Source organism: Micromonospora sp. DT68, assembly GCF_049847245.1.
Lineage (GTDB): Bacteria > Actinomycetota > Actinomycetes > Mycobacteriales > Micromonosporaceae > Micromonospora > Micromonospora profundi.
Genome location: NZ_JBNCNZ010000005.1, coordinates 57,342 through 170,680, shown reverse-complemented (window position 1 = coordinate 170,680; position 113,339 = coordinate 57,342). Strand labels below are relative to the sequence as shown.

101 protein-coding genes and 1 riboswitch (2 of these 102 cut by a window edge) are annotated in these 113,339 nt (G+C 72.1%); of the genes, 49 read left to right on the top strand and 52 right to left on the bottom strand.

Annotated elements, in window-relative coordinates; translation table 11 throughout:
• The 11 genes from ACPXB1_RS11515 to ACPXB1_RS11465 form a co-directional block, all read left to right on the top strand.
• A protein-coding gene (locus tag ACPXB1_RS11515; RefSeq protein WP_425735187.1) for a hypothetical protein crosses the window boundary here: on the top strand, positions 1-2,703 show its 3' portion. Its footprint begins 501 nt before the window's first position; the window shows 2,703 of its 3,204 coding nt (coding positions 502-3,204); the start codon falls outside the window, past its left edge; its stop codon occupies positions 2,701-2,703.
• On the top strand, positions 2,700-4,169 hold the full coding sequence (locus ACPXB1_RS11510; protein WP_425735186.1) for a hypothetical protein: 1,470 nt from the start codon (positions 2,700-2,702) through the stop codon (positions 4,167-4,169). The genes ACPXB1_RS11515 and ACPXB1_RS11510 overlap by 4 nt, the downstream gene beginning before the upstream one ends.
• A gap of 2 nt (positions 4,170-4,171) precedes the next feature.
• Entirely contained in the window at positions 4,172-4,672 is a 501-nt protein-coding gene (locus ACPXB1_RS11505) for a hypothetical protein (protein ID WP_355589140.1), read from the top strand.
• Between the two features lies 1 nt (position 4,673).
• Complete coding sequence (locus ACPXB1_RS11500) at positions 4,674-5,318, top strand: hypothetical protein (RefSeq protein WP_355589142.1); 645 nt, start codon at positions 4,674-4,676, stop codon at positions 5,316-5,318.
• Complete coding sequence (locus tag ACPXB1_RS11495; protein WP_425735185.1) at positions 5,315-7,339, top strand: hypothetical protein; 2,025 nt, start codon at positions 5,315-5,317, stop codon at positions 7,337-7,339. The genes ACPXB1_RS11500 and ACPXB1_RS11495 overlap by 4 nt, the downstream gene beginning before the upstream one ends.
• 10 nt (positions 7,340-7,349) lie before the next feature.
• Positions 7,350-7,673 (top strand): hypothetical protein, encoded by a 324-nt coding sequence (locus tag ACPXB1_RS11490; protein ID WP_355589146.1) that lies wholly within the window; start codon positions 7,350-7,352, stop codon positions 7,671-7,673.
• A 1-nt stretch (position 7,674) separates the two neighbouring features.
• Positions 7,675-8,178: a hypothetical protein gene (locus tag ACPXB1_RS11485; protein WP_355589148.1), complete on the top strand. Its 504-nt coding sequence runs from the start codon at positions 7,675-7,677 to the stop codon at positions 8,176-8,178.
• The gene (locus ACPXB1_RS11480) at positions 8,171-9,607 is read left to right on the top strand and encodes a baseplate J/gp47 family protein (RefSeq protein WP_355630576.1); all 1,437 of its coding nucleotides are present in this window, start codon (positions 8,171-8,173) and stop codon (positions 9,605-9,607) included. The genes ACPXB1_RS11485 and ACPXB1_RS11480 overlap by 8 nt, the downstream gene beginning before the upstream one ends.
• 11 nt (positions 9,608-9,618) lie before the next feature.
• Positions 9,619-11,964: a hypothetical protein gene (locus ACPXB1_RS11475; RefSeq protein WP_425735184.1), complete on the top strand. Its 2,346-nt coding sequence runs from the start codon at positions 9,619-9,621 to the stop codon at positions 11,962-11,964.
• 13 nt (positions 11,965-11,977) lie between these two features.
• Complete coding sequence (locus tag ACPXB1_RS11470; protein WP_355589154.1) at positions 11,978-13,105, top strand: hypothetical protein; 1,128 nt, start codon at positions 11,978-11,980, stop codon at positions 13,103-13,105.
• A gap of 137 nt (positions 13,106-13,242) precedes the next feature.
• On the top strand, positions 13,243-14,016 hold the full coding sequence (locus ACPXB1_RS11465) for an AfsR/SARP family transcriptional regulator (RefSeq protein ID WP_425735183.1): 774 nt from the start codon (positions 13,243-13,245) through the stop codon (positions 14,014-14,016).
• 135 nt (positions 14,017-14,151) lie between these two features.
• Here the strand turns inward: ACPXB1_RS11465 and ACPXB1_RS11460 are convergent, their stop codons facing one another.
• The 8 genes from ACPXB1_RS11460 to ACPXB1_RS11425 form a co-directional block, all read right to left on the bottom strand.
• A complete protein-coding gene (locus ACPXB1_RS11460; protein ID WP_355630570.1) occupies positions 14,152-15,645 on the bottom strand; it encodes an FAD-binding protein in 1,494 nt (497 codons plus the stop codon).
• A 150-nt stretch (positions 15,646-15,795) separates the two neighbouring features.
• Positions 15,796-16,542, bottom strand: a complete 747-nt coding sequence (locus tag ACPXB1_RS11455) for an HD domain-containing protein (protein ID WP_355630567.1) — start codon at positions 16,540-16,542, stop codon at positions 15,796-15,798.
• Between the two features lie 55 nt (positions 16,543-16,597).
• Complete coding sequence (locus ACPXB1_RS11450; protein ID WP_355630564.1) at positions 16,598-17,947, bottom strand: pectate lyase family protein; 1,350 nt, start codon at positions 17,945-17,947, stop codon at positions 16,598-16,600.
• A gap of 97 nt (positions 17,948-18,044) precedes the next feature.
• Positions 18,045-19,214 (bottom strand): Gfo/Idh/MocA family protein, encoded by a 1,170-nt coding sequence (locus ACPXB1_RS11445; RefSeq protein WP_355630584.1) that lies wholly within the window; start codon positions 19,212-19,214, stop codon positions 18,045-18,047.
• A 5-nt stretch (positions 19,215-19,219) separates the two neighbouring features.
• Complete coding sequence (locus tag ACPXB1_RS11440; protein ID WP_355630561.1) at positions 19,220-20,713, bottom strand: mannitol dehydrogenase family protein; 1,494 nt, start codon at positions 20,711-20,713, stop codon at positions 19,220-19,222.
• A complete protein-coding gene (locus tag ACPXB1_RS11435; RefSeq protein ID WP_355589168.1) occupies positions 20,704-22,008 on the bottom strand; it encodes an enolase C-terminal domain-like protein in 1,305 nt (434 codons plus the stop codon). Before ACPXB1_RS11435 ends, ACPXB1_RS11440 begins: the two co-directional genes overlap by 10 nt.
• 55 nt (positions 22,009-22,063) lie before the next feature.
• On the bottom strand, positions 22,064-23,527 hold the full coding sequence (gene uxaC, locus ACPXB1_RS11430; RefSeq protein ID WP_355589170.1) for a glucuronate isomerase: 1,464 nt from the start codon (positions 23,525-23,527) through the stop codon (positions 22,064-22,066).
• 54 nt (positions 23,528-23,581) lie between these two features.
• A complete protein-coding gene (locus ACPXB1_RS11425; protein WP_355589172.1) occupies positions 23,582-24,910 on the bottom strand; it encodes a Gfo/Idh/MocA family protein in 1,329 nt (442 codons plus the stop codon).
• A 239-nt stretch (positions 24,911-25,149) separates the two neighbouring features.
• On the opposite strand from ACPXB1_RS11425, the gene ACPXB1_RS11420 reads away from it, so the two are divergent.
• From ACPXB1_RS11420 to ACPXB1_RS11395, 6 genes are read left to right on the top strand one after another with little or no spacing between them, the layout of a single operon-like run.
• The gene (locus ACPXB1_RS11420; protein WP_355589174.1) at positions 25,150-26,280 is read left to right on the top strand and encodes a LacI family DNA-binding transcriptional regulator; all 1,131 of its coding nucleotides are present in this window, start codon (positions 25,150-25,152) and stop codon (positions 26,278-26,280) included.
• Between the two features lie 19 nt (positions 26,281-26,299).
• Positions 26,300-27,646: an ABC transporter substrate-binding protein gene (locus ACPXB1_RS11415; protein ID WP_355589176.1), complete on the top strand. Its 1,347-nt coding sequence runs from the start codon at positions 26,300-26,302 to the stop codon at positions 27,644-27,646.
• 31 nt (positions 27,647-27,677) lie between these two features.
• Positions 27,678-28,661 carry a carbohydrate ABC transporter permease gene (locus ACPXB1_RS11410; protein WP_167943972.1) on the top strand — a complete coding sequence of 328 codons (984 nt, stop codon included), beginning with the start codon at positions 27,678-27,680 and terminating at the stop codon, positions 28,659-28,661.
• Positions 28,661-29,545 carry a carbohydrate ABC transporter permease gene (locus ACPXB1_RS11405; protein WP_355589179.1) on the top strand — a complete coding sequence of 295 codons (885 nt, stop codon included), beginning with the start codon at positions 28,661-28,663 and terminating at the stop codon, positions 29,543-29,545. The genes ACPXB1_RS11410 and ACPXB1_RS11405 overlap by 1 nt, the downstream gene beginning before the upstream one ends.
• On the top strand, positions 29,529-30,146 hold the full coding sequence (locus tag ACPXB1_RS11400) for a hypothetical protein (protein ID WP_355589181.1): 618 nt from the start codon (positions 29,529-29,531) through the stop codon (positions 30,144-30,146). The genes ACPXB1_RS11405 and ACPXB1_RS11400 overlap by 17 nt, the downstream gene beginning before the upstream one ends.
• On the top strand, positions 30,143-30,994 hold the full coding sequence (locus ACPXB1_RS11395) for a PmoA family protein (protein WP_355589183.1): 852 nt from the start codon (positions 30,143-30,145) through the stop codon (positions 30,992-30,994). Before ACPXB1_RS11400 ends, ACPXB1_RS11395 begins: the two co-directional genes overlap by 4 nt.
• Before the next feature lie 14 nt (positions 30,995-31,008).
• Here the strand turns inward: ACPXB1_RS11395 and ACPXB1_RS11390 are convergent, their stop codons facing one another.
• The 15 genes from ACPXB1_RS11390 to ACPXB1_RS11320 form a co-directional block, all read right to left on the bottom strand.
• Positions 31,009-31,761, bottom strand: a complete 753-nt coding sequence (locus tag ACPXB1_RS11390; protein WP_355589185.1) for a hypothetical protein — start codon at positions 31,759-31,761, stop codon at positions 31,009-31,011.
• 39 nt (positions 31,762-31,800) lie between these two features.
• Entirely contained in the window at positions 31,801-32,259 is a 459-nt protein-coding gene (locus ACPXB1_RS11385; RefSeq protein ID WP_355589187.1) for a hypothetical protein, read from the bottom strand.
• A complete protein-coding gene (locus ACPXB1_RS11380) occupies positions 32,256-33,185 on the bottom strand; it encodes a hypothetical protein (protein ID WP_355589189.1) in 930 nt (309 codons plus the stop codon). Before ACPXB1_RS11380 ends, ACPXB1_RS11385 begins: the two co-directional genes overlap by 4 nt.
• On the bottom strand, positions 33,182-33,850 hold the full coding sequence (locus ACPXB1_RS11375) for a phage tail protein (protein WP_355589191.1): 669 nt from the start codon (positions 33,848-33,850) through the stop codon (positions 33,182-33,184). The genes ACPXB1_RS11380 and ACPXB1_RS11375 overlap by 4 nt, the downstream gene beginning before the upstream one ends.
• Positions 33,831-36,509: a putative baseplate assembly protein gene (locus tag ACPXB1_RS11370; RefSeq protein ID WP_425735182.1), complete on the bottom strand. Its 2,679-nt coding sequence runs from the start codon at positions 36,507-36,509 to the stop codon at positions 33,831-33,833. Before ACPXB1_RS11370 ends, ACPXB1_RS11375 begins: the two co-directional genes overlap by 20 nt.
• Complete coding sequence (locus tag ACPXB1_RS11365) at positions 36,506-36,934, bottom strand: GPW/gp25 family protein (RefSeq protein ID WP_425735181.1); 429 nt, start codon at positions 36,932-36,934, stop codon at positions 36,506-36,508. The genes ACPXB1_RS11370 and ACPXB1_RS11365 overlap by 4 nt, the downstream gene beginning before the upstream one ends.
• Positions 36,931-37,269: a hypothetical protein gene (locus ACPXB1_RS11360; RefSeq protein WP_425735180.1), complete on the bottom strand. Its 339-nt coding sequence runs from the start codon at positions 37,267-37,269 to the stop codon at positions 36,931-36,933. Before ACPXB1_RS11360 ends, ACPXB1_RS11365 begins: the two co-directional genes overlap by 4 nt.
• A complete protein-coding gene (locus ACPXB1_RS11355) occupies positions 37,269-38,864 on the bottom strand; it encodes a contractile injection system protein, VgrG/Pvc8 family (protein WP_425735179.1) in 1,596 nt (531 codons plus the stop codon). The genes ACPXB1_RS11360 and ACPXB1_RS11355 overlap by 1 nt, the downstream gene beginning before the upstream one ends.
• Positions 38,861-39,769, bottom strand: a complete 909-nt coding sequence (locus tag ACPXB1_RS11350; RefSeq protein ID WP_425735178.1) for a hypothetical protein — start codon at positions 39,767-39,769, stop codon at positions 38,861-38,863. Before ACPXB1_RS11350 ends, ACPXB1_RS11355 begins: the two co-directional genes overlap by 4 nt.
• A gap of 1,935 nt (positions 39,770-41,704) precedes the next feature.
• Entirely contained in the window at positions 41,705-42,187 is a 483-nt protein-coding gene (locus ACPXB1_RS11345) for a phage tail protein (RefSeq protein ID WP_355589205.1), read from the bottom strand.
• Between the two features lie 3 nt (positions 42,188-42,190).
• Entirely contained in the window at positions 42,191-43,468 is a 1,278-nt protein-coding gene (locus ACPXB1_RS11340; RefSeq protein ID WP_355589207.1) for a phage tail sheath family protein, read from the bottom strand.
• A gap of 23 nt (positions 43,469-43,491) precedes the next feature.
• A complete protein-coding gene (locus tag ACPXB1_RS11335) occupies positions 43,492-44,190 on the bottom strand; it encodes a carboxypeptidase-like regulatory domain-containing protein (protein WP_355589209.1) in 699 nt (232 codons plus the stop codon).
• Positions 44,187-44,795 (bottom strand): glycine zipper family protein, encoded by a 609-nt coding sequence (locus tag ACPXB1_RS11330; RefSeq protein ID WP_355589211.1) that lies wholly within the window; start codon positions 44,793-44,795, stop codon positions 44,187-44,189. The genes ACPXB1_RS11335 and ACPXB1_RS11330 overlap by 4 nt, the downstream gene beginning before the upstream one ends.
• Positions 44,796-44,807: 12 nt before the next feature.
• Positions 44,808-45,152, bottom strand: a complete 345-nt coding sequence (locus ACPXB1_RS11325) for a hypothetical protein (RefSeq protein ID WP_355589213.1) — start codon at positions 45,150-45,152, stop codon at positions 44,808-44,810.
• Between the two features lie 159 nt (positions 45,153-45,311).
• On the bottom strand, positions 45,312-46,094 hold the full coding sequence (locus ACPXB1_RS11320) for an LppM family (lipo)protein (protein ID WP_355589215.1): 783 nt from the start codon (positions 46,092-46,094) through the stop codon (positions 45,312-45,314).
• 204 nt (positions 46,095-46,298) lie between these two features.
• On the opposite strand from ACPXB1_RS11320, the gene ACPXB1_RS11315 reads away from it, so the two are divergent.
• Positions 46,299-46,715: an NUDIX domain-containing protein gene (locus ACPXB1_RS11315; RefSeq protein ID WP_355589444.1), complete on the top strand. Its 417-nt coding sequence runs from the start codon at positions 46,299-46,301 to the stop codon at positions 46,713-46,715.
• A gap of 39 nt (positions 46,716-46,754) precedes the next feature.
• Here ACPXB1_RS11315 and ACPXB1_RS11310 read toward each other — a convergent pair whose 3' ends face one another.
• Complete coding sequence (locus tag ACPXB1_RS11310; protein WP_355589217.1) at positions 46,755-47,744, bottom strand: LacI family DNA-binding transcriptional regulator; 990 nt, start codon at positions 47,742-47,744, stop codon at positions 46,755-46,757.
• 164 nt (positions 47,745-47,908) lie between these two features.
• Here ACPXB1_RS11310 and ACPXB1_RS11305 point away from each other — a divergent pair, with 164 nt between their 5' ends.
• Positions 47,909-49,159, top strand: coding sequence for an MFS transporter (locus tag ACPXB1_RS11305; protein ID WP_355589219.1), 1,251 nt, complete (start codon positions 47,909-47,911; stop codon positions 49,157-49,159).
• Between the two features lie 73 nt (positions 49,160-49,232).
• Entirely contained in the window at positions 49,233-50,129 is an 897-nt protein-coding gene (locus ACPXB1_RS11300) for an aldo/keto reductase (RefSeq protein ID WP_355589221.1), read from the top strand.
• A 90-nt stretch (positions 50,130-50,219) separates the two neighbouring features.
• On the opposite strand, the gene ACPXB1_RS11295 is transcribed toward ACPXB1_RS11300, so the two are convergent.
• From ACPXB1_RS11295 to ACPXB1_RS11275, 5 genes are all read right to left on the bottom strand, one after another.
• Complete coding sequence (locus tag ACPXB1_RS11295; RefSeq protein ID WP_355589222.1) at positions 50,220-50,945, bottom strand: hypothetical protein; 726 nt, start codon at positions 50,943-50,945, stop codon at positions 50,220-50,222.
• A 9-nt stretch (positions 50,946-50,954) separates the two neighbouring features.
• On the bottom strand, positions 50,955-53,123 hold the full coding sequence (gene helR / locus ACPXB1_RS11290; protein WP_355589224.1) for an RNA polymerase recycling motor ATPase HelR: 2,169 nt from the start codon (positions 53,121-53,123) through the stop codon (positions 50,955-50,957).
• Positions 53,124-53,258: 135 nt separating this feature from the next.
• Positions 53,259-53,738: a hypothetical protein gene (locus tag ACPXB1_RS11285; protein WP_355589226.1), complete on the bottom strand. Its 480-nt coding sequence runs from the start codon at positions 53,736-53,738 to the stop codon at positions 53,259-53,261.
• A 70-nt stretch (positions 53,739-53,808) separates the two neighbouring features.
• Complete coding sequence (locus ACPXB1_RS11280; protein WP_355589228.1) at positions 53,809-54,534, bottom strand: hypothetical protein; 726 nt, start codon at positions 54,532-54,534, stop codon at positions 53,809-53,811.
• Positions 54,527-55,108, bottom strand: a complete 582-nt coding sequence (locus ACPXB1_RS11275; RefSeq protein WP_355589230.1) for an RNA polymerase sigma factor — start codon at positions 55,106-55,108, stop codon at positions 54,527-54,529. Before ACPXB1_RS11275 ends, ACPXB1_RS11280 begins: the two co-directional genes overlap by 8 nt.
• Before the next feature lie 119 nt (positions 55,109-55,227).
• Here ACPXB1_RS11275 and ACPXB1_RS11270 point away from each other — a divergent pair, with 119 nt between their 5' ends.
• The gene (locus ACPXB1_RS11270; RefSeq protein ID WP_167943951.1) at positions 55,228-55,563 is read left to right on the top strand and encodes a hypothetical protein; all 336 of its coding nucleotides are present in this window, start codon (positions 55,228-55,230) and stop codon (positions 55,561-55,563) included.
• Positions 55,564-55,618: 55 nt separating this feature from the next.
• On the opposite strand, the gene ACPXB1_RS11265 is transcribed toward ACPXB1_RS11270, so the two are convergent.
• The 6 genes from ACPXB1_RS11265 to ACPXB1_RS11240 form a co-directional block, all read right to left on the bottom strand.
• Entirely contained in the window at positions 55,619-57,775 is a 2,157-nt protein-coding gene (locus ACPXB1_RS11265) for an FtsX-like permease family protein (RefSeq protein WP_425735177.1), read from the bottom strand.
• Positions 57,772-58,452, bottom strand: coding sequence for an ABC transporter ATP-binding protein (locus tag ACPXB1_RS11260; RefSeq protein WP_355589234.1), 681 nt, complete (start codon positions 58,450-58,452; stop codon positions 57,772-57,774). Before ACPXB1_RS11260 ends, ACPXB1_RS11265 begins: the two co-directional genes overlap by 4 nt.
• Complete coding sequence (locus ACPXB1_RS11255) at positions 58,449-58,973, bottom strand: PadR family transcriptional regulator (protein ID WP_355589235.1); 525 nt, start codon at positions 58,971-58,973, stop codon at positions 58,449-58,451. Before ACPXB1_RS11255 ends, ACPXB1_RS11260 begins: the two co-directional genes overlap by 4 nt.
• Before the next feature lie 97 nt (positions 58,974-59,070).
• On the bottom strand, positions 59,071-59,433 hold the full coding sequence (gene crcB, locus ACPXB1_RS11250) for a fluoride efflux transporter CrcB (protein WP_355589237.1): 363 nt from the start codon (positions 59,431-59,433) through the stop codon (positions 59,071-59,073).
• A complete protein-coding gene (locus ACPXB1_RS11245; protein WP_355589239.1) occupies positions 59,430-59,906 on the bottom strand; it encodes a fluoride efflux transporter FluC in 477 nt (158 codons plus the stop codon). Before ACPXB1_RS11245 ends, crcB begins: the two co-directional genes overlap by 4 nt.
• A gap of 6 nt (positions 59,907-59,912) precedes the next feature.
• Positions 59,913-60,671, bottom strand: coding sequence for a class I SAM-dependent methyltransferase (locus ACPXB1_RS11240; RefSeq protein WP_355630531.1), 759 nt, complete (start codon positions 60,669-60,671; stop codon positions 59,913-59,915).
• A 222-nt stretch (positions 60,672-60,893) separates the two neighbouring features.
• Here ACPXB1_RS11240 and ACPXB1_RS11235 point away from each other — a divergent pair, with 222 nt between their 5' ends.
• Positions 60,894-62,000 carry a nucleotide disphospho-sugar-binding domain-containing protein gene (locus tag ACPXB1_RS11235; RefSeq protein ID WP_355589243.1) on the top strand — a complete coding sequence of 369 codons (1,107 nt, stop codon included), beginning with the start codon at positions 60,894-60,896 and terminating at the stop codon, positions 61,998-62,000.
• Positions 62,001-62,056: 56 nt separating this feature from the next.
• Positions 62,057-62,623: a dienelactone hydrolase family protein gene (locus ACPXB1_RS11230; RefSeq protein WP_355589245.1), complete on the top strand. Its 567-nt coding sequence runs from the start codon at positions 62,057-62,059 to the stop codon at positions 62,621-62,623.
• A gap of 57 nt (positions 62,624-62,680) precedes the next feature.
• On the opposite strand, the gene ACPXB1_RS11225 is transcribed toward ACPXB1_RS11230, so the two are convergent.
• Complete coding sequence (locus ACPXB1_RS11225) at positions 62,681-64,969, bottom strand: AAA family ATPase (RefSeq protein WP_355632953.1); 2,289 nt, start codon at positions 64,967-64,969, stop codon at positions 62,681-62,683.
• Between the two features lie 193 nt (positions 64,970-65,162).
• On the opposite strand from ACPXB1_RS11225, the gene ACPXB1_RS11220 reads away from it, so the two are divergent.
• From ACPXB1_RS11220 to ACPXB1_RS11205, 4 genes are all read left to right on the top strand, one after another.
• On the top strand, positions 65,163-68,060 hold the full coding sequence (locus ACPXB1_RS11220) for a helix-turn-helix transcriptional regulator (RefSeq protein WP_355589249.1): 2,898 nt from the start codon (positions 65,163-65,165) through the stop codon (positions 68,058-68,060).
• Positions 68,061-68,190: 130 nt separating this feature from the next.
• Positions 68,191-68,961 (top strand): DUF5995 family protein, encoded by a 771-nt coding sequence (locus ACPXB1_RS11215; protein ID WP_053659900.1) that lies wholly within the window; start codon positions 68,191-68,193, stop codon positions 68,959-68,961.
• 536 nt (positions 68,962-69,497) lie between these two features.
• The gene (locus ACPXB1_RS11210) at positions 69,498-71,594 is read left to right on the top strand and encodes an amino acid transporter (RefSeq protein WP_355589251.1); all 2,097 of its coding nucleotides are present in this window, start codon (positions 69,498-69,500) and stop codon (positions 71,592-71,594) included.
• A gap of 173 nt (positions 71,595-71,767) precedes the next feature.
• A complete protein-coding gene (locus ACPXB1_RS11205) occupies positions 71,768-73,273 on the top strand; it encodes a hypothetical protein (RefSeq protein WP_355589253.1) in 1,506 nt (501 codons plus the stop codon).
• A gap of 123 nt (positions 73,274-73,396) precedes the next feature.
• Here ACPXB1_RS11205 and ACPXB1_RS11200 read toward each other — a convergent pair whose 3' ends face one another.
• Positions 73,397-73,603, bottom strand: coding sequence for a hypothetical protein (locus ACPXB1_RS11200; protein ID WP_053660102.1), 207 nt, complete (start codon positions 73,601-73,603; stop codon positions 73,397-73,399).
• Positions 73,604-73,854: 251 nt separating this feature from the next.
• Between ACPXB1_RS11200 and ACPXB1_RS11195 the strand changes: the two genes are divergently transcribed.
• A complete protein-coding gene (locus ACPXB1_RS11195; protein WP_355589255.1) occupies positions 73,855-74,682 on the top strand; it encodes a hypothetical protein in 828 nt (275 codons plus the stop codon).
• Positions 74,683-74,718: 36 nt separating this feature from the next.
• On the opposite strand, the gene ACPXB1_RS11190 is transcribed toward ACPXB1_RS11195, so the two are convergent.
• The 5 genes from ACPXB1_RS11190 to ACPXB1_RS11170 form a co-directional block, all read right to left on the bottom strand.
• Positions 74,719-75,966 (bottom strand): low temperature requirement protein A, encoded by a 1,248-nt coding sequence (locus ACPXB1_RS11190; protein ID WP_355589257.1) that lies wholly within the window; start codon positions 75,964-75,966, stop codon positions 74,719-74,721.
• 209 nt (positions 75,967-76,175) lie between these two features.
• The gene (locus ACPXB1_RS11185; protein WP_355632009.1) at positions 76,176-77,243 is read right to left on the bottom strand and encodes a hypothetical protein; all 1,068 of its coding nucleotides are present in this window, start codon (positions 77,241-77,243) and stop codon (positions 76,176-76,178) included.
• Between the two features lie 256 nt (positions 77,244-77,499).
• Positions 77,500-78,849 (bottom strand): FAD-dependent oxidoreductase, encoded by a 1,350-nt coding sequence (locus ACPXB1_RS11180; protein WP_355589261.1) that lies wholly within the window; start codon positions 78,847-78,849, stop codon positions 77,500-77,502.
• Between the two features lies 1 nt (position 78,850).
• Positions 78,851-79,198 carry a TcmI family type II polyketide cyclase gene (locus tag ACPXB1_RS11175; RefSeq protein ID WP_355589263.1) on the bottom strand — a complete coding sequence of 116 codons (348 nt, stop codon included), beginning with the start codon at positions 79,196-79,198 and terminating at the stop codon, positions 78,851-78,853.
• Positions 79,199-79,291: 93 nt separating this feature from the next.
• Positions 79,292-80,107 carry an AfsR/SARP family transcriptional regulator gene (locus ACPXB1_RS11170; protein ID WP_355632011.1) on the bottom strand — a complete coding sequence of 272 codons (816 nt, stop codon included), beginning with the start codon at positions 80,105-80,107 and terminating at the stop codon, positions 79,292-79,294.
• A 427-nt stretch (positions 80,108-80,534) separates the two neighbouring features.
• Between ACPXB1_RS11170 and ACPXB1_RS11165 the strand changes: the two genes are divergently transcribed.
• The 10 genes from ACPXB1_RS11165 (at position 80,535) to ACPXB1_RS11120 (ending at position 89,101) form a co-directional block, all read left to right on the top strand.
• Positions 80,535-80,873: a TcmI family type II polyketide cyclase gene (locus ACPXB1_RS11165; protein WP_355589267.1), complete on the top strand. Its 339-nt coding sequence runs from the start codon at positions 80,535-80,537 to the stop codon at positions 80,871-80,873.
• The gene (locus tag ACPXB1_RS11160) at positions 80,870-82,618 is read left to right on the top strand and encodes an acetyl-CoA carboxylase carboxyltransferase subunit alpha (RefSeq protein WP_355632014.1); all 1,749 of its coding nucleotides are present in this window, start codon (positions 80,870-80,872) and stop codon (positions 82,616-82,618) included. Before ACPXB1_RS11165 ends, ACPXB1_RS11160 begins: the two co-directional genes overlap by 4 nt.
• Positions 82,619-82,644: 26 nt before the next feature.
• Complete coding sequence (gene accB / locus ACPXB1_RS11155; RefSeq protein WP_425735295.1) at positions 82,645-83,226, top strand: acetyl-CoA carboxylase biotin carboxyl carrier protein; 582 nt, start codon at positions 82,645-82,647, stop codon at positions 83,224-83,226.
• A gap of 19 nt (positions 83,227-83,245) precedes the next feature.
• Positions 83,246-84,688 carry an acetyl-CoA carboxylase biotin carboxylase subunit gene (locus ACPXB1_RS11150; protein ID WP_355589271.1) on the top strand — a complete coding sequence of 481 codons (1,443 nt, stop codon included), beginning with the start codon at positions 83,246-83,248 and terminating at the stop codon, positions 84,686-84,688.
• Entirely contained in the window at positions 84,685-85,437 is a 753-nt protein-coding gene (locus ACPXB1_RS11145) for an SRPBCC family protein (protein ID WP_355589273.1), read from the top strand. The genes ACPXB1_RS11150 and ACPXB1_RS11145 overlap by 4 nt, the downstream gene beginning before the upstream one ends.
• Positions 85,430-85,825 (top strand): cupin domain-containing protein, encoded by a 396-nt coding sequence (locus ACPXB1_RS11140; RefSeq protein ID WP_355589275.1) that lies wholly within the window; start codon positions 85,430-85,432, stop codon positions 85,823-85,825. Before ACPXB1_RS11145 ends, ACPXB1_RS11140 begins: the two co-directional genes overlap by 8 nt.
• Positions 85,822-87,093 (top strand): beta-ketoacyl-[acyl-carrier-protein] synthase family protein, encoded by a 1,272-nt coding sequence (locus ACPXB1_RS11135; RefSeq protein WP_355589277.1) that lies wholly within the window; start codon positions 85,822-85,824, stop codon positions 87,091-87,093. Before ACPXB1_RS11140 ends, ACPXB1_RS11135 begins: the two co-directional genes overlap by 4 nt.
• Positions 87,090-88,337: a beta-ketoacyl synthase N-terminal-like domain-containing protein gene (locus ACPXB1_RS11130; RefSeq protein ID WP_355589278.1), complete on the top strand. Its 1,248-nt coding sequence runs from the start codon at positions 87,090-87,092 to the stop codon at positions 88,335-88,337. Before ACPXB1_RS11135 ends, ACPXB1_RS11130 begins: the two co-directional genes overlap by 4 nt.
• On the top strand, positions 88,334-88,657 hold the full coding sequence (locus tag ACPXB1_RS11125) for an antibiotic biosynthesis monooxygenase family protein (RefSeq protein WP_355589280.1): 324 nt from the start codon (positions 88,334-88,336) through the stop codon (positions 88,655-88,657). The genes ACPXB1_RS11130 and ACPXB1_RS11125 overlap by 4 nt, the downstream gene beginning before the upstream one ends.
• A gap of 183 nt (positions 88,658-88,840) precedes the next feature.
• The gene (locus ACPXB1_RS11120; RefSeq protein ID WP_355589282.1) at positions 88,841-89,101 is read left to right on the top strand and encodes a hypothetical protein; all 261 of its coding nucleotides are present in this window, start codon (positions 88,841-88,843) and stop codon (positions 89,099-89,101) included.
• A 109-nt stretch (positions 89,102-89,210) separates the two neighbouring features.
• On the opposite strand, the gene ACPXB1_RS11115 is transcribed toward ACPXB1_RS11120, so the two are convergent.
• Entirely contained in the window at positions 89,211-90,647 is a 1,437-nt protein-coding gene (locus ACPXB1_RS11115) for a glycine hydroxymethyltransferase (RefSeq protein ID WP_355589284.1), read from the bottom strand.
• Between the two features lie 18 nt (positions 90,648-90,665).
• A riboswitch (ZMP/ZTP riboswitch) is annotated at positions 90,666-90,757 on the bottom strand.
• Between the two features lie 148 nt (positions 90,758-90,905).
• On the opposite strand from ACPXB1_RS11115, the gene ACPXB1_RS11110 reads away from it, so the two are divergent.
• Positions 90,906-91,712 carry an SDR family NAD(P)-dependent oxidoreductase gene (locus tag ACPXB1_RS11110; RefSeq protein ID WP_355589286.1) on the top strand — a complete coding sequence of 269 codons (807 nt, stop codon included), beginning with the start codon at positions 90,906-90,908 and terminating at the stop codon, positions 91,710-91,712.
• Between the two features lie 66 nt (positions 91,713-91,778).
• Here the strand turns inward: ACPXB1_RS11110 and ACPXB1_RS11105 are convergent, their stop codons facing one another.
• The 4 genes from ACPXB1_RS11105 to ACPXB1_RS11090 all read right to left on the bottom strand — a co-directional run bounded on the left by ACPXB1_RS11105 (position 91,779) and on the right by ACPXB1_RS11090 (position 95,583).
• The gene (locus ACPXB1_RS11105; RefSeq protein WP_355589288.1) at positions 91,779-92,279 is read right to left on the bottom strand and encodes a hemerythrin domain-containing protein; all 501 of its coding nucleotides are present in this window, start codon (positions 92,277-92,279) and stop codon (positions 91,779-91,781) included.
• Positions 92,280-92,369: 90 nt separating this feature from the next.
• Positions 92,370-93,242 (bottom strand): NAD(P)H-hydrate dehydratase, encoded by an 873-nt coding sequence (locus ACPXB1_RS11100; RefSeq protein ID WP_355589290.1) that lies wholly within the window; start codon positions 93,240-93,242, stop codon positions 92,370-92,372.
• A complete protein-coding gene (locus tag ACPXB1_RS11095) occupies positions 93,226-93,957 on the bottom strand; it encodes a histidine phosphatase family protein (protein ID WP_355589292.1) in 732 nt (243 codons plus the stop codon). Before ACPXB1_RS11095 ends, ACPXB1_RS11100 begins: the two co-directional genes overlap by 17 nt.
• A gap of 72 nt (positions 93,958-94,029) precedes the next feature.
• Positions 94,030-95,583: a glycosyltransferase family 39 protein gene (locus ACPXB1_RS11090; protein ID WP_355589294.1), complete on the bottom strand. Its 1,554-nt coding sequence runs from the start codon at positions 95,581-95,583 to the stop codon at positions 94,030-94,032.
• A gap of 207 nt (positions 95,584-95,790) precedes the next feature.
• Between ACPXB1_RS11090 and ACPXB1_RS11085 the strand changes: the two genes are divergently transcribed.
• Genes ACPXB1_RS11085 through ACPXB1_RS11070 form a run of 4 tightly spaced genes read left to right on the top strand, consistent with a single transcriptional unit; the run spans position 95,791 to position 100,014 of the window.
• The gene (locus ACPXB1_RS11085; RefSeq protein WP_355589296.1) at positions 95,791-96,681 is read left to right on the top strand and encodes a glycosyltransferase family 2 protein; all 891 of its coding nucleotides are present in this window, start codon (positions 95,791-95,793) and stop codon (positions 96,679-96,681) included.
• Positions 96,678-97,679, top strand: a complete 1,002-nt coding sequence (locus tag ACPXB1_RS11080) for an NAD-dependent epimerase/dehydratase family protein (protein ID WP_355589298.1) — start codon at positions 96,678-96,680, stop codon at positions 97,677-97,679. Before ACPXB1_RS11085 ends, ACPXB1_RS11080 begins: the two co-directional genes overlap by 4 nt.
• A gap of 22 nt (positions 97,680-97,701) precedes the next feature.
• On the top strand, positions 97,702-99,006 hold the full coding sequence (locus tag ACPXB1_RS11075) for an acyltransferase family protein (RefSeq protein WP_355589300.1): 1,305 nt from the start codon (positions 97,702-97,704) through the stop codon (positions 99,004-99,006).
• A 36-nt stretch (positions 99,007-99,042) separates the two neighbouring features.
• On the top strand, positions 99,043-100,014 hold the full coding sequence (locus tag ACPXB1_RS11070) for a DNA polymerase domain-containing protein (protein WP_355589302.1): 972 nt from the start codon (positions 99,043-99,045) through the stop codon (positions 100,012-100,014).
• Positions 100,015-100,067: 53 nt separating this feature from the next.
• Here the strand turns inward: ACPXB1_RS11070 and ACPXB1_RS11065 are convergent, their stop codons facing one another.
• A complete protein-coding gene (locus tag ACPXB1_RS11065; protein ID WP_425735294.1) occupies positions 100,068-100,502 on the bottom strand; it encodes an Lrp/AsnC family transcriptional regulator in 435 nt (144 codons plus the stop codon).
• A 145-nt stretch (positions 100,503-100,647) separates the two neighbouring features.
• Here ACPXB1_RS11065 and pdhA point away from each other — a divergent pair, with 145 nt between their 5' ends.
• The 4 genes from pdhA (at position 100,648) to ACPXB1_RS11045 (ending at position 106,082) form a co-directional block, all read left to right on the top strand.
• Entirely contained in the window at positions 100,648-101,847 is a 1,200-nt protein-coding gene (pdhA, locus tag ACPXB1_RS11060; RefSeq protein ID WP_425735293.1) for a pyruvate dehydrogenase (acetyl-transferring) E1 component subunit alpha, read from the top strand.
• Positions 101,844-102,848: an alpha-ketoacid dehydrogenase subunit beta gene (locus tag ACPXB1_RS11055; protein ID WP_355589448.1), complete on the top strand. Its 1,005-nt coding sequence runs from the start codon at positions 101,844-101,846 to the stop codon at positions 102,846-102,848. Before pdhA ends, ACPXB1_RS11055 begins: the two co-directional genes overlap by 4 nt.
• Positions 102,833-104,272, top strand: coding sequence for a dihydrolipoamide acetyltransferase family protein (locus ACPXB1_RS11050; protein WP_355589450.1), 1,440 nt, complete (start codon positions 102,833-102,835; stop codon positions 104,270-104,272). The genes ACPXB1_RS11055 and ACPXB1_RS11050 overlap by 16 nt, the downstream gene beginning before the upstream one ends.
• 130 nt (positions 104,273-104,402) lie before the next feature.
• Positions 104,403-106,082: a right-handed parallel beta-helix repeat-containing protein gene (locus ACPXB1_RS11045; protein WP_355589308.1), complete on the top strand. Its 1,680-nt coding sequence runs from the start codon at positions 104,403-104,405 to the stop codon at positions 106,080-106,082.
• 139 nt (positions 106,083-106,221) lie between these two features.
• On the opposite strand, the gene ACPXB1_RS11040 is transcribed toward ACPXB1_RS11045, so the two are convergent.
• Together ACPXB1_RS11040 and ACPXB1_RS11035 are read right to left on the bottom strand one after the other, a co-directional pair.
• Complete coding sequence (locus ACPXB1_RS11040; protein WP_355589310.1) at positions 106,222-108,318, bottom strand: PQQ-dependent sugar dehydrogenase; 2,097 nt, start codon at positions 108,316-108,318, stop codon at positions 106,222-106,224.
• Positions 108,319-108,342: 24 nt separating this feature from the next.
• Positions 108,343-109,299, bottom strand: a complete 957-nt coding sequence (locus tag ACPXB1_RS11035) for a sugar phosphate isomerase/epimerase family protein (RefSeq protein WP_425735176.1) — start codon at positions 109,297-109,299, stop codon at positions 108,343-108,345.
• A 662-nt stretch (positions 109,300-109,961) separates the two neighbouring features.
• On the opposite strand from ACPXB1_RS11035, the gene ACPXB1_RS11030 reads away from it, so the two are divergent.
• The gene (locus tag ACPXB1_RS11030; protein ID WP_355589314.1) at positions 109,962-111,230 is read left to right on the top strand and encodes a L,D-transpeptidase; all 1,269 of its coding nucleotides are present in this window, start codon (positions 109,962-109,964) and stop codon (positions 111,228-111,230) included.
• A gap of 95 nt (positions 111,231-111,325) precedes the next feature.
• Here the strand turns inward: ACPXB1_RS11030 and ACPXB1_RS11025 are convergent, their stop codons facing one another.
• Entirely contained in the window at positions 111,326-112,342 is a 1,017-nt protein-coding gene (locus ACPXB1_RS11025; protein WP_425735175.1) for an SMP-30/gluconolactonase/LRE family protein, read from the bottom strand.
• A 160-nt stretch (positions 112,343-112,502) separates the two neighbouring features.
• Here ACPXB1_RS11025 and ACPXB1_RS11020 point away from each other — a divergent pair, with 160 nt between their 5' ends.
• Positions 112,503-112,955, top strand: a complete 453-nt coding sequence (locus ACPXB1_RS11020; protein ID WP_355632806.1) for an STAS domain-containing protein — start codon at positions 112,503-112,505, stop codon at positions 112,953-112,955.
• A gap of 121 nt (positions 112,956-113,076) precedes the next feature.
• Here the strand turns inward: ACPXB1_RS11020 and ACPXB1_RS11015 are convergent, their stop codons facing one another.
• On the bottom strand, positions 113,077-113,339 hold the 3' portion of the coding sequence (locus ACPXB1_RS11015) for an FKBP-type peptidyl-prolyl cis-trans isomerase (RefSeq protein ID WP_355589320.1). The gene runs 130 nt beyond the window's last position; 263 of the gene's 393 nt are visible here — the last part of the coding sequence; its start codon lies beyond the right edge, outside the window; the stop codon is at positions 113,077-113,079.

The following is a 113,339-nucleotide window of genomic DNA, read 5'->3' as shown; positions in this document are numbered from 1 at the left end:
TTCGCCGAGCTGGCCCGCGAGGCGGTCCGGCAGCACGGTGGCCTGCCGTCGGGCAGCGCGCAGGGCATCATCGCCCGGGTCACCGACCTGGAGGGACGGCAGGTGTGGCTGGTCATGGTGACCACCACCCCGCTGTCGTTCTTCACCTTCGACCGGTTCGGGGAAACGGTCTTCCGGGCCACACCGCAGCCGCACTTCGAGATCGAGGCGCGTACGCCCAGCCCGCAGCCGGGCACCGTCGATCGTCGACTGGTGTCCGACCGGGCCGCGTTGGTGGCGATGGTGGACGAGGAGATCGGCGCCGACATCCGGTCCCGGCTGCGCAGCGGCCAGCCGCGGGGCGAGACCACCACCGCCGAGGAGTACGCGGCGCAGATCGAGCGGGCCGTGGAGCTGGAGGTGAACCGCCGCGTCGACGACATCCTCGGATCGCTGGGTGGCGCGGCACCGACCAGCCTGATCGTCGTCCAGGTGGGTGGTACGTCGCTGCTGCTTGTCGGTACCGAGGCCACCGACTCGACGCTGCACTGGACCGGGCGGGCGAACCTGCTGCCGATCAGCGTGGAGCAGCATCCGACAACGCCTGTCGACCCGAAGGCGCCACCCGGCGGAGGCACCAGCACGGGCACTGCCAATGGCAATGGCAATGGCAATGGCGCGGGCGCTGGCGCGAGTACGGGGACAGGCACCGGCACGGGCACCGGCGGCGCGGGCGACGGAACGGCCACGGGCGCGGGGACCGGGGGAGGTACCGGCGACGGCGCTACGTCACGTGGCGGATTCGTCTTCGACCCGAGCGCCCCGTCCGGGCCACCCCGTGCCAACGCGAGCCGATTCCCGCTTGTCACCGGCGGGCGGGCGGAGATCCCCGCGTGCGGGTCGCTCAACGGCGAACCCGACCTCGACGCGCTCGGCGCGGACGCCGACGAGCTGCGCCGGCTGATGGACGACATCGCGTTCCGGCTCCAGATGAACCAGCCCTGCCGCTACCCGGCGACGTTCTGCCTCCAGGCCGCCGCGGTGCTGCGCGCCCGCGCCGCCGCGATCGGTGTGATGGTCGGCGCGGCGGAGCGGGAGGGATTCAGCCGGCCCGTCCCGGAGGGCACCGGTCGGCTCGGACCGCTGGACTTCCGGCCGGTCGCCTCGCCCGCCATCCAGTTCCTGCGCCACCTCGCCGGTGTGGTGCCCCGGCTGGACCACCTCGCCCGGCGTGTCATGGCTGTCTACGGCAAGCCGGAGCACTGGGCCAGGATCCGCAGCGCCGCGTTCGAGCACCCGGCAGCGTGGGACCTGCACTTCCTGTACGCGTTCACACCGGCCGTGAAGGACGCCGTCGGGACGATCTTCGTGATCGGCAACAAAGCAATGCTTGTGCAGTTGCTGCTCAGCTCCCGGCAGGGTATCCAGGCCCGGATCACCAGCTTCCCGGACTACGCGCCGATCTTCGAGCGGCTGATCGTCTCCCAGCTCACCGACTACGTCGAGTTGCAGGGCCTACGGGACCGGCTGCGCCGGCACGAGACGGCCCGCAGCGTCCACACCCACACCAGCGTCGGAGGTGAGGCGCTCGCCACCGCGAGCATGGTGAACCCGTCCACCGCCTGGTTCGGGGCGGCGCACTCGCTCTCCGGCGCGTTCCTCGCCGCCGAGGCCGCCTTCACCAGCCCCGGGGCAGCCGGCGAGATCGTCGAGCGCGACGGCGTGGCCCGGATCCGGGACTCCCACGGGGTGCTGTGGACCGTCGCCGACATCGAACAGGCGATGGTCATCCAGCGCGGCGAGGCCGAGGGCATCGACCCGCTGGTCAAGCAGATCGCCGACCTGCCCGACGTGCTTGCCCGCTTCGCCGGTGACCGCAGTGCCATTCGCGACGAGCTGTGGCGGGTGCTCCAGGACATGCGGAGCAACAACGACGAGATGCTCGACCGCGCCCGGGGAGACGCCGGGTTCGCGTTCCGGTCCAGCCGGATCAGCGAACACATCCCGTCGGCCACCATCCCGGGTGGCCGGTACGCCCTACAGGGCATCCACCTCGTCACCCACCAGCAGCTCGGCGAGTTCTTCGGAGGCAGCAGCTACTACACCCTCGGCGTCGACGACCTGTTCAGCAGCGAGTTGGGCCGGCAGGCGCTGTCGGCGTTCGCGCTGACCATCGGCATCATCGCCCTGTCGGTGCTCTGCCCACCGCTGGGCTTCGCCGTCGGGGTGGCGGTGGCCGTGGGCGACGTGGTCCACGCCCACCGGCGCGAGCGGCTGTACGAGGCGCTCATCGACCCGGAGCTGGTGCTCACCCGCGCCGAGGTGGAGGTGGAGCTTTTCGCGGCGTACCTCGGTCTGGCGCTGTCCCTGATCCCGGAGGTCGGCACCATCGGCGGCGCGGCCATGCGCGGCGGCCGGGTCGCCCTGCGGTACGGGCTCCGGGCAGGCGTACGGGCCGGTACCCGGTACGTGGCGCGCCGGGTCGCCCGGCAGGTCATCGAGGCGGCCTCCCGCGACCTGTTGCAGGCGTTCATCACCGAGATCCTGCTCAACGAGGTGCTGGAACGCGTCGTGCAGAAGCTCATGGAGCCGGTGCTGGCGTACGTGGAGCGGGAGGCGATGCTGCGCAGCGCGGTCGGCGGTCCGGAGGGCGCCCGGTTCCTCCTCATGGTGCTCGACTCCCAGTCCGCCGCCGGTCCACGCGCCCCGGTGGTGCGGCCGTGACCCCGCCCCGCCGGTTCCGCGCCGGCCGCTTCCTGGACTCCACGGCGGTGCACGCCGCCGCCGCCGCGAACCCCCGTCTGCGCCGGTTCATGCGTACGGTGGCCGGGCACAGCGAGGGCGGCGAGGTGCGGTCCCGTCAGCTGCTGGAGCACCTCATCCGCCGCATCGTCGACGACGTCGGTGACCTGCACCTGGGCAACGCGGTGAGCAGGCTGGAGCGGATCGCCGTGCTGCGGGAGAACATCGCCGCGATCCTCGACCACGTGCTCGAAGGCCGCCCCCTGCCCGAGGGCACACGGGTGACCGCGTTGGGGGAGTACTTCGACCAGCTCCGAACGGAGATGCGCGAGCTGAGCCGACCGCGCGACGGGATCGTGGGTGACGCGCCGCTGCGGCTCGCCGACGACGCCGCCGCGTACGCCGAGTCGTTGCTGCGGGATTTCGAGGCCGGCGGCGGTCGGCACAGCGAGCCGGCGGCCGTGGTGGGCGACGCGTTCCGGGCCATGCCAACGGACCGGCAGGCGGCCGTGCGCCGCGCTGCCGAGTTGGAGCCGCAGGCGCTGTGGCGGGCGGTGGCCAGCGAGACCGAGAGCGGTAAGCGGGCCGCCGTCGCGGACCTGGAGACCCGGCTCGGCGGCCGGCTCACCCCCGACGAGATGGCCCGGCTGCGTGCCGCCGTCGACGACCTCGGCCGGGCCCGCTCGCGGGGCTTGCAGATGAACCAGGTGCGGCTGGCCGAGATCCTGGCCCGCATCGCCGACCCGGAGTTGCGGGCGGTGGTGGCCAGCGGCGACGTGTGGCTCACCCAGCAACTCGCCGCGCACAACCCGGAGGCGCTGGCCACCCTGTGGCGGCGCTTCCGGGAGCGGGGCGGACGCGCCGACGACGGCCCCGGCTTCCGCGCCTACCTGCGCCACGACATGGTCACCTACGGCCGGGGCGTACTTGGCGAATACACGGCGGCGTTCTCACTGAGCAGCATCAAGACGTTCCTCAAGGGGCCGGACGCCAACGTCAAGGTCGCCGGCACCGACCTCGTCGGTATCGGCCGCGACGGCTGGGTGTGGCTGATCGACGACAAGTCGCACCGCGCGACAAGCGTCAGCGACGTCAGCGCGCTCACCGACAACCTCCCCACCAACCTGCGCCGCGACGCCGCAGATTTCCGCGAGGCCATCGCACAGCTGCAACGCGACGATCCGGGCTTCACCCCCAACCGGCAGATCGTCGACGCGATCGGCCGGATGGAGGACGCCGCCGCCGAGATCGACCGGATCAACAGGCGCGGCTCCGCGGCCACCCGGCCGGCGCGGATCAGCGCGGCGCTGACGGAGCGCCGGCTGCGACTGCGGGTCACCAGCGCCGCCGGCGAGGTCCGCGAGATCACTCAGGCGCTGCGCGACCTGGGTCTGACCGTCAGCCGCACCGGTACGCCGGTGCCGCTGCCACCCACCGGAGGTCGCTGAGCATGGCCATCACCAGCAGCTTCATACGGTACGGCACGGTGCCGTCGGCGATCATCAGCGACGGTGTGCTGCCCATCCCGCTGTGGGCTGTCACCGCGATCTCCCTCGCGCAGACGTACCACCTGCCGCCGATCGGCTCCACCGCGCACAAGGCGATCGTGGCCACCCACGACGACACCATCACGCTGACCGGGGTGCTCGTCGGCGCGGAACGGTACGCCTGGAAGTTCGCCCTGGAGACGATGGCCGAGGCGAGCAAACGCGGCACCGCCCTCGCTGCGTACTCCGGCGGGAAGTTCGGCGGGCTCATCCTCGTCACGTCGATGACCATCCGCACCGACATGCAGGTGCAGTCGCTGACCTTCAGCGCCTCGGCGGCCCGCCGCGACGTCCTGGACACCACCATCACCCTCGTCCACGTGCCCCGTCCCAGCCTGCTCGGCAAGCTGCTCGACGTGGCGAGCATCGGAGTCGGCGCGCTCGCCGACGGGTTGGGGAACTGACATGCCACCGTTCCCGATCGACCGTTACCTGCTGCCGGAGACACCCATCGAGGTGCCCGACGGGTTCACCGAGGTCCGGCAGAGCCTCACCGCCGGCCTGCCGCACCGCGTCGAACTGGGCGCGGGTGTCCACGCCGTGCTGATCCTGCCCACCGGCCTGGCCCGGCAGTGGCTGGACACCGACCCCCTGGCGGTGGTCAGCAGCTCCGCCGACGACCTGGCGCCCCGGCCCGCACCGCAGGCCACAGCCCCGGCCCCGGCGCTTGTCGGCCGGGTGCCGCTGCGCCTTGTCGTCCGCCAGGGCACCCGGATCCTCGGCTCGGTGCCACTTGCCACCGGCCTGCGCCGGGTCTGCCCCGACGCCGGCCGCACCACCGACGCCAACCCGTCGGCAGCCGTGGAGGTGCTGGTGCTGGCCTGGCTGCTGCACGCCGGCACGGTACGCGGCTCCGGCGACTACGGCTCGACCCTGACGCTTGCCTGGCGGCCCGCCGACCGGGCCGTGGACCAGTTCGGACCGCCGCCGATAAACGAGTTCGTCTGGCGTCGCCGCCCACCCGCGCAGCGCGTCGAATCCGAACTCGGCCCCGGCCGGCTGCGCTACCGCTACCTGCTCGACAAGAAGATGCGGAGGGTCCTGCGGTGACACTCACGCCGTTCCAGACCGGCCAGGTACGCCAGGGGGCGGTCGGCAACGACGCCGGCTGGACCCTCACCTTCCACCGGGAGACCCCGACCGGGCTCAGCCAGGACGCCACCCTCACAGTGTCCAGCGCCGACTACTACGCGGCCATCGACGCGGCGCTGCCCGACGGGCTGGGCCCCGGCGCGTACACGATCACCGTGCAGGGGCTGATCGACGAGCACTTCGCCGCGCTGCGCACCGCCGAGGGGCAGCCGCCGCTGGTGGCGAAGCTGCACCTGTACTGGCGGGACGCCAACACCTCCGTTGGCGCGTTCTTCACCAACCTGGTCGGCGTCAACGCCGGCCCGTCACCGGCCGAGCTGACCCAGGCGCTTGTCGCCGTCCTGCGCGTGACAAAGGTGCGCCGGCTCACCGGCGAGCGGACGTACGACACCGAGCTGACCCTCGTCGAGCAGGCGTACGCCCGGCTCGGGCAGCGGGTCGCCGAACGGTTCGAGGCGGCGAACTTCACCGCCGCCGTCCGGGCCATCGCCGAGCGGACCCGGGTGGACATCGCCACCTGGGGTGCCAACCCGGACGGCACGATGACCCGGGGCGCCGGCGAGGCGGCCGGCGACGAGCGTGTCGCCTTCGGCGCCGGGCTGCTCTACCGGGCCGCGCTGGACCGGCTCGGTGGCGCGTTGCAGCAGTCGCTGAACGCGTACGGGCGGGGGATGCTGCTGATCCGCGACGGGACAGTGCACATCGGCAAGCGCCCCATCCCGTACCCCGAGGGCGAGCCGAAACCGCTCACCCTCGCCACCGGGCTGCTGGAGTGCACCGAGAACGGCAGCCAGGACACCGACCCGTACGCGGCCACCGAGGCCGGGGGCACCGCGCCGCCGCGCCGCCGGGCGTGGACGTTGACCCTCAAGGGCCGTCCCGACCTGAAGCCCGGCGACCTGGTGCTCTTCGACCCGCCTGCGGTGGACGAGGCCACCACGCTGGGCAGCGTCGGCGCGGCGTTGCTCGGCTCGTTCGCGGCACCGTTCGCCCCGTCGACCGGTGAGCTGGGCGCGGGAGCGAAGCTGCTCTACCTCAGCGCGGCGCGGCACACCCTGTCGCGTACCGCCGGGTTCGTCACCGTCGTGCAGGGCGTGGAGGTCTCCTCGCCCGCGCAGGCCTGGGACACCTGGAGCGACGCCTCGGGCGTGGCGGCCGCCGAGCCGGCGGGCCCGGCGTCGTCGCCGGGGGTGGCCGCCGCGGAGGCGGTGCGCCGGGCCGCCCGCGCGGCCCGCGGCGAGACGCGCGGGTTGGAGATCGGCGAGGTACGCGCGGCGGCCACAAACGCCAGCGGCGCTGTCGAGCCGCCCGCGCAGACCGAGACGGTGTGGGAGGGGCTGGTCCGCTCCGACGGACGGCCCAACGGTGCCCGCCGCCTGCCGGTACGCCGGCAGGAACCCGCGCCGCTGCCCGGGGTGACCTACCTGACCCCGTTCGCGTGGGGTGGCTGTGGACTGATCCTGCCCCGCTACCCGGGCACCCGGGTGGCGCTTGCCTACCGCAACGGCGCACCGGACGACCCGGTTGACGTCGGCGCGCTCTGGCCCACCGGGCACGCCCCGGTGTCGCAGCCGGGGGACTGGTGGCTGTCACTGCCGGTCGGGGTGGACACCAACAGCCGCGCGTCGATCGGCGACTCGGTGGTGCCCGCCGACCACGCCGGCAAAGTGACGCACGACCTCACCGACGGCGACGGCAACCGGGTCATCGAGCTGGGCGAGCTGACCGTGCGGGTGGGCCGGGACCAGCTGCGCGGCCGGGGCCAGCGTCCGGCGCGCGCCGACGACGCCGACAGCATCACCATCGAGCACGCCGGTGGCTCGTCGATCGTCATGAAACAGGACGGCTCGATCACCATCACCGCCAAGCAGATCGACCTGGACGCCGGCGACGGGCCGGTGAACATCACCGGCGGCACCGTCACCATCGCCGCCGACGACGTCGACGTCCAGGTCAGCAACGCGATGAACGTCCACTGAGGAGAGCGAGATGGCATTCGTGCTCACCACGTCGAGTGACGTGCACTGCCCCAACCAGGGGAAGGTCTCCCCGGCCGGGCAGGCGAAGCTGATCGTGGCCGATGCCGAGGTGACCCGACTCGACGGCATCGTCGGCAAGTCGGTGTCCGGGTGCAAGATCACCGACAGCAGCTCCACGCTGCAGTGCAAGAAGGTCGTCTCGGCGACCGGCGCCGCCGAAAAGCTGTTCGTCAACGGCAAGGGGGTGGCGTTGGCGACCCTCGGCGGTGCCACCGACGGCACCACCCCCGGCCTTTCCGCCACCGCCGGGCAGAGCAAGCTGAAGGCGGTCTGAGATGGACCGGACCGAGCGGGAACGGCAGGCCGCCCAGCGCCGCTACCTCGGCTGGGGCCTCGCCTTCGAACCCACGATGCCCGGCGTCGACCTGGCCCGCGACGTCGTCTTCGACGACGGCCCGAACGGCCGGGTGCTGGCGCTTGTCGCCGGCACCCAGAACGTGGCGCAGAGCCTCTCGGTGGCGCTGACCACGCTGCGCGGCTCGAACGTCTTCGACGCCACCTTCGGCTTCGACGGGCTCAACGCCCTCGCCGAGCAGATCGAGCCGAGCCTCATCCGCGAGCAGGTGCGCATCGGCATCATCACGCTGCTCGACCGCGACCCCCGCGTCCGCAAGATCGTCGACGTGAACCTCGACGACGGTCGACTCGGCGCCACCGGCACCGACGACGCCGCCCACGCCGCGCTGCGCGCCTCCCGCACCCTCCAGGTGCAGGTCCAGTTCGAAACCATCACCGACGACCGGCTCTCGGTGCATCTCGGGGAGCTGCCAAGTGTCTGATCCGACAGTGCCGGCCGAGCTGGCCGACGTCCTGGCCGTCGACGCCGCCGCCCTGCGGGCCACCGGCTCGACCGGCTTCGGCATCGTCGAGACCGGCTTCGTGCCCAAGTCCTTCGCCCGGCTGCTCGCCGAGAAGCTCGCCACAGCCCGCCTGCTCTTCGGCGATGACGTCGACCTGACAAGCGGCGCCGTCCTGCGCAAGATGCTGGAGTTGGCCGCGTTGGAGGACGCCCGACTGTGGGCGGCCCTCGGCGCGGTCTACGACAACTCGTACGTGGTGTCGGCCACCGCCGACGCGCTGACCCGACTCGGCGAGGAACTCGGCATCCCCCGGCCGTACCTGCCGGCCCGGGGGACTGTGAAGCTGAAGCTCAAGGCCGCCCTGCCGACCGGTCGTACCCAGCTCACGCTGCCCAGGGGCGCACGGCTGTCCACAGCCGGCGGTCACCACGTCGCACTCGACGAGACTGTGGTGCTCTCCGCCGCCGTCGGCGAACGGGAACCGGCCGTCGCCGCCTTCTATCCCGGCCCCGCGCACAACCTCGACCCCACCCAGGCCAGCCAGAAGATCGACAGGTGGAACCGGGCCGACACGCTGCTCGCCGACCTGGACGACGCCGAGCAGGCCGCCGGCAAGGAACTGGTGGAGATCACCCACACCGTCACGCTGACCGGCGGCGAGCAGCAGGTCTCCGACGCCCGCTACCGCCAACTGCTGCTGGCCGCGCCCCGCTCCATCTGGACGGCCGAGGCGATCGGCCTGGCAGTGGCCACCGTCCCGGGCGTACGCCAGGTGCAGGTCTTCGACGGCCGGGGCGGGTTGGACCTCAACCAGTCCATCTTCGGCAACTTCAACTTCATCGAGCGCGTGTTCAGCACCGAACGCGACCTGGGCAACCCGTACTACGTCACGGTGCTCGTCGCGCCCACCGCCGCGGCCATCTGGGACGGCCCCGACGGGCTGCACGCCGCCGTCGAGTCGGTAATCGAGGACCTGCGGCCGGTGGGCATCTTCGCCTCCGTCGACCGGGCCGACGAGGTGGGCATCGGCGTCGAGGCCGACCTGGTGATCCGTGGTCTGCCGCTTCCCACCGGCTCGACGGAGACGGTGAACGCCTCCACGGCCGCCACCGAACTGCGCGCCCGACTGCACGCCCGGCTCCGCCGCTACGTCGACGAGCTGCCCTTCGGTGAACCCGTCCGGGCGGCCGAGGTGATCTGGACGCTGATGAACGAGCCGGGCGTCGCCGACGTCCGTGGCCTACGACTGGTGCGCTTCCCGGCCGACTCGGCAGTCGTGGTGACCGGCAGCGCGCCCACCGGCGACGGCGTGCAGCGCCTGCCCGTCGGCGACAACGCGGTGCTCGCCGCCAACCAGGTGCCCGTCTACGTCGACCGGGACGACCCCCGGCCGTTCCGGATCGTCTGAGCGGGGGCGCGATGACCGACATCCGGGTGCCGGTGGACGGTGCCGACCCGTCCGTCGAACGTAACCTCGTCGACCAGTTGGAAGGCCCGTACCCGGGCACCGTCCGGCGGGTGGTCGTGCCGATCGGCGCCACCGGCACCGCCGCCGTGGACTGGACCAGCCGGCATCCGCTGCTCACCGTCGTGCTGCGCCGGGACCTGGTCGAGGAGACCGTCCGGGTGACGGTCACCGTGGCGCCGGGCGCCGAGGACGAGCGGGTGCTGCCGCCTGTGGTGTTCGCGCCCTGGTCGGCCGCCGGCGCGTCGGTGCCGGCGTACGCGCCGGACACTGCCGACGAGCCGCTGGTCGCCGCGTTCCCCGTGGCCGTGACGGCGGAACGGGTCGTCGACGGCGGTTCCACCACGGCGGTCACCGGCGAGGCCCTCACCGCCCTTGTGGAGCTGGCCGTGCTGGAGGGCAACCTGGGTCGGCTGCTCTACCTGGTGTCGTACGAGAAGCACCGGCTGCGCCGCGCGGCCCGGGAGGTGCACGCATACCGGACCCTGGCGCACGCCCGGCGCGACGCGCTGGACCGGATCGGCGCCGACGTCGGGGTGGCCCGCTTCGTCGACGAGCTGGTGCACGAGCCGGCCAGCGGCGAGGTGTACGCCCGCCGGCTGGCGCCGCCGGCCCGCGAGCCGGATGCGGCGTACGCCCACCGGCTCGGGCTCTACCGCCGGTTCCTGCTGCCCACACCGGGTGCGGTGCGCCGGCTGCTCAACGGGCCGGGAGCGGATACCGACCCGAACACCGGGCTGTTCGCGGACCTGCCCGGCGGCGCCCGGTTCACACTGCGCGAGGACGACGACCGGTTCGCGGTGGCGATCCGGCTTGTCGCCGCCGGGGATCCGCAGCACCGCACGAACTTCCTCGCCCAACTGCGCCGGGACCGCCTCGTCCTGCCGGCGAACACGCCGCCGAACAACACCACGCACGCCGGCCGGGCGTTGCCGGCCAGCCGGTTGGCCGAGGTCACCGCGCTGCGTGCCAGCCTGCGCCAGTCGTACACCTTCGACAGCTCGCACGGCATCGCGCCGCCGCTGGCCGCCGCCCTGGACCGGGCGGGGCGGGTGTGCCGGGCGCTCGGCTCGTCGATCGTGTGGCAGGTGACCCGCGCCCAGGACGACGCGGGTGGCAGCCGCTACGAACTGGGCCTCGGTGTGGACGTGAGCTGGCCGACTCCCGCACAGGCCACCGACCTACGCAACCGGGTGCTGGACACCGGCCGGGCGGTCACCGGCGACCGGACCGCCGAGGCGCTGATCGCCGCCGCCCGTGCGCGCGGTGTGCCCACCGTGGCGGCCGACGGCGAGCTGGCGTGGCTGTGGCGGGTGTGCGGGTTGGCGACCACGCACCGGATCAGCACCACCAGGATGTACCTGTCGCACCTGCCCACCAGAGGGCTGGCGGTGACCGCGCCGCTGAGCGCGGCGGTCGGTGCCGACACGACGGTCGAGGCACAGTTCCACGCTCCGGGTGACCCGGGCGGCAACGCGCTGCTGCTGGCCGGGCTGGCCGCGGCCAGGGCGGCCTGGACCGCCGCCGGGGAGCCGGCGTGGACGTCGCTGACCGACGCGGTGGCCCGCACCCGGTGGGCGGCCGTGCCGACCCGGCCGGCAGGGCAGCCCGTCGATCAGGTGCTGGCCGCCGCAGGCCTTCCCGCGGTACGCGAGCCGGCGCCCGTGGTGGCCGCGCTCAACCGCCTGCCCGACGAGCTGGTGGAGACCATCGAGCTGCCGGCGGCGCTGGCCTCCGCACTGATCGCCGGGCAGCCGGCCGCCGGAGACCGGCTGGCCCGGCTCGTCGGGATGCTGCGCGAACAGCACCTGGCCGCCGCGCTGCCGCTTGTCGAGACGGGCAACCGGGTGCTGCTGGTGTGCAGCGTGATCGGCCTGCCGCAGGCCGGGTTGAACCTGGCCGAGCGCCGGGCCACCGGGTTCCGCTGGTACACGGTGGGGCTCGGCGGCGGCACGGCGGAGATCAAGGCGGTCGGCGCGCGGACCGCCCTGCGGCCCACCCACACCGGGCTGGTGGCAGTGGTGGCGCTCTCCTACGTGCGGACCGGTCTGACCGACCCGTACGAGTTCCGGGTGGAGCTGCCCGACGGGGTGGCGCTGACCCTGGCGCAGTACGAGCGGCTGATGAACGCGCTGACGCGGGTCTGCCCTCTCGGCGTGGAGATCAACACGTTCGGCATCCGTCGCGACCACGTCGACATCGACGGCAACGGCACCGCCGAGCCGCTGCGCCCCGCGGTGGCCCGCACCTTCCGCACCTTCCAGCAGCGCCGGCACCGCGGCGTGTACGACCAGCTCTGAGAGGGACACCACAATGGCGAGCGAGATCAACTACGACGGGATGACCGTCACCGAGCTGTACGAGGTGTTCACCAAGCACGGCATCCCGCCCTCGGACGCCAGCGTGCTGGTCTCCTCCTGGATCTACGAAAACGTGGGCACGGCGAAGCGGGTGTTCAGCTACGCCGAGTCGTTCCCGGCGGTGGAGCCGGGCTGCGCGCCGCCGCCGTTCGCCCGTACCTTCGCGCACACCGACTGGGTCGACGGCGAGGACGTGGTGCAGGCCGGGCAGACCCCCGGTGAGCAGGGCTTCAACGAGCGGTTCCACCGCATCGAGCACGACCTGGACCACCTCGGCACCGACCTGGCCAAGGCGTTCGCGTGCATGGCAGCGATGCGGGTGAGCCTGCGCCGGCTGCTCGACGAGATACGTGCGGAGATCAACCGGCTGCACTCGACGGTCCACGAAAACAAGATCGTCCCCGGCCCGTACACGTTCGAGCAGATCCCCAACTACATCGGCGCGCTGGACTTCGGCAAGTACATGGGCACCACGATGTTCATGGACAAGAAGGTGAGCATCTGGCAGACCAAGGCCGGCACCATCGTGCTGCCCGCCGTGGAGACCATCGGCGTGGACGTCATCGCCGGGCCGAAGGTCCGCGGCGCCGCCCGACTCGCCCGGTACGTCGCCGAGCACGAGGACGTCCGGCGGCGCTTCCCGCGCGAGGTGAAGCTCGACGAGTTCATCAGTCAGTTCGGCCACGAGGAGGTGGCCGACGGTCGGCTGATCCGTGACGTCCTCAAGGTGCTGCCGGCGGACACCAGCTACGCGAGCGTGGACGCGATGCTCGCCGAGGTGAGCGAGCGTGAGGCCGTCATCGTCCGCACGACTGTCGGCGCGCAGTCGGCGGTTTCGGCAGCCCTCGGTATCGAAGCCGAGTTGGAGAACGTCGCGGACGCGGACATCGCGATGCTCGCCGGGGTGCCGACCAAGGCGCGGGCGGCGCTGGCCCGCGCCGGGGTCAGCACCCTCGGCAAGCTCGCCGACGCGCAGCCTGAGCAGGTGCTCGGCATCATGAAGGAAGCCGGTGTACGCGCCGGCGTCGGCGACGTCGCCGAATGGACCGGGTACGCCCAGACGCTGAGCAAGCTGCGCTGAACGGCCGGGGCCGGCTCCGGCGAACGGCTGATCCGTGCCGTTCGCCGGGTCGGTGTGACGACACTGCGCTGGCGCGTCGACCGTCCACACCCGAGCGTGGAACTCCCACGGGGCGACAGGGTGCGAAGGGCACATCGATGGTTGTTCAAGAGGTGACGCACGACCTCAGGGCCGCTGCGGTCGAGGCCGATGCGCGGCAGCCACAGCGGTACGCGTTGCGCCTGCTCGGCGGGTTCGGGCTGGAACGCGACGGCCAACCGGTCGCGGTGCCGCAGGGCGCCCGCCGGTTGCTCGCGTTCCTCGGCGTACGCCAGCGGTGTGCCCGCGCGGAGGCCGCCGGCACGCTCTGGCCCGGCTCCCACGAGGAGCGGGCACGCGCCAACCTGCGCACCATGCTGTGGCGCCTGCACCGGGTCACGCCGGAACCGCTGGTGGCCGAGGACGACCAGCTCGCCTTGGCCGTCGGCGTGACAAGCGACGTGGCCACACTGGCAGCGGCGTCCGCCGCGCTGCTGGCCGGCGCACCGCCGTTGGGCGGTCCCGTGCCGGCGATGGCGACCGGTGAGCTGCTGCCCGGCTGGTACGACGACTGGGTGCTGACCGAGCGGGAGCGGCTGCGCCAGACCCGGCTGTACGCGCTTGAGGCGCTCGCCGAACGCCTCACCGCCCAGGGCCGGTTCGGTGAGGCGGTGCAGGTGGCGTTGACCGCCGTGCAGTTGGAGCCGCTGCGGGAGAGCGCCACCCGCGTGCTGATCAACGTGCACCTGGCCGAACGCAACATCAACGAGGCGGTACGCCGGTTGGAGCTGTTCCGCGCCGACCTGGGCCGGGAGTTGGGGGTGGCACCGACCCCGTGGCTGGAGCACCTGGTGCGGGCCGGCAAGGCCGGTGCCACCGTCCCGTATCCGTGACCGCCAGACCACCTTCCCCTCACGTCCTTTGCTCTGCTTCAACAAGCGCAACACTTACGCGGCCTAAGTGTTGCGCCGGGTGAAGCAGAGCAAAGGTTGGGCAGTAGGTGGGGGGAGTTACGCGCAGATCGCCGCTCAGTGCGTCGCCGGCGGGATGCTCTGTTCGTACTGGAAGACGTTGCGCGGGTCGTACTTCGCCTTGATCTTGCGCAACCGCGTGACGTTGCGCCCCCAGTAGGCGGTCTCCCACTCCGCCATACCGATGTTCGGCACGTTGACGTAGGCGCCGTCCACGTAGGGCCGCAGCGCCTGACTGAACTCGGCGATCCAGGTCTGGGCTATCGGTGTGATGTCGTCGCCGCTGTCGGGCTCGCCGCGGGTGCCCCAGCCGGCACCCGGCTCGGAGTAGAAGAGCACGTCACGGTGCGGGAACGCCGAACCGCCGAAGGGCTCCTGCCGTTGGGCCCCGGTGCCGAAGGCCTGGGTGAAGAAGTTGCTGTCGGCCGACGGGGCGTTCTCCATGAACTCGCGGACCGTGCTGATCGCCTCCGCCGGAAAGGGCTCCCTGGTGAACTGCGAGAAGAACTTCCACTTCGCGGGCTCCTCGTCGTTCGGGATCTGGAATCCGGCGTACGTCTCGCCCCAACCTCCGATCTGCACGCTGACCTCCGGATTGCCGATCGAGAGGATCGGTGCCATGAGTCTGCGGATCTCGGCCTCTGACCCCTCGGCGAGCACTCCGAACAGCAGGATCTTGTCCGGGTGGACCTCGACCTGGCTGCCGAGCCGGGGGTCGACAAAAGGTGCTGTGCACTGCCAGTTGTCGAAGACCCGGTGCAGCTCGCCGAGGCCGGGCCAGGTCGCCTGGAGATAGGCGACGCTCTTCAGCGGAGCCGCCTTGTAGGTAAGCGACGTCACGATCCCGAAGTTGCCGTTTCCGGCGCCGCGCAGAGCCCAGAGCAGGTCCGCGTGGTTCCACGGGTCCACCTGGAGCACCTTCGCGCCGTTGACGCCCGACGCGACGACGATCTCCGCGCCGATCAGGTTGTCGCAGGCCATGCCGAGGTACCGGGTGAGGAACCCGAAGCCGCCCCCGAGGGTCGCGCCGGACAGGCCGACGGTTCCCTCCGTGCCGGTCGTCGCCGCAAGGTCGTAATCTCCGAGCGCGGTCACCGCCTCCAACTGGGTGAGGCCCGCGCCGACCTTCGCCGTGCGGGTCGCGGTGTCGATGTGGACGTCCTTCAGCTCGCTGACGTCGATCACGATGCCGTTGTCGACGTTCGACCAGCCTTCGAGGCTGTGCCGGCCGCTGCGTACCCGGATCGCGACGTCGTGCTGCCGCGCCCAGGTGAGGGCGTTGACCACGTCCCGGGTCTCCTGGGCGAAGACGATGACCAGCGGGTAGCGCACGAACAGCTCGTCCCACCCGAGGCTCGCGTCCGCGTAGTCGGGGCTCTGGGGGCGGACGATGCGGCCGGTGAGCCTCGCGGGCGGGTACGTCGCATCGGACGGGCCGGGGCCGTCCATGGCGAACGCCGAGTCGCCGCCGGTCATCATGCCCGGCAGGGCGACCGCCCCGGTGCCAACAGCTGTCGCCTTGAGCAGATCGCGCCGTGAAAGGTCCCGCATGGCCACATCCTCCCGATCGGATCACACCAGGCATTTCGACCAAGAGGTGTCTTGGTTCGCATCTGGTGTGAAACCAACCGTAGGGCGGAGAGGTGCCCGCAGGATCCGAGAACTTGTCGCAGAACCCGGTTGAGTGATGCCCTGACCTGGTCAGTTGGGGAGGGCTGGCTGGTCCAGGATGGCGCTGAAGCGCTCCTCGGCCAGGTCGAGCTGGCCGAAGATGTGCTGCTTCACCGCCGGTGAGAGCGGCGTGTCCGGCCGACCGATCAGGTCCCGGAAGAGCGGCACCAGCGGCCGGTACTTGCGGGCCGACGAGACGACCTTCGGCCCGATCGTGTGGATCACTCCGACGCCGTTGTCGGTGAAGTCCGAAACCTTGATCACCCGGGCCCAGGGCTCCCGTTCGAGGCTGACCGCCAGGTGCTCCCGGTACTGCTCGTTGCGGTCGCGCTGCGGGTCGTACACCGGGTTGGTGACGGCGGCGACCAGGGTGGCCACCCGGGGCCCGAACCGCGCGGCGAGCGTGGCGAGCGCCGCAGCGGTCGGGTCGGTGCCGGCGTCGCCGTCGGTGCTGGCGTCGCCGTCGGCGAGCTCCACCGGGTGGTCCTCCACCGCGTCGTGCAGCAGGCCGGCGACGACCACGTCCACGTCACGCACCTGGTAGTGGTGCATCAGCCGGATCGCCACCCGCAGCAGGTGGTTGAGGTACGGCTCGCGGACCCGCCGGTCGTCGCGGTGCAGATCGGCGGCGAGGTCGAGCGCGGCGGTCAACCGCGCCCGAGCGTCGTCGTCGAACTGGGCGACCTCCAGCCGGAAGCGCTCCAGCAGGCCCGGTTCGCCGTGGATCTCGGTGATCGCGTGCATCGGCATGCTGCCCAGGTGTGGCGGGAAGTCCATGCGTCACTTATAGCCGATCTTCACCACATCGATGACCCCCTACGTCGGCTGTCGGTCACAGCGGTAGCCGATCGGCGCCGGCCAGCGGGCCGACCAGGAGCGGGACCAGTGGCGTCGGCAGGACGGGGTCGCGGCGCAGCGTGGGCGTCCACCCGGCGTCGACGCCCAGGTCCGGATCGTGCGCCGCGTTGTACGCCGCCAGCAGGTCGACCGGCCGGGCCGGACCGGTGCCCTGGCGGACCCAGCTGCCCCGCTCGGTGAGCGCGGTACCGCCCCAGTCGTAGAGCAGCTCGGCCGGGTCGAGCGCCGCGTCGAGGGTGAAGAAGTTGTTCTGGGCGTAGATCGCCGACTGGACGCCGACGCCGAGGGCGTACTCGAAGTCGTAGCCACCGAGCCGGTAGTGGTTGTTGTAGACGTCGACCTGGCCGAAACGCACACGCGGCAGCCGTTGCAGGACGCCGTCGAAGAGGTTGTGGTGCAGGGTGACCTTCAACCGGCCCACGTCCGGGCCGACGGTGTTCGACGAGCCGATCAACATCAGCTTGTCGCGCCCGGTGAAGCGGTTCCAGGACGCGGTGACGAGGCTCGCGGTGTGCGTGACGTCCAGCGACCCGTCGTGCACCTGGTACGGCCGCCCGAAGTAGGTCGGCTGCGCGCTGTCCGGATTGTCGCCGTCGGTGAACGTGTTGTGGTCGATCCACACGTGCTCGCTGCGGCGCACCGAGATCTGGTCGTACTGGCTGTTCCAGTTGCCGGTCTCGCCGTCGGTCGGTGACCAGGCGGGGAAGCAGTCCCGGGCGTCGACGAAGGTCAGGTTGCGCACGATGACGTTCGACGCCCGGTCGATCATCAGCGTGAGACCGGTCAGTCGGGCACCCCGCAGCCCGATGATCGTGGTGTTCGGGCCGACGTTGATCTGGGTCTGCCGGGTCTGGTTGGCCACCGAGCGCACCCGGGCCTCCTCCAGCGGGCCGGCCGGCGTCACGCGACCCCACACCGCCGGGTCGTACGCGGCCAGGTAGGCGTCCAGGCGGTAACCCGGGTCGGCCAGGTCGGCGCAGCTAAGCGGCGTGCCGTCGGGTCCTTCGAAGCCGTCGACGGCACCGTCGACGTAGATCAGCTTCGGCGTGGCGTCGGTGGCGTTGCCGGCGTTGTCGCCGCCCAACGCGGCGACCAGTTCGGCCCGTGTGCGGACCACCCGGGTCCGGTCGGGTGCCGCCGTCGAGCCACCTGTGGTGCCGGCGCCCTCGGCCGCCCAGCCGTCCCGCTCCGGCAGGGACTGCCGGCCGAGGTGACGGGCGGCCCAGGAGAGGCGGTCGGGGCGGTCGGCGGCCAAAGCCGGTGCGGTCGGTGCGGCACCGAGCATGAGGGTGATGAGTGTGGCGACGGCGAGTGTTCTGCGCATCGTTTCTTCCCATTCGCTGGTGGTGGAGGGGGAGGTCTGTCCAATGCGGCCCGTCACAGCTCGGGCGAGGTGCGCGCTCTGATGCCCGGCGCCTCCCTCAGCCCGCTAGTTCGGCGCGGTACGCCGGCGCCGCCCACGGCACCGCCAGCTCGCTCGGCAGCGCCCCCCGCTCGACCGCCCGGCGCAGCACGTCGACAACGCCTCGCAGGTGCAGGACCCGGCCCTCGCCGTCGCCCACCGCCGTCACCAGGTCACCGTCGAGCAGCAGGGGTTCCGGAGCGGCGCGTAACGCGTCGAGCAGCGCGGTGAACGGCGCGGTACGCGCCAGCGGGGCGATCAACGGCACCCCGACCGGGTCCGCGCGGTGGGCGAGCAGGTTCTCCAGCAGCCCGCGTCGGCCCGGGACCAGGCGGGTCGCCACCTCCCCGGGCAGCCGCAGCCGGTCCGTCGGGTACTCCAGCACCGCCTGTCCGGTCTCGCCGGTGACCACGACCTCGCCCGCCACGAACTCCTCGGCGGCGAGGGTGACAGCCGCCAGGACCTGCGGGCCGGCTCGGAACCGGACCCGCAGCACCGCCGTGTCCTCGACCTCGATCGGCCGCACCCGGTAGCGCTCCACCTCGATGGCCACCGGCCACTGTGGAGCGCTGCCGAGCGCCTCGGCGACAGCGAGGCACTGCATCACCGCGTGCGCGAGCGGGTTGGCAAGCGCGCCGTCGAGCACCGGCCGACCGTCCAGGCTCCGCCGACCGGCCCACGGGGAGCGGGAGTAGTACGCGTCCGGCCGCTGCCACGCCGCCACCGTCGCGATGCCTGTGACAGTGCCGAGCCGGCCGGCCGCCAGCGCGTCGGTGAGCGCGGTCAGCGCCGCCGAGCCGAGCGCCTGGAAACCGACCTGCGCCACCCGCCCGGTCGCCGCGAGCGCCTTGCTCAACTCCTCGTGCTCGGCCATCGACAGCACCGGCGGTTTCTCCAGCAGCAGGTCCGCGCCGGCGGCCAGGGCGTCAGTGGCGATCGGAAGGTGGGTGTGCGGCGGGGTGCAGATCACCACCACGTCCGGCCGGGTGGCGGTCAGCATCGCCCGGTGGTCGGTGAACACCTGCGCGCCGGGCGGCACCGGCGCCGCCGGCTCGTCCTGCACCGGGTGGACGTCGACGAGGGCGACCAGCCGTACCTGCCCGTCGGCGTGCAGCGGTGCGATCACCCGCCGGTGCCAACGGCCATGCCCGTTCGCCCCGATCACCGCCACCCGGGGCGGCGGCGCCATTCCGTTCACCGGGCACCGGCCAACGTGGCCTCGACGCCGTGGCGCTCCAGCGCGGTCAGCCAGGCGATCACCTCGGTGCGTACCTCGTCGTCCTCGGCCACCTCGACCGGGATGACGTCACGCAGCGCGAAGATCGCGTCCACGGTGCCCGCCGGGCTCTGCTTCCCGGCGTCCAGCGCCGCCCGGATCGGCCCGGCGAGGGGATCCTGCAACGGCAGTGGCCGGCCGTCGTCGGCGTACCCCAGCGCGAAGCGCAGCCAGGCCGCCACGACAAGCGCGCCCCAGCGCGCGGACCGGCCGGCAGCCCGCAGGTCGGCGATGGTGTGCAGGATGCGCTGCGGCAACTTCTGCGACCCGTCCATCGCCACCTGGAGGGTGCGGTGGTGGATCGCCGGGTTGGCGAACCGGCCGAGGGCCTGCTCGCCGTAGTCGACGACCCGGACGCCGTCCGGCGGGGTGAAGCTCGCCGCGACGTCCTCGGCGATCAGCCGGCGCAGCACGTCGGGAAGGTGCGGGATCAGCAGCGCGTCGGCGATCGTCTCGCGCCCGGCCAGCGCACCCAGGTACGCCACTGCAGAGTGCACGCCGTTGAGGGTGCGCAGCTTCAGCCGTTCCCACGGGCCGGCGTCGCCGGTGAGCACCGCACCGGCGTGCTCCCAGCCGGGCCGGCCGCCGGGAAAGTCGTCCTCGATCACCCACTGCATGTACGGCTCGGCGGCCACCGCCGCCAGGTCGGTCACGCCGAGCGCCAGACGGGCCGCCTCGATCGTCTCCGGGGTGCTGGCCGGCACGATCCGGTCCACCATGGTGCCCGGGCAGGTGACGTTGCCGGCCACCCAGTCGACAAACCCGGCGGGCACCCCCTGCGCCTGGCCGACCGCCTGATCGACCATGCCGCGCAGACGCCTGCCGTTGGAGGGCAGGTTGTCGCAGCTCACCAGGGCAATCGGCCCGGCGTCCGCTGCTGCGCGGGCGGCCAGCCCGCGCAGCAGCAGCCCCGGTACGGTGCTCGGCGGGCGGCCCCCGGCCAGGTCCGCCGCGAGCGGCTGGTCCGGGCACAACCGGCCGGTCACCGGGTCGAGCTGGTGTGCCTTCTCGGTGACAGTGAGCGTCACCACCCGCACCGCCGGGTCGGCGAGCAGTGCCACGACGGCGTCCGGGTCGCTTGCGGCGTGGCGTACGCCGCTCAGGGCCCCCACCACCCGCGTGGCGCTGCCGGCGGCGGAGAGGGTGCTGACGCTGAACAGGTTGTCCTGCGCGGCGAGCGCCTCGACCAGCGCGGTGCTGCGCGGGGCGACGGCCATGATGCCCCAGTCGCCGCCGGCCGCGCCGATCGCAGCCTCGGTGTAGACGGCCTGGTGCGCCCTGTGGAACGCGCCAAGTCCGATGTGGACGACGCCTGTCGGCACGGTGCCTGGCCGGACGATCGGTCGGGACTCGGCGGGCAACCGGCGCAGCACACTCAGGCCGAGCCGGGACGCGCCGACGGTCACCGCCATGCCGGACCGTCCGGGAAGCGGAACTCGGCGATCGACGCCTGCTTCATCGTGGCGCTGTAGCCGGGCCGCTCGGGCAGCAGGTAGCGGCCGTCGCGGGTGCGGACCGGGTCGACGAAGTGTTCGTGCAGGTGGTCGACGTACTCGACCATCCGCCCGTCCAGTGCCGTGCCGACCCGCAGGTAGTCGAAGATCGCCAGATGCTGGACGTACTCGCAGAGCCCGACACCGCCCGCGTGCGGGCAGACCGGCACCCCGAACTTCGCGGCCAGCAGCAGCTCGGCCAGGACCTCGTTGACACCGCCGACCCGGCACGCGTCGATCTGCATCACGCCGATCGCGTCGGCCTGGAGCAGCTGCTTGAAGATCACCCGGTTGGCGGCCACCTCACCGGTGGCCACCCGGCACCGGCCGCCGGTCAGCTCGGTCACCGCGCGGGCGATCCGCGCGTGCCCGAGGATGTCGTCGGCGTGGGTGGGCTCCTCGATCCAGTACGGGTCGACCTCGGCCAGCACTGTCATCGCGGCGATGGCCTCGTCGACGTCCCAGACCTGGTTGGCGTCCATCATCAGCAGCGCGTCCGGGCCGATCTCGGACCTGATGATCCGGGCCCGGCGCAGGTCGTCGGCGAGCGGGCCACCGACCTTCATCTTCATGGCCCGCCAACCCTCGTCGTACGCCTGCCGGGTAAGCGCCCGCACCTTCTCGTCGGGGTATCCGAGCCACCCGACGGAGGTGGTGTACGAAGGGAAACCAATCTGCTTGAGTTCCGCGAGCCGGCCATCGGATCCGATCAATCCCTTGTCGAGGATGGCGGCGGCGTCGTCCGGGGTGAGCGCGTCGGTGATGTGCTTGAAGTCGATACTGGCGACCAGTTCATCGGTCGGCAGTTCGGCGAGGAACCGCCACATCGGCTTGCCGGCGAGGGTCGCCCGCAGGTCCCAGACGGCGTTGACGAGCGCGCCGGTCGCCATGTGGATGACGCCCTTCTCCGGCCCCAGCCAACGCAACTGCACGTCGGCGCTGAGCGAGCGCCAGAACGCCACAGGCTCGGCGGCGATCTCCTCGACCGTGCGCCCCCGTACGTGGTGGGCGAGCGCGCGTACCGCCGCGCAGGTGATCTCGTTGCCCCGGCCGTTGGTGAAGGTGAACCCCGCGCCGGTCGGCCCGGCGTCGGTGCCCAACTCCACGTACGTCGCCGAGTAGTCACCCCGGTTGATCGCGTCGGAGCCGTCGCCCCGCGCCGCGGTCGGGAACCGCACGTCGTGCACCTCGACGGAGGTGATTGTGACACTCACTGAGCCTGCCTCTCGTTTGCGACTGCGGGGCTCCGCTGCGCTGCGCTCCTCGCGCTCACGGGGCCTGCCTTTCGTTTGCGACTGCGGGGCTCCGCTCCCGCCCGAAGTTGAAGACCTGCCGGGGCAGCCGGTACGCCAGGTCGACGATGGTCTCGGCTGCCTCGTCCATGGGCAGCCGGTGCTCGGCGACAAGCCGGGCCAGGAAGCCGGCGTCGACCCGGCGGGCCACGTCGTGGCGGACCGGGATGGAGCAGAATGCCCGGGTGTCGTCGACGAACCCGGCCGTGTTGTAGAAGCCGGCGGTCTCGGTGACCGTCTCCCGGAACCGGCGCAGCACCTCGGGGGAGTCCAGGAACCACCAGGGCGCGCCGAGCAGCAGGGCCGCGTAGCCGCCGGCAAGGGGCGCCAGTTCGCGGGTGAAGGTGTCCTCGTCGAGGGTGTAGAGCACCACCCGCAGCCGGGGGTCGTTGCCGTAGAGCTCCAGCAGCGGGGCGAGCGCGTGCACGTACTCGGTGACCTGCGGGATGTCGCCGCCGACGTCGCGCCCGTGCCGGGCGTGCAGCCAGCGGTTGTGGTTGCGCACCGCGCCGGGGTGCAGTTGCATGACAAGGCCGTCGTCGAGCGACATGCGGGCGAACTCCACGAGCATGTTCGCCCGGAACGCCTCCGCGTCGGCCGCGTCTGCCTCGCCGCGCAGGCCCCTGTCGTACAGCCGGGCGGCTTCCCCGGGTGCCAGGTCGAGTGTCCGCGCGGTGGGGTGCCCGTGGTCGGACGAGGTCGCCCCGGCGGCGATGAACGCGGCCCGCCGGCTCCGCAGCGCGGCCAGATAACCGGCGTACGTGCCGGTGTCCTCGCCGGCAAGGGCACCGAGGCGCTGCACGTTCGTCGACCAGCCCTCGAACTCCATGTCCACCACGTCGTCCGGGCGGAAGGTGGTGACCACCCGGCCGCCCGGCCCACCCCAGCCGTCGGCGGCGAGCTTGGCGTGCTGCCCGAGGTCGTCCAGCGGCGACTCGGTGGTGGCGAGCACCTCGATGTTGAACCGCTCGAACAGCGCCCGGGGCCGGAAGTCCGGCTCGGCCAGCCGCGCCGCCACCTCGTCGTAGACGTCGTCGGCTGTCGACGGGCGCAGCGGGGTGTCCACCCCGAACACCGTCCGGAACGTCTGCTCCAACCAGAGCCGCGAAGGGGTGCCCCGGAACAGGTGCCAGTGCGCGGCGAAGCGCCGCCAGATCACCCGGCCGTCGGTCTCCGCCGGGCTGCCGTCGCGGGTGGGCACACCCAACTGCGCAGGGGGTACGCCCTGACTGAGCAACATCCGGGTCAGGTAGTGGTCGGGCACGATGAGCAGCCGCGCCGGATCCGGAAACGGCTGGTCCTGTGCCAGCAGTGCGGGGTCGACGTGCCCGTGCGGCGAGATGATGGGCTGCTGCGCGGCGAGGGCGTACAACTCCCGGGCAAGGGCGCGCTGGCTCGGCTCCGCGGGCAGGAGCAGGTCGGTATGGTCGGTCGTCGGCACGGGGACGGACTCCTCGTCGGTGGGTCAGCGGAGGGCGAGCAGGTCGGCCACCGGTCAGCGGGGGTTGAGCAGGTCGGCCACCCGGACCGGCTGGCCGGTCTCGAAGGACCGGTTGGCGGCCAGGCCGGTGAGCAGTGCCAGCGCGCCGTCCTCGGCGGTAGCGGCGCGATGCAGCGGGTCGGGTTGGCCGCCGAGGAGAACCCCTGTCATCCGGACGTCCGCGCCGCCGTGGCCGTGCCGGCTGCGACCCTCCACGGGGATCTGCCGGGGCGGTTCCCAGAACGGGCGCACCGTGAGCGTCGCGCCGCCGCCCTCGGGTGCCGCCTCGACGCCGTGCAGGGCGGCGCCCTTGACCGCGCCGGCGGTGCCCCTGTCGACGAAGTCGTTCTCAGTGACCTCCAGCTCCAGCCGGCCCCGACTGCCGTTGACCATCACCCGGTAGCCCTCCCAGGGCGCGTACGCGGTGAGGTGGTAGGTCATCGTGGCGCCGGTGGAGTAGCGGGCCAGCACCGCCATGTCGTCCTCGATCGTCACGCCGGAAGCGAAGACGTTGCGGTCGCGCTGGTAGCCGTCCTCGGCCTCGGCGTCGAGGTACAGCTCCCGCAGTCGGGGATGCGCGTCCAGCCGCAGCGCGAACGGGTCGTCGGCGGCGGCGGGGGAGCCGTACGCCCGGTCGTAGTCGCGGGCGTAGCCGTGCCGGCGCCCGTCCTCGCCGTAGAAGAAGAGCCGGCCGGCGGCGTACACCTCGACGGGGGTGGCGTCCAGCCACCAGTTGACAAGGTCGAAGTGGTGGCTGGCCTTGTGCACCATCAGCCCGCCCGAGGTGGCCTTGTCGCGGTGCCAGCGGCGGAAGTAGTCGGCGCCGTGCCGCACGTCGAGCAGCCACTCGAAGTGCACCGAGCCGATCTCGCCGACCGCGCCCTCGGCGAGCAGACGGCGTACCTGCTCGTGCAACGGGTTGTAGCGGTAGTTGAAGGCGACGTTCACCCGGCCGCCGGTCTCGGCCACCGCGTCCAGGATCCGTCGGCAGCGTGGAGCGTCCACTGTCATCGGCTTTTCGGTGACGACGTCCCGGCCGGCGCGCAGCGCTGCCACCACGTACTCGTCGTGTGTGACGTCCACACTGGTGACCAGCACGACGTCGACGCGCTCCTTGTCCAGCATGGCGGCGAAGTCGGCGGCCGGGTACGTCGGCACCGGACGGTGGCCCAGCTCGGTGAGCCACCTGTTGTGCGCGTCCATCCGGGCCTGGTTGACGTCGGCGAAGGCGACGAGGTCGGTCGTCTCGGCGTGGTCGAGCACCAGGGCGCGGACGAACATCTCGGCCCGCGCGCCGGTGCCCACGACGGCGTACCGGAGGAGTCCGTCGGATCTCGGTGACATTCGGTCGCCTCCCCGGGTGATCCTGCAAAGGTTTGCAGTGAAGTAACCACGGTCGATCCGTTGTCGTCAACGACGCTGGCGCAATCGGCGGCAAATGTCAGTGTTTGTGGGCTTGAACGTCACCCCGAGGGACGTTGGCGCAACAGAACCGTAATCATTGACCGTTGACACTGGAGCAACCGTTTGCATTAATGGGCGGCACCTGCGTGACCGCCGCCACATCGGACGAAGGGGCCGCCGTGCCAGTCACCATCCGGGACGTCGCCCGCGCCTCCGGCGTGCACATCTCCACCGTGTCCCGCACCTTCTCTGCACCGCACCTGGTCAACCCCGAGACCCGAGTCCGGGTGCTGGCCTGCGCGGAGGATCTGGGCTACCGGCCCAACCGGGCCGCCCGAGCCCTGATCACCGGGCGGACGCACAACATCGGCCTGATCATCGCCGACATCGCGAACCCGTTCTTCCCGCCGCTGATCAAGGCGGCGGAGAGCCAGGCCCGGCACCGCGACTACCACGTGTTCGTTGCCGACACCAATGAGGACCCGGCGGCCGAGGAGGAGTTGGTCCACGCCCTCGCCAAGCAGGTGGACGGGGTGCTGCTGTGCAGCCCGCGGATGAGCAACAGCCTCATCGAACAGCTCAGCCGCGAGGTGCCGCTGGTAGTGGTGAACCGTCAGGTGACAGGCCTGCCCTGCGTCCTCATGGACGTCGGGCAGGGCGCCCGCGCCGCGATCGAGCACCTGGTCGGCCTGGGCCACCGCAGCATCGCGCTGCTCGGCGGGCCGCGCAGCTCGTGGACCAACCGCGAGATGCGCCGGGCGGCAACAGCGGCCGCCCGGGCCGGCGGGGCGGAACTGACGGTGCTCGGCCCCAACGCTCCCACCGAGATCGGCGGTTCCGCCGTCGCCGAGCAGGTACGCCGCAGCGGCGTGTCGGCGGTGCTCGCCTACAACGACCTGATGGCGATCGGCCTCATCGAGGGGCTGGACGCGCTCGGGGTCCGGGTGCCGCAGGAGGTGAGTGTCGTCGGGGTCGACGACATCACCCTGAGTCGGCTCACCCGCCCCAAATTGACGACGGTGGCCACACCCACCGGGGCCGCCGGCCGGACGGCCGTCGACATGCTGCTGCAACAGGACATCGAGTCACCGCGCGGTGCGCGGGGGTCCGGTGCAGGCACGGCGCTCGGCGTCCGTCGTACCACCGCACAGGTAATGCTCCAGACCGACCTGGTCATCCGCGACTCGACCGGCCCGGGCCCACACGCCCGACCGGAACGTCCCCTGGCCGCACCGCTTGGCCCGGAACCGCATCGCCCTGCGGGCCCGGGCATCCCGACTGCGGCCACCGGTGACGCCGTCGCCTCCTAATGCCGAGGAGTGAGCGCACATGCACCCCGCTATGCCCCCCACCACTGGCGCGCCCGCCGGGCGCGCTGGCCGTACCGCCGTACCGAGGCGGCGGCTGCTGCGCGGCCTGCTGGCCGTGGCGGTGGCCGCACCGCTGATGTTCGGTGCCGCCGCCTGCGGAGACGACGACTCCGCGGCCGACCCGAACGCCCCGATCAAGCTCTCCATCTTCTGGTGGGGCGCCGACGCCCGGGCCAAGCTGACCGAGGACGCCCTGGCCCTCTACACCAAGAAGAACCCGAACGTGACGTTCGAGAAGACCTGGCAGGCCAACCAGGGCTACTTCGACAAGTTGGCCACGCTCACCGCCGGCGGCAACCCGCCGGACCTGTTCCAGATCGACGACAACTACCTGTCCGAGTACGCGGCCCGCAACACCACGCTTGACCTGACCCCGTACCAGGAGTCCGGCAAGCTCGACACCTCCAAGTTCCCCAAGAGCCTCTGGCAGTACGGCGTTGTCGACGGCAAGCTCGCCGGCCTGGCCGCAGGGGAGAACACGCAGGGTCTGGTCTACAACAAGACGCTGCTGATCAAGAACAACCTGCCCGAGCCCACCACCGGAATGACCTGGGAGCAGCACATCGCCTGGGCCGAGCAGGTGGCGAAGAAGACCGGCGTGCCCGGCACCCAGGACCCGAGCGCCGACTACAAGGCGTTCTGGGTCTGGCTACGCCAGCAGGGCAAGGACCTCTACAAGGGCAAGGAACTGGGCTTCGGCGCCGAGGACGTGACCAAGTGGTTCGAGCTGTGGAAGGGCGCCCGGGACCGCAAGGCCACCCCGACCGCTGACGTCATCCACGAAGGCAACTCCAGCGACATCAGCAAGCAGTTGGTGGTCACCGGCAAGTCGGCGACCTCATGGGTCTGGGCCAACCAGATGCCCGACCTGAAGAAGAACACGAAGGACGAGCTGGGCGTGATCGCCTACCCGGGTGACCCGAGCGCCCAGTGGGCACGGGCCTCCATGTACTGGTCGGTGTTCAAGGGCAGCAAGCACAAGGACGTCGCGGTCGACGTGATCAACTTCCTGAACAACGACACCGAGGCGGTCAAGCTGCTCGGCACCGACCGGGGCCTGCCGTCCAACCTGGACCTGCGCCGTGTGGTCAGCGACGACACCACCGATCCGGCAATGAAGCAGTCCATCGCCGTCGAGGCGGAGCTTACCGAGAAGTTCGGCGAGTCCCCGCAGGTCCCGATCAAGGGCCACAGCAAGGTCAAGTCCGAGCTGATCAAGGCCGCCGAGAACGCCCAGTACGGCCGCGCCACCCCCGCCCAGGCCGCCGCCCAGTTCGTCGAGGCGTGCAAGGCCGCCATCGCCTGACCGCCCCACGAGGCGAGGAGAGGAGCCGTTCGTGGCGCTGACCACGGCGCCCGACCCGACCCGACGCGGCCCCGGAACCGACCGGGCCCACGCTGAGAAGCGTGGGCCCGGGCGTATCCGGCACAGCGAAGGTCTGGCGGGGTACGTCTTCCTGTCGCCGTGGCTCATCGGCCTGATGGGCATCACGGCGGTCCCCATGCTGCTGTCGCTCTACCTGAGCTTCACCAACTACGACATCCTCACCCCCTTCTCCGAGGCGCAGTGGGTGGGGCTCGCCAACTACGAGCGGATGTTCACCGCCGACCCGTCGTACTGGCACTCGGTGCGGGTCACACTGACGTTCGCGCTGATCGCCGTACCGCTGAAGCTTGCCGCCGCGCTCGGCGTGGCGCTGCTGCTCAACCGCGCCTGGCGCGGGGTGGGGCTTTTCCGTGGCCTGTTCTACCTGCCGTCGCTGCTCGGCGGCAGCGTCGCGCTGGCCATCGTCTGGGTCAACATGTTCAACCGCGACGGCGCGTTCAACTCGCTGCTGAGTCTCTTCGGCATCGAGGGCAAGCCGTGGGTCAACGACCCCGACTGGGCTCTTCAGACGCTCATGGTGCTTGCCATCTGGCAGTTCGGCGCGCCGATGGTGATCTTCCTGGCCGGGCTCAAGCAGGTGCCCACCGAGCTGTACGAGGCCGCCTCCGTCGACGGGGCGGGCCGGTTCAGCCAGTTCCGCAACATCACCCTGCCGATGCTGTCTCCGGTGATCTTCTTCAACCTGGTGCTGGAGACGATCAACGGCTTCCAGGGCTTCACTGCCGCGTTCGTCCTCAGCAACGGCACCGGCGGCCCTGTCGACTCCACACTGATGTACACCCTGAACCTCTACATCACCGGCTTCACCGACCTCGAAATGGGCTACGCCTCGGCGATGGCCTGGGTGTTCCTGCTCGCCATCGCGGTGATCACCGCGATCTTCTTCAGCACCGGACGGTTCTGGGTGCACTACTCCGACGGGGAGGACCGGTGATGGTGGCGGTGACCCCGACCGCAGCGGCGCCGACCGCGCGCCGACGGCCCGGCGGCAGGCCCGTACTGCGACTGCTGATCCTGGTGGCGATCGTCGCTGTGGTGCTCTACCCGCTCATCTGGATGGTGGGCACCTCGGTGAAGTCCCAGGAGGAGATCGTCAACAACATCGGGCTCCTGCCCGAGCGGTTCACCCCGGGCAACTACACCGACGGGTGGTCCAACTTCGACGTCAGCTTCGGCCGGTTCTTCCTCAACAGCGCGATGGTCAGCCTGCTCACCGTCGTGGGCAACGGGCTCTCCTGCCTGCTGGCCGCGTACGCCTTCGCCCGGCTGCGGTTCCGGCTGCGCGGAATGTGGTTCGCCGTCATGATCGGCACGCTGCTGCTGCCCGGCCACGTGCTGATCGTGCCGCAGTACATCCTGTTCCGGACGCTGGGCCTGGTCGGCGGCGAGTGGCCGTACCTGCCGCTGCTCATCCCGCAGTTCCTGGCCACCGAGGCGTTCTTCGTGTTCCTGATGGTGCAGTTCATGCGGGGAGTCCCGCGCGAGCTGGACGAGGCGGCCCGGATCGACGGCGCCGGCCCGTACGGCATCTTCCGGTACGTCATCCTGCCGCTGAGCCGTCCCGCGCTGGTCACCACGGCGATCTTCTCGTTCATCTGGACCTGGAACGACTTCTTCCGGCAGCTCGTCTTCCTGTCCCAACTGGAGGACTACACAGTGCCTGTCGCGCTGACCCTGTTCATCGACTCGACAAGCCAGAGCGCGGTCGGGCCGATGTTCGCCATGTCGGTGCTGTCGCTGCTGCCGGTCTTCCTGTTCTTCGTGGCGTTCCAGCGGATGCTCGTCGAGGGGATCAACACCAGTGGAATCAAGGGCTGAACCGGAGGGCGGCCGCCGCGACTGGCGTGACGTCGCCCGCGACGCCGCCGACCTGGCGCTGCTCGGCATCCTGCTGACGCTCGCGGCGGCACCTGTCCTGACCGCCGCCGCCGCGGCGGGCACGGCCAGCGCCGCCGTGCACGACTGGACGCGTACCGGTAGCTGGCCGTCGGCCCGGACCACAGTGCGCCGGTACGGCCGGTCGGTGCTGCCCGGCGTGCCGGTCAGCCTGCTGGCGCTCGCCGTGGTCGGGCTGCTCGCCGTCAACCTGGCGGCGCTAGCCACCGGGCGGGTGCCCGGCGGGGTGGTGGCGCTGGCGGTGACCGCCCTGGTCGCCGCCGGCCTGGCCGGGTACGCGGGGCTGGTAGTCGTCGAGGTCGGCGGCTGCCGGCGGTGGCGGGCGGCGGCCCACCGCGCCGCTCGCGCCTGCCTGGACGCGCCCACCCGCTGGGCTGCGGTGAGCGGGGTGACAGCGCTGGCCGGGCTGCTCGCCGTCCTCGTCACGCCGGTGGCGGTGCCCATCCTCGCCGGCTACACGGTGGCAGCCCTGCACGCCGTCGCCGGCCGCTGGCCGGCCCTCGCCCGTGCGGAGGTGCAGTGAGCACCGGGCCGGAGCCCGCGCGGCTGCTCGTCGGCGCGACGGAGGTGGCCCGGTACGTGGTCGACCCGCCGCTGGACGCGCGACACGGGCCCCGCCCCTACCTGCACCCGGTACGCACCCTCGCCGGCACCGTCGTCACCGACGCGCTGCCCGCCGACCACGTCTGGCACCTCGGCGCGTCCCTGGCAGTGCAGGACGTCAACGGTGCCAATCTGTGGGGCGGGCGCACCTACGTCCGGGACGTCGGCTACACCTGGCGTGACGACCACGGGCGGATCGCGCACACCGGCTGGACCGAGCAGGCCGCCGACCGGCTTGCACACGACGCGCAGTGGCGCGACGCCCACGGGCAGGTGCTGCTCACCGAGCATCGACGGCTCGCCGCGTCGGCCGTCGCGCCGGACGTCTGGCGACTCGACCTGACCTGCGCGCTCACCGCACCGCCCGGTCACGAGGTACGCCTGGGCAGCCCGGCCACGAACGGGCGCCCCGGCGGGGCCGGCTACGGCGGGTTCTTCTGGCGGGCCGTCGCCGACGGTGAGCCGACGGTGTTCAGCGCCGACGCCACGGGGGAGGAGACGCTCAACGGCAGCGCGGTGCCCTGGCTGGCCATGGCGGGCGTCGGGGCGGGCGGTGCGGCGTACACACTGGTTTTCGCGGGCCTCGGGTCCGGCGACAGGTGGTTCGTGCGGACCGCCATGTACCCGGGGGTCTGCGTGGCGTTCGCGTTCGACAGGCCGGCCGTGGTGGCGGCCGGCGACACCCGGCACGGCCACTACCGGGTGTGGGTGGCCGACGGCACCCTCGACCCGGATCGGGCCGCCGCCCTGGTCGCGGCGGCCCCGTGAGCCCTACCGACCCGTCACCGGGTGGGTAGGGCGGCGGTCACCCGCACCGACTTGACGACTGCCGGGATCGAGCCGATCAGCAGTACCAGAGCCCACACGATGGCGATGATGGCGAAGACCAGCGCGCCCACGTCGTCCACGATGCTCACCACTACCACCGGCACGAGACGGTGCAGGAACTCCAGCACGACAGTGCAGAGCAGAGTGGTGAGCGCCAGCAGCACCAGGCCCTTGTTCTGCAGGAATCGGGGCTGGGCGAGCAGCAGCATCGCCACCCAGACCAGCTTCAGCAGCAGCACCAGCCCCAGCAGCAGGCTCGCCTCGCCCACCGGGAAGAACCCCCACAGCGCCAGGTACGCCAGCGTGCCGAACGGCACGGCCAGGAACAGCGACACCATGATGGTCAGCTCGACGAAGGCGATGATCAGCAGCACCAGCGAGCCCAGGAGAAGCAGGATCGAGAAGATCAGCGTGGCCACGCCCTGGATCCGGCCGTGCGTCCGCTCGGGCAGCACAAGGCTCAGGCAGAACAGCCCTGTCGTCCAGAGCGCCACCGCGTCGATGAGCGCCAGATAGCTCGTCCCGCGTCCGGAGGGTTCGCTGATCGCCCCTGCGTCCACCTCCACTCCGAGGTCCACCGCTCCGGCACGCAGCGCGCCGGTGGCGTCCCCGCCGCCGGTGAGCAGCGACGACCCGACCTCGACAAGCACCACGAGGGTCACCGCTACCAACGCCAGCAGGAGGAAGGGCTTGCGTAGGTCACCCATGTCGGGCCTCCCCGTGGCCGGTGTCGGCCGGTCGGCCGGTCAGGTGGCGGCGATGGTGACGGTGCATGCCACACCTCCCGGACACCTGAGCAGCACGACCGCCGCACTGTCGACAGCGATCTTTGCGACAGCCTCGCCGCCGTCGCCCGGCTCGGCGTCGGCCCGGACGGTGAGGTCGGCGTCCCGGGGCGCGGGGGCGGTCACCGTGAAGGCCCGACCGCTGCGCAGCACCAGCGTCCTGAGCCCGCCCGGGTCGGCCACCCGCAGCTCGCAGCCACCGACGAAGCTGAGCACGTCGGCGGTACGGTCGCAGTCGGCCCGTACCGTCGCCGGGTCGACGGTGCTGCTCCCTCCGGCCAGCCCACTCAGCCGCCCGACCAGCCCGGACGGTTCGCCCGCGCGTCCCCGCTCGCCACCGCCCACGCCGACGGCGAGCGCGAACGACGCCACAAGCAGCACCGCGAGCGTCACCAACAACAGCTTCTGCCTACCGCTCATCGTTGCGCGACCGCCCCGCTGACCTCGGTGAAGCGGATCTGGTCGACGCCCGCGAAGTAGCGGTTGACGCCTTGGGTCCGGCCCACCGCCACAAGGGTGAGCGTGTGCCGGCCCGCGCCGAGCCGGATCGTGCCCACGTCGGTGAAGTCCTGCAGGACCACCTTCGGCGTGAAGCCGAAGAACGTGCCCCCGAGTTGCGTGCCGTCGATCTGCCAGATGGTGTTGGCGTAGTCGAAGGAGGTGGTGCGGGCGGCGGAGAAGAGCCACACCGCGTCTGCCGGCAGGTCGACTGTGAGACTGACCCGGTCACCCGGGGCCAGACCCTGGAAGAACAGCTGCTTGTCGTCCGACCAGGTCACCGAGCAGCAGTTCGGCTGCGACACCACGGTGGCCGCGGTCCCGGCCGGTGACTCCACAGTCGCGCCGTCGACGAGGCTCTCCGCCTCCACCGTCACGACCCGTGGCGCACCGGGAGTGGTGCCGTCCGGCCGGGTCAGCAGATAGCCGACCACCCCGCCGACCACCAGCACCAGCGCCACCGCCGCCGCGATCCACGGCCACGGCGTCCGCTTCGGCGCGGCCACCGCCTGAACCTCGTACGTCACCCGGCCGCTGGAACGGGAACTCTCCTCCGGCGCGGTGTTCGCCGAGTACGCGAAGCCGGTCATGTCGTAGCGGCGGGGCGCGGTGCCGGGCGGAACGGCGAGCTGCACCAGGAACGAGACCGAGCCCTGCCCGGGCACCACCCGCTGCGGCTCGGCCACAGTGAACCAGGCACGCTGGCTGCCCTCACCCGGTGCGACGTCGAAGACCACTGTGTCCGGCGCCTGCTGCGGATTCGAGACGGTGAAGGTCAGCTCGCCCCGGTTGCCGGCGTCCAGTGTGAACTGGGAAGCGGCAGCGACGACGGCCCATTCGGTGGTCATGACGGCTCCTCTGCGGAAGATGGGTGCGAGACGGGGTGGTGCGGCACCGCCGCCCGGCCGATCGCCGGGCCCGGCGTCGGGGTCGCCGCGTCAAAGTCGCCGTCCGGGGCCGGCGTCGGGGTCGCCGCGTCGGAGCCGCCGTCCGGGGCGGGTGGCGGCGGGCCGTCCAGGGCGACCTCGGCGGTCACCGCCACGGGCTTCTCCGCCTCGACGATGCGGTTGACGAGGGCGAGCTGACCGGCGGCGGTCGCCGGCACCCGCACCACGATGTGAAAGGGCTGCTCCACAGGCTCGTCGATGACGAAGCCCGGCACACCGGTGGCCAGCTCAAGGGCCCTGCGCATCCCGTACGGGGTGCCGCGCCAGCGGGCCAGCAGCGCGGCGTTGGCCACCAGGTCACGAAGCCGGCCCAGCGGCAACGGCAGCGGGGCGTCCGGCCGGGGTGCGGCCACCACGTGGTCCATCGCCACCCAGCGGGTCAACCGCACGACCAGCCCGTCCGGCGCCCGGTACGGGTCGAACAGGGCGTCCACCTCGGCGAGGATGGCCTCGTCCGGGGCGTGCAGCCCCTCCATCACCTCCAGCAGCGCCCAGAGCACGCTGCCCGGCACGCACGCCCGCTGGTACGCGGCGGGCAGCAGCCGCTCAATCGCCGAGCGTCGCATCCTGCCGCACCACCTCGATGTCGTGCTCGCCGGAGCAGAGCAGCCACGTGTCCGGAACTGTCACCACGTCGGCGGTGGCCTGGTTGGCGCTGGCGGTCCAGTCGACAGCGTCGGCGCTGCGGTACACCCCACGCTCACCGCCGGCCAGGACCAGCCGCTCGGCTGCCGTAGCGCCACCGGTCGCGGGGCCGCTCACAGCGATGGCGTCGACGGGAACGAACCGGGTCCTGTCGCGCAGTGGCAACCCGCAGTTGACCATCACCGGTTGCCACTGCGGCTGCGCGGCAAGGGTGTCCAGCCGCAGCACGCCGCCGCTCTGTGTGGCCGCCAGCGCCAGCGGGCCGGCGAACGCGAGATCACGGCAGGTGCCGCCGATCCACCCGGCCTGCACCGTTTGCCACTGCACGTCCGACTCGAACAGTCGCGTGCGGTGGCAGCCCTGGCCGGGTTTCTTCGGATCCGGCTCGCCGGCGCCGCTCCACAACAGCGTCGCCGGACCGTCGTACTGCACCGACAGCACCCGGTTGTCCACATTCGACAGACCGACGTGCGCGAAGCTCCCCGGCCGGCCGCCGGCAGTCGACAGGTACACCCCGAAACCGGCCTGCGCCGCCACCGCCACACCGGGCGCACCCCGCTCGGAGACGAACGCCCGCACCGCGTAGAAACCCCGATCGGCGTCGGACGGGTCGACGAGGATCTGCAACGGCACCGCGCCGGGCAGCAACGACACCTCGTACAGACCGGTGTCGGTGGCCACCAGCAGCGCACCCGCGCCGTCGCGGTCCAGCCACGCCACGTCGGAGATGCGCGAGTCCAGGTCGGTCAGCAGCGACCACGTCTCACCCAGGTCGGTGCTCAGGTGCACCCGGGAGCCACCGGACGCGCGCAGCGTCACCACCGCCACCGAGCCGGGACGCGGCACGATGCCCGGCCGCACCGGAGCGGGCGCGGGCGCCACCCGCAGCACCGTCTCACCGTCGAACCGGCCGGTCGGCTCCCAGCCGGCACCTGCGTTGCTGGAGCGGAACAGCACCGGACCACGCCCGGCGTACCAGGTGCGGGGCTGGTACTTGTCGACGGCGAGGGCACGTACCTCCGCGTCGGGAGCCTCGTCGACAACGAACCGCACCGACTCGACGTACCGCACGCCCGGTTCGGCGTGCTCCAGCAGCCGGTACACGTTCGACGCCCGCAGCGGCTCGCCGAACGGCCAGCCCGTCGGGTTCAGCGCGGTGGGCAGCGGGCTCAGCGTCTGGTGCAGCCGGTCGTGGATCCGGCGACGGACGGCGTCCACGTCCTCCTCGCGCCGGACCACCACGCGCGCCCGTACCGACACCGCCTTGAACCGGGCCCACGTCGCCCGGGACCGGATGCCCACCATGCGGCGCTGCTCCAGGTCGGCCTCCACGCGGTGCCGCGCCTCGGGCACCTCGTGCTCGCGCAGCACCGCCACCGACAGCCGGCCACCCGGGCGGGCCGTCGGCGGGACGTACGGCACCAGCACCACCTCCACCTCGCCCGGCCGGGCGAAGCTGTACACAGCGGCGCTGGTGAACGCCCGCGCCCGCGCCACAGCGCCCGAGGCGGTGGCCAGCACCTCGAAGTCGCGGGCGGTGACAGCGCGCTGCTGGGCGAAGAACTCGTACGGGCCGCGCAGCAGCACCGACTCCAGCGCCTCCATCTCCCGTCCGCCGGCGGCCGGCGTGGGGTTGTCCACGCGTACCCCCGGCAGGGGATCGCGCAGGCTGGTGAGCGTGCCCGCCGCCACGTTGCCGGTCGGCCCGCCGCCGGCCCGGTACCAGAGCCGGACCTGCCGCCCGGCCGGCGGCACCGCCGCCACCGTCCCGGCGGTCACGCCGGACCGGGTCGGGTCCGCCGGCGCGTCGGCGGGCGTCGAGTCGGTGGGCGTCGCGTCGGCCCGGGTCGCCTCGGCGGGCGGGCGCAGGTCGAGGGCCGGGGCGAAGGTGATCGTGCCCGAACAACGGTCCACGAGGTACGCCTTGGCCTGCGGTCCGAGCCCGGCGAAGCTGTCCGCCGGCTGCCAGATCTCGAACGTTCGGCCGTCGTGCTCGCGGGCCGCCGCCCCCAACTCCACCGAGCCGGCCGGCACCTCCACACCGAGCAGCAGGTCCAGCGACTCGGCGGTGTGCGCCAGCGGAGCCCGGGACGCCCGCAGCACCTGGCCCGGCTGGCCGGTGCCGACACCAAGCAACTCCGCCTCCACCGGCTCGCAGTGGTGCATCCGGACCGTCACCGACGCCTCGCCGGCCGCCAGCAGCGCCGGCTCGGTGGTGACGAACAGGACGGGCCGGGGATCCGCGCCGCGCGCCGCAGCGACCCGCAGACCCGCCGGGATCCGTACCGCGCCCCGATCGGTGCCGCTGCGGGTGAACCGCACGTCCGCCCAGGCCGCCGTCGGCGCGTGCCGGGCCACCCCGAGCAGGTTCAGGAACGAGACGTACGCCTTCTCCGGCAACTGGTTCAGCCGGTAGATCATCACCTCGGTCAGGTGCGCGAACGCCTCCACGAGCGCCATGCCCGGGTCGTGCGCCGACAGGTCGGTCCAGGCCGGGCAGGACTGGCGGATCCGCTCGCGGGCCTCGGTGACCAGGTCGAGGAACCCCCTGTCGTCGAGGTGCGGCACGGGCAGCGTCATGACGGTCCTCCCGGTTCGTCGGCGGCGAGCAGGTCCACGGAGAACACCAACTGCCCGGGCGTCAGGCTGGCCCGCACCCGGTAGTCCAGCCGGATCACCAGCCGCCACGCGTCGTCCGGATCCGGCCCGGCGTCCACGTCGATCACCTCGACCCGGGGCTCCCAACGGGCGATCGCCTGCCGGACGTAGTGGATGGCCAGCCCCGCCGTCGTGTCGTCGTTCGGCGCGAAGATCAACCGATGTAGCCGTGACCCGTACCCGGGTCGCATCAGCCGCTCGCCCGGGGTCGTCGACAACAGCAGACACAACGCCTGGCGTACGCTTTCGTCGCCGTCGGTCATCGCCAGGCCACCTGCGGCGGTGAGCGCCAGCCCTCCGCCCCGCCCGGCGTCGAAGCCCGCGCCGACGAACCGGAACGCCCTCACCGGTCCGACCCCAGGAACGTCTGGCGCGGGTCGCGCACCGTGTGGTGGACAGCGCCCGGCGGCGTGCCGTTTGTGAACCCCTCCAGGTGCGACAGGACCACCCGGTGCCCGTCGACGCGGACCCAGTCGCTGTAGCCGACCCGGACGGTGAGCGTCTTCGTGCACGGCTTGATGGTCGGGCCGTAGTTCGGGCAGGCGACGATCTTGCGACCTTCCGGGTCGTCGTCCACCAGCACCGGTACGGCGGTAACTGTCACCCACTCCTGCGACGGCCGGTTCTCGACCCGGCCGTCGTGATCGCAGGTGATCACCGAGTCGCGGTGGATCCAGCGCATCAGCCGCCTCCTTCGTGGTGGGCGCGGGCCAGCGAGGCGGCCTGCCGCGCCGCGGTGGTCGGGTCCTCGGTCGACTCGGCGTGCAGGAAGTCCACGCCGCGGGCGCGGACCACAATGGCCCGCCCGGGCGCGGAGATCACCAGGTCGGTCGCCGCATGCAGGGTCGCCAGGTCGGGGGTCAGTTCCAGGAAACTGCCGCCCTCGGTCGCCAGACGCAGGCTGCGCTGTACGTCGTCCACGACTATCGACTGCCCACCCGCGGTGCGCAGCGACCAGCGGCGGGCCCGCCCATCGTCGATGCCGGCGTCGTACGGTTCGACCGCACCGAAGAGCGAGCCCAGCACGATGCCCGAGGCCGGCTCTCCGCCGGGCAACACCACGAGCACGGTGTCGTCCGGGTCGGGCAGAGCCACCAGCCCCTTGCCGCGCCCCGCACCCGGGCACAGCACGCCGAGCCATCCGGCGTCCAGATCCCCGTACGCCGGCAGGGTCAGCCGTACGCGGCCCAGCCCGTCCGGGTCGGCGACGTCGGTGACGGTGCCGAGCGTGACCACCGCACCGGCGCTCGTCTGAGCAGGCGGTGCGGGCGGCGGCACTGTGGAGAACCGGGTCAGGTGACCGTTTCCGTCAACGGTGTGCACCACCTCGGTCAGCACGTACGCGCCGGCGACCGGGTCGGGCACACCGGTCAGCGCGATCCGCCGGCCCGGCCGCAACGCCGGATCACCCTCGGCCACCCCCTCGGCGGTGACCAGCGCGGCGGCCCGGGTGTCCAGGCGGGCCTGGGCCAGCGCCGCCAACTCGTCGTCGCTGCGGCCAGGCTGGTCCACGGCGGTACGTATCCCGTCGGCGCCCACGTCGGCCGGGTCCGGACGGTCGCCCGCCGGTCGGCCGCAGCGCGCCTCGTCGACCCGCTGACTGATTGGCTCGGCCCGCTGCGGATGCCAGCCCAACGCCGCGCTGGCACCGCTGGCCTGGTCGGCGTTCGTGGCCAACCGCAGCGTGTGCACGTCCACGCCGAGAGCCAACGCGACAGGCTCGCCATAGCCGGCCAGCGTGACCAGACGTACCCCGTCGCCGTCGGCGGCCAGGTGCAACCCCGCCCGGCCGGTCACCTCACGCAGCAGCTCCAGGTCGCTGTGCCGGTGCTGCACCAGCCGCTCCAGCCGTGGCCCGTCGCACTCGACGGTCACCGTCAGCCCCACCTCGCCGCACAGCTCACCGGCCAGCTCGGCGGCGGTCACCGACGTGAAGACCCGCAGCCCCTGCCGCTTGCGCAGCCGGTGCAACGCGTCGTACGCCCGCAGGCGCAGCACCGCCGCGCCATCGGCGGCGTACTCCGCCTCCACACAGGTGACCTCACCGGCGAACAGCGCGTCGGCGTGGTCGGCGAGGCGCACGTTGAGCGACGTGCCCGGCCGTACCGGGGGGTCGAGGGCGCTGCTCCCGGCGCCGGTGGCGAGCACCAGTTCGGCCTGGGTGGGCTGGTCGAGTCGCGCCGCCACCCGCAGCGAACGGACCCGCTGTCGTGCCGGTGCGCTCAGCTCGACCCCGTCGAGCAGAACGGCGAGCGCCCGGGGCGCGATGCTCGTCACGGCGTACCCCCCGGGTTGGTGGTGGGGGACCAGCTGGCGGCGCTGGTGGCGATCGACGTGCCCACTAACGACGCGCCGGAGCCCACCGCACCGGCAACGGCGCGGGCGATCCCGGCCAACGCCGCCCCACCGGCGTCGGTGCTCGTGCTGCTGCCGCCCGTGGCGCCACTGCCCGTGGTGCCGCTCGGTGTGCTGCTCGGCGGCGGGACGGCAAGCGTCGTGCCCGCGGGCACCGCCAGGGGGTCGGTGATCCGGTTGTGCTCGGCCAGCAACCGCCAGCGCAGCGGCGACCCGAGCGCGTCGTTGGCAAGCAGGTCGAAGCGCACGCCGGTGCTGCCCGCATCGGCCGTCCCGTCACCGGCGGCGACCACAGCGCTGCCGGGCGCGGCGGTCGGAGTGCTCGCCGCGGCAAGTTCCTCGGCGAAGCCGGCCTCCGCCTGGTCGGCCGTCTCGGCGGCCCGAACCAACTTCAGCCGTAACCAGGAACGTCGCGGCGAGCCGGTGCCGGTGAACGCGTCGAACCGCTCGGCCACCGCGATGATCACCCCGGGCACGTTCCAGGTCTTGCCCCAGACCAGCCGGACCAGCGGAGGTCGCAGCCACCCGTGCTCGGCGCTGGAGTTCTCCGCAAGCATCCACAACGGACGGGTGAGCACCCGTACGTCGGGCGGACGGACCTGCGCCTGGACGAATTCGACGTCGAAGAGCAGGTCGAGCACCAGCTCGGTGCGACCGCCACCGGTGAAGACCAACGGGTCGTCGGCAAGCCCGGACCCGGTGAGCTGACCGCCGGCCGTGCCCCGATGCCGTACGCCCGCGAGCCGTGTCACCTGCACGGTCTCCGGGTTGAGCAGGCAGTCCACCCGTTCCCCGGAGGAGTCGATGAGAAAGGCGACGCGCTCCATCAGTCGCTCGCCTGTTCCCGGTCCAGCCGGTCCACCCGGGTGGTGTCCAGCGCCTCGCCGGGCACCGTCCACAGCGGTCGGTCATCCGGTAGCGCCGGCCACGGGTCGGCGGTCCTGAACGCCCATCCGTCGTCGCGAGGTCCCTGTCTTGCTCCATCGGCCCGACCAGTCGTCGCGGCCGGCTGTCCGGGCCACGCCGTCTCGTCCGGGAGCGCCGGCCAGGGCCCGCTGCCGGGGGAGCGAGCCACGTCAACCGGCCGGCCGCTAGCCGCGCCTCCGGCGTCCGCTGCGGCAACGTCGCCGCCCGAGCGGCCGTCACCTGCCCCGAACCGGGTACGCGAGGCAGCGTCCCCGCCAACCACGCCCGCCGTCGACCCGGCACCTGCCAACCCGCTTCCGGGCGCGAACCATGCCCCGGTTGCGTTCACAGCCCCGGTTGCGTTCACCGCCTCGGTTGCGTTCACCGCCTCGGTTGCGTTCACCGCCTCGGTTGCGTTCACCGCCTCGGTCGCGGTCATCGCCGAGATGCCGCTGGCCATGCTCTTGTTCGACCGGCGATCGGAGGGCCCGCTCGATGCTGACGCGAACCTGGACCTCGCCGTCGCCCCGATTCCTGCCGTCAACCCGGCTTCTGCGCGCGGGTCGCCAGTTGTCGCTCCGGCACCTCTCGCACCTGTCGTCGGCGCGCCCTCCACCGGTGCACCAGGCGCAGAACCGCCCTGTCCGCCGGACCAGGAGACATCGCCCGAACCCTGTCGAGACGACCTGCCCTCTCCGATCGAGCTTCCGGAACCACCACCAACGCCGGGACCACCCGACCCGTGCTTGCCACCCTCGACGCCGCGCGGGCCACCCCGGGCTCCGCGCCGCTCGCCGCCAACTGCGAGCTGGTCGGCAACGCTCCGCTGGTCGCCCCCATGCCCTCGCGGCCGGGCGCTCACCTGCTTCACAGCAGATCTTGGAAGGAAACCGCCCCTGGAGGGGCCGAAACCGTCCAAGATCTCTGCTGACGACCACGAGTCGGTGCTGGTTGTGGGGTGGGGGACTGCGGGGCGGATGAGTGGCTTGGCTCCTCCGGTTGGATGGTCTAAGCGATGCGGTCCGGTGGCACTGCCACGCCTGGACGACCGGCCCGCGCCACGGTGCCCTCGGTCCGCCGGCTCGCCGCCGCTCTCCGGGCTACCTGGCCTCCCGAACCCGTCAGCCCCACCACCAATTACCCAGCCGGTCGCACCGGACGAACCGGCCGCACCGAACGAACCGCCTGCACCGAAGGAACCGCCTGCACCGAACGAGCTGGCTGCACCGAACGAACCGCCTGCACCGAGCGAGTCAGCTGAACCGAGCGAGCCAGCGGCCGCACCCATCGAACCGGCGGTACCTGCCTGCGACACGTTGCCCGCCGCCGCACCGTGGACCGCTGGGTCGGCAGTGAACCGTTGTCCCGGGCCCGTGCCTTCTCCGGCCCATCTGTCCGAATCGGGTACGTCCTGAGCGTCGGGCCGGCCCGCCGGAGGCCCGTCGAGATCCAACTCGCGCAGCAGCCCGGGGGCGTGGGCGGCGACAAGGTCCAACCAGTGCCGAGGCGGCTCACCGAACCGACGCGGCGCCGCCTCGTCGGCCGACGCCGATCGATCCACCGGCCCGTGCTCCGACAATCGCTGGTCCGACAACCGCTGGTCCGACAATCGCTGGTCCGACAATCGCTGGTCCGACAACCGCTGGCCCGATGGCCGCTGGTCCAGCAGCCGCTGGTCCAGCAGCCGTTGGTCCCACAGCCGCTGTTCCGACGGCCGCTGGTCCAGCAACCGCTTGGCCGACCGCTGGTCCAGCGGCCTTTCATCCGACGGGCGGTCGCGTGCGCCGGTGGGCTCGATCTGACCGGCGAGGCGCATCGTCGCCCCGGCGACCGAGCGCAACTGCCCGGCCAGCCAGCTACGCGGGGGTCGGCGCGGTGGCACTGCCGGACTCCAGCTCAAGGCCCTCGTAGCGCAGCGTCAGCGACGCGATGGCGATCTCGTGGCTGAGGGTGTTGAGGTGCGCCCCGCGCCACCGGGTGGGCCAGGCGTCGATGAGGTTCCAGCGCAGCACCTCGGCGGTGCCCACGGAGTCCAGCAGCACCACCGACACGTTGCGACGGTTGACTGTGCCCTGGGCTGTGGCGTTCACCCAGTCCCACAGCTCGCGGGACGCGGTCAGGCCGAAGTGCAGCGTCACCGGCTCGTACTCGGCCTGGCCCGGGACCATCCGCATCCGGCCGAGGCCGTGCTCGCGGTACGGCTGCCCGGGGATGTTCACCTCCAGCCCGCTCATCTCGGTGAAGTGGCCGTTGGTGACGCCGTTGATGAGCAGCCGGAAGTTGTACGCCCGGTACGGGTCGACCGGGGCGCCGGGCTGCGGGGTGGCTGTGGTGGGCATCTGTCAGCCTCCGATGGTCTCGGTCTCGGTGCCGCCGGCCCACTGGCTCAGCTTGAACACCACGAACTCGGCGGGCTTGACGACGGCGATGCCGATGTGGGCGATCACCATGCCAGCGTCGCGGACGTCCGGCGGGTTGGTCTCCTCGTCGCACTTGACGAAGAACGCCTCCTCGGGGCTGCGCCCGAGCAGCGCGCCGTCGCGCCAGACCCGGGTGAGGAACGCCCCGATGTCGCGTCGGATCGAGCGCCAGAGGGTGAAGTCGTTGGGTTCGAACACCATCCAGCGGGTGCCGTTGGCGATGGCCTGCTCGATGGCGATGCTGAGCCGCCGTACGTTGAGGTAGCGCCACTCACTGGCTTCGGCGGCGAGCGTACGGGCGCCCCAGACGCGGATGCCCTCGCCGGCGAAGTAGCGGATCACGTTGACGCCCTTGGGGTTGAGCACGTCGTGCTCGGGTCGGGTGACGAGGTAGCCCAGGTCGACGGCGCCGCGGACGGGTTCGTTCGCCGGTGCCTTGTGGACGCCGCGCAGGGCGTCGGTTCGCGCCCAGATGCCGGCGAGGTGCCCGCTTGGCGGGGTGAGTTCCAGTTCTCCGCTGATCGGGTCGCGTACCCGCAGCCACGGGTAGTAGAAGGCGCCGAACTCGGACTGCCGGGGCCGGTACGCCGCGCCCTCGGGCCCCCCGGAGCCAGCGCCACCGCCCGAGCCGGAGCCCGAGCCCGAGCCAGCGCCAGCCGAGCCGGCGCCGCCGTCCGTACTCTCGGCGGGTTTCGGGGGTTTGCCGGACGACGGCGTGGCGACCTTCGTCAGCGCGGCGATGTCGTCGATGTCGGGGGCCGGATCGCAGATCGCCACCATGGTGCGGGTCCGCTCGGCCATGCTGAGCAGTGCCTCGTGGGACACCACGTCGTGGAAGCCGGGGGCGGCGATGATGGAGATCTCGTCGACAGCCTCGAGCAGTTGCAGGCCGGCGCGGCGCTGGCCGGTGCCGGTGATGGCGCCGCCCTCGCCGACGTTCACCACCCAGCAGCGGGCGCCACCGTTGTCCAGAAAGCCGAAGACGGCCCGGGCCAGTGGGGTGCTCTCGGTCTGGTCGCCGTCGGCGAAGAGCCGCAGGAACTCGGTCCAGTTGTTGACGGGCACCGCCCTGCCCAGTTGGGCGGTGCGGTTCGGAGCGACGCCGACGAACGCGGCGATGCTGGTGCTCGCCGGTCCGATCGGTCGGGCGCCGCTGGGGACCTCCTCGACATAGATGCCGGGGGAGAAGTAGCTGGGCATCGGTCCTCCTGTGCGGGTGGGCGTCAGTGGGTCGGTGGCGCGCAGACGATGACGATGTCGTCCTCGCCTGCGTCGACGTCGGCGGTGAGCACGAGTCCGCGCCCGCTGAGTCGGAGCCGTACCGGGCCGGGGTTGTCGGGGTCGTGTGGGACCCCGACGATGAGGAACCGCCCGTCGGGGCCGGTTCGGGCGGCGGACGCCGTGGCGGGCAGTTCGACGCGCATCGCGGCGAGGGGTTGGTCGTCGGGGCCGACCACACGGCCGGTGAGTGTGCGGACCTCCAACTGGCGCAGCCGCAGCGGTTGCAGCACCGGCGGCGCGGCAGGCGTGGGGTGATCCACCTGCGCCGGTACGTCGATCAGCAGCGCCGGGCGGGGCGCGACGCCGAACGCGCTCCACAGCGGAGCGTCGCCGGCCTCCAGCACGATCGGGTAGCTGCCGTCGCTGGTGGCGGCGGTGAGCACCCGGTCGAGGTGGTCCAGCCCGGCCGGCCCGATCACGCAGAGCAGGTAGCGGATCGTGAACCGGTACGGTTCGCGGACCGCCCCGCTGGAGCGGGTCTGCCGGGCCGGGCGCAGTTCGAGGGGCCAGAGGGTGAGCCCGGCGGCGTCGCCGTCGGTGCGGGGCGGGCCGATCGGAACGGGTTCCCCCGCCGCGCCGGCAAGCCAGGCGGCCAGCTCGGCGGTGGCCGTCGCGATCGGTCCGCGCCCGTCGCTGCTCATCGCGGTGGCGTTCCCTGGATCCGGTACGCGATTGCCTCATTCCACACGTGTGGGTAGACGCCGATCTCGAAGTACCTGGTGAAACGGTTGATCGGGGCGTTCGTGTGGTCGTGGTAGAGCAGCCAGATAGGTGCGATGGTGAACAGCACGTAGTTCGCCAGCACCAGCGGGATGTAGAGCGGCCCGAGCAGGCGTGCCTGGAAGATGTGCACGTCCTCGTGTCGCTGGATGCCGGAGCTGGAGCCGGCGCAGACGGTGCCGATGGTGGTGGCGTAGCGCGGTGAGACGCCCTCCATCACACTGACCCGGCCGCTGCCCAGTGAGGTGGGCCGGTCCAGCGAGTGGCCGAAGACCAGGTGCACGGCCAGGTAGATCGCCCCGACGACGGTGTTCAGCAGACTCCACGTGTGGTCGACGACGAAGAGGAAGATGCCGCGGGCGTCGGAGGCGTACACCCCGGCGGAGGCCACCGCCCAGCCGAACACCGCGCCGACGAGCAGGCCCACGACGGCGCCGATGAGCAGGCCGACCGGGCCGCCGGCCAGGAGGCCGAAGAGGGCGCTGGCGCCGACGAGGGCCGCCGCGCTGAGAATTCCGAAGATCATGACGACATCCCCTCAGACCCACGAACGGAAGACACGGGGCTCACGACCCTGCGCGACCTGGGTCGGCGACGCCTGGGTCGCCTGCCGGTTGCCGGGCGGGAACTGGTTGACGCCGAGCGCGGCGGAGAAGATGACAAGCGCGTTGAAGAACGCGATGATCCACTTCTCGCCGCCGGCGTCGTCGGCGAACGCCGCTGTCACGTAGGACAGCAGCAGCGCGACGGCGATGGCGATCCACTTGCGGAGCTTGTCGCCGCTCGGGCCGATCAGCCCGCCGATGACGTTCGTGGCCAGCAGGGTGGCGGCGCTCGCGCCGGCGATGGTCCCCAGGGCTGCCCAGGTGAAGAGATCGTTCACAGCGATCCCCCTCTTCTGCGATGGTGCGACCGGATTGTGGTGGTGGTGAGGGCCGGTGCTCCCGGGTGGGAGCACCGGTGCCGGTCGCCGTCGTCGCGGGGCGACGCCGTCGGCGAGGCCGGGGCCGGGCGCGGCCGGCAGGGCCGGCCACCGGATGGATCAGCCGGGTGAGCCCGCAGGCGGGCCCGGCGCTGTCGGACCAGGTCCGGCCGGTGCGGCGGCGGCCGGCGCCGTCGGGCGTCGACGTCGCAGCAGGAGTACGCCCACCGCGGCGAGCACCAGCACCAGGAGTACGCCGCCGACGACGAGCAGCCACGGGAAACCGCCCGAGCCGGAAGCGGCGACCGGCGAGCCGGAGGGGCGGGGCGGCGCCTCGGCGACGGCCCGCAACTCGGTCGGCTTGTCCTGGTTGGAGTCGACCTTCCAGGTGACCGACCGCCCGTTGACAGTGCCATTGGTGTCGATTACCCGACCAGGAAATGTCACCGAGATCTCGAATGACATCAACCTGAGGAAAGCCTGCTGTTGTTGCGGATTCTGTTGGGCGATTTTTCCGCCGTATCGCTTCGGGTCGAGTGGCAACGTGAAGCGGTAGAAATCGCCGTCCCGGACGAGTTTGACGCTCTCGCTGTCGAAGCCCGCCAGCGGTGCCTTGCGATAACTGATCTGGGTGCCGAAGAGTTTGCTGTCCTCGTAGGTGGTCTCCTCGCCCGGCGGCAGCGCGGGAATGTTCTGCCGCAGCTCCGCGAAGGCCGCCGAGACGTTCTTGTTCCGCGAGGTCAGCAGGGACTTCTGGGCGGTCAGCAGCAACTGCCCGTCGACAGTGTCGTCGGCGTTGACGGTGAGCCCCATGTTGAGCTGCATGCAGCTGCTCAGGGCGGCGAGAAGAAGGAGGCACACCGCGACGCGGAGTGCCCTACCGCGGTTGAATCTCCTGTTCATGGAGTCAGTGTGTGTGATCGCTTTCACCACGAGCAGTCAGCGATCGGTCACAACGCAGTCGCCGATCTTACCGGCCGGCTGTCACATTTGGATGAGGCCGCTCCCAGCGTGATTGTCTATCCTGGAGCTTTTGGGCCGAGTGTTATTTTGGCGCCGCCCGTCCCGCCCTCGGGGCACCCGTTGGCATAGGCTGCCGGGGTGGCCATGAACGCGTGCGTGCTGCTTGTGGATTCCGACGGGCGGCTGCTGCTGCAACTGCGCGACGGCAACGCCACCTTCTACCCCAACGTCTGGGGGCTGCCCGGCGGGTACGGCGAGGCGGAGGAGACGCCGCAGCAGACCGCCGAGCGGGAGCTGTGGGAGGAGACCGGCCTGCGCGCCGACGCGCCGCTGCGTCCGCTCGCCGTGCAGTCGATGCCCGAGCTGAACCTGGAGGTGCACTACTTCGTCGGCTCCACACGGGCCCGGCAGGAGGACGTGGTGCTCGGCGAAGGAGCGGCGATGGTCTTCGTGCCCGGCGACGAGGTGCTCGACGGCCGCCCCTACACCCCGGGCACCGTCGAGGTGCTCACCGACTTCCTCGCCGGACCCGAGTACGCCGCTGTGGCCCCCCGCCGCTGACGTCCGACAACGGAGGCACCCGTGAGGCTCCTGCTGACGTCAGGCGCTGACCCGGGCCACCAGGGCGGACGGGAAGAGCGTCACCGGCGCGGCCGGACGCCCGGCCAGCACGGCGGTAGCCGCGGCGGTGGCGATCGTGCCCACCGGATGGCTGGCGGTGGTGAGCGCCGGAGTGGTCATCGCGGCGAGGGGGATGTCGTCGAAGCCGGCCACCGCCACATCGCCGGGCACCCGCACACCCTCGTCACGCAGCGCCGCCATCACCCCGAGCGCCGTCTCGTCGCTGATCGCGTAGATGGCGTCGACGTCCGGCCACCGACGCAGCGCCTCACCGGCCGCCACCCGACCACGCGCGGCGGTGAAGTCACCGGGCACCACGCGTTCGGGCAGGCCGGCCTGGCGCATCAACGAGCGGTACGCCTGCACCGGGCGTCGGGAGCACGGCAGCCAGTGCGGCCCGGCCACCATGGCGATCCGACGGCGACCCGTGGCGTACAGGTGGCGCAGCACCTCGCCCGCGCCGGCGGTGTTGTCGACGTCGAACGACGGCACCGTCGCCGAGCCGATGCCGATCGAGGCCACCCGACCACGCAACGACCGGGGTACGGCGTCCAGCACGTCCTCGGTGGTGTTGACCAGCACCACACCGCAGACGCTGCGGTCCCGGGCGAGCCGGTCCAGGCCGGTCAGGTCGCCGAGCGGCAGCCAGTGCAGCGCCACCCCGACGCCGGCCGGCCCGCAGACCCGGGCGGCCGAACCGACGACCCGGTGGACGTACGGGTCGTCGAGCACCGCCTCGCTGGTTCCCGCGACGGCAACGACCAGTCGTACGCCTCGGCCGCGGACGAGTGCGCGCGCGGCCTGGTTGGGCACGTAGCCGAGCTGGTCGGCAGCCGCGGCGACCTGCTCCCGCGCCTGTGGCGACGCGAACCCCGTACCGGCGATCACCCGGGAGGCCGTGGAGCGTGACACCCCGGCGGCCCGTGCGACGTCGTCAAGCGTGGCCGAGCGGTGTGCGGCTGTCGTCATGGTGCCCTCCCCGTGGCGCCCGTCCTGGGCAGACGTGCGCCTGCATGGAATCATCCCCCGGCCGTGGCGTTGCTGGTAAGGGCGGTCACACGCTTGTGGTGGAAGCGCTCTCAGGTGTGCGATCGTGCCAGGAGATCACCGTCGAGGAAGAGGAACCACCCCCAGTGAGCGCCCCCACCAGCTCGGTTGCCGGCCCGGCCGCCGGCCTGCCGCCGCAGGCCGTCAAGCTCGCCCGAAACGGCGTCGCCGTCACCTTCACCCTGAACGGCCTCGCCGTCGGCAGCTGGTTCTCCCGGGTGCCGGCGGTCCGTGAGGCGTTGGACCTCTCCGCCGGGCGGCTCGGTCTGCTGCTGCTGGCGATGAGCATCGGCGCGCTGCTCGCCATGCCCACCTCCGGGCTGCTCGCCCAGCTCCTCGGCACCGCCCGCACCGTACGGCTGGCCACGGTGCTGGTCGCTGTCGGCCTGACGGTGGCGGGGTTGGGCGCGACCCTGACCGGCTCGTTCGTCGTCGTCGCGGTCGGATTGGTTGCCTTCGGCTACGGATCCGGTGCCTGCGACGTGGCGATGAACGTCGAGGCCGCTGCTGTGGAACGGCGTCTGCGACGCACCATCATGCCCCGCTTCCACGCCGGGTGGAGCCTCGGTTCGGTGGCCGGAGCGGGCCTCGGCGCCCTGGCGGCCCGCCTGGACGTGGCGGTCGGCGCGCACCTCTGCGCGGTGGCAGTGGTGGTGCTGGCCGGCACGGTGCTTGCCACGCGGGCCTACCTGCCGTCGTCGGCCCACACCCCGGAGGGCGACACGGCGGACGCCACTCCGGCCGGCCGTCGTCGTGCCCAGCTCGCCGCCTGGCGGGAGCCGCGCACCCTGCTGATCGGGCTGTTCGTGCTGGTGGCGGCGTTCACCGAGGGCGCCGCGAACGACTGGCTGGCTGTCGCGTTCGTGGACGGCCGGGACCTGAGCGAGGCAGCCGGAGCGGCGGTCTTCGGCGTCTTCGTCGTCGGCATGACCCTCGGGCGTACGGCGGGCACGATCGCGCTGGACCGCTGGGGCCGGGTGCCGGTGCTGAGTACCACAATCGGGCTCGCCGTCCTCGGCGCGGGCTTGGCGGTGCTGGCCGGCTCGGGGCCGCTGGCGATCGTCGGCGTCGCGCTGTGGGGGCTCGGTGCGTCGCTGGGCTTCCCGGTCGGGATGAGCGCGGCTGCCGACGAGGAAGCCCACGCGCCCGTGCGCGTCAGTGTGGTCGCGGTGATCGGCTACACCGCGTTCCTTGCCGGCCCGCCCCTGCTGGGGCTGCTCGGTGACCACGTCGGCATCCTGCGCGCCCTGCTTGTGGTGCCGGTGCTGCTGCTGCCGACATTGGCGCTGCTGCCGGTGCTGCGCCAGCCACAGTCCGGTTCAGCACACCAAAACTAACCCGGATCGACGCTCGGCGGTATCGGGTGCGTGGCCGACTGCGCCCCGCACCCGTGCTGGCTAACCTCGCCGAATGCCAACCGACGAGATCAGTGCCGCCGCGGCGGGCAGCTGGACGCTGGGCGACCGTACTGTGCACCGGATGGGCTTCGGCTCGATGCGGATCACCGCGAACCCCGACCGGAACCACGCCATCGCTCTGCTGCGCCGCGCCGTGGAGTTGGGCGTCAACCACATCGACACTGCCGCCTTCTACGTCTCACCCGGCGGCACGCTCCGGGTGGGCACCGGCCCCGCCCGGTACGCCACCGAGCTCATCCGCGCGGCGCTCGCCCCGTACCCGGAGGATCTGGTGATCGTCACCAAGGTCGGCTTCGGGTACGACCCGCAGGCCGGGTTCACCGAGGCGTACACCCCGGCGCAGTTGCGGGCCCAGGTCGAGGAGAACCTGCGGCGGCTCGGCCGCGACCAGCTGGACGTTGTCAACCTGCGCCTCGGCCGGGGCCCGGGGCCGGTGCCGCTTGTCGACCGTTTCGGCGCGCTTGCCGAGCTGCGCACCGCCGGGCTGATCCGGCACCTCGGGCTCTCCAACGTCCGACCCGAGCAGCTGGACGAGGTGGCGGGCATCGCGCCGGTGGTCTGCGTGCAGAACAACTACGGCGTGGACGCCTACCGGGAGCAGGACGCATTCGTGAAGCTCTGCGGTGACCGGGGGATCGCCTACGTGCCGTTCTTCGCGCTTGCCGGCACCGGTCGGGAGGCGGGCGCGAGAGCCGAGCAGGGCGAGGCCGTCGAGGCCGTCGCGCGTGCCCACGGCGTCACCCCCCACCAGGTACGTCTGGCCTGGACCCTGCACCAGGGCCCCCACGTGCTGGCCATCCCCGGCACCAGCGACCCGGCCCACCTGGAAACCAACATCGCCGCAGCCGCCCTAACCCTGACCAAAGAAGACCTAACCCTCCTAACCTGACCGCCCCCGCCCCCGCCCGCTCGCCCTCGTCCCGGTGATCATGAGGTTAGCGTCCGTCGGTACCGGCGTGTCGTGCCGCTAACCTCATGATCACCGGGGCTGAGGGGGCTGAGGGGGCTGAGGGGGGCTGAGAGGGCTGAGGGAGAGGGCTGGGGAGGGCTTGCGGAGCCAGACTCGTAGGGGTGCCACCGCTGTGAAGCCGGCTTTGAGCGCGGGGGTGAGGTCCGGGCCGGATTCGTAGCCGACGAGCGGCAGCCCGGGCACTGTGGCGAGCACGCCGCGCCAGATCTCGTCGGGTCCGTCGGTGCCGGCGAACAGGTTGGAGACGCCGAGTACGCCATCGCCGCTGACCACCGCGCCGCCGACGACCTCGCCCCGATCGTCGTACCGCGCCAGCACCCGTACCCGGGGGTCGGTAAGCACGGCGGGCCGGAACAGGTCCCCGCCGCCGTGCGCCGCAGCCCACGCGGCCAATCCCTGCGGCGTCGTGACCCGGGTGAGCAGCGGTCCGGCCGGAGGGTCCGTCGGTGGGCGGTGGATCCACTGGGCGTCGAAGAGCACCTCAAAGCCGTGCCCGGCGAGGTCGAGGTCGGCGAAGCTGTCCTTCACCGACGCGCCGGGCCCCGCGTCGATCCGGGCCAGCAGGGCGTCGGCGTCGACGCCGGGGCGCAGCGTGACGGCGTCCGGGTACCAGGTCGGGGAGCGGCGGGGAGTCGACCAGGCGTCGGCGTCGAACCAGCCAGCCACCCCGTGACTGCCGCAGACGACGTCGCACCACTCGGCGTTGTTGCGCGCCGCCGCCTCCCGCACGTCCACGCCCGCAGCCTAGGAGCTTGTGAGGATGACGAGTTGCTGGGTCGCGCGGGTCATGGCGACATAGCGGTCGACAGCCCCTTCGATGCCTTCGCCGAACGTGTCGGGGTCGACGAGCACGACAAGGTCGAATTCGAGCCCCTTGGCCAGTGCCGGGGTCAGCGACCGGACGCGGGGTGTCGCGGTGAATGTGGGATCGCCGATGACGCAGGCGACGCCCTCGTCGTGCGCGGCGAGCCAGGTGTCGAGGACCGAATCCAGATCAACAGCCGATCCGTGTACGACGGGGACGCCGTCGCGTCGGATCGAGGTCGGCACGTTGGCGTCCGGCAGCACGGCCCGGATGACCGGCTCGGCCTCCGCCATGATCTCTGCCGGCGTCCGGTAGTTGATGCTCAGCGAGGCCAGGTCGACACGGTCCAGTCCGATCCGTTCGAGTCGTTCCCGCCACGACTCGGTGAACCCGTGCCGGGCCTGGGCGCGGTCCCCGACGATCGTGAAGCTCCGCGACGGGCAGCGCAGCAGCAGCATCTGCCACTCGGCGTCGGTCAGCTCCTGTGCCTCGTCCACGACGATGTGCGCGAACGGGCCGGCGAGCAGGTCCGGCTCGACGGTGGGCAGCGCGGCCTCGTCGACGAGGGCGTCCTGGAGGTCCAGTTGACGCAGGCTCGACAGGACCCCTTCACCGTCGTCGTAGGTGTGGGCCTCGATCAGGTCGTCCACGACAGTGGCCATGCGTTCGCGTTCGACGGCGATTGTGGCGTCGTGCCGGCGCCGGCGTCCGGACGCCTCCCGGTCGCCGAGCCGTTGCCGTGCGGCGTCCAGGAGCGGCAGGTCGGCCACCGTCCACGCTCGGGCGTCGCCGCGCTGGAGCGTGCGGACCTCGTCAGGGCTGAGCCAGGGGGCGCACCTGCGCAGGTAGGCAGGCACCGACCACAGGTCTCCGACGAGGTCGGCGGCGTCGAGCAGCGGCCAGGCGCTGTTGAAGGCCGTCCGCAGGTCCCGGTTGCGTGCCAGCGAGCCGCGAACCAGGCCCTCCGGCTCGTCGCCGTCGTACCTGTCGACGAGGATCGTGAGCAGCGCCTCCCAGATCTCGTCGCGCGCCTCGTTGTGCGGCGTGCCCGGTCCGGCCGCGTCGAACGCCTCGGCCCAGTCGTCGGCGCTCAGCCTGAGGTCGGCGTCGTCGGTCTCGACGGTCATCGCCGTGTTCGGTGGCTCCTCGTAGAACCGGACGGCCGCCTCGATCGCCGTCACCATCTCCACTGACGACTTCAACCGGGCCACGTCGGGGTCGGTCTCGACTGTCGCCCCGGCGCCCTCGGGGACGAGGTCGCGCAGGGTGCAGGTCTGTACGTCCTCCTCGCCGAGGCTGGGCAGGACGTCGGCGACGTACGCCAGATAGGGCTGGTGCGGGCCGACGAACAGCACGCCGCCCCGGCGGTGACCGAGGCGCGGGTCGGCGTAGAGGAGGTAGGCGGTGCGGTGCAGCGCGACGACTGTCTTGCCCGTGCCTGGGCCGCCGTCGACGACGAGTGCGCCGCTGGATCCGGCGCGGATGATGGCGTCCTGGTCGGCCTGGATGGTGCTCAGGACGTCCCGCATCCGGCTGGACCGGCTGCTGCCCAGGCTGGCGATGAAGGCGGACTGGTCGTCGAGGGCGACGTGCCCCTGCAACCCGTCGGGACTGAACACCTCGTCCCAGTAGTCGGTGATCCGGCCCAGTGTCCAGCGGTACCGGCGGCGGCTCGCCAGGCCCATCGGGTTGGCGTGGGTCGCTCCGAAGAAGGGCTCGGCGGCGGGGGAGCGCCAGTCGAGGAGCAACTGTCGGCCGTCGCTGTCGGTGAGGCCGCGTCGTCCGACGTACACCGGTTGGAGGTTGTCGGCGCTCACCATGCGTCCGAGGCACAGGTCCAGACCGAAGCGCCGCAGCGTACGCAGCCGGCTTGTCAACCGGCGGACCTCCTGGTCGCGGTCGGAGGCCTGCCGGCCCTTGCCTGCGGGTGCCCTGCGCGCGGTGTCGAGGCGGTCGGACAGGTCGGCGGCCGTCTGCTCCAGGCTGTGCGCGATGGCCGCGAAGTGCTGCTCGTCCGCGCCGATCAGCGTCGGGTCGGCTTTGGCGCGCAGGCGGTCGGGGAGGTCGAACACGCTTGTGGTCGAGGGCTTCACGGCATCAGGCCGCATTCTTGTGGCTCCCATTTCCGCAGGTTAGGGCGTTGGCCGGGCAATTCTGGGGCATCACCCGGGTCTTGCCACAAGGCCCCGCCTGCGATATATGTTGAGAGTGGCAGGGAGTGAGTAGTACCTCCCGCTTCTCGGTCAGGGCATCCGTTCGGCGTACACCAGGTCCATCGTGTCGGTGCGGCCGGCCCAGCGGAGTTCGAGACGCCAGCAACCGGCCCGTGGCAGGTCGATGATCGACGGGCCGGGACCGCCGGCGACCTCCCGGATGACCCTGGTGTCGGTGCCGTCGAGGGTTGCGGTGATCGTCAGCGGCGCCGACAGCGCGTCGGTGGACGTACGGGCAACCCAGAGGATCTTGTTGCTCGACCCGTCCTGCCGGACCTGCGCCAGTGGGTGGCCGAACAGCACTGCCGCGATGTCGCCCTTCGCGCCGAGGACGTGCGGAGCGCGGGCGTCCCCACTGAAACCGGCGTCCGCCCAGTCGGGCAGGGCGCCTGTTTCGACCCGCGAGCCGCAGCCTGTTGCCCCCGGGCCGTCCGGCGTGGCCGACTGGCCTGTCGTGCAGCCCGCCAGCAGGACGACCGACGCCAGCAGAACTCTGCCCCTGGAACCCATCTCGCTCCTTCCCGGCACGCGTCGACGCGCGTCTCACCAGGACGACACCGGCCGGACGCGGCGGGTTCCGCTAACCCAGCGACTCGGCGATCCCGACCGCCTCGGCTCTGGTGAGATCGCCTTCGAGCCGGTAGCTCACGCCATGGTCCTGCCAGATCAGGGTCGAGGCCGCGAGCCGGGCGGTCGACATCCGAACGGTCCCCGCCCGGTCCACGTAGGCGAGCGTGTGCGGGCCGTCGACCCACACGGCGAAGTCGCCGTGGACCTGCGTCCACTCCACGGTCGGGCTGCTGACCCGCTTGTGGAAGGCCACGTCGAGACGACCGTCGAAGGCGTCGACGCGCAGCGCGCCCCCGTCGTAGAGCAGCGTCGCCACCCGGTACCTGCCCGCGCCGTCGGGGTCGGCGACAAGCACCTGCTCGGGTACGCCGAGCTTCGCCGGCAGTCGGATGGGAAAGCGCACCGCCCGTTGCGCCTCGTCCAGGGCTGTGGTCCGCTGCGCCGGCAACGGCAACGGCGACGGAGTGCCGGTGGGCGCCTCTGGGCCTTGCGACGTGGCGACAGTGACTCCGGCGAAGCGCAGCAACCCGGCGACGGCGTCGGCGATCGCCGCCCGCCCCGGCGGCAGCACCGCCACCAGAGCGGCGACGAGCGCCACGGCGACGTACCGGCGCCACCGGCGTCGGCGGGGCGCGGCCGACGTGAGCTGTGCGCGTACGCGGGCTGTCAGGTCGGGCGCGTCGGGTGTCTCCAACCAGGCCGAGAGGTCGCGCAGCTCCCTTTCGAGATCACCCATGGCGGACCTCCGCACCGTCGAGCAGGCCGCGCAGCTTCGCCAGTGCCCGCGACGTCCGCGACTTCACAGTGCCCCGGGGCCAGCCAAGCATCGCCACCGTCTCCTCCTCACTGAGGTCGAGGAAGAACCGGCAGACGATCACCTCGCGATCCCGGTCCGGCAGTCGGCGCAGGGCCTGCACAAGCGTGGCGCGGCGCTCCCCGGCCAGGACCGCGTCGACGGCGTCATCCCCGGTGATCTCCGACGCCGGGTACGCCGCCGCGGCCCGCAGGACGAGCCCGTCGCGGCGGGAGCGCGTCCGGTGCAGGTTCCGGGTCTCGTTGGCGACGATCGCCAGCAGCCACGCCCGGAAGGACGACTCGCCCCGGTAGCGGGCAAGGCCGTTGTGGGCCTTCACGAACGCCTCCTGGACGACGTCCTCGGAGTCCGAGCCCGCGCCGAGCAGCACCGCCGTCCGGTACGCGGACGCGGTGTGCCGGGCGACCAGGAGGTCGTACGCCTCAAGGTCACCTGCCCGAGCGCGGGTGACGAGCACGTCGTCGTCCAGGAGGGCCTCCGGTGGGATCACACTCATGACACCGCCCGCGCCGGGGAGGTTCCATCCGCAGCTTGACCAGCTCACTCCCACCCGGCGTGCAGCATATTGCCAGGATTCGGTGGTGCACTGGAGGTCGTCGAGGAGAGGGGTGGGGCATGGGCTGGTTCAGTCGACGCTCCCGGGACGCCGGAGCGACCCCGACGAAGCTGGATCGGGAGGCGACCCGGGAGGACCTCGCGGCGCTGGAGGCGTTCGTCACCAGCCGGCAAGGTGTGGAGTTCTACCTGGAGCCGGAGACCACCGCTACCGACACCACGGTGATGGCTATCGCGCACGACGGCGAGTGGATCCGCCGCCGCACGGGCACGCCCCGTGCGGCGGGCGACATCGCCCGCAAGCACGCGGTGCCGCTGTACGAGGCCGCCCGCACCGGCTACCCGGAGCGGATGCGGGTGTGGAACCGGGCGCACCCGGAACGCCACGCCCGCTGAGGCGCATACGTCAGTGGCCCGGTGGTCGCTCTCCCGACCGCCGGGCCACTGACGCTCATTCGCTGCGGGCTGTCTGCGGCCCGGTGAGGCGTTCCAGCAGCGGCAGGGTGGAGGCGATGATGCCGAGGCACGCCGCCAACCCGACGACGACGATCAGGTAGAAGCCGGGCCCCGGCGCGATGAGCGTGTAGCCCATCTGTGCCCGCAGGAACAGGTGCGCGGCGACCAGGCCCATGCCGATGGCGACCGCAGCGACGGCGAGCATCGGTACGGCGCTCTCCAGCGCCACCACCCGGCGTAGGACCCGCACCGGCGCGCCACTGAGACGCAGCAGGCTGAACGGGCGTCGGCGTTCGCTGAGGCCGCCGATCACGCTGACCGCGAGGCTGCACCCGGCCAGGGCCAGGCTCGCGATGATTGTGACGTTCGCCAGTTGCCCCCAGCCGCGCAGCGTGTCGGCGAACGCCGACTCGAAGTCACCAGGCACGTTCGGCGCCACCCGGAAGGCCGGTAGGGCGGTCTCCAGGACGGTACGCGAACGCTCGACGGCAGCGGCGGAGCCGTCGGTGTTGACGACGATCGACATCACCGGCAGCCGTTGCAGCTCATCGAGTGGCACCGACGCGGCCTGCCAGACCCTTGTGGACGACGCCGTCTCCCGGAAGGGGACGAGCCCCGACGCCACCTCGGCGACGTCCGCGCCGTCGGGGCACCGCCCGTACGCGCTCGGCAGGTCGGCGCACGCGATCAGACCGGACTCGCTGGCGGTACGCATGTCCGGGTTCTCCAGCACCACTGAGGCGTGCCGTACACCGGTGACCGAGCGCAGGTCGGTGAGCAGCGTGGCGGGCATTGTCGGCGCCTTCCCGCCGAAGTCCATCGACATCGTGCCGGCCGCCGTCGAGCCGATCGGCGCCGGCCCGCGGTTGTCGACGATAGTGGTGATCACGCCGACGGCCACTGTCGTGACGAAGAGCGCGAGCATGATGCCGCTGATCGCCCGGAAGCCGGCCTTCGGGTTGTCGGCGAGACGGCGCGCGGCGATGAGGGTGGCCGGGCGGCTGGCGTACCGGGCCATGAGGCGGGCGCCGAGCATCGTCAACCAGGGGCCGGCCAGGACCAGTCCGGCCATGATGAGCAGCAGACCGGGCAGGAACACCGCCGCCTGACCGTCGGAGGTCGGTGGCCGGTAGCCCAGCGCGAACACCAGCACGCCGACGCCGAGCAGGAGCGGAATCAGCCGGTACGCGCGAGGTGGGCGTGGCGTGACCCGGCGGGTGACGCCCAGCGGCGAGATCCGTACCCGGCGCAGCGAGACCGCCGCCGCCACCGCCGCGCCAGCGGGGACGCCGAGCGCGACGAGCAGGACGTCCAGGATGCCCAGTGACATGTCGCTGGGGAAGAACGGCATACCGGTGAACGGGATGCTCGCCAGCGATCCCCGGAACGCGAAGAACAGCAGGAAGCCGACGGCGGTGCCGGTGACGGCGGCTGTGGTCGCCTCCACGGCGGCGACGACCCCGATCTGCTTCGGTGTCGCGCCGACCAGGCGCATCGCGGCGAAGCGCTGCTCCCGGCGGGCGGCGCTGAGCCGGGTGGCGGTGCCGATGAAGATCAGTACCGGGAACAGCAGCCCACCGGCGACCACGCCCAGGATGAGATTCACAGTGGCCTCGGGTAGCGCGGGCGCGTCACCGACGCTTGTGACCTGCCGGGCCAGCGGCAACTCAGCGACCTTGTCGGGGGTGCCGCCCATGACGACGAGCAGGGCGTCCGGTGAGGCCAATCCGGCCGGGCCGATGGTGCCGAGGTCGCGCCCCGGGTAGCGGTCGGCCAGTTGGTCGGCCGGGTGGGTGGCGAGCAGTTCCCGCAACGCGGGCGAGGCGTAGAACTCCCCGGGCCCGGGGATGGCGGGGATGCCGATCGGGGTGGGCGCGCTCGCCCCGGCGGGGGCGACGTCGATCCGGGTGATCTGCCTGCCGTGGAAGAAGTCGTCCCGGGTCGACCACCACAGCGGGTCGGCGTCGCCGCCGGCCGAGGCGCTGGGATACATCGACGCGTACCTGGTGAGCTGGGAGTTGACGGCGTTGACCCCGGCGAGGGTAGCCAGCAGCAGACCGCTGCCGACGGCGACGGCCGCGGCGATGACGGCCAGGCGGGTGAGCGCCTCACGACCGCCGGCCACGGCGAGGCGGAGCCCGAAGCCGATCACGAGGCGATCCGGTCCGGCGCGTTCACGCGCCCGTCGCGGACCATTACCTCACGGTCGGCGTACGCGGCGATCCTGGGTTCGTGGGTGACCAGGATGACTGTGGTGCCCTGCTCGCGGGCGGCGCTGACCAGCAGGTCCATCACCTGCTCGCCGGTGAGCGAGTCGAGCGCGCCGGTCGGCTCGTCGGCGAAGAGCACCTGCGGTTCGGCGACCAGGCCACGGGCGAGGGCGACGCGCTGCGCCTGCCCACCGGACAACTCGCCGGAGCGGCGCTGCTCCATGCCGTCGAGGCCGAGGCGTTCGAACCAGGCGTACGCCCGGCGGAGTGCCTGTGGCCGACGGACGCCGCTGAGCAGCAGTGGCAGGGCGACGTTCTCCGCAGCGGTGAGCTCCGGCACGAGCTGACCGAACTGGAACACGAAGCCGAAGCGGTCCCGGCGTAGGCTGCTGCGCGCGGCTTCGCTGAGGGTGTCGACCCGGCTGCCGGCGAAGTGGATCTCGCCGGAGTCGGGCACGAGGATGCCGGCCAGGCAGTGCAACAGTGTGGACTTGCCCGAGCCGCTCGGACCCATGACGGCGACGATCTCGCCCGCGCTCACGCTGAGGGTGGCGCCACGCAGCGCTGGCGTCCGGCCGAAGGAGAGCTTCACGTCGCGTGCTTCGATCACCACGCTCATTGCCGTACCGCCTTTCGCAGGGCGTCCAACCGGGCGTTCGTCATCTCGATCCACCGGAGGTCGGCCTCCAGGTGGTAGAGGCCGTGGTCGGCGAGCAACGCGTCGACCAGACTGCCGGCGCGCTTGACCTCGGTGAGCTCACGCATCCGTTGCAGGTGGGCGCTGCGCTGCATGTCGAGGTATTCGCCGGCGGGCCGGTCCAGCATCAGCGCGAGCACGACCTTGGCGAAGAGGACAGTCTGAAGGTGTGGCTCGGGCTCGACCGGCTGGGTCAGCCACTGCTCGACCTCGGTCGCACCGAGGTCGGTGATGATGTAGCGCTTGCGGTCGGGGCCGGCGCCGGGGGCCACGTCACTGATCACCACCTTGCCGTCCCGGGCCAGGCGGCTGAGGGTGGAGTAGACCTGGCCGAACGGCAGCGGCTTGCCCCTGCCGAAAAAGGCGTCGTAGTCGCGCTTCAGGTCGTAGCCGTGGCTGGGCTCCCGTTCGAGGAGGCCGAGAAGGGTCAGTGGGACGCTCATGGCAGGAGACTACCCCGAGTGTATACCTCGCGTATATACCCTCGGTGTCTTCGGCGGGGTGAGCATCGGTGTCTGCGGTACGGGCTGCGGTCTGTGGTCAGCCGAGCAGGGCGCGGGTCAGCGCGTAGCCGGCGACGGCCGCGGCGAGCCCGGCGGCGACGCTGAGCATCACGTTCGCCAGCGCGAGGAGCCGCTTGCCGGTCTGCGCCAGGCGCAGCGTCTCGTAGCTGAATGTGGAGTAGGTGGTCAGCGCACCGCAGAACCCCGTGCCGAGCAGGGCGCTCACCGCCGGACCGGCAGGCAGGCCGACGAGCAGGCCGAGCAGCAGCGAGCCGGCCACGTTCACCGACAGCGTCCCCCACGGAAACGTCGAGGCGTGCCGCGACTGCACGGTCCGGTCGACGAGGTAGCGCAGCGGGGCCCCGACGGCGGCGCCCAGCGCGATGAGCAGCACGGTCATCGGGCCGCCCGACGCCGCAGCAGCCCCGACGCGGCCGCGTCGCCCACGGCGACCGCCGCAAGCGCCCCGAACACCGTCGCCGCCAGGTACGTCACCGCTGTGCCCGGTGCGCCAGCGACAATCGCCTGCTGGACGTCCACCGCGTAGGTGGAGAAGGTGGTGAAACCGCCGAGCACGCCGACACCGAGAAACGGGCGGGCCAGGGGGTGCCCGCCGCCGAGGTGCCCGAGCGCTGCCATCAGCACGCCGATCAGCAGGCAGCCGGACAGGTTGACAGCGAAAGTCGCCCACGGGAATCCGGTGGGCGGATGCGGGGCGGCGTGTTGCAGACCGGCCCGAGCCAGCGCGCCGAGGACCCCGCCCGCCGCGATCGCGGCGAGCACCGCCAGGGGATGGACGGCCAACTCCCGTCGGTCGGCGGGGACCCGCAGGTCGACGTCCGGATCGGTACGTGGCTCGGGCGGCTCTGGCACGACTGCTCAGCGTACTGCCGCCACGGCGGCGTCCGAGCCGCCGCGCCACACCGTCCCGACCTCGGTGAACCCGGCCTCGGTGAGCGCCTTCAGGTGCCACGACACCGCAGGGTTCCACTCTGGGCTGTGTCCGGTCGGGTAGATGGCGTGCCGCTCGGCGACGAGCGGGGCCAGCGTCGGGTCGGCGCCCGCCCGTGCCCACCAGTCCGGCCAGGACAGCGCCGCGCCGGCGGCGTACCGCGCCTGGCGGCGCTCGCGCGCCCGTCCGGCCATCCGCTTCGTCAGCTCGGGCAGGGCGTCGTCGGGCATGTGGTCGGCGTTGACGAAGATCCCGCCCGGTCGCAGGACGTCGCGGATCTCGCCGTACAGCGTGGCGAGCCGGTCCTCGGGCAGCCAGTGCAGCGCGGTGGCGGTGAGCACCCCGTCGTACTCCTGGTGGGGGAGCGCGGAGCGCCATTCGGGGGTGCCGAGGTCGGCGGTGACGATGGTGGCCCGGCCGGTCAGCGACGCGCCCGCGATGGCGAGCAGCGCCGGGTCCAGGTCCAGCAGTGTCACCTCGGCGTCGGGGAAGCGCGCCAACGCCCGCAGCGAGATGGTGCCGGTGCCGCCGGCCAGGTCGAGCAGGCGTGGTGGCCGGTCGCCGACCACGGCGTCGAGGGCGTCGAGCATGGCGGTGAACCGGTGTTCCCGGTCCGGCATGAACGCCTCCTGCTGGCGGTCCCAGCTCTCCTGCCACGCCACGGAATCCATCATGTAAGGAGTCATGGCGCTGAGGCTAGTTACGCTCACGGCCGCCTGTCCAGACCTTGTTGCACATTATTTGCAACTGCTAGACAATGGCAGGGCGATGATCAGAGGTGCGCCGGGTTTGGCCACCCGGCCAGCCCGGCGCACCTCGCACGGCAGCATCTGGCGGCCTGGCCGGCAAAGGTGGGCCGGGCCGCACGGGCAGATGGCCCCAGCTCCGTTGACATAGGATCGGCGTCCATGCGCGTGCTGGTGGTCTCCGCCCCGCTGGTCGGGCACGTCTTTCCGCTCGTGCCGCTCGCTCTCGCACTACGCCACGCCGGCCATGACGTACTGCTGGCCACCGGCGGCGGTGGGCTGGCGGCCGCCGACGCCGGCCTGCCGGTGCACGACATCGCGCCGGGCTTCGACTTCGGCCGGATCGCGCTGCGGGTCCTGCCCCGTCATCCGCTGATCGCGCGCGCCGAGCTGGCCGGCACCGCCGGCACCCGGGGCGCCGGCCTGCTGTTCGGCGCGCTCAACGACCACCTCACCGACCCGGTGGTCGCGCTGGCCACCCGGTGGCGGCCGGATCTGGTGCTGCACGAGCCGTTCGCGGTCGCCGGAGCGATCGCCGCCGCGCGGCTCGACATTCCGGCCGTACGCCAGGAGAACGCCCTGTTCGACGGCCGGGAACTGGTCCGTGCCACCACCGCCCGGCTCGGCGCCGCCCTGCGCCGGCACGGCCTGACCGAGCTGCCGCCGCCGGCCGCCGCGCTCGCCGTGGCTCCGCCCAGCGTGGCCGCCCAGAGCGGCTGGCCGATGCGCTACGACTCCTACGCCGGCGGCGGCGAGCTGCCGGCGTGGCTGCGCGAGCCGGGTGAGCGGCCCCGGATCCTTGTCACCCGCAGCACCCTCAACGGCCCCGGCGACCGGGGACCGATGCCCGCCGTGGTGGCCGCAGCCGCCGATGTGGACGCCGAGATCGTGCTGGTCCGGCCCGACGCGCGGTCGGCTCGGTCGCTTCCCGGCAACGTGCGGGTGGTCGACTGGATTCCGCTCGACGAGGCGTTGCCGGCGAGCGCGGCGCTGGTCCACCACGGTGGTGCCGGCAGTGCCCTCGGTGCTCTCGCCGCAGGCCTGCCCCAACTGGCCACCGTGGGCGCGGGGGACCGGCGGCACAACGCCGAACTGGTGGCCCGTCGGGGCGCCGGCCTGGCCCTGCGCCCCCGCGACATCACCGCGCCGACGCTTACCCGCCTGCTCACCGACGACGGCCTCCGCATCGCCGCCGGGGAGGTCAGCCGGGAGATCGCCGCGATGCCGCCGCCGTCGGAACTGGTAGCCCGGCTGACGGCGTTGGCCTGACCGCGCTCCCGCGTGGCCACACCGGAATCGTCGTCGCGCTGCGGCAGGATGACCTGATGCGACACGTCGTGCTGTTCCACTCGGTGTACGGGCTGCGACCCGCCGTACGCGCCGCCGCCGACCGGCTGCGCGCCGCCGGGCACCGGGTCGCCACCCCCGACCTGTACGGCGTGCCCGCCACCGACACCGTTGAGGAGGGCTTCGCGCTGCTCGACAAGGTCGGTCACGAGGTGGTGCTCGATCGGGCGCGCGCAGCGCTGCGGGACCTCCCGCCGGAGACCGTGCTCGCCGGGTTCTCGATGGGCGCCGGTGTCGCGGGTGCGCTGCTCGCCGAACGCCCCGCCGCCGCCGGCCTGCTCCTGCTGCACGGCACCGGTGGCGCACCGGAAGCGGTTCGCCCCGGGCTGCCGGTGCAGCTGCACCTCGCCGACCCGGACCCGTACGACACGCCGGACGAGGTCGACGAGTGGCAGCGGGCCATGACCGACGCCGGCGCCGACCTGGCCGTCTTCGGCTATCCCGGCGCGGGGCACCTGTTCACCGACCCGGACCTCGACGAGTACACCCCGGACGCGGCCGACGCGGCCTGGCCGCGGGTGCTGGCCTTTCTGGCCGCCGACTGAACGATCGCCTGGTAACACCTCCTCCCACAGTGGTGCGGTTGGCGCGCAGCCGGGCTGTCAGGCGGAGGCGGCCAGGCCCTCCAGCGGATGGACCGGCACCACAGCGGGTACGCCGTGCGTCGTACCGGGTGGAGCGCCGACACCGGCCGAGGTGAGGCGTCCCGCCGACGTCGGCACGGCGGGCGCCGCACGGTTCGCGGCAGGGAGGCGGTCGGCCCGCTGGCGTAACTCGGTGAGCGTGTCGGTGTGCGACGCGGGCATGGTCCGGGCCGGCGGCGTCGCACCGGCCGTCGCGACGGCTCGGAGCCGTCGTACGCTCAGCGGACTGCTGATGTCGCGGCTCGACGCGGCCGACGAGGTGCCCGTCGAGACGGGCATACGGCGAGGCTGCGGTGCCGGGTCGGCCAAGGCGGTGTTGAGACGCACGACCTCGGCGTGCCGCGCGGGCGAGCCGCTTACAGCGCCAGCGCTGACAGCGCCAGCGTGGACGGTGCCAGCGTGGACGGTGCCAGCGTGGACGGTGCCAGCGTGGACGGTGCCAGCGCTGACGGTGGTCGGGTGGACGTCGACAGCGCGGCTGTCGGTCTGCCGGGCCACTGGGAGGACGCTGTGCGGGCGCGGAGCGTCGGCGGCCCGGCGGGCGAAGACGGCCCGCAGCGCGCGGGGCAGCCGCTCGGCGGCAACCTGGCGCAGGGCGGGAGCGGTGAAGGCGTATCCGCCGGCGCGGCGGGGGAGCAGCAGCCCGGCGGCGACCAGATCACGCAGCGCCGCTGCCGATCGCCCGGGTGCCCAGTCGAGCGCCCGGTCGATGGCCGCGCCGGAGATCCCGCCGTCGAGGGTCCCGGCCGCCATCAGCACCGCCCGGTGTTCACCGCCGAACCGGTCCAACTCCGCACTGGCGGCCCGGTGCACGGCCTCGGGCAGCCCGCCCACCGTCGGGTCCGTGCCTGTCGTGACCGCCGCCACGTACGCGGTCGCGTGCCCGGGTCGTCCACCGACCAGCGGCAGCAGCCGGTCGACAAGGGCGACCGGCTGCCCAGCCCGGGCGAGGAGGTGACGCAGCAGCCGACCGGACTGCACGGTGGCCAGCGGCCGGATCGTCACCCGCCGGGCCGGGCCGGGTCGGGTGTCGGCCCACTGCGGCTGGTGCACGGTGAGCACCGCCAGCGGGAGCCCGCGCGCCGTCGCGGTGCTGAACAGCGCGTGCAGGAACCGGCTCACCACCGGGGCGGCCCGGTCCACGTCGTCCACGGCGACGACGAGCGGGCCGTCGGCGGCCAGGCGCAGCAGGACGTCCCGGCAGATCGCCGCGCCGTTCAGGGCGTCGGCACCGCTGTCCGGGGCGGCCAGCAGCCGCTGCAACGCGGGTACCGCCGCCGCGACACGGTCCGGTGCGAACAGCGGCGTCAAGGTGTCGGTCAGGCGTTTGCGGACCGTGGCCGGGCCGTCGCCGTGCCGGATCCCGGCCAGGTTGCGGGCCAGCTCCGCGATCGGAGCGAGAACCTGATCGGGGTACGGGGGGCAGCCCACCACGGACCACCGCACGGACACACCGTCCACGGTGGGCAGTGCCCGGGTCAGCTCGTGCAGCAGGCGACTACGGCCGCTACCGGCCGGGCCGACCACTGACACCCAGCGGGGCGAGCGTTCCCGCAGCGCCCGAATCAGCTGCTCGGAGATGGTTGCCAACTCGCGGCGGCGGCCGATCAGCGGCCCGTCGTGCCGGGCGGCGCTGGGACGTATCGGGCCGACGGCATGCCAGACCGGCATCGGCGACACCCGACCGGTGACAGGCACCGATGCCAGTTGGCGTTGGGCGATCAGACCGGCGGTGGCGCGGGCCGTGGTGGCGCAGAGCGCGACGGCGCCTGGCGGCGCGTACTCCTGGAGGCGGGCCGCTGTGGTGATCACCGCGCCGCTGGCGACGCCGTGGCCCCCGCTGACCGCGTCGCCCAGGTCGACCACCACCTCGCCGGTGGCGACGCCCACGCGGACCCGCAGCCTGATGTCGCCGACCGTCGAGTGACGGTCCAGCGCGGCCTGGATCTCCAGCCCCGCGCGCACCGCCCGGTACGCGTCGAAGCCGTCGGAGTTCCGTGCCCCGAACAGTGCCATCACCGCGTCGCCGACGTACTTCTCGACAACGCCCTGCCAGCGGTGCAGGACTCCGGCGACGGTGTCGAAGTACGCGCGTTGCAGGGCGCGGACGTCTTCCGGGTCGAGCCTGTCGACAAGTGCAGTGGAGCCGACGATGTCGACGAACAGCACGGTGACGGTGCGTCGCTCCGCGGGTACCGGCCAATGTGGGTGGTCGGTCCGCGACCTGTCGGCGATGATAGTGATCATGGGTAGCGCACCGGCCCTTCCCTGCTGACGGCTGATGACCCTCCGGAGATTGGCATTCGTGGGCTGACCGGGGATCTGCCGAACGACGTATGTCGGCCACACGCAACCTTTAGTCGCAATCTCGACGCGACGAGTACCACAAGCGGCAGATAGCCGTAGAACGGTCCAGGGGCGTGTGATTAGGCTGCGTGCCATGGCCAGCGATGTGGACACCGCACCGCTCGTGGGCCGGGCCGGGCTGGTGCAGACGGTTCGGTCCGCCCTGCTCGGTGACGTGGCACAGGGGCAGACGGCCGCCGTCTTCCTCACCGGCGAGAGCGGTGTAGGTAAGACCCGCCTCCTCGGCGAGATCGGTGCCCGGTTGCGCGACCAGGGCGCACTTGTGTTGACCGGCGGTTGCCTGGACATCGGCGACGCGTCCCCGCTGCACCCTCTCCTGCAGGCGCTGCGGCGTTTCGACGCCGACCTGCCGGCCTCGCAGGCGCGCACCTCCTCGGCCGTGCGGAGCCTGTTGCAGATGTTCGCCGACGAGACCGGCGGCCCGGACGGCGCGAGCGCCCTGCTGGAGCGGGTGTCACGCGGGTTGCACCTGATCGCCGAGGGGCGACCGCTGGTGCTGATCCTTGACGACCTCCAGTGGGTCGACCGCAGCACCCGCCAGCTCCTGCTCTACCTGCTCGCCGGCCTCGGTGACCTTCAGCTGTCGGTGCTGGCCGCGGTGCGTGCCGAGTCGTTGCAGGGCGCCCACCCGTTGCGTCGGGTGCTCACCGAGCTGCGCCGGCTGCGCTCGGTGCGGGTGCTCGACCTGGCCCCACTGGATCGCGCCGACACGGAGAAGCTCGCCGCTGCGGTGGTGGGCAGTGCGCTGCCCGGCGAGGCGGCCGATCAGGTGTGGCAGCGCAGCGGCGGCAACCCGTTCGTCGTCGAGGAGTTGGCCCGCGACCTGCGCGACGGGCGCGACGGGCTGTCCGAGACGCTGCGGGAGATCTTCCTCGACCGGGTCGACGCGCTGCCGCAGCACGCGCACGCGGTGGTGCACGCGGTGGCCGCCGGTGTGGAGCCGGTGCAGCACTGGCTGCTTGCCGAGGTGCTGGGGCTGCCGGAGGGGGAGCTGATCGACGCGGCCCGCGCCGCCGTGGCTCACCGGCTGCTGGTCGGCGCCGACGACGGCTACCGGCTGCGACACCGTCTCGTGGCCGAGGTGCTGGCGCACGAGTTGCTGCCTGCCGAACGCTCCGGCATCCACCGGCGCTACGCCGAGGCGCTGACTGCCGCGCCGGGCGAGCTGCACCAGGCCAGGTTGGCGCATCACTGGCGACTGGCCGGCGAGCCGGCCCGTGCCCTGCCGGCTGCGGTGGCCGCGGCCCAGGAGGCCGAGCGGCTGCACGGCTACGCCGAGGCGCACCGGCACTGGTCGGCGGCGTTGCAGCTGGCCGAGGACTCCGGCTCGCCGGCGGCGGACCGGGTCGAGCTGCTCGGCCACGCGGCCGAGGCGGCCCACCACTGCGGGGAGCACGCTCGTGCGTTGGCCCTGCTGGAGGAGCTTGCCGAGCTGCAGGGCGGGGAGCCGACCTGCGCACTGCACATCCAGCGCGCCCGTTACCTGGCGGCGGCGGGACGCTCCGCGCTGGCCGAGGAGGAATACCAGCGGGCGCTCGAGGCGGCGGACTGCTCGCCGCGCGACCGGGCCACCGCCGCGGCACGCCTCGCCGAGCTGCTGCTGCACCTGGGCCGGTACGCCGACGCCGGGCAGCGTGCCCGGGAAGCGCTGGCACTCGCCGCCGACGTGGAGGGCTCCGCCACCGAGGTGGTGCTGGCCAGCTCGGCGCTGGGCTTCAGCGACGCCTGCCTGGAGGACCCGGACGCCGGGTTGGCGGTCATGCGCCAGGCTCTCGAAACCGCCGAGCGCGCCGGCCAGCCGGAGGACGTGGCGTGCGCGTACCTGCACCTGGCAGAGCTGCTGACCGGGCCGCTGAACATCCTCGAAGAGGGGGTGCTGGTGGCCCGGCGGGGCGCCGAGCGGGTGGCCGAGCTGGGTCTGGGCCGTACCTGGGAGACGCGGCTGCTGGCCATCGCCACGAATGGGCTGTTCCGGGTGGGCCAGTGGGCCGAGGCGGAGAAGGTGGTGGCAGCCGCGCTGCGGCACCGGCCGTCCGGGGCGGACGCCGTCGAGCTGCTGCTTGCCCGTTGCCGGCTGTCGGTGGGGTACGGCGACATCGAGGCCGCCGACCGGGATCTCGACGCGGTGGCGACAGTGCTCGCCGGCGGCGGCGCCCGGCACGTCATCCCGCTGCTCACTCTGCGCGCCGGGCTGGCGATGTGGCAGGGCCGGCACGACGTGGCACGCCAGGCGGTCCAGCGTGGCCTGACCGAGAGCCGCTCGGACGACGTGACGATCCTGTCCGCGCTGGTCTGGCACGGCCTGCGCGCCGAGGCCGAGGCGCACGCCAGTCGTACCATGGCGGTGGACCCCACTGCGGTACGTCGTCTGAATGGTGTGGCCGAACGCGTCGCGCGTAAGAGCGCGTCCGCGGCCCCGCCGGTGCGGTCGGTGGTGGACGGCTTCCTGGCGCTGTGCGCCGCCGAGGTGAGCCGCCTGGACGGCAGCGATCCGGAGCTGTGGGCCGCTTCGGCCGCCGAGTGGGACCGCCGCAACCATCCCTACCCGGCGGCGTACTCGCGGCTGCGGCAGGCCGAGGCGCTGCTGGCCCGACGCAGCCGGCTGGCCACCGCGGGCCGGCTGCTGCGCGAGGCGCACCAGATGGCGCAGGGGTTGGGCGCGGTGCCGCTGACCTCGGAGATCCGGGAGTTGGCCGGGCGGGCCCGGGTGCCGCTTCAGGAACGCGACGATTCCGCTGGCCGGGGTGCCGCACCGGCTCAGCCTGTCGACGACGAGTTGGCCGCACTCACCGCGCGCGAGCGGGAGGTGCTCGCCCTGGTCGCCGAGGGTCTGACCAACAAGGAGATCGGGCAGCGTCTGTTCATCAGCGAGCGGACCATCGGCGTGCACGTGTCGCACATCTTCGACAAGCTCCAGGTCCGCACCCGTGTTCAGGCCAGCGCGATCCAGCTGCGCATTGGGCGCGCCTGACCGACGTACGTAGTCCGCGTGGCGCCTGTGCGCGCCGGATACGTCGTTCTACTGATTCCGAGGGTGGGTGCCTGTTGAGAGGCTGAGCCCCGTCGACGGCGCTACGGCCGTCAACAAGCATGGAGGAGAGATGACCGAACCGGTCTGGGGGCCCGTCCACGGGGACATCGTCGACCTGCTCGCCGATCACCCCGCGGACGTGCCAGCGGTGGTCGATCACCTCACCAAACTCCAGGACATGCTGGTGCGGCTGCCGCCGTTGGAGGAGAGCTGCCCGCTGGCGGACTTCAACAAGCTCTACCTGACGATCACGAGCAGCGTGCTCGACGGCCTGTACGACGACCGTTTCATCGACCCGGTGTTCCTGGCGCGGCTGGACGTCGAGTTCGCCGCCCGGTACTTCGACGCGTTGCGGTTGTGGACCGACTCCAGCCCCGGCACCCCGAAGGCGTGGTCGTGTCTCTTCGAGCGGATGCGCGGGCCGGACGCCCGACCGTTGCCGTCGGCGGCGGCGGGGGTGAACGCGCACATCAACTTCGACCTGCCGTTCGCGTTGGTGACCACGTTCGACCACCTGGAGTCGGAGCCGGTCGACGGCAGCGACCAGCACCACGACTACCTCGAGATCAACAACATCTTCGCGGACAAGATCCCCGGTCTGCGTCGCGGCTACCTGGAGCAGTGGCAACTGCTCATCGACATGCTCAACGGCGACATCGACGACTGGTACCAGGGGGAACTGGTCGAGTACACACGCGATGTCGCCTGGCGCAACGCACAGAAGATCTGGCGCTGCCGGCACGATCCGGCCGCCCACGAGAGTGAGCGCAGGCGGTTGGACAAGAACGCCGCCGCGCTCGGCCGGCTGCTGCTCTCGCCCCTGGGGGCGTTTCTGCAATAGCCGGAGACGGGGGGTCCCCGCGCTCTGCCCGGTGGAGGGGCGGCGGAGCGCGGGGACGCGTCCCGCACGTTCCACCCACCCCGCGTGGTCGTCTGATGACCACGTCGGGGAGGTGGCCGGTCGGCTCCGGGGGGTGTCGACCGTCCGCCGCCGTCGGCCGGCCCGGGGGGTGTCGGCCGGCGGTGGGGGAGCGGGCGGGAAATCCCGAGGGTGTCGGCGGGCCGGTACGGGGTACGCCCGCGCCATGACCGTCCTGGCCCGGCGCCGGCCCGCCGCCCGACCTCGGCCCGCCCGACCCCGCCCCGCACGGCCCGGCCCGTTGCGGCCTGGTGATCCGGTACCGCGACCCGCCGCCCGGCCGGGTGCGCGATGACCGGCGTACGGCGACTGCGGTGACCGCTGTCGGCCCACCCGCGAGCCGGTTGCCAAGCGGACCGGACCACCCCTGAGCAGGTCATCCACGTCCCCGGTTCCGCCGCTCGGGTCGTGGGCTACCACCTACCGTCGGATCAGAACCTGCGAGGGTGGGACGGGCGATGGCTGACGAGCACCGGGCGAGACCGCGACGCTGGAGCGGCCGCCGCCACACACCGGCCGGACCGGACCCGTCGCTGCGCGCCGCCCGCGACCCGGCCCGCCCGCACCGGGGCGGCCGTCGCGGTGTCGTGGTGCCCGAGCGGGTCGCCAGCCCGGCCCGGTCGACGCCGCCGACGAGTCCGCTGCGCCGGTGGCTCTTCCAACACCAGGTGCAGCCGCCCGGCCCGGAGACGGCCGAGGGCCAGAACCGTCGGCACGCGTGGTGGCAGGTGATGTGCCTGACCGGGGTGGACTACTTCTCCACCCTGTCGTACCTGCCGGGCATCGCGGCGGTGGCCGCCGGTGCGCTCTCTCCGCTGGCGACCTTGCTGATCGTCGCGCTGACCCTGTTCGGCATGCTGCCGATGTACCGCCGGGTGGCCCAGGAGAGCCCGCACGGGCAGGGCTCGGTGGCGATGCTGGAGCGGTTGCTGCCGTTCTGGCGGGGCAAGATCTTCGTGCTGGTGCTGCTGGGATTCGTGGCCACCTCGTGGATCATCACGATCACCCTGTCGTCGGCCGACGCGACGGTGCACCTGCTGGAGAATCCGTACCTGCCGGACAGCATGCACGACCCCGTGGTCCCGGTCGTTGTCACTGTCGTGCTGCTGCTCATCCTCGGCGGGGTCTTCCTGCTCGGGTTCCGCGAGGCGGTTGTGGTGGCCATTCCGCTGGTGGCGGTGTTCCTGCTGCTCAATGCGGTGATCGTGGTGGTCGCGGTATCGCGGATCGTCGCCGATCCGACAATCGTGTCGAACTGGACCGCGGCGTTGACCGAGGGCGGCGCAGGCCCGGGGGAGGTGCTCGTCACCGCCGTGCTGGCGTTCCCGTTGCTGGTGCTGGGGCTGTCCGGGTTCGAGACCGGGGTCAGCATGATGCCCCTGGTGGCGGCCGACGGGCCGGACCGGCAGGCCCGCCTGGAGGCCCGGATCCGCAACACCCGGCGGCTGCTCACCACCGCCGCGCTGATCATGTCGGTCTACCTGATCTCGACGACGTTCGTGACCACAGCGCTCATCCCGGCCGAGGAGTTCCGCCCAGGTGGCGGCGCGAACGGTCGGGCGCTGGCGTTCCTGGGACACACCTATCTGGGCGAGGCGTTCGGCACTGTCTACGACGTGAGCAGCGTGTTCATCCTGTGGTTCGCGGGCGCCTCCGCGATGGCCGGGCTGATCAACATCGTGCCGCGGTACCTGCCCTCGTACGGCATGGCCCCGGAGTGGGCGCGGGCGGTGCGACCAGTGGTGATCGTCTACACCGTGGTCAGCGTCGCCATCACCATCGCCTTCCGGGCCGACGTGAACGCCCAGGCCGGCGCGTACGCGACAGGCATTCTGGCGATGATGGTCTCCGGCGCGGTGGCGGTGAGCATCTCGGCGGCCCGCCGCCGCCAGCGTGGCGCCGCCGTCGGCTTCAGCGTGCTGAGCCTGGTGCTGCTGTACGCGCTGATCGAGAACGTCTTCGAGAAGCCGGACGGGATCACCATCTCGGCGCTGTTCATCCTCGGCATCATCGCGGTGTCGCTGATCTCCCGGGTCACCCGGACCACCGAGCTGCGCGCCGAACGGATCGATTTCGACGAGCCGGCCCGCCGCTTCATCGCCGAGTCGTTGGCGCACGACGGGCAGCTGCACCTGATCGCGAACAAGCGGCAGACCGGCTCGCTGAAGGAGTACACGATCAAGGAGCGCGGGCAGCGGGGGATCAACCCGGTGCCGGGGGCCGCCGACGTGCTGTTCCTGGAGATCGACGTGGGGGACCCGTCGGAGTTCAGTCAGGTGCTGGAGGTGCGCGGAATCGAGGTGGGCGGGTTCCGGGTGCTGCGGGCCAGCAGTTCGGCCGCGCCGAACGCGATAGCGGCGATCCTGCTGGCGTTGCGCGACGCCACAGGGGTCCGGCCGCACGCGCACTTCGAGTGGTCGGAGGGGAGACCGCTCGCGCACCTGCTGCGGTACCTGATCCTCGGTCGGGGCGACACCCCGCCCGTCGTACGGGAGATCCTCCGACGTACCGAGCCGGATCCGTTACGGCGACCGGGCATCCACGTCGGGGGGTGAGGCGCACACCATCTGATGACATAAAAGATGAATGGCAGCGTTATTCACGTTCACACCTTCCTGTCCATATTGCGGCCCTATCGTGACCTTTGGTGGTCGGCGGCACGTCGAGCACCCCGCGCCCGGATCGGCGCGCGGTCAACGTTGAGCAGCCAGGAAGGCAGGCACCCACGATGTCCACGTACCGAGGAGGAGACCCGGCACGACCCAGACGGCGATCCCGATGGTTCTTAGCCGGCGGCTTCCTGGCCGGGAGCCTGGTGGTGGGGGCGGCCGGCGTGGCGGGCGTCGCCGCGGCTGCCGACCGCAACTTCTCGCTCCCGGGCCTGGCCCAGCTCAGCACGGCGGCCAGCGACGACGACAGACGGCCCGGCGACCGACCGGAGCGGGACCGCGACGACGCCGGGCGGACCCCACGAACCACCCCCGGCACCGGCAAGCGCGGTGTGGTCGAGGTGCCCTGCGACTCCGCGAAGCTGGTGGCGGCCCTGGTGACGGCCAACGCGCAGGGCGGCGGCGAGCTGCGGCTCGCGCCCCGCTGCCGCTACGTCCTCAGCGAGGCGTTCCACGAGACCGACCAGTACGACGGCGGGATCCGCGACGCGCGCGAGGCCGCCGACGCCGCCGAGACCCCCGGTGACGCCGAGGCGCCGCCGCACAACCCGGCCGACGACACCGCCGGCCTGCCGGTGATCTACCAGCCCATCACGGTGGACGGCGTCGGCGCCACCATCGCCCGCGACGCCCAGGCCGCGCCCTTCCGCTTCTTCACCGTCCGCGACGGCGGCGAGCTGACCCTGCGCGACGTCACGCTGCACAACGGTCGCTCCGCCATCGAGGGCGGCAGCGTGCACGTGGTGCACGGCGCGACAGCCGTCGTGGAGCGGGTCACCGTCACCCACAGCACGTCGCTGTCGCCCGAGGGCGGCGGTGGCGGCATCTTCAACGACGGCAACATGGTGGTCACCGACTCCACGTTCATCGGCAACAGCGCCTCCGGCGCCGCGGGCAAGGGCGGGGGCCTGCTCAACGGCGGTGTGCTGACGTTGAAGCGTTCCGAGTTCCGTAACAACAGCGCCAACGGCTACGGCGGCGGGCTCGGCAACTACCGGGGCGCGGCCGAGGTGGAGAGCGTCAGCTTCGCGCAGAACAGCGCCGCGCAGGGTGGCGGCATGGCCAGCTTCTCGGCCCGGACCAAGGTCTCCGACACCGAACTGCTGAACAACACAGCGCAGGTCGGTGGCGGCGCCGCCAACTCCGACGCGGTGCTGGTGATGCGCAAGATGACCATCCGCGGCAACACCTCCACCATCAACGGCGGCGGTATCTCCACGGTCAAGGGCCTGCTGCCGCTCGACGACAGCGTGGTCGACGGCAACACCACCCACGGTCTCGGCGCCGGCATCTACGCCGAGAAGTCCAACCTGCTGGTACGCGGCAGCGACGTCACCGGCAACGAGGCTGTCGGCGCGGCGTCGAAGGGCGGCGGCATCTACGCCACAGCGGGCTCGCTGGCGCTCTACACCAGCAAGGTCACGCACAACGCCGCCACGGTGAAGCCGGGCGGCATCTTCGCCCAGCACGCCCAGGTCAAGATCGACGACGAGAGCGTTGTCGTCGAGAACGAGCCGACAAACTGCGACGGCAGCGCGGTGCCGATCGCACGCTGCTTCCGCTGAGCGTCGAACCAGACGACCATCCCGCGAACACCGCCTGCCGCCCGGACGAGCCCTCGCTCGTCCGGGCGGCAGCAAACGGCCCGCGCCCTTCGCAGGGGGTGCGGGCCGGCGGCGCTCGGTGTCCTACTTGGACGGCTCGGGCAGCTTGCAGTCGACCTTGGGGTTGGCGCCGATGTAGTTCAAGGGCCCGGCCACGATGGTGACCAGGATGGTGCCGGCCTCGGCGCAGTTGGTGTCGTCTCCGCTGTAGTAACCCCGCTGGCCCGCGGCGACAGCGCCGATCACCAACCAGATCACGACGAGAACTCCGAGTATCGAGGTGCCGCGCATCGCTGCCTCCTGAAGGAATGTGGTGGATCTGAGGTGCACCGGTTGTACCCAATCGGGTCGCGCGGCTAACGGCGCTCGCCCACGACCCCGGTGGGTCGTCCGTCCGGCCGATACCCGTGGCCCGTCGGTACCGCACCGGCATCGGCCACCCGCACCACGTACCGGCCGGCGGCTATCGGATCGCCGACCGATCCCGCCGCCGCGCGGGCCGCCGGACGTAGAACTGCGTGAGGCCCCGCCGAGGAGGACTCATGGACGCCCGGACACCGCCCCTCTACATCGACCGCCCCGAGGACGTTGCGGTCGCCGCCCGCGCGTTGGCAGGTGGCGCGGTCGTCGCGGTGGCGTTCGCCAACTTCTACGCCATCGTGAGCCGCCCGGACGCCGCCACTGTGCGCCTGGTCAACCTGGCCAAAGGCCGTCCGGTCGACCAGGTCGGCAGCATCACCACAGGCGTCTGCCGGATACCGGCGATGTTCGACTGGTCGCAGATCTCGCCCCGGTTGCCGGCCGGGCGGGTGCTGGCCCTGATGGACGCGCTCTACGGCGCCGGGCCGTTCGGCTTCCGGGGCCCGGCCGCCGACCGGCTGCCCGAGCATCTGACCCAGGTCGACCGTGGCCTGCGCACCACCCAGGTCATCGCGCCGGGGCTGACCTGCCCGTCGAACGCCTTCTTCGAGCGGGCACTAGCCGAGACCGGATCGGATCACCTCTACATCACCTCGGCGAACCGGTCCCACCACCGCACCGGGCTGCCCGACGAGCCGGCGCACTGGAAATCCGGGGCGCTCGCCGCCGACTTCGCCCACCTGGCCGACCTGGTGGTGCTCGTGCACCGCGACGAGGCTGCGGCCCGCGCCGCCTACCCCGGCTATCGCACCACCTCGGTGACCCTGCTCTCCTTCCACGCGCCGGAAGGCGAACTGGAGGAACCTCCGGTGCTCACCGTGGACCGGCACGGCTCGCTGCACCTGGACGACGTACGGCGGGCAGCAGCGCCGCTCGGCCTTCAGGTCCGCCTCGGCGACGCGGCCGGGCAACGGCTGCGGGTCCGGGAGTACGCGGCTGCGCTTGTGTGAGCGGTGATCGGCCCGGTCGGGGGCGCGGATCCCGCATCAGTGTGGTGGGACAGGCGCCTCGGGAGGTTTGCCCAGACTGCGGCGGTAGTCGGCGTAGGCGACGCCGGCCAGGACCAGCATCGCGCCGAGGGAGGCGAAGAACGACGGCAGGAACAGCGCCCCTGACGCGATGGTCAGCAGCGCCAGCACACCGCCCGGCCGGGACCACGACACCCGGCTGAACACCTCGTACTCGAAGGCGGCCCGACCGACCAGGAACAGCGCCGGACCGCCGAGGATCACCGCCACCGACGCCGGTGGTACGCGGCCGGGATGTTCGTGCAGCAGCAGGTCGAACCCGGAAGCGGTGGTCACCACTCCGGCGATCATCACCAGATGGGTGTACGGCGCGCTGACCAGGAACCTGCTCGGTGACCTGGCCGCCTGGATCGCAAGCGGCAGGAGTTGACCGGACTTGTGGACGTAGATCCGCCACAGCAGCAGGGTGGTCGCGAACGCCACAGCGAACCCGCTGATGTTCAGCAACTCGGAGTGCGCCAGGCTGAACATGGTGCCGATGGTCAGGATGGCGTCGCCGAGAGCGATGATGAAGAACTGCTGGTACCGCTCGGACAGGTGCTCTGCGGTGACGTTGCGCTGCTCCTCCGGCACCACACCGAGGCCGGGCACCGGGTACGCGAGCCGGAAGCCGACGTAGTCGATCGCGAGCGCGAGGGCCCAGCAGGCCAACCGGGCGTCACCGCTGACGAACGCGCCGACGATCCAGGGTATGGCCGACACCGCGAACCAGGTGAAGATCCGTGCCGCCCGGCGCTGGAACTCCGGCTCGTGCCGTACGGCGGGCATCAGGAACAGCCCGCGCCCGAGGTGGATCGCCACGTAGGCGCCGGCGAAGACGATCCCGCGGGCGCCGAACGCCTCCGGGATCGCTGTCGTCATCAGCAGCGCGCCGAACATCACCGCGCTGATCAGCATCTTGATCTCGGTGCGTTCCGGGTCGTACAGGTCGGTGACAAGTGTGGTGATGGCCCACGTCCACCAGACAGCGGCAAGCAGGACCAGCGCCTGGGCGGCCTGGTGCCAGTCGAGCTGCTGCACGAGCCCACGGGAGATGAGGGCGAGCGCTACCACGTACACCAGGTCGAAGAAGAGTTCGAGCAGCGTCACCCGGCGCGAGGCCTCCGGGTCGCGTACCGGCGTTCGGGCCCCGCGTGGCCCGGGCTCCGACGCGGAGAGGGACACGGTCGCTCCTGCGGTGCCGACGCGGCGGACCGTGCGGTCCACCTCGACCGACGCTAGCGAGCAGCCGGCCGCGCCGCCCGGACTCGTCCGGGTCGTCCCCCGACCGGGGGTGACCTGCCCGGACTTCAGGGCACTTTCGTTGTCTGGCGGCTCAGGGCCATCGAGCCGATCGTGGACGGCGGCCCGAAACGGATCGAGCCCCCGGCCGGCGTCCCCGTGGGAACACCGGCCAGGGGCTCGATGTCGAAACGTCAGCCCTGGTCGCCGCCGGGCAGCACCGCGACCGCCTCGTCGGTGGCACCGGCCAGCACCCGCGCCTGCTGGGGCCAGGTCGCCAGGCTGGGCGCGGCACGCAGGCCGGCGGCCCGGATCAGGTCCCGCAACGCCGCCTCGTCCAGTTCGGCGAGCTGGCCGTAGGTGCGTACCCCGGCGGCCTGCAACGCCGCCGCCATCTTGGGCCCGACGCCCTGGATCCGGCGGAAGTCGTCGGCCGGGCCGGCGTCCGTGGCGTCCGGCGCGCTGTCGTCTGCCGGCTGCGCCAGCGGGGCGGCGGCCGGTCGGACCGGCGGCGTGGCCCGCGCCGGCTCGGCGGCCTGGGCGTCCGCCGACGACACGCCCGCGGCGACGGCAGCCGCCGTCCCAGCAGAGGTGTCCTCGGTGTACGCGCTGTCGGCGGCCGTGGTCTCGACCGGAGGCGCGTCGGTGGTGTTGGTCTCGACCGGCGGGATGTCGGCGAGGACGGTCTCCGCCGACGGGGCGTCGGCCTGCGGGACCTCGGCCTGTGGGACGTCAACCTGCGAGATGTCGGTCTGTGCGGCGTCAGCCTGCGGCACCTCGGCCTGCGGGGCGTCGGTGGGCGGGAGGTCGTCCGCCGGCTTGCGGGGAGCGATGACGGACGCCGGGGCGGGCTGCTCGTCGGGCGCGATCGGCTCCGCAGTGGGCTCCGGGCGGACGTCCGCCGCGTCGGCGGGCTCGGCGGCGGGGACCGGCGGCGGGGCTTCGGTGAGGGCCATGTCGCCCAGGTCGACGGTGTTCGGGGTGTCCGCCGGGGCGGGTTCGTCCGACGTGGTCACCGCAGCCGGTGCGCTGACCGTGTCCACGGGGGCCGGCCCGTCGACGACAGCGACCGGAGCGGGGTCGACGGTCGCCGCCGGCCGATCCTCGTCGATGGTCGCCGGTGTCGCCGCAGGGGCCACCACGGCCAGGCCGGCGACGGGGTCACCGTCCACCATCGACGGACTCTGCCCGTTGGACTGCGCGCCCTGCCGGCCGCGCAGCAACCATCCGGCGGCCAAGCCCAGCAACAGTGCCAGAATCACTATCAGTGAGTGTCCGATAGACCACTCCACGGCGAACCTCCCTCTCACGTCGTCGGAAAAGTCACGAGAAAAACTCGCCGCAGCTTCGCACATGCGCTGCGGCGACGACAGGCAGGATCGGTCGGGGAGGGTGTGGGTGGGACGGACACCTCGCGGGGTGCGTGACGGGTGACGCAGCGTTGCGACGGACCGCCTCGCGCAGCAGTCGACCCGGACCCGCGCGGGGGCGCGTGCCCGGGTCGGTGACGGCGGAAGTTCAGTCCTGGTCGCCCTCGTAGGTATGGAAGTCGTTCACGAACCGGCGGCGCAGTCGCGGCACCCGGCTGGTCACCCCGAAGTAGCCGCGCGCCCCGAGAAGAGCGAGCCGACCCACCACCGGCCGGTACATCCGGTCGTCGCCGTTGGTGCCGCTGCGGTTGAGCGACTCGGCGACCCGCGCGAAGCCGTACGGCACCATCGCCGCCTCGTAGTCGGCCACCGCCTGCACCAGCGTCTTGTCGCCGTCGACGACGCGGGCGAGCTGCTCGCAGAGCAGACGGGCGTCGCGCAGCGCGGTGTTCGCCCCCACCCCACGCCCCGGTGTCATGGTGTGGATGGCGTCGCCGAGCAGCGTGACATTGGTGCTCTTCCAGGGCGGCGTCGGCTCGGACGTGCTCACCCTGATCGGCAGGGCGCTGCCCGGATCGGCGCGACTGAGCAGCTCCCGCAGGTGCGGATGCCAGTTCGGGGTGAGGTCCAGGGCGAGCGCGATCAGGTCGTCGCCGCGCAGTCGCATGACATCGGCGGGAAAGCGGCGGGCCGTACTCCAGATGATCAGGTTGATGTGGTCGGCGCTGGTGCCCTGTGACAGGCCGGGCCAGGCCCGCAACAGGGCGGCGCGGTCGGCGCTGACACCGTTCTTGATCGTCCGGTCGGCGTGCCAGGGAAACTCCATGACGTGCAGCACGCCCATGGTGCCGCCGGCGCCGAAGATGAGCGAGATGCCCGTACGGATGCGCTCGGCCAGGAGGTCACGGGTGTGCGGGGTCAGGGGGATCCGCGTGGCGATGTTGATGGTGCCGGCGTCGCGGATGACCGCGTGCGGCAGATACTGCCGGCGTACCGCCGAGTGTGTGCCGTCGGCGGCCACCAGCAGGTCACCGGTGGCGGTGGTGCCGTCGGCGAAGTGCGCGGTGACGGCGCCGTCGTCGTGCTGCTCGTACCGGATGAAGGTCTTGTCGAAGTGCACCACGTCGGTCAGGCCGGTCAGCAGCACCTGGCGCATCGTCATGCGATTCACCGAGTGTTCGGTGTGCACCGGGTCGACGGCGGGTCGCAGCTCGAACGAGGCGGTCTCGGTCAGCTTCTGCGTGAGCACGTTGAAGTAGCGCGGTGGTCGGGCGCAGGTGGCCAGGAAGGTGGCGAACACATCCGGTGGCAGGCAGTCGCGCAGCGCCCGCGTGCCGGTCGGACCGATCCCCACCCGGTAGCCGAGCAGCCCTCCGGAGCTGTGCTCGTGCCGTTCGTAGACGGCGACGCTGATTCCGGCGCGACGCAACCCGTGCGCCAGGCACAACCCGCCGGTACCAGCTCCGATGATCAGGACATGCGGCGGCGCGGTGGGCACGTCAGCCGGCCGGGTGGGCGGCGGTCGCGTCGGCCGCGTCCCATCGGTAGAAACAGTCGGCTATCGCGTCCTTGGGGGAGCGCCAGGTCGACAGGTACGGCGAGGTGTGCGCGGCGAGCCGCTCGTTCACCTGCCGGAACAGCGGATGGTTGCGGGCGGCGGCGAGCGCGTCCGGGTCGACGTCCGAGGTCTCGATCAGATGCACGTACAGGTCGTGCAGGCTGTAGAGGGACCGGTGGACGACACCGGTGAGACCTGGCAACTCCGTGGCGTCGGACTCGGCGAAGATCTGCGCGACACGCCCCTCCTCGCCCGGGACGATCCGGCTGACGATCAGCAGACGACTCATGGAACCCCTTCCCCCGGTGACCGTTTCCGACCCTCGGGTCAGTGGCCACGTGCTCGTTTCGCCCACCGTGGCGCACTGTGTGTCACGTCGCCGTCACGTGCGCCGGCCGGCCGGTGACGGCCATCCGCCGACCTCCGGGCCGGTGGTGGTCGGGCGGGTGGCCGCGCGGATCGGGCCGAGTGTGTCGTCGAGCAGCGCGCTCATCGCCGGGCTGGGCTCCAGCCGCAGCTCCCGGCGCAGCAGGTCGCGGTACACGTAGAAGGCGTGCACGGCCTCGAAGGCGTTGCCCTCGGCGAGATGGATGCGGACCACCAGCCGGTGCGGTGTCTCGCGTAGCGGCTCGGCGGCCATCGCCTCCAGCGCGGCCTGCAACGCCTCGCCGTGCCGGCCCGCGGTGAGGTGCTGCGTGGCCACCTGCTCCAACATGTGCAGGCGCAGTTGACGCAGCCGTTCGCGTTCCAGGAGCACCCAGTCGTCGTACCAGCCGGGCAGCAGGTCGTGCCGGCCTGCGGCGAGCGCCCCGGCTGTGGTCCGTACGTCGGCGCCGTCGCGTACCCGGGCGGCCGTGCCGACCAGTTCGTCGACGTCCAGTCGGACCGTCGGGTGCAGCCGGACCGTGTCGCCGGCGACGGTCATCGGGCAGCACGGGTCCTGCCGCAGCCGCCACAGCGCGGTCCGCAGCGCCGACAGTGCCCTCTCCTCCGACGCGTCGGGCCAGAGCAGCCCGGCCAACTGACTGCGGGGGGCGCCGGGGCGCAGCCCGATGAGCGCCATCACGCGTTGCAGGCCGCGTGGCACCACTACCGGCGCGGTGCCCCGCAGGAGTCGGAAGCCGCCGAGCAGGTGCAGCGAGATGTCGGCGGCTGCCTGGGAACCTCCGTCGGTCGGCCTGGACGGGTCAGCGGTCACGGCGGCACCCCCTGCGGAACGCTGGGTCCCGACTGTCTGCTGTGTCCGGATGGTTGCCCGTGACGCCGCTGTCGACCCCGTCGGTGGGGCGCCAACACTGCCGTCCGGGCGCGGCGCCGCCCGCCGGAGCCGCCGGGCTGACCACGGTGAAGATTATCAATCGCGATCACGGTGAGTCAACGATAGGGCGCGCTTCTGTCAATGTCGTCTACCGTGAGATCGGTTCTGAACTGCTGAAACCCTCTGGTCGAGGTGTCGGCGGACGCATAGCTGACACACAGCTTGAATCGACGCAGCGTCACCGCTCAGCGTCGCTGGCCGGCCCGTCACCGTGACGCCGTGGTGACGAAGGCTGCCGCATCGTGTCGGCAGTCGTCCAGCGTCCGGGAGTTCCCCGCCGACCGGACGCCGTGGGGGAGGCCCAGCCATGGACCGATCGTTGATCGTCGCGAAGGTCGTCCCGACCGCCGAGGAACAGGTGGCCGAGATCTTCGCCGAGTCGGACGCGACGGAGCTACCGCGCCTGGTCGGTGTCCGGCACCGCTCGCTGTACCGACTGCACGACCTCTACGTGCACCTGCTCGAAACCGAGCGACCGGCGCAGGGCGCCGTGGAGGCCGTGCGGGAACACCCCGAGTTCGTACGGGTCAGCGACAGGCTCCGGCCGTACGTCTCGCCGTACCTGCCGACCTGGCGCTCGCCGCGCGACGCGATGGCGCAGTGCTTCTACCGGTTCGACGCCACCGACGCCGGGCGGCGCTCGTGACCGCCACCGCGCCGCGGGAGGAGCGGCTGTGGTCCCGCTGCGCCGGCTGCTCCAGCCTGCTCTACCGCAAGCGGCTGCGGCGCAACCTCGACGTCTGCCCGGAATGTGGTTCGCACGCCCGGCTCGCCGCTCCGGAACGGCTCCGGCAACTCGTCGACCCGGGGTCACTGTGCCTCCTGCCCGACCTGCTGCCCGCGACCGACCCGATCGACTTCGTCGACGTGCTGCCGTACCCGCACCGACTCACCGCCGCGCGGGCCGGCACCGGTCTGCCCGAGGCGGTGGTCTGCGGCACCGCCACCATCGGTGGACACCCGGCTGCCCTGGCCGTGATGGACTTCCGCTTCCTCGGCGGCAGCCTGGGCAGCGCGGTGGGTGAGCTGATCACCCGGACCGCCGAACGAGCGCTTGACGACCGGATCCCGCTCGTCCTCGTCACCGCGTCCGGCGGTGCGCGCATGCAGGAGGGCGCTCTGTCTCTCATGCAGATGGCCACCGTCAGCCAGGCCATCGCCGGACTGCGCGAGGCGGGCCTGCTCACGATCAGCGTGCTCACCGACCCGACCTACGGCGGGGTGGCGGCGTCGTTCGCCACCAACACCGACCTGGTGCTCGCCGAGAGCGGCGCACGGATGGGCTTCGCCGGCCCCCGGGTGATCCGCCAGGTCACCGGCCGGGAACTGCCCGAGGGCTTCCAGACCGCCGACTTTCTGCTGCGCCACGGCCAGGTGGACATGGTGGTGCAGCGCCGGTCGCTGCGGGGGCGACTGTCGGCGCTGCTCGCCGCCGCCGACCACTGCCGTCCGAGCCGTCCGCCCGTACCTCGGCAGGAGCCGTTGCCGTACCGCGAGCGCGGCGCCGGTGACGGCCCGGCGCCGGCCGCAGGCGCTGTCGGTGTGCCGGCCGTCGGAGAGCCGCAGCCGGGGGTACGCGACGCGTGGGACACCGTGCGGATCGCCCGGCACCCGGGCCGACCGACCACACTGGACTATCTGGACTCCGTCTTCGACGGGTTCGTCGAGTTGCACGGCGACCGTCTCGGCGGGGACTGCCCGGCCGTCGTCGGGGGTCTGGCCAAGCTGGCCGGTCGACACCTCATGGTGATCGGCCACCAGAAGGGCCACACCACAGCCGAACTGGTGGCCCGCAACTTCGGCATGGCCAGCCCGGCAGGGCACCGCAAGGCGCTGCGGCTGATGCGCCTCGCCGCCCGGCTGGGCCTGCCGGTGGTCACCCTCGTCGACACCCCGGGCGCCGACCCGGGGGTCAGCGCCGAGGAGCACGGCCAGGCGGCGGCGATCGCGGAGAACATCCTGACCCTCACGATGCTGCCGACCCCCGTGCTCGCGGTCATCACCGGTGAGGGCGGCAGCGGTGGCGCGCTGGCCCTCGCTGTCGCCGACCGGGTGCTGATGCTCCAGCACGCCGTCTACTCGGTGATCAGCCCGGAGGGCTGCGCGGCGATCCTCTGGCCGGACCGGCGCGCGGCGCCGCAGGCCGCCCGCGCGCTGCGGCTGACCGCGCCCGAGCTGTGCCGCCTCGGCGTGGTCGACGAGATCGTGCCGGAGCCGGCATCGGCCGCGCACGACGACCCGGCCGAGACTGCCGACCGGCTGCGTGCCGCGTTGCTCGCCAACCTGCTGCCGTTGCTGGACGTGCCGCCCGCGACCCTGGTACGCCGCCGCAGGCAACGGTTCCGCCGCTTCGGTGCGGCCCGTGTCGGCACCCGGGCGGGTGCCCGGTGACCGCCGGACCCGACGCCGCCGCGCCGCTGACCGCCGCGCCGTTCGCCACCGCACCGCTCAATGTCGCGGTGCCCGATGTCGCGCCGCTCGCCGCCGCGCCGCTTGATGTCGCGGTGCCCGACGAGGAGGTGCTGGCCGGGCTGCGCCGACAGGTACGGCAGCTGATCGCCGAGCTGGCCGGGCCGGTGCGCCGCATCCGGCTGCACAGCGGGTCGACGGTGCTGGAGGTGGAGTGGCACCCCGGCGAGGCGGCGGCGCTGCCGGACGTACCAGCGGGTCTGCCGCCCGCCGCGCCCGCCGTGTCGCCGCAGCCGACCGCTACGGCCTCCGGGGCGACGGCGTCGCTGATCCGGCCACCGGTCCCGGGGCGCACGGCGGTCCGGGCGCCGGTCGTCGGCACCTTCTACCGGGCGCCGGAACCCGGCGCCGGACCGTTCGTCGCCGTGGGCGACCTGGTCCGTCCGGGACAGCCGGTGGCCATCGTCGAGGCGATGAAACTGATGAACGAGGTGACCGCCGACCGCGCCGGTCGGGTGGCCGCGATCCTCGTCCAGGACGGCCAGCCGGTGGAGTACGACCAGCCGCTGGTCGAGCTGGATCCGGCCTGACGGCGCGGGTGGGGTGGCCATGTTCGAGACCGTGCTGATCGCCAATCGGGGCGAGATCGCGCTGCGGGTGCTGCGGGCCTGCCGGGAACTCGGCGTCCGGACGGCTGTCGTCTACTCCGCCGCCGACGCCGACTCGGCGGCCGTCCGCCTCGCCGACCAGGCTGTCCGGATCGGCCCGGCGTCGAGCCGGCGCAGCTACCTCAACGCCGCCGCCATCGTCGAAGCCGCCCGGCAGGTGGGCGCGCAGGCAGTGCACCCCGGCTACGGCTTCCTGTCCGAGGACGCCGACTTCGCCGAGATCTGCGCCGACAACGGGCTGGTCTTCATCGGCCCACCGCCAGCGGTGATGGCGGCGCTCGCCGACAAGTCGTCGGCGCGGGCGCTCATGAGCCAGGCCGGCCTGCCGCTGTCGCCGGGCAGCGTCGCACCGGTGCCCACCGCTGCCGCGGCGGCCGAGGTTGCCGACGCCATCGGCTATCCGGTGATCGTGAAGGCCGCCGCCGGGGGCGGCGGCCGGGGGATGACAGTGGTGCACGCCCCGGGCGAGCTGGCCCGGGCGTACGCGCGCACGAGGGCCGCCGCCCAGGCCGCCTTCGGCGACGACCGGGTGTACGTCGAGCGGTACCTCACCACTGCCCGGCACGTCGAGGTGCAGGTGCTCTGCGACGCGCACGGCAACGGTGTACACCTGGGCACCCGGGACTGCTCGGTGCAGCGCCGGCACCAGAAACTCGTCGAGGAGGCGCCCGCACCGGCACTGCCCGCCACCACCCTCGACACCATCGCCCGGACCGCGCTGCGGGGGGCGCTGGAGGTCGGCTTCGTGGGCGCCGGCACCCTTGAGTTCCTCGTCGACGCCGAGGAGCAGTTCCACTTCCTGGAGATCAACTGCCGGATCCAGGTGGAGCATCCCGTGACCGAGATGATCACCGGGATCGACCTTGTGCACGAGCAGTTGCACATCGCCGCCGGGGTGCCGCTGCGCTGGCGGCAGGAGGAGATCCGACTGCACGGCGTCGCCGTGGAGTGCCGGGTCAACACCGAGGACCCCGACCGCGACTTCGCACCCACCCCCGGCCGGCTGGAACGGTTCACCCCACCCGGCGGCCCCTTCACCCGTGTGGACACCCACGCCCGCGCCGGCTACCTCGTCGGCCCCTGGTACGACTCCCTGCTGGCCAAGGTGGTGGTCTGGGCGCCCGACCGGGAGTTGGCGCTCAACCGCCTGGAGCGCGCCCTGGAGGAGTTCGACGTCGCCGGGCCGGGCGTGCACACCACCATCCCGTTCGTCCGACGGGTGCTCGACGACGCCTCCTTCCGCAAGGGTCGCTACACCACAGGCATCGTCGACCGACTGCTCGCCACACCACCTCCGACGCCCGCGCAGCGGTCGACGGCCACCACCGCAGTACGCACCGCGCCCGCCGCGGAGCCCGACGTTCCCCACAGGAGGACCCGATGACCGTCACCCATGGTCGCCCGCTGACCGCCGAGATCACCGACATCCTGGTGGCCCACTGCGGACTGGACGCCGACGCCGCGGCCCGCGCCCCCGCCGCCTCGCTTGAGGAACTGGGCATGGACTCGCTCGCCCTGCTGGAACTCTCCGCCGTCGTCGCCGACAGGTGGCAGGTGAGCATTCCCGAGCAGGCCGGGCAGCTGAGCATCCCGGCGGTCGCGGACCTGGTGGCCCGCCGCGCCGACCCGCCCGGCCACACCGAGAACGGCATCGTCATCGACGCGCCGCTGCCACTGGTCTGGGAGATCACCAACGACGTGGCGAACTGGACCGAACTGTTCACCGAGTACGCGGTGGTGGAGATCCTGCACCGTGACGGGCACACGGTGCGGTTCCGGCTCACCATGTACCCCGACGAGAACGGTGTGTCCTGGAGTTGGGTGAGCGAACGTACCGTCGACCCGGTGAGCCGGCAGGTGCGCGCGCACCGGGTGGAGACCGGACCGTTCGAGTACATGCGGATCCACTGGCGCTACGCCGAGGAGGCCGGCGGCACCCGGATGACCTGGACGCAGGACTTCGCGATGAAGCCGACCGCCCCGGTCGACAACGCCGCCATGACCGAGCGGATCAACACCAACAGCGTCGTCCAACTCACCGTGATCAAGGACCGGGTGGAGCGGATCGCCCGGCAACGCGCCGAGCACTGCGACACCGGCCGCGACGAGCCGACGGGAGCCGGCGATGAGTGACCTGAGCACACGACCGATCGCCGTCGGGGACGTACCTGCCGACCGTCGGCGCGGTGGCGAGCTGCGGGTCCTGCTCGGCCCGCGCACCGTCGGCAGCACGTCGGGCTTCCTCGGTGTGGCGACGCTCGCGCCGGGGGAGCGGATCGCCGAGCACTACCACCCGTACAGCGAGGAGTTCCTGTATCTGACCCGCGGCGCGATCATCGTGGACCTGGACGGCGAGCCGACGTCGCTGGCGGCGGGTGAGGCGCTGTTCGTGCCGGTGAACGTGCGGCACCGGCTGCGCAACACCGGTGTCGGACCGGCCGAGGTGGTCTTCCACCTGGGCCCGCTCGCCCCCCGCCCCGAGCTGGGGCACGTCGACACCGAGCTTGTCGAGTCATCGTGACCGGGCGGCGCACTGTGGTGACAGGTGTCGGAGTGGTCGCACCCGGCGGCGCGAGCCGGGACCGCTTCTGGAAGACCATCACCGAGGGGCGTACGGCCACCCGGCGGATCAGCTTCTTCGACCCGTCGGCGTTCCGCTCGCAGATCGCCGCCGAGTGCGACTTCGACCCGATCGCGGCCGGGCTCAGCCACGCCGAGCGGCGCCGCGCCGACCGGTACGTGCAGTTCGCGCTGGCCTGCGCGGCCGAGGCGGTCGCCGACGCCGGCCTGGAGTTGACCGACGCGCAGCGGGAGCGGGCCGGGGTGGTGCTCGGTACGGCGGTCGGCGGCACGATGGCCCTGGAGCAGGAGTACGTCCGGGTCAGCGAGCACGGTCGACGCTGGCTTGTCGACGCGGCGCGCGGTGGCCCGTACCTCTATCAGGCGTTGGTGCCCAGCAGCCTGGCCGCCGACGTGGCCTGCCGGCACGGCCTGCACGGCCCGGCGCAGGTCGTCTCCACCGGCTGCACCTCCGGCATCGACGCCATCGGCTACGCCCACCAGATGATCGTCGACGGCGAGGCCGACGTGGTGCTGGCCGGCGCCGCCGACTCGCCGATCTCCCCGGTCACCGTCGCCTCGTTCGACGCCATCAAGGCGACAAGCCCGGACAACGACGACCCGGCACACGCCTCCCGCCCGTTCGACGCAGACCGGCACGGGTTCGTGCTTGCCGAGGGCGCGGCGGTGCTGGTGCTGGAGGAGGCCGGGCACGCCCGTCGGCGGGGCGCGCACGTCTACTGCGAGGTCGCCGGGTACGCCAGCCGCAGCAACGGCTACCACATGACGGGGCTGCGCCCGGACGGGCTGGAGATGGGCCTGGCGGTCACCGACGCGCTCAAGCAGGGCCGGATCGCCCCCGAGCAGGTCTCCTACATCAGCGCCCACGGCTCCGGCACGCGGCAGAACGACAGGCACGAGACGGCAGCGTTCAAGCGGGCGCTGGGCCAGGCCGCGTACCGGGTGCCGATCAGTTCGATCAAGTCGATGGTGGGGCACTCGCTCGGCGCGATCGGGTCCATCGAGATGGCCGCGTGTGCGCTCGCCATCGAGTTCGGCGTGGTGCCGCCCACCGCCAACTGGAGCACCCGCGACCCCGAGTGCGACCTGGACTACGTGCCGAACGAGGCACGCGAGGTGCCGGTGGACGTGGCCCTGTCGGTGGGCAGCGGCTTCGGTGGCTTCCAGTCGGCGATGGTGTTCCGCCGCCTGACCGGAGCGGTCGCGTGACAGCCCGAGCCGTGGTGACCGGTATCGGCGTGGTCGCGCCCAGCGGCATCGGTGTGGACGCGCACTGGCGTACGGTCCTCGCCGGCACCCGCCGCACCGGACCGATCACGCTGTTCGACCCGTCGGACTACCCGACCCGCTACGGCGGGGAGGTGCCCGGCTTCGCCGCCGACGCGTACGCCGGCAGCCGGCAACTGGTGCAGACCGACAGGTGGACACACCTCGGGTTCGCCGCCACCCGACTGGCGTTGGCAGATGCCGGCCTGCCCGAACGGGCGCCCGACCCGTACGGCTACGCGATGACCCTGGCGAGCTCGTCCGGCGGCAACCTGTTCGGCCAGCGGGAGCTGCAACGCCTCTGGGGTGGCACGTCGCGCACCGTCGGCGCGTACCAGTCGATCGCCTGGTTCTATGCGGCGAGCGTCGGGCAGCTCTCCATCCACCACCAGTTCAAGGGCCCGAGTGGGGTGCTTGTCGCGGAGGCGGCCGGTGGGCTGGACAGTCTTGCGCACGCGGCCCGCGCGGTGCGCCGGGGCACGCCTGTGGTGATCGCCGGGGCTACCGAGTGTCCGCTGAGCCCGTACGCGCTGGCCTGCCAACTGCGCTCGGGGCTGCTCAGCGACGTCTCCGACCCGGAGCGGGCGTACCGGCCGTTCGACGCCACGGCCAGCGGCTACCTGCCGGCCGAGGGTGGCGCGGTGTTCGTGGTCGAGGAGCTGGGGCACGCCCTGGCGCGTGGCGCCCGGGTCTACGGCGAGGTCAGCGGCTGGGGCTCCACCCACGACGCCGCGCACACCACGACGGACAGCGCGGGCGATCCGATCCAGTACGCCCGCGCCATGCGACTGGCCCTGGACCGGGCCGGTGTATCGGCCGCCGGGATCGACGTGGTGGTGCCCGACGCGCTCGGCGTGCCCCGCTACGACCGCAGCGAGGCCGAGGCGCTACGCGCGGTGTTCGCCGACCGGCCGCCTCCGGTGACGACGCACAAGTCGTTGACCGGGCGCGCGCACCAGGGTGGGTCGGCGTTGGACGTGGCCACCGCGCTGCTCGCCTTCGCGCACGACACACTGCCCGCGTCCGCAGGCCCGGACCAGGTGGCCGACGGGTGCGAACTGGACTTCCTGCGGGAGCATCGCCGGCCGAACCGCCGGTTGGCGCTTGTCTGCGCGCGGGGCTTCGACGGGTTCAACAGCGCGCTGGTCCTGCGGGGGGCCGCGCCGACGACGGGAGGAACGTCATGAGCGAGCAGCGAGCCCGGGTGGTCTTCCTGGTACGGGTGCCGGAGCCGCGTACCGAGGCGTTCCTGGCCGCGTACGAGCAGGTGCGGCATCTGGTGGCCGGCGGAGTGCCGGGGCACCTGGTCGACCAGGTGTGCCGCTCGTCGACCGACCCGGAGCAGTGGTTGATCACCAGCGAGTGGGCGAGCCTAGCCGATTTCGAGACCTGGGAACGCAGCCCCGAGCACCGCGATCTGGTGCGACCGATGCGGGAGTGCTTCACCGACGCCCGCTCGCTGCGCTTCCACATCCACGCCCAGACGCCCACGTTCGCGCCGGCCTGAGGGTGCGGGCCCCGCCCTCCGCGATCTTGCACTTCCTGCCGCGGCATAGAGGATATTTCCCGCATTTCTACGACCGAAAGTGCAAGATCGGCGGGGTGGGTTGGTTTCTGTGGTGACACAGCGCGTTCACCCCATGGCAATGTGCGACCTCTGGTGTGTTGGCGTCCAGGTTGGACAGTCATAATGGAGCGCATGGTTGCCTGGGAGTACGCCTTGCTCGTCCGCCGCTATCAGGGTCAGGGTCGCAATTTCCACGTCTCGTTCGTCTGGTACGGCCCCGATGGGTCACGCAAGGACATCACGGCCTTCGGCGACACCGCGATCGCGCACCTCAACCGTGCCGGCCGCGAGGGCTGGGAGCTGGTAGCCGCCGCCGAAGACGTAAACAACGTCCAGGGCAGCACAGAAGTCCACCGCTACCACCTGAAGCGCCCCCTGAATTAGGCCTGACCCCTCCCACACGGGTCGATCATGGAGTTGTGGTGGTGGACGAAAGCCGTCTACCAGCCCGTATCGGGCACCACAACTCCATGATCGACCGCTATGGGGCGCGTCAGGCCAGGTTGATGCCCGGGTAGAGGGGGTGCGGGGCCAGCAGGTCGGTGGCCTGGCGGGACACCTTGTCGGCGAGCGCCGGGTCGAGGGTGTACTTCGCCTTCGACGGAGTGCCGTCAGCGTTGGCGCCGGCGGTGGTCTGGGCCAGCACGGTGTGGATCAGCTCAGCGGTCTGGTCCATCTCGGTGGTGCCGAGCCCTCGGGTGGTGAGCGCCGGGGTGCCGATCCGGATGCCGGAGGTGTACCAGGCGCCGTTCGGGTCCTGCGGGACGGAGTTGCGGTTGGTGACGATGCCCGAGTCCAGCAGCGCCTGCTCGGCCTGGCGGCCGGTGAGCCCGTAGCCGGACACGTCGATCAGCACCAGGTGGTTGTCGGTGCCGCCGGTGACGAGCTTCGCGCCGCGCCGCAGCAGACCGTCGGCGAGGGCCTGCGCGTTCGCCACGATCCGCGACGCGTAGTCGGCGAAGTCGGGGCGACGGGCCTCGGCGAGGGCGACCGCCTTGGCGGCCATCACGTGCGGCAGCGGCCCGCCGAGCACCATCGGGCAGCCCCGGTCGACCTGGTCGGCAAGCTCCGGCCCGCAGAGAACCATGCCGCCGCGCGGGCCGCGCAACGACTTGTGGGTGGTGGTGGTGACGATGTGCGCGTGCGGCACCGGGTCGAAGTCGCCGGTGAAGACCTTGCCCGCCACCAGGCCGGCGAAGTGCGCCATGTCGACCATGAAGGTCGCGCCGACCGAGTCGGCGATCTCCCGCAGGATCCGGAAGTTCACCTTCCGGGGGTACGCCGAGTAGCCGCCCACCAGGATCAGGGGCTTGAACTCGCGGGCGGCCTCGGCCACCCGGTCGTAGTCGATCAGGCCGGTAACCGGGTCGGTGCCGTAGCTGCGCTGGTCGAACATCTTGCCGGAGATGTTCGGCCGGAAGCCGTGGGTGAGGTGACCGCCGGCGTCCAGCGACATGCCGAGCATCCGCTGGTTGCCCAGCTCACGCCGCAGCGCGAACCAGTCCGCCTCGGTGAGGTCGTTGACCTGGCGTACCTGGGCCTTCTTCAGGGCGGGGGACTCCACCCGGTCGGCGAGGATCGCCCAGAAGGCCACCAGGTTGGCGTCGATACCCGAGTGCGGCTGGACGTACGCGTGCGCGGCGCCGAACAGCTCCCGGGCGTGCTCGGCGGCGAGCGCCTCGACGGTGTCGACGTTCTGGCAGCCGGCGTAGAAGCGGCGTCCGACGGTGCCCTCGGCGTACTTGTCGCTGAACCAGTTGCCCATCGCCAGCAGCGTCGCCGGGGAGGCGTAGTTCTCACTGGCGATGAGCTTGAGCGACTCCCGTTGGTCGGTCAGCTCGGCGCCGATGGCGTCGGCCACCCGTGGCTCGACAGCCCGGATCACCTCAAGGGCACTCCGGAACGCGGTGGACTCGGCGTTTTGCGACATACGACCTCCTACAGACGTGCGGAAGGCCCAGGCGCTCGGCAAAAACGTCCTCGTGACGGGACCGCTCCCTGATGGTTGTCCATCCCCACGCGCCAGTAACGGCCCGCGCCGATCCTACCGGGCCGGCCGGGAAAGACCCGGCCGACCTCCGGACCCGACCCGCCGAGGTGATTGGGCGCTCCGTGGCGGGGCATTGGGTGGACGGCTGCCGCACCGGGTGCGGACCGTGGCGGCCGTGCCGCACGAGAGGAGTTGACCATGACCACACCGACCACCGACCGGCCGCTGGCCCTGGTGACCGGCGCGTCCAGCGGGATCGGGTACGAGTTGGCAGTCCAGTTCGCCGAGCACGGGTTCGACCTGATCGTCGCCGCCGATGACGAGAGCATCGCGGCGGCGGCCGAGAAGCTGCGCCGCGACGGCGGGCCGCAGGTCTGGTCGATCCGCGTCGACCTGGCCCGCGAGCAGGACGTGCGAGAGCTGGTGGCGGCGGTCGAGGCGACCGGACGCCCACTGGAGGCGCTGGCGCTCAACGCCGGCCGCGGCGCCGGCGGGGCGTTCGTCGGGGGCACCGACCTGCGCGACGAGCTGGAGATCGTGGATCTGAACGTGCGCTCGACAGTGCACCTGGCCAAGCTGCTGCTGCCCGCAATGGTCCGGCGCGGCACCGGCGGGGTGCTGTTCACGTCGTCGATCGCCGCCACCATGCCGGGACCGTTCCAGGCCGTCTACAACGCGTCGAAGTCGTTCGTGCAGTCCTTCGCGGAGGCGCTGCGCAACGAGCTGAAGGACACCGGGGTCACGGTGACCGCCCTGTTGCCCGGGCCGACCGACACGGCGTTCTTCGAGCGCGCCGACATGGAGGACACCCGTGTGGGTTCCGGGAAGAAGGACGACCCGGCGCAGGTCGCGGCGCAGGGTTTCGCCGCGCTGATGAGGGGCGACCAGACCGTCACCGCGGGAGCGTTCGTGAACAAGGTGCAGACGGCCGCCGGAAAGCTCGTCCCGGACAAGCTCAAGGCCGCGCAGCACCGTCGGATGGCCGAGCCCGGCTCCGGCGACTGACCCCGCCGAACGGCGTCCACGACGAGGGGCCCGGCAGCGCCGGGCCCCTCGTCGTACGGTGTCGGCTCAGGCGGTCACCGCGTCGCGTGCCTTCTTGATCGCCTTGGGTGCGGTGGGGGTGCGGGGCGCGTCCGCGCGCAGCGCGATCATCTTCTCCCCGATCTCCTGGAGCTGCTTACGCCCCAGGGCCTCGCGGACCTTCGGGAACCACTCTTCTTCCTCCTCCTCGACGTGGTGCGTGACGCTTTCGATGAGCACCGTGGTCTTGGCGTTGAAGCGCTCGTCGTCGGCGTCCATGCTTGCCAGTTCGAGGCAGAGCACGTCGGCCACGTGGTGCTCCTCGTACGACTCCAGGATGTCGTCCTCCAGGTCGGGCAGGAGCCGGCGGACCTCCGGGTACATCACCTCGTTCTCCAGGTAGGTGTGCACGGTCAGGGCCTCCAGGATCTGGTCCACAAGCTTCTGCCGCTTGCTGGCTGGGCCGTCCTCGGCGTCCTGGAACGCCTTGAACAGGCGGCGCATCTCCTTGTGGTCCTCTTTGAGCAGGACGATGGCATCGGTCGACACCGGCTGACCCCCTTTGGTGGCTCGTGTGGTGTCGATCCGGTACCCCGTTGCTGAACTGCGGAAACGGGCGGAATCGGTCGAAGTGTCTGGTCAGACGACGGTGGCGAGGGTGCGGGGGATCTCGTCGAGCAGTTCCCGGGCGAGGAAGCCGATCCGGCCGTACCGGGGGATCAGCCGCTGACCGCTAACCGCGTGCGCGAAGGCACCCCAGCAGGCGGCCTGCGCCGGGTCGGTTCCCCGCGACAGCAGTCCCGCCAGCAGGCCGGCGAGCACGTCCCCGCTGCCGGAGGTGCCGAGCCCGGCGTCCCCGCTCTCCTCGCGCCACCGACGCCCGTCCGGGGCCGCCACGTGCCCGTAGAGCGACACGACAGCCTCGTACCGGGCGGCCAGCTCGGCGGCCTCGGCGTCCAGGTCGTCGCCAGGCTCCCGGCCGAGCAGGTGCCCGGCCTCGGTGACGTTGGGGGTGAGCACCACCGGCCGGCCCGAGCCGACGAGCAGCTTCGGCTCGTGGCTGAGCGCACCGAGGGCGTACGCGTCGAGCACAAGCGGGGTGCGCGGTCCGGCCGCCTCCAGGACCAGGTTGAGCAGCCGGACGGTCTCGTCGATGCCCTTGAGGCCGGGGCCGAGGGTCACCACGTCCGCCTCAGCGATCAGGTCGTCGAGCTGGCCGCCACGGTCGGCGACGACAGCGCCGTCGGAGGTTTCCGGCAGCCCGACCACGAGCGCCTCGGGCACCTGGATGCTCAGCGTGGCGGCGGTGGACTCGGCGGCGGCCAACTGGAGCACTCCGGCGCCGGCGCGCAGCGCGGCCACACCGGCGAGCAGCACCGCGCCGGGGGTGAAGCGGGAGCCGCCGATCACGAGCACGGTGCCGCGGCTCTCCTTGCCGCCGGTCGGCACCGGCAGCGCCCAGTCCCGCAGCAGGCCCGGCGTGATCACCTGCACCTCAGACCGGTTCGGCATGGACCTCGTCCTCCCTGGTCGGCTCGGCGCCCTGCCGCTGCAGGTGACCGATCTCGTTGAACCCGCCCAGCACCAGCCGGCCGTCGGCGTCGGCGGACCAGTCGGTGATCGAGCAGTTGGCGATGACGTGGTCGCGGGTCAACTCCATAAGCTCCGGTTCGGTCAGCCCTTCGACCAGGTAACGAAGCAGGAAGACAAGCGCGTCGTGGCCGAAGAGCAGCACCCGCTGACCGGCGTGGTCCCGGCGCAGGTCACCGAGAAGGGCCCGCAGGCGCAGCGCCACGTCGGTCCAGGCCTCACCGCCGGGCGGCCGGTAGTAGAACTTGCCCAGCCGGGCGCGACGTTCGGCCTCGTCGGGGAACCGCTGGCGAACGCCGTGCGCGGTAAGGCCGTCGAGAATGCCCAGTTCCCGGTCACGCAGCCGCTCGTCCCGGCTGACCGGCACCCCCGTGTCGTGCAGTGCCAGCTCGGCGGTGGACACCGCCCGCAGGTACGGCGAGACCACCGCGACGTCGGGGCGGCGGTCCTCGGGCAGCCCGGCGAGCCAGCGACCGGTCGCCCGGGCCTGCTCCTCGCCGGTGGGGGAGAGCGGCACGTCGGCGTCGCGGTGGCTTAGCTCGATCAGCTCCGCACCGGTGGTCTCGGCCCGGGTGGCCGCCACGTTCGCGGTGCTCTCGCCGTGTCGGATGATCCAGAGGGTCGCCAGTTCCGCCATGCCGGACCCCCTACCCGGGCGTCGCCGGAGGTAACCGTGTCACGGCCGGCGCGGTGCCGGCCGTGACACCGCTCAGCCGCGTCGTTGCAGCAGCGCCACTGTCAGCCCGGTCACGTGGGTGACGCGGACCACGTCGTAGCGGCTGGTCAGCGCGGCTGCCTGCTTCTTGGGCAGCCCGGTCAGCGGCGCGTCGGTGACGGTCGGCAAGAGCACCCAGAGGCGGGCCTCGTCACGCAGACAGGGGGCCGGGTCGGCGCAGTCAGCGCCGAACAGCTCGTCGCGCTGGGCCGCCGACCGCTGCTGGAAGACGTTGCGGGGGGACACGTCCGACGGGAGGTAGTAGCGCACTCCCGGCTCGTGCATCCACCACCAGGGGCCGCCCGCCACCAGTCCGTCGCCGGGCTGGTAGCCCGCCTCGATGACCCGCGCCGCCTCGGAGTAGGACAGCGGCTCGAACGCCCGCGCCTGCGGGTACGTGTACCAGCCGTGCGAGAACTCGTCGCGCAGTGCGAGCTGACCGGGCACGGACAGGGCGGCGAGCACCACAAGCGCGGCCGCCACCAGCGGCGGGCGGCGCAGCGCGGCGACTCCCGCACCGGCGAGCACCGCCCAGGCGGGCAGCAGGAAGAGCAGGTACTTGGAGAAGAAGTAGTTGATGTCGCCGGTGGAGGCCAGCAGGATCACCGGCAGCGGCAGGACGGCGATCACCGTCGCCATGACGGTCCGGGCCGCGACGTCGCGCCGCAGGTGGGTCACGACGCCCACAACGGCCAGCGCGGTCACCGCGACGGCGAGCAGCGTCGAGCCGAGGGCCTGCTCCCAGACGATCCAGGGCGCGCTGTCGGGGATCCAGCTGATCTGCCGGCCCGCCTGTTTCATGCCCCGCAGGATCACCGGCGCGGCGATGCCCACCCCGCCGGCGGCGGCGAGTGTGAACCAGAGCACCGACCACCAGCGGCGCTGCCGCCAGCAGTGCACGAGGACGGCCACACCGTGCCCGAGCAGCAGCGTGAGCGCCACCACGTTCACCAGGCCGATGCCGGCCACGGCGAGCACGTACGCCGCCCACCGCAGCCATCCGGGCCGCTCCAACGCCCGGAGCAGGAACAGGGTGGCCGCGGCCGCGGCGAGGACGACGAAGGCGTACGAGCGGGTCTCCTGGCCGAACCGGGTGACGGTGGGCACCAGGGCGAAGGCGAAACCGGCGGCGACCCCCGCCGTCTGGCCGAAGACCCGCCGCCCGACAAGCGCCACGCACGCGGTCGCCAGGATCATTGCCAGCGCCGACGGCAGGCGTACCGCGGCCGGCCCGGTGCCGAAAAGGGTGGTCCAGCCGTGCATGAACAGGTAGTACGTCCCGTGTACGGCGTCGACGTTCGCCAGCATGCCGATGATCTGCCCTGTGGAGCGGGTCGCCACGTCGACGGTCACCAGCTCGTCGTGCCACATCTCCGGGCTGCCGATGCCCCAGCCGACCGCGAGGGCGGCGAACGCCGTCGGCCAGAACCAGACGCTCAGCGCCACCCGCTTGACGAATGGCCGACGGTGCTCCCCGGGGCTCGGCGGAGGTGGACCCGCCGCGGTCTTCGCTGGGGGCGCGTCCGTGGTGACGGCGCGATCTGACATCGGCATCCGATCGGGGGGCGTGCGGTGCGGGCGCGACGATGATAGCCGTCGCCGAGGTCGTCGTCGGACCCGTCGACGGGGTGGTCCGGGCGGTGGCGCGACGCGTCGCGCGGCCGGTTCGCCGGTAATCGATCCGAGCGCGATGCCTGATAATGTGGCCCGCGCCTGTCGCGCACTTCCACCACGCACAGTTAGGCCCGCCCACCGATGATTGTCGACATCATGCTGCCGTACTACGGGAGTGTGCCCCTCATGCAGGCGGCCGTCCGCAGCGTGATGGCACAGAGTGACAGTGGCTGGCGCCTCACCGTCGTCGACGACGGCCAGGAGCCGGGGGTGCCGGAGTGGTTCGCCGGCATCGCCGACGAGCGGGTCCGCTACCAGCGCAACGAGCGCAACCTCGGGGTCACCGGTAACTACCGCAAGTGCGTCGGCCTCGCCGAGCACGAGTACCTGGTGATGATGGGCACCGACGACATCATGCACCCCAACTACGTGGCCACGGTGCGATCGGTGATCGAGGAGTACCCGGGCGTCTGCATGATCCAACCGGGGGTCGAGATCATCGACGCCGACGGCGCCGTGGTCAACACGATCGTCGACGAGGCCAAGCGGCGGCTCTACGCCCCCAAGATCGAATCCCGGCAGCTGATGGGCGGCGAAGACCTCGCGGCCAGCCTGCTGCGCGGCTGCTGGTTCTACTTCCCGTCGATCTGCTGGCGGACGGACGCGCTGAAGGCCGTCGACTTCCGCGACGAGTTCCAGGTCATCCAGGACCTCGCCCTGGTGATCGACCTGATCGAGCGGGGGGAGCAGATGGCTGTCGACAACACCCTGTGCTTCCAGTACCGGCGGCACGCGGTCAGCAAGTCCGCCGCCGACGCGGTCACCGGCTCCCGGTTCACCGAGGCGCGGGCGTTCTTCGTCGACGTCGCCCGGCGGATGGACGAGCAGGGGTGGCCCCGGGCGGCCCGGGCCGCCCGCCGCTACACCTCGTCCCGACTGCACGCCATCACGCTGCTGCCGGCAGCGGTCCGGTCGGGCAAGATGGCCGGCGTGCGCAGCCTGTCCCGGCACGCGTTCGGGCCGGGTCGATGAGCGACGACACCCAGGGGTACGCCGTGCCAGCCACTTCCGCAGGCCCGTCCGAGAATGCCGGCTCGTCCCTGCGGGTGACGGTGCTCGGCGGTACGGGCTTCCTCGGTCGTCCGATCTGCCGTGCGCTCGCCGACCAGGGGCACGCCGTGGTGGCCGTCGCGCGCCAGCCGAGGGACCTCGGTCCAGGGGTGGTGGTCCGCGCACTCGACCTGGCCGCCGCCAGCGTCGACGAGATCGCCGACGTGCTGCGTGAGCTCGACCCCGACGTGGTGATCAACGCCGCGGGTGGGATGTGGGGGCTCACCGACGCGCAGATGCTCGCGGTGAACGTCACGCTTGTCGAGCGGCTCATCGAGGCCGCCGGCCGGCTGCCCCGCCGGGTCCGGGTGGTCCAGCTCGGCAGCGTGCACGAGTACGGACTGGTACCGGTGGACACCTCGATGCCCGAGGATCTGCCCGCCGCGCCGGTGATGCCGTACGGCGAGTTCAAGCTGCGCTGCACCACGGCGCTCGCCGAGGCCGATCGGCGTGGCCTCATCGAGGGCGTCACGCTGCGGGTCGGCAACGTGATCGGCGCGGGCCAGCCCGGGCACAGCCTGCTCGGCGTGGTCGTGGGGAAGCTGCGCGACGCCGAACGGGCCGGGCAGCGGGCCCGGCTGGAGCTTGCCCCGCTGGGCTCCCGCCGTGACTTCGTCGGGCTCAGTGACGTCGTCGCCGCCGTGCTGCTGGCCACAACCCGCCCGCAGGCCGCCGGTCACGTGATCAACATCGGGCGGGGGGTTGCGGCCAGCGCGCGTGATATGGTCCAGCTCCTCATCGACGTCAGTGAGGTTCCGGCCGACCTGGTCGAGGGCGAGCGCACCGGTCCTGCCGAGACGACCTGGCAGCGGATGGACGTCGGGTTGGCCGCCGAGCTGCTCGGCTGGTCGCCGAGCGATGATCTGCACACCGAGATGAAGCAGTTGTGGGAGCACGCCGGCGCCGAGGTGCCCGCCTGATGGTCGAGAGGTTCCTGGCCGCATGACTACCCCCGCCCTCCTCCGCTCCCGTGGCACGCTCGCCGACCTGCTCTCCGGTCGCAGCAACGGCATCGGGTTGATCCGGCTCTGTCTCGCGGTGGGCGTCGTGCTGTCGCACTCCAAGCCGCTCGGCTTCGGCGCTAACGACCTCGGCTACCACCTGACCGGTCGGCAGACCAACGTCGGCACGATGGCCGTGTACGGCTTCTTCGTGCTCTCCGGCCTGCTGATCACCCGCAGCGCGCGGCGTACCGGCATCATCCGTTACTCGTGGCACCGGGCCCTGCGCATCTTCCCCGGCCTCTGGGTCTGCCTGCTGATCACCGCGCTGGTGGTCGCCCCGCTAGTGGCGTTGCGCGAGCACGGCACCACGAGCGGCTTCTTCGACAACGCCTGGGACCGGGGCGGCCCGCTGGCGTACCTGCAGGCCAACTGGTGGACCGGCGTTCGCCAGTACGGCATCCAGGACCTGCTCAAGGAGACCACCCCGTGGGGTGAGAAGAGCAATTCCAGCGTCTTCAACGGCGCCCTGTGGTCGCTCAAGTACGAGATGTTCTGCTACGTCGTGGTGGGCGTGCTGGCCGTGACGGCGGTGCTGCGCAACGCCCGCCGGTTCGTGCTCTTCCTGACCGTCGCGCTCTACCTGAGCATCCTCCAGGACTGGGTGAGCTCGGGGCGGGTCAGCGGCCCGGCCTCGACGGCGGCCTGGACGTTCGACTCGCCCCTGGTGGGCGTCATGAACTTCCACTACATCGTCTACCTGGGCTTCCTGTTCGCCTTCGGCGCGACCCTCGATCTCTACCGGGAGCGGGTGCCGATCAACGACGCGCTCGGCATCGGGTCGGCGCTGGCGCTCGGGCTGTCGCTGCTCTTCGGCGGCTTCTTCGTCATCGGGTTGCCCGCGTTCGCGTACCTGCTGGTCTGGCTGTCGGTGCGGATGCCGCGCCAGGTGCACTGGGTGGGCCGCAAGAACGACTACTCGTACGGCATCTACATCTACGGGTTCATCTTCCAGCAGGTGATGGCGAGCCTCGGCTGGAGCCGCTGGGGGTACGTGCCGTTCGCCGCGATGTCGGTGGCTGCCGCCTTCGCCGCCGCGTTCCTGTCCTGGAAGCTTGTCGAGCGGCCTGCGTTGCGGTTGAAGGACTGGACGCCGGGCTTCGTGGCACGACGGTCGTCGCAGAAGGTGCCGGTCGAGCAGCAGACCGCCGTGGCCGAGGAACCACCGTCGACGCCACAGGTGTCGGTGGGCGGCCCGACGCAGGAGCTGCCGCAGCAGCGCGCCACGCTGGTCCCCGGCCGGTAGCACCCGGGCCCGCCGTCGGCGTCGTACCCTCGGGGCGTGGCCACGGCGGCGCAGGAGATCCAGGTGGGGGAGCGGCTGGTCCGCGTCTCCAGCCCCGACAAGCCGTACTTTCCGGAGCGTGGGCTGACCAAGCTGGACGTGGTCCGCTACTTCCTGTCGGTGGGTGACGGCATCCTGCGCGCGTTGCGGGACCGGCCGACGATGCTGGAACGCTGGCCGCGCGGCGTCTTCGAGGGCGCGACGATCGCCACCCGGCAGACCAACCGGGGGGACGCCTTCTACCAGAAGCGGCTGCCGGCGGGCGCGCCCGACTGGGTGCGCACCGCGCACATCACCTTCCCCAGTGGCCGCACCGCCGACGAGGTCGCGCCCAGCGAGCTGGCGGTGGTGATCTGGGCGGTCAACCTGGGCACCCTGCGGTTCCACCCGTGGCCGGTGACCGCCGCCGACGTGGAGCGCCCCGACCAGCTGCGCATCGACCTGGACCCGATGCCGGGGGTCGGCTTCGAGCAGGTGGTGCCGGTGGCCCGGGAGGTACGGGCGTTCCTCGCCGAGCTGGGCCTCACCGGCTATCCGAAGACCACCGGAGGGCGCGGCCTGCACGTCTACCTGTCGATCGAGCCGCGGTGGACCTTCGGCGAGTGCCGCCGCGCGGTGCTCGCCCTGGGTCGGGAGATGCAACGCCGGCTGCCGGAGCTTGTCACCACCACCTGGTGGCGCGACAAACGGGACCGCCCGGTCTTCGTCGACTACAACCAGATGGCCCGCGACCACACTGTTACCTCGGCGTACTCGATCCGGCCGACGCCGCAGGCGCTGGTGTCGGCGCCGCTGGCCTGGGAGGAGCTGGACGACGCCCGGCCGGAGGACTTCGACGTGCTGTCGATGCCGGCCCGGTTCGCCGAGCGGGGCGACCCGCACGCCGGTCTCGACGGCGACCGGCACTCGCTGGAGCCGCTGCTGGAACTGGCCGACCGCGAAGGGCTGGAAGCCCCACCCGAGCGGTAAGGAAGGGCCCCTTGTTAACGCCTGGGCGCTAATAAGGGGCCCTTCCTTGCACCTCAGGCCCAGGGGCTGCTGGCTCCGTCGAACTCCTCGTAGACCAGCCAGGTGCGGGTGGACAGCACCCCGGCGATGCTCTGCACCCGGCCCAGCACCAGGTCCCGCAACGCGGCGTTGTCCGGCGCGCGGACAAGCGCGAGCACGTCGTGGTCGCCGCCGAGCAGGGCGGCGTGCTCGATGTAGCGCACCTGGGCCAGCTCGGCGGAGACCTCCCGCCAGGTGTTCTGCTGGATCGTCAACGCGATGTACGCCGAGGTGCCCAACCCGGCAGCCTCGGGCGCCACCTGGGCCCGGAACCCGGTGATGACCCCGTCGCGTAGCAGGCGCTCCACCCGGGAGTACGCGTTGGTGCGGGAGATGTGGATGCGCTCGGCGAGGGTGCGGATCGACGTACGGCCGTCGCGGACCAACTCGTCGAGGATCCGCCGATCCACGTCGTCGAGTGGGCGAACCGATCGTCCCGATCCCGACGCCCGGCCGGCGTCCTCGGTGGCCTCCTGGCTCACTGTTGCGCCCCTGTCATGCCAATCGTCCCGCCTTCTGCGTGGATCTTGAGTCAATCATCCGTTAGGCGGAAGCATAGGCCCACCACACGTCCCAGGAGGTCCCGCCGTGACGACCACACCCCAGGCGGTCCGCAGGGCATCCCCGCGCACCCGCCGGACGGTCACCCCGCCCGACCCGGCCCGCCCGCTGCTGCCGGACGCCGAGCCGGTCCGCCTGCTCGACCAGCGCGGCACACCGCTGCCCGCCCGCACCGACTATCCGGAGCCACCCGTCGAGGCGCTGCGTGAGCTGTACCGCCGGATGGTCCTCGGTCGCCGGTTCGACACCCAGGCCACAGCACTGACCAAGCAGGGCCGGCTGGCCGTCTACCCGTCCTCCCGGGGCCAGGAGGCCTGCCAGGTCGCCGCCGTGCTCGCCGTCCGCGACACCGACTGGGTCTTCCCCACCTACCGGGAGTCCATGGCGCTCGTCGCCCGGGGCATCGACCCGGTCGAGGTGCTCACGCTGCTGCGCGGCGACTGGCACTGCGGCTACGACCCGACCGAGGTACGGACCGCACCGCAGTGCACCCCGCTCGCCACCCAGTGCGTGCACGCCGCCGGGCTGGCGCACGGTGAGGCGTACCAGGGGCGCGACACCGTGGCGCTGGCCTTCATCGGTGACGGCGCGACAAGCGAGGGCGACTTCCACGAGGGCATCAACTTCGCCGCCGTGTTCAAGGCGCCGGTCGTCTACTTCGTCCAGAACAACAGGTACGCCATCAGCGTCCCGCTGTCCCGGCAGACCGCCGCGCCGTCGCTGGCGTACAAGGGCGTCGGCTACGGCGTGCCCAGCGAGCAGGTCGACGGCAACGACCCGGTGGCGGTCCTCGCCGTGCTGACCCGCGCGGTAGCGCACGCCCGCGCCGGCAACGGGCCGTTCCTGGTGGAGGCGCACACGTACCGGATGGAGCCGCACACCAACGCCGACGACGCCACCCGCTACCGCGACGGCGCCGAGGTCGACGCCTGGCGCGACCGCGACCCGGTCGCCCGCCTGGAGACCTACCTGCGCTCGCGCGGGGTGCTCGACGACGCGGCCGTCGCCGAGATCGCCGAGCAGGCCGAGGCGTACGCGGCGGACCTGCGGACGCGGATGAACACCAAGCCCACAGTCGACCCGCTGAGCCTCTTCGACCACGTCTACGCCCAACCCACCCCGCAACTGGTGGAGCAGCGTGAGCAGGTGCGCGCCGAACTGGCCGCCGCGAACGACGAGGATGGTGCCGCCTGATGGCCACCACGATGGCGAAGGCGCTCAACACCGCTCTCGCCGACGCCCTCGCGGCCGACGAGCGGGTCGTCGTCTTCGGCGAGGACGTCGGCCAACTCGGCGGCGTCTTCCGGATCACCGACGGCCTCCAGGCCCGTTTCGGCGAGAAGCGCTGCTTCGACACGCCGCTCGCCGAGGCCGGCATCGTCGGCTTCGCCGTGGGCCTCGCCATGTCCGGGCTCCGGCCGGTCGTCGAGATGCAGTTCGACGCGTTCGCGTACCCGGCGTTCGAGCAGATCGCCTCGCACGTGGCGAAGCTGCGCAACAGGACCCGTGGCGCGCTCAGCGTGCCCATCGTCATCCGGGTGCCGTACGCCGGTGGCATCGGCGGGGTGGAGCACCACTGTGACTCGTCCGAGGCGTACTACGCGCACACCCCCGGGCTGAAGGTCGTCACCCCGGCGACCGTGGCCGACGCGTACTCGCTGCTGCGCGAGGCGATCGACGACCCCGACCCGGTGGTCTTCATGGAGCCCAAGAAGCTCTACTTCGCCAGCGCCGACGCGGAGTTGCCGACGCGTGCCGAGCCGTTCGGCCGGGCCGTCGTACGCCGGCCGGGGCGCGACGCCACACTCGTGGCGTACGGGCCGGCGGTGCCCGTGGCGTTGGAGGCCGCCGAGGCCGCCCGCGAGGAGGGCTGGGACCTCGAGGTGGTCGACGTGCGCACCATCGTGCCGTTCGACGACGCCACAATCACCGCATCGGTACGCCGTACGGGGCGGTGTGTGGTGATCCAGGAGGCACCCGGGTTCGCGGGTGTCGGCGCGGAGATCGCGGCCCGGGTGCAGGAGCGCTGCTTCCACGCGCTGCACGCGCCGGTGCTGCGGGTGGCCGGGCTGGACATCCCGTACCCGGCGCCGATGCTTGAGCACACCCACCTGCCCGGCGTGGACCGGGTGCTCGACGCGGTGGCCCGTCTCCAGTGGGACGACCAGCCGGACGCGCGCTGGGCGGCGGCATGACCACCGTCGAGCGCACGCAGGTCTTCCTCCTGCCCGACCTGGGCGAAGGGCTGAGCGAAGCGGAGATCGTCGAGTGGCGGGTCGCCGTGGGCGACGTGGTCACGGTGGACCAGAGCGTCGTGGAGGTGGAGACCGCCAAGGCGGTCGTCGACGTGCCCTGCCCGTACGCCGGGCGGGTGGTGACCCTGCACGGCGCGGCCGGTGAGGTCCGTCCGGTCGGCCAGCCGCTGATCACCATCGCGCCGCTGGACGGCGACGGCGACGAGCCGGCCGGGCACGCCACCTACCGTGAGGAGGAGCGGGCCGGCTCCGGCAACGTGCTGATCGGGTACGGCACCGGGCACGGCGGCGCGACCCGCCGTCGTCGCCGGCCCCGGCTGGCGTTGGCACCGGAGCCGACCGACGTCCCGGCGGGCGCGGAGCCCACCTCGGCCGCCGCCAGCGGCTCGCCGGGTGGCGCCGCCCCGGTCACGGCCGGCGCGTCGGCCGCCCCGGTCATCGTCGGCGCATCGGCCTCGCCGGCCGCCGGCTCTGCGGCGGGCGCCGCGCTTGTCATCTCGCCGATCGTCCGGCGGCTGGCCCGCGACAGTGGCGTCGACCTGAGCACGGTACGCGGCAGCGGACCGGGCGGTGTGATCCGTCGCGCCGACGTCGAGGCGGCGCTCACCACTCCGGCGGCCCGGCTCGCCGCAGCGCCGGACCCGCACGTCGCCCTGGCCCCGGCCGGGGACGGCGACGTGGTCGTCCCGCTCACCGGCGTGCGCAAGGTGATCGCGGACAAGCTGTCCCGCAGTCGGCGGGAGATCCCCGAGGTGACCATCTGGGTCGACGTGGACGCCACCGGCCTGCTGGAGACCCGGGCCGCGATAAACGCGGCGACGCCGGACGCGCCGGTGAGCATCCTGGCCCTGCTGGCCCGGATCTGCCTCAGCGGGCTGCGCAGGTTCCCGCAGCTCAACGCCCGGGTCGACACCGAAGGGCAGCGGATCATCCAGTCCGCCGGGGTGCACCTGGGTATCGCCGCGCAGACCGACAGGGGCCTGCTCGTGCCGGTGCTGCGCGACGCCCAACGGCTCACCACCGCCGAGTTGGCCGCCGAACTGTCGGCCACCACGGCCGCCGCGCGGGCGGGAACGCTTCCGCCGGCCCGGCTGACCGGGGGTACGTTCACGCTCAACAACTACGGGGTGTTCGGCGTGGACGGCTCCACACCGATCATCAACCACCCCGAGGCGGCCCTGCTCGGCGTGGGCCGGATCGTGGACAAGCCGTGGGTCCTCGACGGGCAACTGGCAGTCCGCAAGGTGACCCAGTTGAGCCTCACCTTCGACCACCGCGTCTGCGACGGCGGGGTGGCGGGTGGCTTCCTGCGGCACGTCGCGGACTGCGTGGAGCGCCCGGCCCTGCTGATCGCCGCCACCTGATACGACGTACCCCGGCCCCGGCGCCGCCCTGTGCGGGCGCCGGGGCCGCCGCGTGCCAGGGGTTTTCCGGACCTCGATTCGGGAAGTCGACCCCGCCGGAATGCACCAGAGCGTCGGAGGGAGCCCGTCCGTGACGTACCAGGTGCTGTCCAACGTCGTCCGGGAGAGACGACCCGCCTCGGCCGGGGCGCCCCTGTACTGCGACGCGCGGGAGTACGGGTTGCGCGGCGACGGCGAGACGAACGACCAGCCGGCGCTGGCCGCGCTCGTGGACCGCCTGGGCGCCGGCTACGCGGCGGACGGCCGCGCACGGGTCATCTACTGCCCGCCGGGCATCTACTCGATCCGGGACGCCGGCACGGCGTGGCGCAGCGGCGTCTCGCTGATCGGGGCGGGCCCGGCGGCGACACGGTTCCTGCTCAGCAACGAGGGCAACCGGACCGACCCCACCCCGCTGGCGTTCTGGACCGCCCTGCAACACGGCGCCGACCGCGACCGGCACATCGCCGACTGCACCTTCGCGGACTTCGAGATCGACGGGTCCGGCGTGGCGATGGCCGAGTACAACTACCTCGCCAAGGGCCTGGGCCTCCAGTACATGGTGCGCGGCGTGTTCCGCAACCTGTTCATCCACCACACCGCGGCCACCGGCCTGGGCTGCGACTTCCTCCAGGACAGCCTGATCGACGGCTGCGTGGTGGTCGGCTGCGGCCGGCTGGACAACGGCGAGCAGATGGGCGGTGCCGGCATCGGCGTGGGCATCGGCGGGTGGGGCGACATGGAGCGTCTGACCATCGCCAACTGCACCACGTTGGCCAACGGCACCAACGGCATCTTCCTGGAGTTGCAGAAGGACTACTGGACGCCGCCGCGCGGCTACCGCATCGTCGGCTGCCACAGCCAGGGCAACAGGTTCGGCATCTCCGACTGGGGCGCCGACGGTCTCATCGTCTCCGCCTGCACGATGGCCGGCAACCTGGAGGCCGGCTTCGACGTCTCGGCGCAGGGCACGGCGGGCGTGGCCGGGCGGGGCGGGCTGCTCAGCGACTGCGTCGTCGACGGCAACATCCGCGACGGGGTCAGCATCGGCAACAGTCCCGGCCCGTACACCATCCGGGGTAACCGGATCAGCGGTAACGGACGGCACGGCTACCACGGGTTCGGCCTCGAACGCGGCTACCAGGGGCCGGTCCGGGACGTGGTGATCGAGAGCAACGACTTCTGGAACAACGGGCTGGACGCCATCCGGATCGACCATCCGATGACCGACGCGATGGTGCTGAACAACCGGATCCGTAACAACGGTCAGCAGCGGGCGGCAGGTACCACCGGCGCCGGCGAGGCAGTGCGCTACGCCGAGCGGTCCGTGGTGGACCGGACCGCGAACTGGCCCCTTGACGGGCACCGGGGCAAGGTCCTGCGGGTCGGACGGTCTGTCGCAGTGGTCGCCTCGAACACCGGCGAGGAACTCGTCCTCGCGCCGGTGCGACCCGACGCCATCAGCGCGTGGAGCGGGGACGTCCCGCCGCCGGGCTGCCGGTACGAACTGTCCACGGCGCCCGAGCGGCGGGCCGGCATCGCCATCGACGCGGCGTTCGACTCGGCCACCATCCGCGGCAACCGGATCTGGGACAACCACGAGGACAAAACCCAGACCCACGGGTTGTGGATCACCGAGCGGGGCAGTTGCGTGGACTGCCGGGTCGAGGACAACGACCTCGCCGGCAACGCCGACGACGGGATGCTGCTGGACACGCCGCCGGTGGGCGGGCGCTGGCGGGACAACCACGTCGACAGCGGCTGGGGCTGAGCGGGCGCCGGCCCCGGGTGACTCGACCGGGGGCGGGCTGTCCGTCGGCGAGGTGGAGGGGCGGGCGGCTGAGGTTGCGTGACGCTCGGTGGCGGCGGCCGGAGTGCTCCGGGCCGCCGCCACCGTCAATCCGCGTCGGTCAGCCGGCCAGGCCGGCGACCGGGTCGGGATCCAGCACGACCGTCGCCGTACCGGTCTGCGCCGGCACACCGGGATCGGTCGGCGCGTCGGTGTACTCCGCGACGAATACCGCTGTCAGGTTGTCGGCCCCACCGTGCCCACCGTCGACGAATGTGGCGATGGTCCCGGAGCATCCGGTCGCCGAGGAGAGCGGATGCCCGTGCTCGTCGTGGCCGAGCACGTAGGTGACCTTCACCCGCGAGCAGTCCACCGGCAGGTCGTCGGTGACCCGCACCTCGTACGCGACAGTCTGCCCGAACTGGAAGGGCTGCCCGGCCACCGGGGCGACGAACTCCACTACCGGCGCCCGCGGCCCGACCAGCAGCGGCAGCGTGGCAGCGGCCGACCGGCCGGTGCGGTCGGTGACCTTCACCGTCGGGGTGTACGAGCCGTTCTCCTGGAACGTCCACGTCGGGTTCGCCTCGGTGCTGTCCACCGAGCCGTCCGCGTTGAAGTCCCACGCGTAGCTGAGCCGGTCGCCGTCCGGGTCCGTGGTGCCGGCGCTGGAGAACGCCACGGTCAACGGCGCCTGTCCGGCGGTCGGGGTCGCGCTGATCTTCGGGATCGGCGTGCGGTTGCCGCGGACGAAGTCGATCCGGGACAGCTGGGCGTCCGGGTTCTCGGCGAAGTAGCCGTCGCCGTACTCCAGCACGTAGAGCGCGCCGTCCGGGCCGAACTCCATGTCCATCGGGTTGTCCACCACTATCGACGGCACCACCGACCGGATGTCGGTGACGTCGCCGCGGGAGTCGAGTCGGAACTCCTTGATGTAGTCCCGGGTCCACTCGTAGAACAGCGGCACCCCGTCGTAGTAGGCCGGCCAGCGGGTCCGTGACGTGCTGGTCCCGTCGTAGTCGTACGCCGGGCCGCCCATCGGGCCGATGCCACCGGTGCCCAGTTGCGGGAACTCACCCGACGCGGCGGACGGGTACCAGACCTCCGGCTGCTCCACCGGCGGCAGTTGCCGCTTGCCCGTGTTGTGGGGCGAGTCGTTGACCGGGCGCTTGCAGTTGAACTTCGGGCCGGACTGGCCGGTCGCGAAGTCGTAGTCGCGGTACGCGATCGTCGGCGTCACGCAGTACGGCCAGCCGTAGTTCGCCGGCTTGTCGATGAGCATCCACCGGCCGTGCCCGGCGGGTCCGCGCTCCGGGTTCGACGAGGACGCGTCCGGGGAGTAGTCGGCCAGGTAGACGTTGTCGGTGCGCCGGTCCACGGCGAACCGGAACGCGTTGCGCAGACCCATCGCGTAGATCTCGGGGCGGGTCTTCGCCGTACCCGGCTTGAAGAGGTTGCCGGCCGGCACCGTGTAACCCCCGCCGGCCTTCACCTTGATGCGCAGCAGCTTGCCGCGCAGGTCGTTGGTGTTCGCCGAGGTGCGCTGGGCGTCGAACGCCGGGTTGCGGTCGGCCCGTTCGTCGATCGGGATGTAACCGTCGGAGAAGAACGGGTTCGTGTCGTCACCTGTCGACAGGTACAGGTTGCCCTTGCTGTCGAAGTCGATCTGACCGCCGACGTGGCAACAGATGCCACGGTCGGTGGGCACGTCGATGATCTGCTGCTCGGTGCTGAGGTTGAGCTTCATCCCCTCGAGCTTGAACCGGGACAGCCGCAGCGCGCCTCGGAACCGCTGCCAGTCGGCCTCGGTGCCGACAAGCGGCGCGTCACCCTCGTTGACGTCGGGGGTGGCCGGGTCGTCCACAGGGGTGTTCATCGGCGGCGAGTAGTAGAGGTAGACCCACTTGTTCTTGGCGAAGTTCGGGTCGATGGCGACCCCCTGCAACCCCTCCTCGTCGTGCTCGTACACGGGGATGTCAGCGGCGAGGGTGTTCAGCCCGGTACGCGGGTCGTGGATGCGGACCTCACCGGTGCGGGAGGTGTGCAGCACGCGCAGGTCGGGCAGGACGGCGAGGCTCATCGGCTCGCCGGGAAAGTCGTTGAGCGTCACCTTCTGGAAGCTGCTGTCCGGCGGCGCGGCGGGAGCTGCCGCCGCTGCCGTCGGTGCGGCCAGGCCGGCCGTCACCAGGAGCAGGGCGGACACGAAAGCGGTCCTGTTCATCAGGTAGTTCCCCCGAGGTGGTGGTCAGTACCGGAGTGAGGCGAGATAGTCGAAGCCGACCCGGGCGGTGTCCAGGGCGTCGGCGGGGGCGCGCGGCGGGGTGCCCGCGTCGTCGCGCTCCACGATGTACTCCTCGATGCCTGCTTCGCGCTCGTGCGCGAAGATCCGGCCGAAGTCGATGACACCGTCGCCGAGGTCGGCGAAGCCACCTTCGACGTCGAGGTCCTTGACGTGCACCTGGCGGACCCGGCCGCGGTTGGCCCGGATCACGTCGACTGGGTCGTGCGCGCCCCGCCAGGTCCAGTAGAGGTCGAGCTCGAAGTGGACCAGCCGGGGGTCGGTCTGCCCGGCGAGGATCTCGAAGCCCGTCGACCCGTTGGTAAGCGGTACGAACTCCAGCTGATGGTTGTGGTAGCCGAAGTCCAACCCGGCGCGTTCGGCCAGCCGGCCGGCCTGGTTGAGGTCCCGGGCCAGCGCACGGTAGACGGCGGGGTCCCGGATCGGGCGGCCCTGCTCGTCGCGCCCGAAGTACGGGTGGACGATCTTCTTGCACCCCACCACGTTCGCCTCGGCGAGGGCGCGTTCCCAGGTGGCGGCGTCGAACGGCTGCGGGATGCCGACGTGCCCGGAGGTGGAGCGCAGCCCGGCCGCGTCGAGTGCGGCGCGGAACTGCGCGGCCGTACGCCCGACGAAGCCGGCGTGCTCCACGCGGCGGTAGCCGATCCGCCAAAGGGCGGTGAGGGTGCCGGGCAGGTCGGCGGCGAGCTGGTCGCGAAGCGTGTAGAGCTGGATGCTGATCCGGTCCACCGGCACCCGGCGGCGGCCGGGGGAGTGCCCTGCCGGTGCGGCGCTGGCCGGGCCGGCGAGCAGGCCGGCGGTGCCGACGGCGGCGGCGGAGACGGTCGCGGCGCGGAGCACTCCGCGCCTGCTGAGCGGCTCGGACGCCACTGGCGGCACCGGCTCGTTGGTCTGGTGATCCATGGTGGTGGTCCCTTCCTGACGGCTGTTGTGCCGTCTGCGGCGTCGACCGACTGCCGCCGTCCGGGCGCGCCGAACCGGCCGGAGGCGGACTCCGGCTGGACGGTGAGGGACGGTGCGCGGGTGCGGCCCGGGCCCGTGTGGGCCGGAACGCGGCGACCCGGTGCGGGCGGCGGCAGGCTGATCGACGGATGGGCAACCCTCTATCTGAATCGCGACCTTACCCTTGCCTCCGGACGAAGGCAAAGCTTCGTCTCGATTGGCAGAAGTTTCGCTCCACCTGACAAAAGTGCGCCCACCAGGTGCGGCGGTCGCCCGCACCTCGGCACGTACGCCTGCCGGGCCGTCTGCGCGCCTGCGCGGTGTCCGCCGCTGGCCGCGCGTGCGAACGCCCGGGCGGGCGCTGTGCCGCCGCCGGAAAGTCGCACATCCGTGGTGATAGGTGCGGGTTCGGCGTGCGAGGGTGGGACGGGACGTTGCGGGCCGGGTGGGTCGGGGTCGGTCGGGCGGGGCCACAGGCGGCAGTTGTGCGCTTTATTCGTCAACGGCACAGCGCCGGAAAATGTGCCGATAAATGCGCCGCCGATTATTTCCGAATGGCCCGGACGACCCTGGTCAGGCCGCGAGAATATGGCGGAGGGAAGTCGAAAACGGGGGGACTGAACATGACGCCTAGGCGGCGATTGACGCTGTTGGCGGTAACCATCGCAGCCGCACCGCTCGTGCTGGGTGGGTGCACCGCCGACCGGAAGCCGGCGGCCGAATCGGCCAAGGAACACGCCCCGGCGCCCGAACTCACTGTGACGCCGGGGGACAAGACCCGGGACGTTCCGGTCAGTGCCGAGGTCGGCACGGTGGTCAAGGGGGGACGGGTCACCGCCGTCCGGCTCACCGACGACAAGGGCAAGCAGGTCGAGGCGGAGCCACGGGAGGACGGCTCGGGGTGGGTGCCCAGCAAGCCGCTGCAACCCCGGCGTACGTACACGGCGGAGGTGACAGCTACCGGCGACTCGGGCGCGACCACCACCCGGACCACGACCTTCACCACGATGCCCAAGTCCACGAAGCCGCAGATCACAAGCACCCTCTATTTCGTCGGTAACCGGACGTACGGCACGGCGATGCCGGTAACCGTCGCGTTCGACCCGGCAATTCCGAAAGAGGCCAGGGCGGATGTGCAGCGTCGGTTGTTCGTAAAGACGAATCCGCCGCAGCCAGGCACGTGGTCGTGGCTGGAGGACGGAAGTCAGGTCTATTACCGGGCACCCGATTTCTGGCGGCCGGGGACCACGATCAGCGTGCGGGCCGGGCTGGAAGGGCTGCCCATCGGCAAGAAGCTCGTCGGCGACGCGGAGCGGACCGCGACCTCCAAGATCGGACGGCAGGTCGCGCTGGAGATCGACAACGCCACCAAGCAGATGACGGTGCTGCGCGACGGCAAGCAGATCCGCCGGATCCCGGTCAGCCTCGGCAAGCCGAGTACGCCCAGTTCCAGCGGCAAGATGGTGATCATGGAGAAGCATGAGCGGACCACCTTCGACACCCGTGGCGAGCCCAACGGTGGCTACGTTGTCGACGTGGACGACGCCCAGCGCTACACCTGGGGCGGCGAGTTCATCCACTCCGCCCCGTGGTCGGAGGGGGACCAGGGCAACACCAACGTCTCGCACGGCTGCGCGAACGTCTCCGCAGCTGCCGCCGACTGGCTGATGGGGGTGACCCAGGTCGGCGACCTCGTCACCGTCAAGGGCACCGAGGTCGAGTTGCAGCCGGGCAACGGCTGGACGGCGTGGAACGTGAGCTGGGACGAGTTCGCCAAGGGCAGCGCCCTGCCGGTGCCGGCCGGGCTCGGGCCCGCACCGGCCGCGCCCGCCCACCCGGGCGCGGTGGCCGGTGGCTCGCCCGCTCCGGCACCTTCGGTAAGCGGTCGCTGACACACAATCGACCGGGCCGGGCCCGCCAGCGAGGTGGGCCCGGCCCGGTCGCCGCGTGCACCGCCCGCCGGCCCGGCACGAGCGTCGAGGCCTTGTCAATCAAGCGGTACCCGCGCCACCCCGGACCCGGTCAGGCTGCCCAGCCAGAGTTGGTCGCCATGCTGGCGTACCCCGGTGATCATGGGGTAGTGCCCGGTCGGGCCGTGCAGCGTCCGGCGGACCGCGCCCTGCTCGTCGACCAGGGCGACCAGCCCGTAGCGGCGGGGCTGCGGCTGCATCGCGTCGGGCAGCAGCGCGGCGATCTGGCGCAGCCGGGGATGCGGCAGCAGTCGCTCGGCGATCGGCACGCGAGGGCTGGGCAGCGCGATCCAGTACGTCCCGTCGCCCACCGCCGAGAGATTGTCCGGATACGCGGGCAGGTCGGCCAGCACCCGGACGCCACCGCCCAGCTCGACGCGGACCAGCCGGTGGGTGGAGGTCTCCACAAGCATCAACGCCGACTCGTCCGGGGTCAGCGCGATCCCGTTGGGGAAGTACAGCCCGTCGGCCACCACCTCGGTGTGCCCGCTGCCCGGGTGATGGGCCAGCACGCGGCCGTTGGGGCGGTGCTCCAGCAGGTCCCGTTTCCAGTGCGAGACGGGGAACCGGTCCGAGCTGTCGGTGAAGTAGACGGTGCCGTCGCGGGCCACCGTCGCGTTGTTGGCGAGGTGCACCGGGGGCGCCGTCCCGGTCAACTCGCGGACCGCCCCGTCGGGCGTCACCCGCAGCAACCCGCGGTACGCGTCGCAGACGACAAGCGCCTCACCGGACGTGTCCACCTCGATGCCCAGCGGCCGGCCACCGGTCTCGGCGAGCAGCCGGGGCCGGGTGCCGGCCGGAGCGTCCGTCGGCCACCACCAGAGGTTGCCATCCTCGTCGCCGCTGATCACCCGGCCGGCCGCGTCGACAAGGACGTCCTCGGGGCCGACCGCGCCCTCGGGCAGGGGCAGCAGGTCGACGTGGTCGAGCCTGCGGTCGGTGGCGGCCCACGCTCCGGTAAGCGGAGGCGCGACGGTGGCCGGCTCGCGGACGGGTCGGATCAGCCGGGGCGGCCGGGGCCGGGGAATCACCATCCGGCCATTCTCCACCCGGGCCGGTGGCGCTCCGGCTGACGGATCCCGACGGGGTACCCCTGAGGGGGATCAGGGGTACCCCGGGGGTTGACCCTGGACGTACCCGGAATCACCCCGTGGAGGGACGAAACTGTCGGAGGCGGCGGCTAGATTTCATGGCATGGAAGATCGCAGCGACCGGCTCGACGTGCAGCTCAACGTGGGTGACCGGGTGGTCCAGGTGCGGGTGGCCGGCGAGGTCGACATCGCGACGGTGGCCGCGTTCCGATCCGCGCTGTGGTCCGCGCCAGCCCGGCCGGTCGTCCAGCTGGAGATGTCCGAGCTGCGACTGTTGTCCGCCGCCGGGGTGCGCACGTTGCTCGCCGCACATCTGCGGATCCGGGCCCGGGGCGGCGAGCTCGTCCTGGTCGACCCGACGCCGATGGTGGCCCGGGTGCTGCGCGCCACGGGCCTGCACCGGGTGATGGTGATTCTGGAGCCGGCCCGGGTGGTCGAGGCAGCGCGTCGTCCGGTTTCCGCCGGCGTGGTCGGTGCGCCGCGTCGGGCGGTCCCCGTCGCCGCCGCGCACCGCCCGCAGGCCGCGACCGCGCACTGTCTGCCGTGCGCGGCCTGACTGCCGGAGCTCGTCGGTCCTGATCACCCGGCTTCTGCCGGCCCTGGCCTGACTGCTCGCGCCCGTGGAGACGTCGGGCGCGGGGCCGCCGGTTCGAGCCGGCGACCCCACCGACGATCGGTCAGCGCACGCCGAGCAGGTCGACGACGAAGACCAGCGTCTCGCCCGGCTTGATGACGCCGGCCGCGCCACGGTCGCCGTACCCCAGGTGCGGCGGGATGGTGAGCCGGCGGCGACCGCCGACGCGCATGCCGACCACGCCCTGGTCCCAGCCGGCGATGACCTGACCGCCGCCGAGCGGGAACTCGAACGCCTCGCCCCGGTTCCAGGACGAGTCGAACTCGCCGCCGGTGGAGTGGGCCACTCCGACGTAGTGCACGCTGG

What these genes read in the sequence shown, in the direction of transcription:
- ACPXB1_RS11505 (WP_355589140.1), top strand. Translation starts at nt 4,172, where the DNA reads ATGGCCATCACCAGCAGCTTCATACGGTACGGCACGGTGCCGTCGGCG.
- ACPXB1_RS11500 (WP_355589142.1), top strand. Translation starts at nt 4,674, where the DNA reads ATGCCACCGTTCCCGATCGACCGTTACCTGCTGCCGGAGACACCCATC.
- ACPXB1_RS11490 (WP_355589146.1), top strand. Translation starts at nt 7,350, where the DNA reads ATGGCATTCGTGCTCACCACGTCGAGTGACGTGCACTGCCCCAACCAG.
- ACPXB1_RS11485 (WP_355589148.1), top strand. Translation starts at nt 7,675, where the DNA reads ATGGACCGGACCGAGCGGGAACGGCAGGCCGCCCAGCGCCGCTACCTC.
- ACPXB1_RS11475 (WP_425735184.1), top strand. Translation starts at nt 9,619, where the DNA reads ATGACCGACATCCGGGTGCCGGTGGACGGTGCCGACCCGTCCGTCGAA.
- ACPXB1_RS11470 (WP_355589154.1), top strand. Translation starts at nt 11,978, where the DNA reads ATGGCGAGCGAGATCAACTACGACGGGATGACCGTCACCGAGCTGTAC.
- ACPXB1_RS11465 (WP_425735183.1), top strand. Translation starts at nt 13,243, where the DNA reads ATGGTTGTTCAAGAGGTGACGCACGACCTCAGGGCCGCTGCGGTCGAG.
- ACPXB1_RS11460 (WP_355630570.1), bottom strand. Translation starts at nt 15,645, where the DNA reads ATGCGGGACCTTTCACGGCGCGATCTGCTCAAGGCGACAGCTGTTGGC.
- ACPXB1_RS11455 (WP_355630567.1), bottom strand. Translation starts at nt 16,542, where the DNA reads ATGGACTTCCCGCCACACCTGGGCAGCATGCCGATGCACGCGATCACC.
- ACPXB1_RS11450 (WP_355630564.1), bottom strand. Translation starts at nt 17,947, where the DNA reads ATGCGCAGAACACTCGCCGTCGCCACACTCATCACCCTCATGCTCGGT.
- ACPXB1_RS11445 (WP_355630584.1), bottom strand. Translation starts at nt 19,214, where the DNA reads ATGGCGCCGCCGCCCCGGGTGGCGGTGATCGGGGCGAACGGGCATGGC.
- ACPXB1_RS11440 (WP_355630561.1), bottom strand. Translation starts at nt 20,713, where the DNA reads ATGGCGGTGACCGTCGGCGCGTCCCGGCTCGGCCTGAGTGTGCTGCGC.
- ACPXB1_RS11425 (WP_355589172.1), bottom strand. Translation starts at nt 24,910, where the DNA reads ATGTCACCGAGATCCGACGGACTCCTCCGGTACGCCGTCGTGGGCACC.
- ACPXB1_RS11415 (WP_355589176.1), top strand. Translation starts at nt 26,300, where the DNA reads ATGCACCCCGCTATGCCCCCCACCACTGGCGCGCCCGCCGGGCGCGCT.
- ACPXB1_RS11405 (WP_355589179.1), top strand. Translation starts at nt 28,661, where the DNA reads ATGGTGGCGGTGACCCCGACCGCAGCGGCGCCGACCGCGCGCCGACGG.
- ACPXB1_RS11390 (WP_355589185.1), bottom strand. Translation starts at nt 31,761, where the DNA reads ATGGGTGACCTACGCAAGCCCTTCCTCCTGCTGGCGTTGGTAGCGGTG.
- ACPXB1_RS11385 (WP_355589187.1), bottom strand. Translation starts at nt 32,259, where the DNA reads ATGAGCGGTAGGCAGAAGCTGTTGTTGGTGACGCTCGCGGTGCTGCTT.
- ACPXB1_RS11380 (WP_355589189.1), bottom strand. Translation starts at nt 33,185, where the DNA reads ATGACCACCGAATGGGCCGTCGTCGCTGCCGCTTCCCAGTTCACACTG.
- ACPXB1_RS11375 (WP_355589191.1), bottom strand. Translation starts at nt 33,850, where the DNA reads ATGCGACGCTCGGCGATTGAGCGGCTGCTGCCCGCCGCGTACCAGCGG.
- ACPXB1_RS11370 (WP_425735182.1), bottom strand. Translation starts at nt 36,509, where the DNA reads ATGACGCTGCCCGTGCCGCACCTCGACGACAGGGGGTTCCTCGACCTG.
- ACPXB1_RS11360 (WP_425735180.1), bottom strand. Translation starts at nt 37,269, where the DNA reads ATGCGCTGGATCCACCGCGACTCGGTGATCACCTGCGATCACGACGGC.
- ACPXB1_RS11350 (WP_425735178.1), bottom strand. Translation starts at nt 39,769, where the DNA reads ATGGAGCGCGTCGCCTTTCTCATCGACTCCTCCGGGGAACGGGTGGAC.
- ACPXB1_RS11345 (WP_355589205.1), bottom strand. Translation starts at nt 42,187, where the DNA reads ATGCCCACCACAGCCACCCCGCAGCCCGGCGCCCCGGTCGACCCGTAC.
- ACPXB1_RS11340 (WP_355589207.1), bottom strand. Translation starts at nt 43,468, where the DNA reads ATGCCCAGCTACTTCTCCCCCGGCATCTATGTCGAGGAGGTCCCCAGC.
- ACPXB1_RS11335 (WP_355589209.1), bottom strand. Translation starts at nt 44,190, where the DNA reads ATGAGCAGCGACGGGCGCGGACCGATCGCGACGGCCACCGCCGAGCTG.
- ACPXB1_RS11330 (WP_355589211.1), bottom strand. Translation starts at nt 44,795, where the DNA reads ATGATCTTCGGAATTCTCAGCGCGGCGGCCCTCGTCGGCGCCAGCGCC.
- ACPXB1_RS11320 (WP_355589215.1), bottom strand. Translation starts at nt 46,094, where the DNA reads ATGAACAGGAGATTCAACCGCGGTAGGGCACTCCGCGTCGCGGTGTGC.
- ACPXB1_RS11315 (WP_355589444.1), top strand. Translation starts at nt 46,299, where the DNA reads ATGAACGCGTGCGTGCTGCTTGTGGATTCCGACGGGCGGCTGCTGCTG.
- ACPXB1_RS11310 (WP_355589217.1), bottom strand. Translation starts at nt 47,744, where the DNA reads ATGACGACAGCCGCACACCGCTCGGCCACGCTTGACGACGTCGCACGG.
- ACPXB1_RS11300 (WP_355589221.1), top strand. Translation starts at nt 49,233, where the DNA reads ATGCCAACCGACGAGATCAGTGCCGCCGCGGCGGGCAGCTGGACGCTG.
- helR (WP_355589224.1), bottom strand. Translation starts at nt 53,123, where the DNA reads ATGCGGCCTGATGCCGTGAAGCCCTCGACCACAAGCGTGTTCGACCTC.
- ACPXB1_RS11285 (WP_355589226.1), bottom strand. Translation starts at nt 53,738, where the DNA reads ATGGGTTCCAGGGGCAGAGTTCTGCTGGCGTCGGTCGTCCTGCTGGCG.
- ACPXB1_RS11280 (WP_355589228.1), bottom strand. Translation starts at nt 54,534, where the DNA reads ATGGGTGATCTCGAAAGGGAGCTGCGCGACCTCTCGGCCTGGTTGGAG.
- ACPXB1_RS11275 (WP_355589230.1), bottom strand. Translation starts at nt 55,108, where the DNA reads ATGAGTGTGATCCCACCGGAGGCCCTCCTGGACGACGACGTGCTCGTC.
- ACPXB1_RS11270 (WP_167943951.1), top strand. Translation starts at nt 55,228, where the DNA reads ATGGGCTGGTTCAGTCGACGCTCCCGGGACGCCGGAGCGACCCCGACG.
- ACPXB1_RS11260 (WP_355589234.1), bottom strand. Translation starts at nt 58,452, where the DNA reads ATGAGCGTGGTGATCGAAGCACGCGACGTGAAGCTCTCCTTCGGCCGG.
- ACPXB1_RS11255 (WP_355589235.1), bottom strand. Translation starts at nt 58,973, where the DNA reads ATGAGCGTCCCACTGACCCTTCTCGGCCTCCTCGAACGGGAGCCCAGC.
- crcB (WP_355589237.1), bottom strand. Translation starts at nt 59,433, where the DNA reads ATGACCGTGCTGCTCATCGCGCTGGGCGCCGCCGTCGGGGCCCCGCTG.
- ACPXB1_RS11240 (WP_355630531.1), bottom strand. Translation starts at nt 60,671, where the DNA reads ATGACTCCTTACATGATGGATTCCGTGGCGTGGCAGGAGAGCTGGGAC.
- ACPXB1_RS11235 (WP_355589243.1), top strand. Translation starts at nt 60,894, where the DNA reads ATGCGCGTGCTGGTGGTCTCCGCCCCGCTGGTCGGGCACGTCTTTCCG.
- ACPXB1_RS11230 (WP_355589245.1), top strand. Translation starts at nt 62,057, where the DNA reads ATGCGACACGTCGTGCTGTTCCACTCGGTGTACGGGCTGCGACCCGCC.
- ACPXB1_RS11225 (WP_355632953.1), bottom strand. Translation starts at nt 64,969, where the DNA reads ATGATCACTATCATCGCCGACAGGTCGCGGACCGACCACCCACATTGG.
- ACPXB1_RS11220 (WP_355589249.1), top strand. Translation starts at nt 65,163, where the DNA reads ATGGCCAGCGATGTGGACACCGCACCGCTCGTGGGCCGGGCCGGGCTG.
- ACPXB1_RS11215 (WP_053659900.1), top strand. Translation starts at nt 68,191, where the DNA reads ATGACCGAACCGGTCTGGGGGCCCGTCCACGGGGACATCGTCGACCTG.
- ACPXB1_RS11210 (WP_355589251.1), top strand. Translation starts at nt 69,498, where the DNA reads ATGGCTGACGAGCACCGGGCGAGACCGCGACGCTGGAGCGGCCGCCGC.
- ACPXB1_RS11205 (WP_355589253.1), top strand. Translation starts at nt 71,768, where the DNA reads ATGTCCACGTACCGAGGAGGAGACCCGGCACGACCCAGACGGCGATCC.
- ACPXB1_RS11200 (WP_053660102.1), bottom strand. Translation starts at nt 73,603, where the DNA reads ATGCGCGGCACCTCGATACTCGGAGTTCTCGTCGTGATCTGGTTGGTG.
- ACPXB1_RS11195 (WP_355589255.1), top strand. Translation starts at nt 73,855, where the DNA reads ATGGACGCCCGGACACCGCCCCTCTACATCGACCGCCCCGAGGACGTT.
- ACPXB1_RS11175 (WP_355589263.1), bottom strand. Translation starts at nt 79,198, where the DNA reads ATGAGTCGTCTGCTGATCGTCAGCCGGATCGTCCCGGGCGAGGAGGGG.
- ACPXB1_RS11165 (WP_355589267.1), top strand. Translation starts at nt 80,535, where the DNA reads ATGGACCGATCGTTGATCGTCGCGAAGGTCGTCCCGACCGCCGAGGAA.
- ACPXB1_RS11150 (WP_355589271.1), top strand. Translation starts at nt 83,246, where the DNA reads ATGTTCGAGACCGTGCTGATCGCCAATCGGGGCGAGATCGCGCTGCGG.
- ACPXB1_RS11145 (WP_355589273.1), top strand. Translation starts at nt 84,685, where the DNA reads ATGACCGTCACCCATGGTCGCCCGCTGACCGCCGAGATCACCGACATC.
- ACPXB1_RS11140 (WP_355589275.1), top strand. Translation starts at nt 85,430, where the DNA reads ATGAGTGACCTGAGCACACGACCGATCGCCGTCGGGGACGTACCTGCC.
- ACPXB1_RS11125 (WP_355589280.1), top strand. Translation starts at nt 88,334, where the DNA reads ATGAGCGAGCAGCGAGCCCGGGTGGTCTTCCTGGTACGGGTGCCGGAG.
- ACPXB1_RS11120 (WP_355589282.1), top strand. Translation starts at nt 88,841, where the DNA reads ATGGAGCGCATGGTTGCCTGGGAGTACGCCTTGCTCGTCCGCCGCTAT.
- ACPXB1_RS11115 (WP_355589284.1), bottom strand. Translation starts at nt 90,647, where the DNA reads ATGTCGCAAAACGCCGAGTCCACCGCGTTCCGGAGTGCCCTTGAGGTG.
- ACPXB1_RS11110 (WP_355589286.1), top strand. Translation starts at nt 90,906, where the DNA reads ATGACCACACCGACCACCGACCGGCCGCTGGCCCTGGTGACCGGCGCG.
- ACPXB1_RS11100 (WP_355589290.1), bottom strand. Translation starts at nt 93,242, where the DNA reads ATGCCGAACCGGTCTGAGGTGCAGGTGATCACGCCGGGCCTGCTGCGG.
- ACPXB1_RS11095 (WP_355589292.1), bottom strand. Translation starts at nt 93,957, where the DNA reads ATGGCGGAACTGGCGACCCTCTGGATCATCCGACACGGCGAGAGCACC.
- ACPXB1_RS11090 (WP_355589294.1), bottom strand. Translation starts at nt 95,583, where the DNA reads ATGTCAGATCGCGCCGTCACCACGGACGCGCCCCCAGCGAAGACCGCG.
- ACPXB1_RS11085 (WP_355589296.1), top strand. Translation starts at nt 95,791, where the DNA reads ATGATTGTCGACATCATGCTGCCGTACTACGGGAGTGTGCCCCTCATG.
- ACPXB1_RS11080 (WP_355589298.1), top strand. Translation starts at nt 96,678, where the DNA reads ATGAGCGACGACACCCAGGGGTACGCCGTGCCAGCCACTTCCGCAGGC.
- ACPXB1_RS11075 (WP_355589300.1), top strand. Translation starts at nt 97,702, where the DNA reads ATGACTACCCCCGCCCTCCTCCGCTCCCGTGGCACGCTCGCCGACCTG.
- ACPXB1_RS11040 (WP_355589310.1), bottom strand. Translation starts at nt 108,318, where the DNA reads ATGAACAGGACCGCTTTCGTGTCCGCCCTGCTCCTGGTGACGGCCGGC.
- ACPXB1_RS11035 (WP_425735176.1), bottom strand. Translation starts at nt 109,299, where the DNA reads ATGGATCACCAGACCAACGAGCCGGTGCCGCCAGTGGCGTCCGAGCCG.
- ACPXB1_RS11030 (WP_355589314.1), top strand. Translation starts at nt 109,962, where the DNA reads ATGACGCCTAGGCGGCGATTGACGCTGTTGGCGGTAACCATCGCAGCC.
- ACPXB1_RS11025 (WP_425735175.1), bottom strand. Translation starts at nt 112,342, where the DNA reads ATGGTGATTCCCCGGCCCCGGCCGCCCCGGCTGATCCGACCCGTCCGC.
- ACPXB1_RS11020 (WP_355632806.1), top strand. Translation starts at nt 112,503, where the DNA reads ATGGAAGATCGCAGCGACCGGCTCGACGTGCAGCTCAACGTGGGTGAC.